Annotated in this window: 119 protein-coding genes, 3 tRNA genes and 1 other RNA gene (1 of these 123 cut by a window edge); 69 read left to right on the top strand and 54 right to left on the bottom strand. The window is 61.7% G+C overall.

What is annotated here, in order from left to right; genetic code table 11:
* Positions 1–15 precede the first annotated feature (15 nt).
* Both rpsT and HY17_RS02575 read right to left on the bottom strand, forming a co-directional pair.
* A complete protein-coding gene (gene rpsT, locus HY17_RS02570; RefSeq protein WP_034761856.1) occupies positions 16–279 on the bottom strand; it encodes a 30S ribosomal protein S20 in 264 nt (87 codons plus the stop codon).
* Positions 280–404: 125 nt separating this feature from the next.
* Positions 405–1,187, bottom strand: coding sequence for an enoyl-CoA hydratase (locus tag HY17_RS02575; RefSeq protein ID WP_034761858.1), 783 nt, complete (start codon positions 1,185–1,187; stop codon positions 405–407).
* Positions 1,188–1,472: 285 nt separating this feature from the next.
* Here HY17_RS02575 and HY17_RS02580 point away from each other — a divergent pair, with 285 nt between their 5' ends.
* Positions 1,473–2,837, top strand: coding sequence for an AarF/ABC1/UbiB kinase family protein (locus HY17_RS02580; RefSeq protein ID WP_034762517.1), 1,365 nt, complete (start codon positions 1,473–1,475; stop codon positions 2,835–2,837).
* 18 nt (positions 2,838–2,855) lie between these two features.
* On the opposite strand, the gene HY17_RS02585 is transcribed toward HY17_RS02580, so the two are convergent.
* A complete protein-coding gene (locus HY17_RS02585) occupies positions 2,856–4,130 on the bottom strand; it encodes a cytochrome P450 (RefSeq protein ID WP_034761861.1) in 1,275 nt (424 codons plus the stop codon).
* Between the two features lie 96 nt (positions 4,131–4,226).
* Between HY17_RS02585 and HY17_RS02590 the strand changes: the two genes are divergently transcribed.
* The 8 genes from HY17_RS02590 to hisG all read left to right on the top strand — a co-directional run bounded on the left by HY17_RS02590 (position 4,227) and on the right by hisG (position 10,644).
* On the top strand, positions 4,227–4,880 hold the full coding sequence (locus HY17_RS02590; RefSeq protein WP_051599551.1) for a TetR/AcrR family transcriptional regulator: 654 nt from the start codon (positions 4,227–4,229) through the stop codon (positions 4,878–4,880).
* 14 nt (positions 4,881–4,894) lie between these two features.
* The gene (locus HY17_RS02595) at positions 4,895–5,074 is read left to right on the top strand and encodes a rubredoxin (RefSeq protein WP_034761866.1); all 180 of its coding nucleotides are present in this window, start codon (positions 4,895–4,897) and stop codon (positions 5,072–5,074) included.
* Positions 5,075–5,211: 137 nt separating this feature from the next.
* Positions 5,212–5,700 carry a hypothetical protein gene (locus HY17_RS02600; protein WP_051599552.1) on the top strand — a complete coding sequence of 163 codons (489 nt, stop codon included), beginning with the start codon at positions 5,212–5,214 and terminating at the stop codon, positions 5,698–5,700.
* Between the two features lie 148 nt (positions 5,701–5,848).
* The gene (locus tag HY17_RS19120; protein WP_139068872.1) at positions 5,849–6,499 is read left to right on the top strand and encodes a CPBP family intramembrane glutamic endopeptidase; all 651 of its coding nucleotides are present in this window, start codon (positions 5,849–5,851) and stop codon (positions 6,497–6,499) included.
* A gap of 71 nt (positions 6,500–6,570) precedes the next feature.
* Positions 6,571–7,047, top strand: a complete 477-nt coding sequence (locus tag HY17_RS02610) for a PaaI family thioesterase (protein ID WP_034761868.1) — start codon at positions 6,571–6,573, stop codon at positions 7,045–7,047.
* Positions 7,048–7,316: 269 nt separating this feature from the next.
* A complete protein-coding gene (gene hisS / locus HY17_RS02615) occupies positions 7,317–8,798 on the top strand; it encodes a histidine--tRNA ligase (protein WP_034761873.1) in 1,482 nt (493 codons plus the stop codon).
* Positions 8,795–9,925 carry an ATP phosphoribosyltransferase regulatory subunit gene (locus tag HY17_RS02620; RefSeq protein ID WP_034761875.1) on the top strand — a complete coding sequence of 377 codons (1,131 nt, stop codon included), beginning with the start codon at positions 8,795–8,797 and terminating at the stop codon, positions 9,923–9,925. The genes hisS and HY17_RS02620 overlap by 4 nt, the downstream gene beginning before the upstream one ends.
* A complete protein-coding gene (hisG, locus tag HY17_RS02625) occupies positions 9,922–10,644 on the top strand; it encodes an ATP phosphoribosyltransferase (RefSeq protein WP_051599554.1) in 723 nt (240 codons plus the stop codon). Before HY17_RS02620 ends, hisG begins: the two co-directional genes overlap by 4 nt.
* 268 nt (positions 10,645–10,912) lie before the next feature.
* Here the strand turns inward: hisG and HY17_RS02630 are convergent, their stop codons facing one another.
* Positions 10,913–11,326, bottom strand: a complete 414-nt coding sequence (locus tag HY17_RS02630; protein ID WP_034761878.1) for a hypothetical protein — start codon at positions 11,324–11,326, stop codon at positions 10,913–10,915.
* A gap of 148 nt (positions 11,327–11,474) precedes the next feature.
* Between HY17_RS02630 and HY17_RS02635 the strand changes: the two genes are divergently transcribed.
* The 3 genes from HY17_RS02635 to HY17_RS02645 all read left to right on the top strand — a co-directional run bounded on the left by HY17_RS02635 (position 11,475) and on the right by HY17_RS02645 (position 14,006).
* Positions 11,475–12,665 carry an aspartate aminotransferase family protein gene (locus HY17_RS02635; protein ID WP_034761880.1) on the top strand — a complete coding sequence of 397 codons (1,191 nt, stop codon included), beginning with the start codon at positions 11,475–11,477 and terminating at the stop codon, positions 12,663–12,665.
* Between the two features lie 4 nt (positions 12,666–12,669).
* Positions 12,670–13,083 (top strand): GFA family protein, encoded by a 414-nt coding sequence (locus tag HY17_RS02640; protein WP_034761882.1) that lies wholly within the window; start codon positions 12,670–12,672, stop codon positions 13,081–13,083.
* A gap of 86 nt (positions 13,084–13,169) precedes the next feature.
* Positions 13,170–14,006 carry a thioesterase family protein gene (locus HY17_RS02645; RefSeq protein ID WP_034761884.1) on the top strand — a complete coding sequence of 279 codons (837 nt, stop codon included), beginning with the start codon at positions 13,170–13,172 and terminating at the stop codon, positions 14,004–14,006.
* A 15-nt stretch (positions 14,007–14,021) separates the two neighbouring features.
* On the opposite strand, the gene HY17_RS02650 is transcribed toward HY17_RS02645, so the two are convergent.
* A complete protein-coding gene (locus tag HY17_RS02650) occupies positions 14,022–14,678 on the bottom strand; it encodes a cytochrome b/b6 domain-containing protein (RefSeq protein WP_034761885.1) in 657 nt (218 codons plus the stop codon).
* Positions 14,679–14,791: 113 nt separating this feature from the next.
* On the opposite strand from HY17_RS02650, the gene HY17_RS02655 reads away from it, so the two are divergent.
* Positions 14,792–15,298, top strand: coding sequence for a hypothetical protein (locus HY17_RS02655; RefSeq protein ID WP_051599555.1), 507 nt, complete (start codon positions 14,792–14,794; stop codon positions 15,296–15,298).
* 44 nt (positions 15,299–15,342) lie between these two features.
* Positions 15,343–16,179 (top strand): carbon-nitrogen hydrolase family protein, encoded by an 837-nt coding sequence (locus tag HY17_RS02660; protein WP_034761887.1) that lies wholly within the window; start codon positions 15,343–15,345, stop codon positions 16,177–16,179.
* Positions 16,180–16,337: 158 nt separating this feature from the next.
* Here the strand turns inward: HY17_RS02660 and nspC are convergent, their stop codons facing one another.
* From nspC to HY17_RS02675, 3 genes are all read right to left on the bottom strand, one after another.
* Positions 16,338–17,477 (bottom strand): carboxynorspermidine decarboxylase, encoded by a 1,140-nt coding sequence (gene nspC / locus HY17_RS02665; protein WP_034761889.1) that lies wholly within the window; start codon positions 17,475–17,477, stop codon positions 16,338–16,340.
* Position 17,478: 1 nt separating this feature from the next.
* Entirely contained in the window at positions 17,479–18,693 is a 1,215-nt protein-coding gene (locus tag HY17_RS02670) for a saccharopine dehydrogenase family protein (RefSeq protein WP_034761891.1), read from the bottom strand.
* Between the two features lie 163 nt (positions 18,694–18,856).
* Complete coding sequence (locus HY17_RS02675) at positions 18,857–19,048, bottom strand: hypothetical protein (protein ID WP_034761892.1); 192 nt, start codon at positions 19,046–19,048, stop codon at positions 18,857–18,859.
* A gap of 201 nt (positions 19,049–19,249) precedes the next feature.
* Here HY17_RS02675 and HY17_RS02680 point away from each other — a divergent pair, with 201 nt between their 5' ends.
* Both HY17_RS02680 and argF read left to right on the top strand, forming a co-directional pair.
* Positions 19,250–19,504 carry a GlsB/YeaQ/YmgE family stress response membrane protein gene (locus HY17_RS02680; protein WP_034761894.1) on the top strand — a complete coding sequence of 85 codons (255 nt, stop codon included), beginning with the start codon at positions 19,250–19,252 and terminating at the stop codon, positions 19,502–19,504.
* Between the two features lie 111 nt (positions 19,505–19,615).
* Positions 19,616–20,542, top strand: a complete 927-nt coding sequence (gene argF / locus HY17_RS02685; RefSeq protein WP_034761895.1) for an ornithine carbamoyltransferase — start codon at positions 19,616–19,618, stop codon at positions 20,540–20,542.
* 3 nt (positions 20,543–20,545) lie between these two features.
* On the opposite strand, the gene HY17_RS02690 is transcribed toward argF, so the two are convergent.
* Complete coding sequence (locus HY17_RS02690; protein ID WP_051599556.1) at positions 20,546–21,853, bottom strand: MFS transporter permease; 1,308 nt, start codon at positions 21,851–21,853, stop codon at positions 20,546–20,548.
* Between the two features lie 165 nt (positions 21,854–22,018).
* On the opposite strand from HY17_RS02690, the gene HY17_RS02695 reads away from it, so the two are divergent.
* The 4 genes from HY17_RS02695 to HY17_RS02710 all read left to right on the top strand — a co-directional run bounded on the left by HY17_RS02695 (position 22,019) and on the right by HY17_RS02710 (position 25,762).
* Positions 22,019–22,969 (top strand): radical SAM protein, encoded by a 951-nt coding sequence (locus tag HY17_RS02695; RefSeq protein ID WP_034761897.1) that lies wholly within the window; start codon positions 22,019–22,021, stop codon positions 22,967–22,969.
* Positions 22,970–23,055: 86 nt separating this feature from the next.
* The gene (locus HY17_RS02700) at positions 23,056–23,979 is read left to right on the top strand and encodes an Hsp33 family molecular chaperone HslO (RefSeq protein ID WP_034761899.1); all 924 of its coding nucleotides are present in this window, start codon (positions 23,056–23,058) and stop codon (positions 23,977–23,979) included.
* A gap of 97 nt (positions 23,980–24,076) precedes the next feature.
* A complete protein-coding gene (locus HY17_RS02705) occupies positions 24,077–24,745 on the top strand; it encodes a CDP-alcohol phosphatidyltransferase family protein (protein ID WP_051599557.1) in 669 nt (222 codons plus the stop codon).
* Between the two features lie 255 nt (positions 24,746–25,000).
* A complete protein-coding gene (locus HY17_RS02710; RefSeq protein ID WP_051599558.1) occupies positions 25,001–25,762 on the top strand; it encodes a murein L,D-transpeptidase family protein in 762 nt (253 codons plus the stop codon).
* Between the two features lie 33 nt (positions 25,763–25,795).
* Here HY17_RS02710 and HY17_RS02715 read toward each other — a convergent pair whose 3' ends face one another.
* Positions 25,796–26,266 (bottom strand): NUDIX domain-containing protein, encoded by a 471-nt coding sequence (locus tag HY17_RS02715; RefSeq protein WP_034761900.1) that lies wholly within the window; start codon positions 26,264–26,266, stop codon positions 25,796–25,798.
* 293 nt (positions 26,267–26,559) lie between these two features.
* On the opposite strand from HY17_RS02715, the gene HY17_RS02720 reads away from it, so the two are divergent.
* Genes HY17_RS02720 through HY17_RS02730 form a run of 3 tightly spaced genes read left to right on the top strand, consistent with a single transcriptional unit; the run spans position 26,560 to position 29,323 of the window.
* Entirely contained in the window at positions 26,560–27,555 is a 996-nt protein-coding gene (locus HY17_RS02720) for a calcium/sodium antiporter (RefSeq protein ID WP_051599559.1), read from the top strand.
* Complete coding sequence (locus HY17_RS02725) at positions 27,552–28,304, top strand: SDR family oxidoreductase (RefSeq protein ID WP_034761902.1); 753 nt, start codon at positions 27,552–27,554, stop codon at positions 28,302–28,304. Before HY17_RS02720 ends, HY17_RS02725 begins: the two co-directional genes overlap by 4 nt.
* On the top strand, positions 28,301–29,323 hold the full coding sequence (locus tag HY17_RS02730) for a low specificity L-threonine aldolase (RefSeq protein ID WP_034761904.1): 1,023 nt from the start codon (positions 28,301–28,303) through the stop codon (positions 29,321–29,323). Before HY17_RS02725 ends, HY17_RS02730 begins: the two co-directional genes overlap by 4 nt.
* On the opposite strand, the gene HY17_RS19125 is transcribed toward HY17_RS02730, so the two are convergent.
* The 6 genes from HY17_RS19125 to HY17_RS02755 all read right to left on the bottom strand — a co-directional run bounded on the left by HY17_RS19125 (position 29,320) and on the right by HY17_RS02755 (position 33,777).
* Positions 29,320–29,943 (bottom strand): TetR/AcrR family transcriptional regulator, encoded by a 624-nt coding sequence (locus HY17_RS19125; RefSeq protein WP_051599560.1) that lies wholly within the window; start codon positions 29,941–29,943, stop codon positions 29,320–29,322. The genes HY17_RS02730 and HY17_RS19125 overlap by 4 nt on opposite strands.
* Positions 29,944–30,365: 422 nt before the next feature.
* Entirely contained in the window at positions 30,366–31,079 is a 714-nt protein-coding gene (locus HY17_RS02740) for an SGNH/GDSL hydrolase family protein (protein ID WP_034761905.1), read from the bottom strand.
* 69 nt (positions 31,080–31,148) lie between these two features.
* The gene (locus HY17_RS02745) at positions 31,149–31,694 is read right to left on the bottom strand and encodes an AAA family ATPase (RefSeq protein ID WP_034761907.1); all 546 of its coding nucleotides are present in this window, start codon (positions 31,692–31,694) and stop codon (positions 31,149–31,151) included.
* A gap of 123 nt (positions 31,695–31,817) precedes the next feature.
* Positions 31,818–32,189, bottom strand: an RNA gene (gene rnpB / locus HY17_RS19150) — RNase P RNA component class A.
* Positions 32,190–32,235: 46 nt separating this feature from the next.
* Complete coding sequence (locus HY17_RS20460) at positions 32,236–32,772, bottom strand: low molecular weight protein tyrosine phosphatase family protein (protein WP_233348592.1); 537 nt, start codon at positions 32,770–32,772, stop codon at positions 32,236–32,238.
* 102 nt (positions 32,773–32,874) lie between these two features.
* The gene (locus HY17_RS02755; protein WP_051599561.1) at positions 32,875–33,777 is read right to left on the bottom strand and encodes a CHAD domain-containing protein; all 903 of its coding nucleotides are present in this window, start codon (positions 33,775–33,777) and stop codon (positions 32,875–32,877) included.
* A 454-nt stretch (positions 33,778–34,231) separates the two neighbouring features.
* Between HY17_RS02755 and HY17_RS02760 the strand changes: the two genes are divergently transcribed.
* Positions 34,232–35,164, top strand: coding sequence for a YihY/virulence factor BrkB family protein (locus HY17_RS02760; RefSeq protein ID WP_081812928.1), 933 nt, complete (start codon positions 34,232–34,234; stop codon positions 35,162–35,164).
* Here the strand turns inward: HY17_RS02760 and HY17_RS02765 are convergent.
* Entirely contained in the window at positions 35,161–35,907 is a 747-nt protein-coding gene (locus tag HY17_RS02765; protein WP_034761909.1) for an N-acetylmuramoyl-L-alanine amidase, read from the bottom strand. The two genes, HY17_RS02760 and HY17_RS02765, sit on opposite strands and share 4 nt — an antisense overlap.
* Positions 35,907–36,809 (bottom strand): DMT family transporter, encoded by a 903-nt coding sequence (locus HY17_RS02770; protein WP_034761911.1) that lies wholly within the window; start codon positions 36,807–36,809, stop codon positions 35,907–35,909. The genes HY17_RS02765 and HY17_RS02770 overlap by 1 nt, the downstream gene beginning before the upstream one ends.
* Before the next feature lie 178 nt (positions 36,810–36,987).
* Here HY17_RS02770 and HY17_RS02775 point away from each other — a divergent pair, with 178 nt between their 5' ends.
* The 4 genes from HY17_RS02775 (at position 36,988) to HY17_RS02790 (ending at position 39,654) form a co-directional block, all read left to right on the top strand.
* Positions 36,988–37,695, top strand: coding sequence for a hypothetical protein (locus HY17_RS02775; RefSeq protein ID WP_034761913.1), 708 nt, complete (start codon positions 36,988–36,990; stop codon positions 37,693–37,695).
* Positions 37,692–38,318, top strand: a complete 627-nt coding sequence (locus HY17_RS02780) for a class I SAM-dependent methyltransferase (RefSeq protein ID WP_034761917.1) — start codon at positions 37,692–37,694, stop codon at positions 38,316–38,318. Before HY17_RS02775 ends, HY17_RS02780 begins: the two co-directional genes overlap by 4 nt.
* Position 38,319: 1 nt before the next feature.
* Complete coding sequence (locus HY17_RS02785) at positions 38,320–39,138, top strand: heme-dependent oxidative N-demethylase subunit alpha family protein (RefSeq protein WP_051599562.1); 819 nt, start codon at positions 38,320–38,322, stop codon at positions 39,136–39,138.
* 78 nt (positions 39,139–39,216) lie between these two features.
* The gene (locus HY17_RS02790) at positions 39,217–39,654 is read left to right on the top strand and encodes an EVE domain-containing protein (RefSeq protein WP_034761920.1); all 438 of its coding nucleotides are present in this window, start codon (positions 39,217–39,219) and stop codon (positions 39,652–39,654) included.
* On the opposite strand, the gene HY17_RS02795 is transcribed toward HY17_RS02790, so the two are convergent.
* Positions 39,651–40,385 carry a bifunctional 2-polyprenyl-6-hydroxyphenol methylase/3-demethylubiquinol 3-O-methyltransferase UbiG gene (locus tag HY17_RS02795; protein ID WP_034761923.1) on the bottom strand — a complete coding sequence of 245 codons (735 nt, stop codon included), beginning with the start codon at positions 40,383–40,385 and terminating at the stop codon, positions 39,651–39,653. The genes HY17_RS02790 and HY17_RS02795 overlap by 4 nt on opposite strands.
* Positions 40,386–40,465: 80 nt before the next feature.
* Positions 40,466–40,996 (bottom strand): D-glycero-beta-D-manno-heptose 1,7-bisphosphate 7-phosphatase, encoded by a 531-nt coding sequence (locus HY17_RS02800; RefSeq protein WP_034761925.1) that lies wholly within the window; start codon positions 40,994–40,996, stop codon positions 40,466–40,468.
* 113 nt (positions 40,997–41,109) lie between these two features.
* On the opposite strand from HY17_RS02800, the gene HY17_RS02805 reads away from it, so the two are divergent.
* Positions 41,110–41,364, top strand: a complete 255-nt coding sequence (locus HY17_RS02805; protein ID WP_034761927.1) for a hypothetical protein — start codon at positions 41,110–41,112, stop codon at positions 41,362–41,364.
* A gap of 3 nt (positions 41,365–41,367) precedes the next feature.
* On the opposite strand, the gene HY17_RS02810 is transcribed toward HY17_RS02805, so the two are convergent.
* Complete coding sequence (locus tag HY17_RS02810; RefSeq protein ID WP_034761930.1) at positions 41,368–42,621, bottom strand: tetracycline resistance MFS efflux pump; 1,254 nt, start codon at positions 42,619–42,621, stop codon at positions 41,368–41,370.
* Positions 42,622–42,717: 96 nt separating this feature from the next.
* Here HY17_RS02810 and HY17_RS02815 point away from each other — a divergent pair, with 96 nt between their 5' ends.
* From HY17_RS02815 to HY17_RS20465, 4 genes are all read left to right on the top strand, one after another.
* Positions 42,718–43,335, top strand: a complete 618-nt coding sequence (locus HY17_RS02815; RefSeq protein ID WP_034761933.1) for a GNAT family N-acetyltransferase — start codon at positions 42,718–42,720, stop codon at positions 43,333–43,335.
* Between the two features lie 63 nt (positions 43,336–43,398).
* Positions 43,399–43,962 carry a LemA family protein gene (locus tag HY17_RS02820; RefSeq protein WP_034761936.1) on the top strand — a complete coding sequence of 188 codons (564 nt, stop codon included), beginning with the start codon at positions 43,399–43,401 and terminating at the stop codon, positions 43,960–43,962.
* Positions 43,962–45,671 carry a DUF2207 domain-containing protein gene (locus HY17_RS02825; protein ID WP_034761938.1) on the top strand — a complete coding sequence of 570 codons (1,710 nt, stop codon included), beginning with the start codon at positions 43,962–43,964 and terminating at the stop codon, positions 45,669–45,671. The genes HY17_RS02820 and HY17_RS02825 overlap by 1 nt, the downstream gene beginning before the upstream one ends.
* Before the next feature lie 120 nt (positions 45,672–45,791).
* Positions 45,792–46,169 (top strand): hypothetical protein, encoded by a 378-nt coding sequence (locus tag HY17_RS20465; RefSeq protein ID WP_034761940.1) that lies wholly within the window; start codon positions 45,792–45,794, stop codon positions 46,167–46,169.
* On the opposite strand, the gene HY17_RS02835 is transcribed toward HY17_RS20465, so the two are convergent.
* The 6 genes from HY17_RS02835 to HY17_RS02860 all read right to left on the bottom strand — a co-directional run bounded on the left by HY17_RS02835 (position 46,065) and on the right by HY17_RS02860 (position 51,290).
* Positions 46,065–46,847 (bottom strand): crotonase/enoyl-CoA hydratase family protein, encoded by a 783-nt coding sequence (locus tag HY17_RS02835; RefSeq protein ID WP_034761942.1) that lies wholly within the window; start codon positions 46,845–46,847, stop codon positions 46,065–46,067. The genes HY17_RS20465 and HY17_RS02835 overlap by 105 nt on opposite strands.
* A gap of 14 nt (positions 46,848–46,861) precedes the next feature.
* The gene (locus tag HY17_RS02840; RefSeq protein ID WP_233348593.1) at positions 46,862–47,566 is read right to left on the bottom strand and encodes a DUF4336 domain-containing protein; all 705 of its coding nucleotides are present in this window, start codon (positions 47,564–47,566) and stop codon (positions 46,862–46,864) included.
* Positions 47,563–48,474, bottom strand: a complete 912-nt coding sequence (locus tag HY17_RS02845) for an alpha/beta fold hydrolase (RefSeq protein ID WP_034761944.1) — start codon at positions 48,472–48,474, stop codon at positions 47,563–47,565. The genes HY17_RS02840 and HY17_RS02845 overlap by 4 nt, the downstream gene beginning before the upstream one ends.
* 47 nt (positions 48,475–48,521) lie before the next feature.
* A complete protein-coding gene (locus tag HY17_RS02850) occupies positions 48,522–49,448 on the bottom strand; it encodes an alpha/beta fold hydrolase (RefSeq protein ID WP_034762554.1) in 927 nt (308 codons plus the stop codon).
* 91 nt (positions 49,449–49,539) lie between these two features.
* Positions 49,540–50,025 (bottom strand): DUF2165 family protein, encoded by a 486-nt coding sequence (locus HY17_RS19130; protein ID WP_112073708.1) that lies wholly within the window; start codon positions 50,023–50,025, stop codon positions 49,540–49,542.
* 83 nt (positions 50,026–50,108) lie between these two features.
* A complete protein-coding gene (locus tag HY17_RS02860; RefSeq protein WP_034761946.1) occupies positions 50,109–51,290 on the bottom strand; it encodes a VWA domain-containing protein in 1,182 nt (393 codons plus the stop codon).
* Between the two features lie 122 nt (positions 51,291–51,412).
* Between HY17_RS02860 and HY17_RS02865 the strand changes: the two genes are divergently transcribed.
* Together HY17_RS02865 and HY17_RS02870 are read left to right on the top strand one after the other, a co-directional pair.
* Complete coding sequence (locus HY17_RS02865) at positions 51,413–52,159, top strand: hypothetical protein (protein WP_034761948.1); 747 nt, start codon at positions 51,413–51,415, stop codon at positions 52,157–52,159.
* Positions 52,160–52,205: 46 nt separating this feature from the next.
* The gene (locus HY17_RS02870) at positions 52,206–52,991 is read left to right on the top strand and encodes a DUF2270 domain-containing protein (protein WP_065382697.1); all 786 of its coding nucleotides are present in this window, start codon (positions 52,206–52,208) and stop codon (positions 52,989–52,991) included.
* 9 nt (positions 52,992–53,000) lie between these two features.
* On the opposite strand, the gene HY17_RS02875 is transcribed toward HY17_RS02870, so the two are convergent.
* A complete protein-coding gene (locus HY17_RS02875) occupies positions 53,001–54,104 on the bottom strand; it encodes a helix-turn-helix transcriptional regulator (protein ID WP_034761950.1) in 1,104 nt (367 codons plus the stop codon).
* Between the two features lie 95 nt (positions 54,105–54,199).
* Positions 54,200–55,075 (bottom strand): MoxR family ATPase, encoded by an 876-nt coding sequence (locus tag HY17_RS02880; RefSeq protein ID WP_034761953.1) that lies wholly within the window; start codon positions 55,073–55,075, stop codon positions 54,200–54,202.
* A gap of 401 nt (positions 55,076–55,476) precedes the next feature.
* Here HY17_RS02880 and flbT point away from each other — a divergent pair, with 401 nt between their 5' ends.
* The 3 genes from flbT to HY17_RS02895 are packed head-to-tail and all read left to right on the top strand — an operon-like array spanning position 55,477 to position 56,835.
* Positions 55,477–55,863 carry a flagellar biosynthesis repressor FlbT gene (gene flbT / locus HY17_RS02885; RefSeq protein WP_034761956.1) on the top strand — a complete coding sequence of 129 codons (387 nt, stop codon included), beginning with the start codon at positions 55,477–55,479 and terminating at the stop codon, positions 55,861–55,863.
* Positions 55,863–56,174, top strand: coding sequence for a hypothetical protein (locus HY17_RS02890; RefSeq protein ID WP_034761959.1), 312 nt, complete (start codon positions 55,863–55,865; stop codon positions 56,172–56,174). The genes flbT and HY17_RS02890 overlap by 1 nt, the downstream gene beginning before the upstream one ends.
* A gap of 10 nt (positions 56,175–56,184) precedes the next feature.
* Entirely contained in the window at positions 56,185–56,835 is a 651-nt protein-coding gene (locus HY17_RS02895) for a MarC family protein (protein WP_034761962.1), read from the top strand.
* 16 nt (positions 56,836–56,851) lie between these two features.
* Here HY17_RS02895 and HY17_RS02900 read toward each other — a convergent pair whose 3' ends face one another.
* Complete coding sequence (locus HY17_RS02900; RefSeq protein WP_034761965.1) at positions 56,852–58,069, bottom strand: hypothetical protein; 1,218 nt, start codon at positions 58,067–58,069, stop codon at positions 56,852–56,854.
* A 326-nt stretch (positions 58,070–58,395) separates the two neighbouring features.
* Between HY17_RS02900 and dksA the strand changes: the two genes are divergently transcribed.
* Together dksA and HY17_RS02910 are read left to right on the top strand one after the other, a co-directional pair.
* The gene (dksA, locus tag HY17_RS02905) at positions 58,396–58,812 is read left to right on the top strand and encodes an RNA polymerase-binding protein DksA (RefSeq protein ID WP_034761969.1); all 417 of its coding nucleotides are present in this window, start codon (positions 58,396–58,398) and stop codon (positions 58,810–58,812) included.
* Positions 58,813–59,175: 363 nt separating this feature from the next.
* The gene (locus HY17_RS02910) at positions 59,176–60,267 is read left to right on the top strand and encodes a FliM/FliN family flagellar motor switch protein (protein WP_034761973.1); all 1,092 of its coding nucleotides are present in this window, start codon (positions 59,176–59,178) and stop codon (positions 60,265–60,267) included.
* Positions 60,268–60,270: 3 nt separating this feature from the next.
* Here the strand turns inward: HY17_RS02910 and HY17_RS02915 are convergent, their stop codons facing one another.
* Both HY17_RS02915 and HY17_RS02920 read right to left on the bottom strand, forming a co-directional pair.
* Positions 60,271–60,921: a YceI family protein gene (locus tag HY17_RS02915; RefSeq protein WP_081812930.1), complete on the bottom strand. Its 651-nt coding sequence runs from the start codon at positions 60,919–60,921 to the stop codon at positions 60,271–60,273.
* Positions 60,891–62,795: a DUF885 family protein gene (locus HY17_RS02920; protein WP_034761977.1), complete on the bottom strand. Its 1,905-nt coding sequence runs from the start codon at positions 62,793–62,795 to the stop codon at positions 60,891–60,893. The genes HY17_RS02915 and HY17_RS02920 overlap by 31 nt, the downstream gene beginning before the upstream one ends.
* 193 nt (positions 62,796–62,988) lie before the next feature.
* On the opposite strand from HY17_RS02920, the gene HY17_RS02925 reads away from it, so the two are divergent.
* From HY17_RS02925 to HY17_RS02935, 3 genes are all read left to right on the top strand, one after another.
* Complete coding sequence (locus HY17_RS02925) at positions 62,989–65,574, top strand: response regulator (RefSeq protein WP_034761979.1); 2,586 nt, start codon at positions 62,989–62,991, stop codon at positions 65,572–65,574.
* Positions 65,575–65,600: 26 nt separating this feature from the next.
* Entirely contained in the window at positions 65,601–66,068 is a 468-nt protein-coding gene (locus HY17_RS02930; protein WP_034761982.1) for an SAM-dependent methyltransferase, read from the top strand.
* A 78-nt stretch (positions 66,069–66,146) separates the two neighbouring features.
* Positions 66,147–66,413: a DUF5676 family membrane protein gene (locus HY17_RS02935; RefSeq protein WP_034761985.1), complete on the top strand. Its 267-nt coding sequence runs from the start codon at positions 66,147–66,149 to the stop codon at positions 66,411–66,413.
* A gap of 74 nt (positions 66,414–66,487) precedes the next feature.
* On the opposite strand, the gene HY17_RS02940 is transcribed toward HY17_RS02935, so the two are convergent.
* Positions 66,488–66,772 (bottom strand): hypothetical protein, encoded by a 285-nt coding sequence (locus tag HY17_RS02940; protein ID WP_034761988.1) that lies wholly within the window; start codon positions 66,770–66,772, stop codon positions 66,488–66,490.
* 32 nt (positions 66,773–66,804) lie between these two features.
* Between HY17_RS02940 and HY17_RS02945 the strand changes: the two genes are divergently transcribed.
* Genes HY17_RS02945 through HY17_RS19815 form a run of 5 tightly spaced genes read left to right on the top strand, consistent with a single transcriptional unit; the run spans position 66,805 to position 70,296 of the window.
* A complete protein-coding gene (locus tag HY17_RS02945; RefSeq protein ID WP_034761990.1) occupies positions 66,805–67,140 on the top strand; it encodes a hypothetical protein in 336 nt (111 codons plus the stop codon).
* Entirely contained in the window at positions 67,140–67,823 is a 684-nt protein-coding gene (gene trbF / locus HY17_RS02950; RefSeq protein WP_081812953.1) for a conjugal transfer protein TrbF, read from the top strand. The genes HY17_RS02945 and trbF overlap by 1 nt, the downstream gene beginning before the upstream one ends.
* A complete protein-coding gene (gene trbG, locus HY17_RS02955; protein ID WP_139068855.1) occupies positions 67,820–68,857 on the top strand; it encodes a P-type conjugative transfer protein TrbG in 1,038 nt (345 codons plus the stop codon). The genes trbF and trbG overlap by 4 nt, the downstream gene beginning before the upstream one ends.
* Positions 68,854–70,032 carry a TrbI/VirB10 family protein gene (locus HY17_RS02960; RefSeq protein WP_034761999.1) on the top strand — a complete coding sequence of 393 codons (1,179 nt, stop codon included), beginning with the start codon at positions 68,854–68,856 and terminating at the stop codon, positions 70,030–70,032. The genes trbG and HY17_RS02960 overlap by 4 nt, the downstream gene beginning before the upstream one ends.
* A 3-nt stretch (positions 70,033–70,035) precedes the next feature.
* Entirely contained in the window at positions 70,036–70,296 is a 261-nt protein-coding gene (locus HY17_RS19815) for a DUF2274 domain-containing protein (protein WP_081812931.1), read from the top strand.
* On the opposite strand, the gene HY17_RS02965 is transcribed toward HY17_RS19815, so the two are convergent.
* The 4 genes from HY17_RS02965 to HY17_RS02980 all read right to left on the bottom strand — a co-directional run bounded on the left by HY17_RS02965 (position 70,205) and on the right by HY17_RS02980 (position 72,719).
* Positions 70,205–71,146 (bottom strand): LysR family transcriptional regulator, encoded by a 942-nt coding sequence (locus HY17_RS02965; protein ID WP_034762001.1) that lies wholly within the window; start codon positions 71,144–71,146, stop codon positions 70,205–70,207. The two genes, HY17_RS19815 and HY17_RS02965, sit on opposite strands and share 92 nt — an antisense overlap.
* A 105-nt stretch (positions 71,147–71,251) precedes the next feature.
* Entirely contained in the window at positions 71,252–71,962 is a 711-nt protein-coding gene (locus HY17_RS02970) for a glutathione S-transferase family protein (RefSeq protein ID WP_051599565.1), read from the bottom strand.
* Positions 71,959–72,279 (bottom strand): Rieske (2Fe-2S) protein, encoded by a 321-nt coding sequence (locus tag HY17_RS20665; protein ID WP_197020211.1) that lies wholly within the window; start codon positions 72,277–72,279, stop codon positions 71,959–71,961. The genes HY17_RS02970 and HY17_RS20665 overlap by 4 nt, the downstream gene beginning before the upstream one ends.
* A complete protein-coding gene (locus HY17_RS02980) occupies positions 72,276–72,719 on the bottom strand; it encodes a DoxX family protein (protein ID WP_051599566.1) in 444 nt (147 codons plus the stop codon). The genes HY17_RS20665 and HY17_RS02980 overlap by 4 nt, the downstream gene beginning before the upstream one ends.
* Positions 72,720–72,819: 100 nt before the next feature.
* On the opposite strand from HY17_RS02980, the gene HY17_RS02985 reads away from it, so the two are divergent.
* Entirely contained in the window at positions 72,820–73,248 is a 429-nt protein-coding gene (locus HY17_RS02985; protein ID WP_034762004.1) for a MarR family winged helix-turn-helix transcriptional regulator, read from the top strand.
* Positions 73,249–73,478: 230 nt separating this feature from the next.
* On the opposite strand, the gene HY17_RS02990 is transcribed toward HY17_RS02985, so the two are convergent.
* A tRNA-Arg gene (locus HY17_RS02990) sits at positions 73,479–73,555 on the bottom strand.
* A 321-nt stretch (positions 73,556–73,876) separates the two neighbouring features.
* Between HY17_RS02990 and HY17_RS02995 the strand changes: the two genes are divergently transcribed.
* The 7 genes from HY17_RS02995 (at position 73,877) to HY17_RS03025 (ending at position 81,470) form a co-directional block, all read left to right on the top strand.
* Complete coding sequence (locus HY17_RS02995; RefSeq protein ID WP_081812932.1) at positions 73,877–74,878, top strand: TraB/GumN family protein; 1,002 nt, start codon at positions 73,877–73,879, stop codon at positions 74,876–74,878.
* Between the two features lie 357 nt (positions 74,879–75,235).
* The gene (locus HY17_RS03000) at positions 75,236–75,715 is read left to right on the top strand and encodes an acyltransferase (protein WP_034762007.1); all 480 of its coding nucleotides are present in this window, start codon (positions 75,236–75,238) and stop codon (positions 75,713–75,715) included.
* An 85-nt stretch (positions 75,716–75,800) separates the two neighbouring features.
* Complete coding sequence (locus HY17_RS03005) at positions 75,801–76,829, top strand: Gfo/Idh/MocA family protein (RefSeq protein ID WP_034762571.1); 1,029 nt, start codon at positions 75,801–75,803, stop codon at positions 76,827–76,829.
* On the top strand, positions 76,826–77,941 hold the full coding sequence (locus HY17_RS03010; protein ID WP_034762010.1) for a DegT/DnrJ/EryC1/StrS aminotransferase family protein: 1,116 nt from the start codon (positions 76,826–76,828) through the stop codon (positions 77,939–77,941). The genes HY17_RS03005 and HY17_RS03010 overlap by 4 nt, the downstream gene beginning before the upstream one ends.
* 64 nt (positions 77,942–78,005) lie before the next feature.
* Complete coding sequence (locus HY17_RS03015) at positions 78,006–78,983, top strand: NAD-dependent epimerase/dehydratase family protein (protein WP_034762012.1); 978 nt, start codon at positions 78,006–78,008, stop codon at positions 78,981–78,983.
* A complete protein-coding gene (locus tag HY17_RS03020; protein ID WP_034762015.1) occupies positions 78,980–80,116 on the top strand; it encodes a DegT/DnrJ/EryC1/StrS aminotransferase family protein in 1,137 nt (378 codons plus the stop codon). The genes HY17_RS03015 and HY17_RS03020 overlap by 4 nt, the downstream gene beginning before the upstream one ends.
* 274 nt (positions 80,117–80,390) lie before the next feature.
* On the top strand, positions 80,391–81,470 hold the full coding sequence (locus HY17_RS03025) for a glycosyltransferase family A protein (RefSeq protein ID WP_051599568.1): 1,080 nt from the start codon (positions 80,391–80,393) through the stop codon (positions 81,468–81,470).
* Between the two features lie 18 nt (positions 81,471–81,488).
* Here HY17_RS03025 and HY17_RS03030 read toward each other — a convergent pair whose 3' ends face one another.
* The 3 genes from HY17_RS03030 to HY17_RS03040 form a co-directional block, all read right to left on the bottom strand.
* The gene (locus HY17_RS03030) at positions 81,489–82,514 is read right to left on the bottom strand and encodes a polysaccharide pyruvyl transferase family protein (protein WP_139068856.1); all 1,026 of its coding nucleotides are present in this window, start codon (positions 82,512–82,514) and stop codon (positions 81,489–81,491) included.
* 40 nt (positions 82,515–82,554) lie between these two features.
* A complete protein-coding gene (locus tag HY17_RS03035) occupies positions 82,555–84,066 on the bottom strand; it encodes a lipopolysaccharide biosynthesis protein (RefSeq protein ID WP_051599569.1) in 1,512 nt (503 codons plus the stop codon).
* Positions 84,067–84,197: 131 nt separating this feature from the next.
* Entirely contained in the window at positions 84,198–85,019 is an 822-nt protein-coding gene (locus tag HY17_RS03040) for a polysaccharide deacetylase family protein (RefSeq protein ID WP_051599570.1), read from the bottom strand.
* Positions 85,020–85,253: 234 nt separating this feature from the next.
* Here HY17_RS03040 and HY17_RS03045 point away from each other — a divergent pair, with 234 nt between their 5' ends.
* On the top strand, positions 85,254–86,348 hold the full coding sequence (locus HY17_RS03045; RefSeq protein ID WP_034762022.1) for an acyltransferase: 1,095 nt from the start codon (positions 85,254–85,256) through the stop codon (positions 86,346–86,348).
* Positions 86,349–86,391: 43 nt separating this feature from the next.
* Here the strand turns inward: HY17_RS03045 and HY17_RS03050 are convergent, their stop codons facing one another.
* The 3 genes from HY17_RS03050 to HY17_RS03060 all read right to left on the bottom strand — a co-directional run bounded on the left by HY17_RS03050 (position 86,392) and on the right by HY17_RS03060 (position 88,917).
* Positions 86,392–86,673 (bottom strand): hypothetical protein, encoded by a 282-nt coding sequence (locus HY17_RS03050; protein ID WP_034762025.1) that lies wholly within the window; start codon positions 86,671–86,673, stop codon positions 86,392–86,394.
* A gap of 585 nt (positions 86,674–87,258) precedes the next feature.
* Positions 87,259–87,993, bottom strand: a complete 735-nt coding sequence (locus HY17_RS03055) for an alpha/beta fold hydrolase (RefSeq protein ID WP_034762028.1) — start codon at positions 87,991–87,993, stop codon at positions 87,259–87,261.
* A 3-nt stretch (positions 87,994–87,996) separates the two neighbouring features.
* Positions 87,997–88,917, bottom strand: coding sequence for an HAD family acid phosphatase (locus tag HY17_RS03060; protein ID WP_034762031.1), 921 nt, complete (start codon positions 88,915–88,917; stop codon positions 87,997–87,999).
* 142 nt (positions 88,918–89,059) lie between these two features.
* Between HY17_RS03060 and HY17_RS03065 the strand changes: the two genes are divergently transcribed.
* A complete protein-coding gene (locus tag HY17_RS03065) occupies positions 89,060–90,049 on the top strand; it encodes a nitronate monooxygenase family protein (protein WP_034762034.1) in 990 nt (329 codons plus the stop codon).
* A 20-nt stretch (positions 90,050–90,069) separates the two neighbouring features.
* Entirely contained in the window at positions 90,070–90,501 is a 432-nt protein-coding gene (locus HY17_RS03070; protein ID WP_065383074.1) for a hypothetical protein, read from the top strand.
* Here HY17_RS03070 and selD read toward each other — a convergent pair.
* The 4 genes from selD to HY17_RS03090 form a co-directional block, all read right to left on the bottom strand.
* Positions 90,498–91,187 carry a selenide, water dikinase SelD gene (selD, locus tag HY17_RS03075; RefSeq protein ID WP_081812933.1) on the bottom strand — a complete coding sequence of 230 codons (690 nt, stop codon included), beginning with the start codon at positions 91,185–91,187 and terminating at the stop codon, positions 90,498–90,500. The genes HY17_RS03070 and selD overlap by 4 nt on opposite strands.
* 106 nt (positions 91,188–91,293) lie before the next feature.
* Positions 91,294–92,103: a histidinol-phosphatase gene (hisN, locus tag HY17_RS03080; RefSeq protein ID WP_034762039.1), complete on the bottom strand. Its 810-nt coding sequence runs from the start codon at positions 92,101–92,103 to the stop codon at positions 91,294–91,296.
* Between the two features lie 57 nt (positions 92,104–92,160).
* Complete coding sequence (locus tag HY17_RS03085; RefSeq protein ID WP_034762041.1) at positions 92,161–92,556, bottom strand: helix-turn-helix domain-containing protein; 396 nt, start codon at positions 92,554–92,556, stop codon at positions 92,161–92,163.
* Positions 92,557–93,039: 483 nt separating this feature from the next.
* Complete coding sequence (locus tag HY17_RS03090) at positions 93,040–93,945, bottom strand: N-formylglutamate amidohydrolase (RefSeq protein WP_065382973.1); 906 nt, start codon at positions 93,943–93,945, stop codon at positions 93,040–93,042.
* A 161-nt stretch (positions 93,946–94,106) separates the two neighbouring features.
* Between HY17_RS03090 and cpdR the strand changes: the two genes are divergently transcribed.
* The 3 genes from cpdR (at position 94,107) to HY17_RS03105 (ending at position 95,399) form a co-directional block, all read left to right on the top strand.
* Complete coding sequence (cpdR, locus tag HY17_RS03095; RefSeq protein ID WP_034762043.1) at positions 94,107–94,466, top strand: cell cycle two-component system response regulator CpdR; 360 nt, start codon at positions 94,107–94,109, stop codon at positions 94,464–94,466.
* Between the two features lie 123 nt (positions 94,467–94,589).
* On the top strand, positions 94,590–95,255 hold the full coding sequence (locus HY17_RS03100) for a TetR/AcrR family transcriptional regulator (protein WP_051599573.1): 666 nt from the start codon (positions 94,590–94,592) through the stop codon (positions 95,253–95,255).
* A gap of 69 nt (positions 95,256–95,324) precedes the next feature.
* A tRNA-Val gene (locus HY17_RS03105) sits at positions 95,325–95,399 on the top strand.
* A 128-nt stretch (positions 95,400–95,527) separates the two neighbouring features.
* Here the strand turns inward: HY17_RS03105 and HY17_RS03110 are convergent.
* Positions 95,528–95,612 (bottom strand) — tRNA-Leu (locus tag HY17_RS03110).
* A gap of 325 nt (positions 95,613–95,937) precedes the next feature.
* Here HY17_RS03110 and HY17_RS03115 point away from each other — a divergent pair.
* From HY17_RS03115 to HY17_RS03145, 7 genes are all read left to right on the top strand, one after another.
* Complete coding sequence (locus tag HY17_RS03115) at positions 95,938–97,359, top strand: trehalose-6-phosphate synthase (RefSeq protein WP_051599575.1); 1,422 nt, start codon at positions 95,938–95,940, stop codon at positions 97,357–97,359.
* Positions 97,356–98,087: a trehalose-phosphatase gene (gene otsB / locus HY17_RS03120; RefSeq protein WP_034762045.1), complete on the top strand. Its 732-nt coding sequence runs from the start codon at positions 97,356–97,358 to the stop codon at positions 98,085–98,087. Before HY17_RS03115 ends, otsB begins: the two co-directional genes overlap by 4 nt.
* The gene (locus HY17_RS03125; RefSeq protein ID WP_034762046.1) at positions 98,084–99,853 is read left to right on the top strand and encodes a glycoside hydrolase family 15 protein; all 1,770 of its coding nucleotides are present in this window, start codon (positions 98,084–98,086) and stop codon (positions 99,851–99,853) included. The genes otsB and HY17_RS03125 overlap by 4 nt, the downstream gene beginning before the upstream one ends.
* A 126-nt stretch (positions 99,854–99,979) precedes the next feature.
* Entirely contained in the window at positions 99,980–101,413 is a 1,434-nt protein-coding gene (locus tag HY17_RS03130; RefSeq protein WP_034762049.1) for a circularly permuted type 2 ATP-grasp protein, read from the top strand.
* 5 nt (positions 101,414–101,418) lie between these two features.
* A complete protein-coding gene (locus HY17_RS03135; protein WP_034762051.1) occupies positions 101,419–102,360 on the top strand; it encodes an alpha-E domain-containing protein in 942 nt (313 codons plus the stop codon).
* Between the two features lie 3 nt (positions 102,361–102,363).
* The gene (locus HY17_RS03140) at positions 102,364–103,167 is read left to right on the top strand and encodes a transglutaminase family protein (protein WP_034762054.1); all 804 of its coding nucleotides are present in this window, start codon (positions 102,364–102,366) and stop codon (positions 103,165–103,167) included.
* 21 nt (positions 103,168–103,188) lie between these two features.
* Positions 103,189–103,926, top strand: a complete 738-nt coding sequence (locus HY17_RS03145; RefSeq protein WP_034762056.1) for a proteasome-type protease — start codon at positions 103,189–103,191, stop codon at positions 103,924–103,926.
* A gap of 4 nt (positions 103,927–103,930) precedes the next feature.
* Here HY17_RS03145 and HY17_RS03150 read toward each other — a convergent pair whose 3' ends face one another.
* The 5 genes from HY17_RS03150 to HY17_RS03170 form a co-directional block, all read right to left on the bottom strand.
* Positions 103,931–104,896, bottom strand: coding sequence for an alpha-L-glutamate ligase-like protein (locus HY17_RS03150; protein ID WP_034762059.1), 966 nt, complete (start codon positions 104,894–104,896; stop codon positions 103,931–103,933).
* Positions 104,893–106,431, bottom strand: coding sequence for a UUP1 family membrane protein (locus tag HY17_RS03155; protein ID WP_051599577.1), 1,539 nt, complete (start codon positions 106,429–106,431; stop codon positions 104,893–104,895). Before HY17_RS03155 ends, HY17_RS03150 begins: the two co-directional genes overlap by 4 nt.
* Positions 106,424–106,948 (bottom strand): RimK/LysX family protein, encoded by a 525-nt coding sequence (locus tag HY17_RS03160; RefSeq protein WP_158531464.1) that lies wholly within the window; start codon positions 106,946–106,948, stop codon positions 106,424–106,426. Before HY17_RS03160 ends, HY17_RS03155 begins: the two co-directional genes overlap by 8 nt.
* Before the next feature lie 207 nt (positions 106,949–107,155).
* Entirely contained in the window at positions 107,156–108,439 is a 1,284-nt protein-coding gene (locus tag HY17_RS03165; RefSeq protein ID WP_034762063.1) for an alanine racemase, read from the bottom strand.
* Positions 108,432–109,573, bottom strand: the 3' portion of a protein-coding gene (locus HY17_RS03170) for a D-arabinono-1,4-lactone oxidase (RefSeq protein ID WP_034762066.1). The gene runs 283 nt beyond the window's last position; 1,142 of the gene's 1,425 nt are visible here — the last part of the coding sequence; its start codon lies off the right edge, out of view — the gene reads right to left on this strand; its stop codon occupies positions 108,432–108,434. The genes HY17_RS03165 and HY17_RS03170 overlap by 8 nt, the downstream gene beginning before the upstream one ends.

The following is a 109,573-nucleotide window of genomic DNA, read 5'->3' on the forward strand; positions in this document are numbered from 1 at the left end:
CGGAAGGTTTTGGCGTTACGCCATTGCCTTCACGCGAGCCGCAAGGCGCGAGACTTTGCGCGAAGACGTGTTCTTGTGCATGACGCCTTTGGTGACGGCACGCATCAGCTCCGGCTGGGCAGCCTTGAGCGCATCTGCGGCAGCGGTCTTGTCGCCCGAAGCAATGGCTTCTTCGACCTGGCGGACGAAAGTGCGCACGCGCGAGCGACGGGCCTTGTTGACCTCGGTGCGGCGCGCGATCTTGCGGACCATTTTCTTGGCGGAACGGGTATTAGCCATATCAAACTCCTGTTGCCCGAGGGGCGACCCTCAGGCTGAAGGCGCGGAGATACATAAAGGCCGGTTGGGCGTCAACCGGAGAGTCCCGTCCAATGCGGGAAAAATGCACCTGCGCGCTGTTGTCCTTACTTGTCGCGGAAATGGGCCGAACGTTTTTCGATATAGGCGGCCATGCCTTCTTTCTGGTCCGAGGTCGAGAAGAGGGACTGGAACAGGCGCCGTTCGAACTGGATGCCCTGCGAGAGTGGGGTCTCGTAGGCATAATTGACGGCCTCCTTGGTCATCATGGCGCCGGCCATGGGCATGGAAGCGATCGTGCGGGCGAGGCTGCGGGCTTCGTCCATCAGGTCCTCGGCCTTCACCACGCGGCTGACGAGGCCAAAGCGCTCGGCTTCACCGGCGTCCATCAGGCGGCCTGTCAGGCAGAGTTCCATCGTTTTCGACTTGCCGATGGCCCGCGTCAGGCGCTGGGTGCCGCCGGCGCCTGGCATCACGCCGAGGCGGACTTCCGGCTGGCCGAACTTGGCATTGTCGGCCGCCAGGATGATGTCGCACATCAGGGCGAGCTCACAGCCCCCGCCGACGGCATAGCCCGACACAGCGGCGATAATCGGCTTGCGCAGGCGGGCTGTCCGCTCCCAGTTCCGGGAGATGAAGTCCTCATAATAGGACTCCGGGAAGGTCTTGTCCTTGATTTCCTTGATGTCGGCACCGCCGGAGAAGGCCTTTTTGGAGCCGGTCAGGATGACACAGCCGACCTTGTCTTCCTGGTCGCAGCGGTCGAGCGCGCTGGTCAGGTCGTTCATCATGGCTTCGGACAGCGCATTCAGCGCATCCGGGCGGTTCATCTGGATCACGGCAACGCCGGTATCCTCGTCGAACTCTGTCAGAAGTGTTTCGTAGGGCATGGAAAGGGTATCCTTTCGGTGGCCGCGAACTGTCCTCAGGACAGCACAAGGGCCCAGTATGAGAGTATCTTGGTTAAGAAGGGATTGGCATGGCCGGACGCGCCGGCGGGTACCTCTTGTGGTTAACCGTGCATTACAGGCCGGTCATGAATTCGAGCGGCGCGCTATAACGCCGCCTGATGGGCTTGTCACCCCGTGGAGTCAGAAAGCTGTTGAGACCTGTATTCTGGCCTGCGGCGCCGCAAACCCTGTGCCAGTCTCGTGCGTACACTCTATATGAGTGACATGAGCGACACGCCTGACCGCCCGCAAGATCCTGAACGCAACCGCCTGACCGGGCGCCTCAGCCGTACGGCAAAGGTTGGCGCGAACCTGTCCGGGGCAGGGCTGACCTTCGCCGCGCAGAGCCTGTTCGGCGGCGACCAGGGCGACGAGAAGATCGCCCGCGCGCTGGCCGCCGCGCTCGGCAAGTCCAAAGGCCCGCTGATGAAAGTGGCGCAGATGCTTTCCACCGTGCCGGACCTGTTGCCGGAGAAATACGCTGCCGAATTCGCGCAGCTTCAGGCCGAGGCGCCGGCCATGGGCTGGCCCTTTGTGCGCAGGCGCATGCGGGCGGAGCTTGGTGGGGACTGGCAGGGCAGGTTCGCGACGTTCGGGCAAGAGGCCTCTCACGCTGCCTCGCTGGGGCAAGTGCACGCGGCAACACTGCATGATGGGCGCAAGGTTGCCTGCAAGCTGCAATATCCGGACATGGCCAGCGCCGTAGAGAGCGATGTCGGCCAGCTGAAGACGGTGCTCGGCCTGTTCAAGCGCATGGACGGCTCGATCGACCCGACCGCCATGGTGGAGGAGATCACCGACCGCTTGCGCGAGGAGCTCGATTATGCCCGCGAGGCCAAGCATATGGAGCTCTACGCCCTGATGCTGGCGGGGAAGGACTTCGTGCAGGTGCCGGAACCAGTAGAGGACCTTTCCACCGACCGCCTGCTCACCATGACCTGGCTGACCGGCCAGCGCCTCACCGCTTTCGAGGACGCGCCTCAGGCGACGCGCAATCATATCGCCGAAATGCTGTTCTGGACCTGGTGGGGGCCGTTCAACTCTCACGCCGTGATCCATGGCGACCCGCATCTCGGCAATTACCAGGTGACAGGGGAGGGCACAGGGCTGAACCTGCTCGACTTCGGCTGCATCCGCATCTTCCCGCCAACCTTTGTCGAAGGCGTGGTCGATCTCTACCGCGCCCTCCAGCGGGATGACTTCGATGCGGCCTATGCCGCTTATGAAAAGTGGGGCTTTGTCGGCCTTTCGAAAGAGCTGGTCGAGGTGCTGAACATCTGGGCGCGCTTTATCTATGGCCCGCTGCTGGACGACCGCGTGCGTTCTGTCGCCGATGGGGTCACCGCCGGGGAGTATGGCCGCAAGGAGGCCTTCACGGTCCGCAAGCTGCTCAAGGAAAAAGGCCCGGTGAAGATCCCGCGCGAGTTCGTCTTCATGGACCGGGCCGCCATCGGCCTCGGCGCCGCCTATCTGCGCCTTGGCGCAGAGCTCAATTATTGCCGCCTGTTCGAAGAGAGCCTCGAAGGCTTCTCGGTGGAGACTGTTGCAAAAAGACAGGCCGACGCGCTGGCAGCGGTCGGCCTGAACTGAAGCTTGTGGGCGAGGGCCCTAGTTCATCTTGAATTTGATCGGGATCGATTTCGGGCCGGAGACGAAGTTCGCCTGGACGCGGCTCGGTTTGCCGTTCAGTTCGACCGACTGGAGGCGCGGCAGTAGCTCTTCCCACAGGATGCGCATTTCCATCCGGCCGAGGTGCTGGCCGAGGCAGACATGCGCGCCATAGCCGAAGGCGACGTGCTTGTTCGGTGTGCGGTCGATCTTGAAGGAATAGGGATCGTCGAACACATCCTCATCGCGGTTGCCGGACGGATAGGACAGGAACAGCCAGTCATTTTTCTTGATCTGCTTGCCGGCGACCTCGGTGTCTGCGGTGGCGGTGCGCATGAAGTGTTTCACGGGCGTTTCCCAGCGGATGGATTCTTCCACCATGGACGGGATCAGCGAGAGATCGTCCTTCAGTTTACGGAACTGGTCCTGGTTCTCGGCAAGGGCCCAGAGCGCGCCGCCGGTCGTGTTGGACGTCGTGTCATGTCCGGCCGTGGCGGCGATGATATAGTAGGACATGGCTTCGAGGTGGCCGAGCGGCTTGCCATAGACTTCGCCGTTCGCGATCACGCTGGCGAGGTCTTCGCGCGGGTTCTTGCGGCGGTCTTCGGTCATCTCCACGAAATAGGTGAAGAAGTCTGCGACAGTGGCCTGGATGTTGGCGAGGCCGGTATCGGAGTCGGTGACTTCTGCGCCGGAACGGTTCACTTCCGGATCCTGCGCGCCGAACAATTCCTGCGTCAGTTTCAGCATGCGCGGCTCGTCGATCTCCGGCACGCCCAGCACTTCCATGATGACGTGCAGAGGATAGAGGAAAGCCACGTCGCGGGCGAAGTCGCACTCAGTGCCCTTGTCGGCCATCTTGTCGATGAAGCCGCGGGCGATCTCGCGGATGCGGTCTTCCAGCTTGCGGAGGTTCTGCGGCATGAACCAGGCCTGCGTCAGGCGGCGGTACTGCATGTGGTCCGGATTATCCATCTGCACCAGCGAGCGGAGCAGGTTGGGCGAGCCGCCCATCATCTCGCGGACCTTCTTGTCGGTCTCGATATTGGTCAGCGTCGCCGAGCGGTCTTCATTGTGGAAGAGGTCGTTCTGCTTCTCGATGTTCTGGATGTCGGCATGTTTGCTGACCACCCAGAATGGATCGAAGCCCTCGATCTCGGCGACATCCAGCGGCGCGTTCTTGCGCAGCCAGGCAAAGGCCTCGTGCGAGCGATCCCAGTCGGCATAGGCCTTCGGATCGACAACGGCTTCGGCGATATGGGCGGGTATGGTCATGCTTTCCTCCGGTGGTGGGAGCAGCTCCCGGCTCCCGGTTGGAACAGCATTTAACATATACTTGCTATACAGCCAACAAATATGTTAGGCGGTATTATGTCCCAAGCGTCCACAGCCTCATCGACCGATCCTGCCGCCGCCCAGGGCGGACGGCTCACGCAGGCTGAGCGGCGTGAACGGTCCGAACAGGAATTGCTGGAAGCGACGATGCGGGTCGTGTCCGCCAACGGTGTGGCAGCCGCGACGTTTGATGCGATCGGCAAGGAGGCGGGCTATTCCCGCGGCCTCGTCACGCAGCGCTTCGGGTCCAAGGACGGGCTGATCCGCAGTCTCATCGCTGCCCTGCACGGCTGGCAGCGCGAAGCGCTGGAGGCGGCAGACGTGGAGCGCATGGATGGCCTCGCGGCCCTGTGCGCCTTTGTCGAGCTGCACTGCCGGTCGCTGGACGGGCGGGAAGAAGACAAGGCCTATTACATGCTGCTGGCCGCAGCAGTTGCCGACCGGCTGGAAACCCGCGCGGCCTTCGCCGAGTCCCACGAGGTGGAACGCGTGCTGATCCGCAGCCTCATTGAGCGCGGGCAAGCCGAAGGCAGCATCCGCAAAGATGCCGACGCCGACGCGACCGCCCTGATGGCGGGCTGCGCGCTGATCGGCATTCGCATGCAGAACATGATCGACCCGGGCACGGACATCGCACCCATCAAGGATGCGCTGGTCCAGTCATTGCGCGCGCGCCTGGCACCGGTCTGAGGAGGAGGGAAGGAATGAGCGAGGCACCTTACAAGGTCTGGCAGTGCCGCACCTGCGGCTACATTTACGAAGAAGAACATGGCGACCCGACAGAAGGGCTGGCGCCCGGCACGCGCTGGGCCGACATTCCGGAGGATTGGGTCTGCCCGCTCTGCGGCACGCCCAAATCCGATTTCGACATGATCGAGCTCTGAAGAATAGCGTCAAAACAGGCGAATTATTTTCTACACTGAGTAGGACTGCGCAGAAAAATCATCCCCAAAATCAAGTGATATGCGAAATAGTTAATTTGTGTTAACTATGTCGAATAAAAAATAAGGGAGGAAATATAATGCGTTTGATCCATTCACTGAAAATCACCGGCGTGGCGCTCACCGTCGCGCTGGCGGGCTGTATCACCAGTGCGACCGCACAGGAGCCGGCCGCAGAGGCTGCCACAGCCGATGATGGTTATCCGCTGGTCAGCGGCGACTTCTGGGAAATCACGGGCGTCGACATCAAACCCGGTGGCGGCCTCTATTATGCCAACCATCTGGCGGACCGCTGGCGTGCTTCGCAGGAGTTCGCCAAATCGCAGGGCTGGATCAAGGGCTACATGGTCTTCGGCAACTATTATAACCGGGCTGGCGAGCCGGACCTTTATCTCGTGACCATCATGGAGAAGATCCCGAGCGGGCCGGAATCCGAAGCGCAGTATGCGGCGTTCCGGGAGTGGGCCGAAGCGTCTACGGAACAGCTTGTTTCGGAAAATGCCGACCGGGCGGAGTTCCGTGAAATCACCGGAACGACCCTTCTGCAGGAAATGAATTTCCGCGACTAGGTTTTGGGCCATCGACAGAAGCCGCCGGTTTGCGCCGGCGGCTTACCGTTGTCTGCCGTATTTGTGTTCCAGTGTAAGCTTGATCCCCGGGGCCGGGAGTTCTACGGGTGCGGTTCAATTTGGCATACAGCAGGGACGGGCGACACAAGTGACCAGGCTTCGCTCGATGGTCTGGACGGCAATCATTGTCGCCGTCGCTTACCAGTTCCTGGTCATCCTGCCGGCGATCGTTGTCCATGGCCTGATGCCGGGCATGTCGATCATCACGCTGTCCGGCATTGCCAATGTCCTGACCGTGATGGCGATCTATGGCTATCTCAAGGTTCAGGGGGTGGCTGACGAAGTGGCCGAGCCCGGCGACATGAACCTGATGATCGTGCTATTCGCCGTCGTGGTGGCCATGATCGCGGTTGCCCTTGCCACCTTCATGGCTGACCTTCTGGCCACGATGTTCGGACCAGGGGGGCTGAGCGTCAGTGACAGTTTTACGCAACAACTGCAGACCGGCCGGCGGGCGGAAATCCTGTTTGCTGTGGTTCTGGTCGCCCCTTTTGCGGAAGAGTTCGTCTATCGAGGGCTGGTCATGGGCGTCCTGCTCGCCCGCGGCTGGTCGCCGTTTTCAGCAGCAGGCCTCTCGGCCGCGATCTTTGCCATCCAGCATATCCAGTATGGCTGGATCGGCATCCTGATGGTGATGATGTACGGCATGGTGCTGGGCCTACTGCGTGTGGCGAGCGGCGGCCTGTTCCTGCCGATCATGGCGCATTTGTTCATCAACCTTATCTCGCTGACGATGTGACGCGCCCAGTGCAGCGCCCCTTCGTTGGGGGAGGGCTGGCAAATCCCGGCGGACAGCGCTAAGCGGTCGCCATGACTGACGATCTTTCACGCAACCAGACATTCGACCTGCCGGAAGGCTACCAGATGCTGCCCTGGCACCGGGGTTTTGGCCGCCAGGTGGGTCCGCTGTTCGAGAAGCGGGACGAGACGGGCGGCCTGACCCGCGCCTTCCGTGTCGAGGAGCATCACACCAACGGCATGATGAATGCCCATGGCGGCATGCTCATGACCTTTGCCGACATGGCCTGGGGCGCGGCGGTGGAGAAGGATGACGACACCTGGTGGGTGACGGTCCGCCTGATGTGCGACTTCCTGTCGGGCGCCAGCATGGGCAGCTTCGTCGAAGGCAAGGGCCATGTAATCGGCCGGCAGGACGATGTCTTCACGGTCGAGGGGAAGATCTGGGCCGGTGACAAGCTGCTGATGCGGGGCACGGGCATCTTCAAGGTGATCGAGCGCCGGGACGGGCAGCAGAAGCCGTTCACACGGCAGGAACAGAACGCCTGAGCTTTCGGTTGACTTTGCCGGGCCGCCCCCGTATCGGCCATTTCGTAATGAACACTGCACTGAACCACCATCACCATCATTCGTGACGCGCCGACGAGGCGCGAACCGATCCGGCTGCGCCTCTGCTAAAGTGTTCCCCCGAAGAACCAGACCAGACGAGGCAGGCCACCGCCGGGGCGTGCCTGATGTTGACGTGTCGCCTTCCAATCCGGACCAGCACCGACTATGCGGTGCGCAAACACGACTAAGAGCGACCCCAAGAGCGAAACATGAGCGACAAAGACAGCCAGCCTCTCTCCGGCAAAGACCTCGCCCGCAAGCCGCGCGGCTTTCCCGACAAGCGCGAGGGCCTGATCCATGCCCAGGCAGAGCTGGTCGGCAAGGTCACCGCGGTTTACCGCCAGTGGGGTTTCGAGGCGCTCGACACCGGCGCGTTCGAATATGCCGATGCGTTGGGCAAGTTCCTTCCCGACGACGATCGACCGAATGCCGGCGTCTTTTCGCTTCAGGACGATGACGAGCAGTGGATCTCGCTGCGCTATGACCTGACGGCGCCGCTCGCGCGTTTTGTGGCAGAGGCTGGCCAGTCGCTCGGCAAGCCGTTCCGCCGTTATGCTGCCGGGCCTGTCTGGCGCAACGAGAAGCCAGGGCCGGGGCGCTTCCGCGAATTCTGGCAGTGCGATGCGGACACAGTTGGCGCACCGGGCTTCCATGCCGATGCCGAGATGATCGCCATGGGCGCCGAAGCCCTCCGCGCCGTGGGCATGGAGACGGGCGAGTTCGTGCTCCGCGTGAACACGCGCCGCCTGCTGAATGGTGTGCTGGACGGGGTGGGTGCCTCCAGCGCTGAGACGCGCCTCGCCATCCTGCGCGCGCTCGACAAGCTGGACCGGCTCGGGTCTTCCGGCGTTGCCGACCTGCTGGGCAAGGGCCGCATGGATGAGAGCGGCGACTTCACCAAGGGTGCCGGGCTGGATGCGGACAAGGTGAAGACGGTGCTCGCCTTCGCGGAAGCCGGTGCGGCAACGCGGGCCGAAACGCTGGCCAATCTTTCGAAAGCCACAGGTGCGACGGAAGAGGGCAAGGCGGGCCTTGCCGAACTGGAAGCCATCGCGCTCGCGCTCGATGCGCTGGGCGCGCCGGAAGGCGATGTCGTGATCGACCCGTCGGTCGTGCGCGGCCTCGAATACTATACCGGCCCGGTCTATGAGGCCGAGCTGCTGCGAGAAGTGACCGGCGAAGATGGCAAGACCTATCGCATTGGCTCCATTGGCGGCGGCGGGCGGTATGACGACCTCGTCGCGCGCTTCACCGGCGAGACGGTTCCGGCGACGGGCTTCTCCATCGGAATCTCCCGCCTCGCGTCCGCCCTGCAGATCATGGGCGAGACAGGCAAGCTGGACGGCCCGGTTGTGGTGTTGAACCTCGACAAGGAAAATCCGTCCACGGCACTCTCCATCGCGACGGACCTCCGCCGCGCAGGCATCCGGGCTGAGGCGTACATGGGCGCCTCCGGCATGCGGCCGCAAATGAAATATGCTGACCGCCGCAACGCACCCGCCGTCGTCATCGTCGGCGAGGACGAGATGGCCAAGGGCACGGTGACGATCAAGGACCTTGAAATGGGTGCGCTTAAAGCGAAGGCCATCAAGTCCAATGAGGAATACCGCGAAGCCCGCCCGGGCCAGATCGAAGTACCGCGCGCAGAGATGGTTGAAGCCATCCGCCGCATCGTCGAGGCTCAGGCATGACCTATGCAGCTGTCGTGAAGGCGGCCCGGTCCCGGTTCGAGGCCTCCGGTGCCAAACCGGTGAACCCGGCCTATATCCTGCCGTCCGACATTCCGCTGGAATTGTCAGGCGAGGCGGTCCGCGCGCGACTTTGCGTGTTTACGGATCATCGCGGAAACGAAATGGTCATGCGCCCGGACCTGACCCTGCCGGTGGCGGGGCTGGAAGCAGACCGGCTCGCCGGCGGGACCAACGGCCCGAAGGCCTATTGCTATGCCGCTGAGGCCTTCCGACTGCCAGCAGCCGCTGGCGACCCGATGGAATTCACGCAGGTCGGCTTTGAACGCTTCGGGCGGGACTCCGATCCGGTCGAGGATGCCGAGGCCTTTGCGCTGGTGCACGAAGCCGTTCGCGATTGCGGTGTGGTGCCTGTGGCAATTGCCACCGGAGACCTCGCAATCTTCCCGGCGTTCATCGATGCGCTGGGCCTGCCGCGCGTCACGGCAGACCTGTTGAAGCGCGCGTTCCGGCAGGAAGGCGGCGTACGGGCGCTGGTCGAGGCATCGCCAGCGCCGATCGAGGCAGACCTTGTGCCGACGCTGGAAGCTGCCACGCTGGAAGAAGCCGAAACGGCCTTCCGGGCAGCACTGGCCGAGCGGGGCATCCCCTTGATCGGGACACGGAGCGTTCCGGAAATCATCGCTGGGCTGCGTGCCCGGGCCGCGGCGCTTGCTGCAGGCGGGGTGCCGGAAAAAGTGCGAGAGGTCATCGGCGCGCTGGCGGCGGTGAACTGCACCGCTGCCGAGGCCGCTGACCAGTTGGACGCAATCGCTGTGAAATACAGCCTGTCACGCACCTCCAGTGCGATCGACCGTGTGGCCCGGCGCATGGAACTGATCCGGGAATTGCTGCCTGAGGTGAAGGCGATCTGCCGCTTCCGGTCCGGCTTCGGGCGGCGGTTCACCTATTATGACGGCTTCCTGTTCGAGACGCTGGGGCCGAATTTGAGCGAGCGCCAGCCCATCGCTTCCGGCGGGCGGTATGACGGTCTCGTTTCCGGTCTCTCGAACGGCAAGGCGAACGCCACCGCCATTGGCGGCGTTGTGCGGCCCGACCGCGTGCTGCGTGCAAAGGGGAGGGGCGCATGACCCGTCTGTCACTCGCCATTCCGTCCAAGGGGCGGCTGAAGGAAAAATCCGAGGCATGGCTGGCCTCCGCAGGCTTCCCCGTCACCCAGATTGGCGGCGAGCGCGGCTACCAAGCCCAGATCGAAGGGCTTGGCGATGTGGAGATGCGTCTCCTGTCGGCGCGGGAGATCGCGCAAGGCCTTGTCGATGGCAGCCTGCATGCGGGCGTAACCGGCGAAGACCTGCTGCATGACCTCGCCCCGACCGGGGAGAGCGATTTCGACGTCGTGAAACGGCTGGGCTTCGGTGGGGCAGACGTGATCGTCGCCGTGCCGCAGGCCTGGGTGGATGTCGACACGATGTCCGACCTTGAAGCGGCCGGGGCTGCGTTCCGCAAGGCGCACCACCGCCGCCTGCGGGTTGCGACCAAATATATGCGCCTGACCCGGCGCTTCTTCGCGGCGCGGTCGGTCGGCGAATACCGCCTCGTCGAGAGCGCGGGAGCGACTGAAGCCGCCCCAACGACAGGTTCGGCCGACGTGATCGTGGATATCACCTCCACCGGGGCGACGCTGAAGGCCAACGGACTGAAGATCCTGTCAGACGGGCTGATTCTGAAAAGCGAGGCGGTCTTTGCGGTGTCACCGGGTGCCGTATGGTCATCTGAAGCCAAGGCCAGCCTGGAGGTCTTGTTCGCAGGTGCAGCAATTAAAGGTAAGGAATTACTAGAAAAAATCTAGGACACAATCTTGACACATCCGGAAATGCGCGGCCTTATGTCCCAGCAAGTTTCTGGGAGGAAACGCTGCAAACGGTGGGAGGCGCGGACCAAGGGTCCGCGCCTCTTCCGTTTGGGGGGTATAATTCAGGGTAAGTGAAGACCGGGCAGACCGGAGCAACGGCTCAGGTGAGGTAGGGGGCGTTTGGACATCACATCCGTCCCGCCCGGCTTCACGATTAACAATAAGTACTTATCGTTTATCGTCAAGTTCTATTATCGTTTTTCGATTAATCTTTTGTAATAGTGATCAGCCAGCTAGGGCTTCCGTCTTCCGGAACGACCCTCAGGATTCGCGTGTCGCCGTCGGGCGTGAGGGTTTCGCTGATCTCTGCGCCCGACACTTCGATCTTCAGGGAATCGGGTGCGTCATCCGGCTGATCGAGCTCGACATTGAATTCGCTGGCCCGGTCGGACGGCACAAACAGCTCTGCAGCTTCAGCCGGTGTGAGGAACCGGACCGTTCCGTCTTCCTCGATCACCATGGATTGACGCTGCGACACTTCCGGGCTGTCAGACCTCTCCGGAACGGCCGGGGCCTGCACGACATTCAGGGGCGGAGACAGCCGTCCACCAACCGACTGGGCGGCTGCCGGCAGCACAAGCAGGCCGAGCCCCGTGGCCAGGCTGGCGAGCGTCTTCATCCTCTGACTCCCGTTCATTTCAGCCGTACATAAGCGTGAATCGAACCCACTGTCACATGCACAGGTGCGCTGTGTGTTGACTTCCGGTCAGCCCCCCGTCATGCGTGGCGCCCTGAGAGAAATCCTCGCGACATCGGAAGGGCAAAAGATGAGCGATCCCCGCCAGCATATCATGCCGGTCTACCGGCCGCCAGAACAGGTCTTCGACAAAGGGGAGGGTGTCTACCTCTACACCGAAGACGGCACGCGATATCTGGACTTCATTGCAGGCATTGCGGTCAACGCGCTTGGCCATTCGCACCCGGCCATGGTGGACGCCCTGCGCGAGCAGGCGGGCAAGCTGTGGCATACGTCCAACATGTTCCGTGTACGCGGCGCCGAAGAGCTGGCCGACAAGATCTGCCGCGACACCTTCGCCGACCGCGTCTTTTTCACGAACTCCGGCACCGAAGCGATCGAGTGCGCGATCAAGTCCGCGCGCAAGTATCAGTGGGCCAATGGCCATGAAGACCGGATCGACATCATCACCTTCACGGGCGCCTTCCACGGCCGTTCGCTGGGCGCGATCAATGCCGGCGGCAATCCGAAATACCTGGAAGGCTTCGGCCCGGCGCTGCCTGGTTTCGTCCATCTCGAATGGGGCGACCATGATGCGCTGAAGGAAGCCGTGGCCCGGCCGACCGCTGCGGCGGTCCTGGTCGAGCCTGTGCAGGGCGAAGGCGGCGTGCGCGCCATGCCGGAACAGTGCCTGAAGGGCCTGCGTGACCTGTGCGACGAACACGGCGTGCTGCTGATCTTTGACGAAGTCCAGTGCGGCATGGGCCGGACCGGCAAGCTTTTCGCCCATGAATGGGCCGAAGGCGCGGCGCCGGACATCCTGTGCTCGGCCAAGGGCATCGGCGGCGGCTTCCCATTCGGCGCGTGCCTGACGACAGAGGCTTGCGGCGAGCACATGCAGCCGGGCAGCCACGGCTCGACCTATGGCGGCAACCCGCTGGCCATGGCCGTCGGCAACGTCGTCTGGGACATCATTTCGGACGAGGACTTCCTGGCAGAAGTGCGCCGCGTCTCCGGCACGATGGCGCAAAGCCTGAAGAGCATCGCCGACAGCCATCCCGACAAGGTGGAAGGCGTGACCGGCAGGGGCCTGTTGACTGGCCTGAAAATGAAGGCTGATCCGAAAGGCCTGCAGGGCGTCTGCCGCGACAAGAACCTTCTGACCGGTGTTGCCGGAAACAATGTGCTGCGTCTCGCACCGCCGCTGGTGATTACGGATGAAAACGTCCGCGAAGCTACCCGCATCATGGACGAGGCCATCGGCGAATGGGACCCGGCATAGGATCATGACGCACTGGGAAGGGTCTTGTCATTGCGGGGCCGTCCGGTTCCGCTTCGAGGCTGACATCACGGATGTCTACCAGTGCGACTGTTCCCTTTGCGCCATGAAAGGCGCGACCATGACCAGCGTTCCGAAGGATCGCTTCACGCTGGTCTCCGGTGAAGAGTCACTCAGCGAATATCGCTGGAACACCGGCGTCGCCCGGCACTATTTCTGCTCGACCTGCGGCATCTATCCGTTTCACAGCAAGCGGGCGATGCCGGACCATTACGGCGTCAACGTGAACTGCCTGAAGGGCTTCGACGTGAGCGCCATCAAGATCCGCCAGACCGAAGGCCAGGGCATGACCGTCAATCCCGACGGCGACCGCGCTGTCTGGCCGGGACCGAGAACAGAAGCGGCCGCCCGCAAAGATTGATGTGAAATTCTCCCTTTGGGGGTTCTGTCTTTGTGCCGCGCGGCTAATCTGGCGGTCAGAAGACAGAATGTCCGGGAGGAACTTTCATGCAGGCGTCAGACGATTTCGAACAGGCGACGCGGCTTCAGCCGATCGGAAAAGGGCATTGGGCTGTCGACCTTCCGGAAAGCTGGGGCCTGTGGAGCCCGGCGGGCGGATTCATCACCACGCTTGCCTTGCGGGCGACCGGTGAGGCGAGCAGCCTGTCCCGCCCGGCCAGCATGTCCTGTCATTTCCTCCGCATGGGCAAATATGCCACGGCGGAAATCCGCGTCGAGCCCGTGAAGGCGGGCAAGCGGAGCGAGCTGCTGAGAGCTGAGCTGATTCAGGAGGGTAAGACGCTTCTGCTGTGTCATGTTTGGACCGTATCCGACATGCTGCCCGGGCTGGTACATGACGATACGCAGGAAGAGCTGCCGGACCCGGAAAGCGTACCCACTTTTGAAGAACAGTATCCCGACGAACCTTCGCATCCATTCTTCCGGCATTTCGAACAGCGCCCGATCCGGGGGACGCCGCGCAAGGGTGAAGCGGCCCGCGATCCGGAACTGACCGGCTTTTACCGCTTCACGCCGCGGGCCGTGGCGGAGGATGCCTTCGCCGATGCCGGGCGCGCGATCATCCTGATGGATACGTTCGGCTGGCTGGCCCAGTATCCGGCCCATCCGACCGACGGCCCATCGCCCTGGATCGCGCCGAACATCGACTATCACTACCGCTTTCACCGTCCCACCAGTCATGCAGACTGGCTGCACATGCGGGTGCGGGCGCCGGTCGCGGAAAACGGGCTGATGGCAACCGATGGGGAAATCCGGGATGCGCAGGGCAGGCTGCTGGTGACCGGATCATCACAGCTGATGTGCCTGCCCCGGCCAGGAGGGTGAAAAGAGGCCTGAAGTTCAGGCCTCATCGTGCACCTGCTTGCGGCCGGTCACCATGGCGCGGGCGAGGTTTTCCTTGTGGGCGAGGCTTGAGGCGACGACACCGGCAAGGTGCAGGCCGACCAGGGCCAGCGTGATGTAGACGAAGGCCTTGTGCACGCCTTCGAGCAATTCCTCGGCCCCGGATTCCTCATGGCCTCCATGCTCGCCTTCCTCTCCGAAGGCAGAAGCGAGCGGCGCGAAGGTTTCTTCCGTCACGATCCCGGCCAGCGGCCCGGCATTGTCTTCAACTGCGTAGAGCGCCATGCCGGCCGATGTTGTGACCAGCAGGCTGAAGAGCAGGGCGATGACCATGGCGCCGCCCGCCGGATTGTGGCCGGCATAGTCCTTCGCTTTGCCTGAGAAAAGGCTGCGCAGGTATCCGAGGACGGCGCCGGGGCCGCGCACGAAATCTGTAAACCGCGCATGCCTTGTGCCGATCACGCCCCAGACGATGCGGACCAGCACATAGCCCGCCACGACATAGCCGGCCCATTTGTGGATGTTGAACAGGTCGTCGCCAGACAGGTAGGCGGTGAAAAACGCGATCACCAGCGTCCAGTGCCCGATACGGACAAGGGGGTCCCATACCGGGCGGGTGGGGGCCGGACGAGTGGAGGTATTGGTCTGGCTCATGCGAATGTCTCCGTCGCTACCTGCTGACCGGGAAAACCTGGCGGAAACATGGTGCCAAAACCATCCGTCAATTGACGCATTCCCTTTGCCCGCGCTTTGGGGGAGAAGGGCGTATGTCAGATGACGTATCCGGACGCAGAGGCCTTCTGGGCATCGCCGCGCTGTTTGGCGCGATTGCCCTGTTCATCGGGGCAGACTTGATCACCGACAGTGGAGAAGGCGCAGGCGCAGGGCATCTTGCGGCCGAACTGGTCGTACTGGTCGCCGCATCCTTCGGGCTGGGGGCCATGCTGTGGCGTCTCGGACGCCTGCGCCGTGCACTGGCCGATGCGCGGCAGGACGCCGGGCGCTGGCAGGCGGAAAACCGTGAACTTGTGCAAGGACTGGGCATCGCCATCGCGCGCCAGTTTTCGGCCTGGGGGCTGACGGATGCCGAGTCCGACGTTGGCCTGTTGCTGTTGAAGGGGCTTTCGCTGCAGGAGATCGCCGACCTGCGCGAGACAAGTGAACGCACGGTTCGCGAACAGGCGCGGGCCGTTTACCGCAAGAGCAGTCTTGCCGGGCGAAACGCGCTGTCTGCCTATTTTCTGGAAGACTTGCTTCCCGGAAGCGGTGGATAAGGATGTCGGCTGGCGCTCTTCGCGCGCGGCGCTAGGATCGGAACATGACCAAGATTACTGCTGCCTGTGTCCAGATGCGTTCTGGTGTGGAAGTTGCCCCGAACATTGCGGCGGCGTCCGCGCTCATCCGTGAAGCGGCCGGGAACGGCGCGAAATTCATCGCGACCCCGGAGATGACGAACCTGCTCGACATCCGCCCCGGCATGGCGCGACCGAAGATTGTGGAACAGGACGATATTCCCCTGCATGCCTTCCAGGCGCTGGCTGTTGAGCTCGGCGTGACCCTTCTGATCGGCTCGCTTGCGGTGACGCTGGAGAGCGAAGAGCGCTTCGCCAACCGCTCCTTCCTGATCGGGCCGGATGGCGGCGTGATTGCCCGCTACGACAAGATCCACATGTTCGATGTGGAGGTCGGCGACGGGCAGAACTATCGCGAGAGTCGGGCTTACCGACCGGGCGAGACGGCTGTGCTGGCCAAGGCGCCGTTCGGCGAGGTCGGCATGACGATCTGCTACGACCTTCGCTTCCCGCATCTTTACCGGAAGCTCGCGCAGGCGGGGGCGGACATCCTGACCATCCCGGCGGCCTTCACCCGCGTGACGGGCGAGGCGCATTGGCACGTGCTGGTCCGGGCGCGGGCGATCGAGACGGGCTGTTTCGTCGTTTCCCCGGCGCAGGGTGGCAAGCATGAGGACGGGCGCGAAACCTTCGGCCATTCCCTGATCGTCTCACCCTGGGGCGAGGTGATCGCAGAGGCCAAAGGCGCCGAGCCCGGTATCGTGCTGGCGGAGCTGGACCTTGATGAGGTGGCGAAGGCCCGCGCGCGCATTCCGTCGCTCGGGAACGACCGGGAAATAGACGTTACACGGATGGGCGGTTAAATGGTCGCGGCACCCGGCGCGAGCAGGCACACTGCCAGAAGGCAGAGTACAAGACATCCGAGTGCGATACGCCCAGCCATGCGCATTCCTCCGAGCCCTTAGACTGGCACGAAGTGAGGAAGATCCGGTGAAAGAGTTCTGGGAAATTTAAAGGAATTCTACCTGCCGAGGCGGCGGCGGAATTCTTCGTAGCCGAAATGCGAGACCTGTTCGACGCGGCCGTCTTCCCAGCGGATGGCGAGATTGGCGAGCGGCGTGCCGTTGAATGTGTTTGTCTTCACGAAGCTGTAGTGCATCTGGTCTGTGAAGACGATCTGGTCGCCCGGCTGCAATGGTTTGTGGAAGGAGTAATCCCCGATCACGTCACCCGTCATGCAGGTCTTGCCGCCGAGGCGGTAAGTGTGCGGTTTCTCGCCCGGCTGGCCTGCGCCGACAATGTCCGGCCGGTAGGGGACTTCCAGAACGTCCGGCATGTGCGTGGAGGCGGAGGCATCCAGAATGGCGAGATCCATCTCGTTCCAGTGCAGGGCGAGCACCGTCGAATAAAGTTCGCCCGTGTTGACGACGAGGCCAGCGCCCGGCTCGAGGATGACGTCGACGCCGAAGCGCGCCTTGAAGGCCTTGATCGCCTCGATGAGGACGTCGACATCATAACCCGGCTTGTTCATGAAGTGCCCGCCGCCGAAATTCACGGCAGAGACTTGCTCGATATATTGTCCGAACTTGTCGGCCACATGCTGGATCAGTCCGGCGGAGCCGCCGTGCAGACTCTCGCACAGGGCGTGGACATGGAAGATGTCGACGCCGGACCAGTCGACATCGGCCAGCTTTACCGGGACTTCGCCAAACCGGCTGCCCGGTGCGCAGGGATCGTAGAGATCGCCGCCGAGGGTCGCGTTGGAATAGCCGGGGTTTACGCGCAGGCCGACATGGGCGCCTGCATCGCGGGCGATGTCGCCAAAGCGCGCAAGCTGTTCGGCCGAGTTGAAATAGATGTGCTCCGCAATTTTCGTCAGGCGGCGGACTTCATCTTCCGTATAGGCCGGGGAGTAGACATGCACTTCCTTGCCGAAGCTCTCATGCCCCATGATGGCTTCATGCTCGCCGCTGGCCGTGGTGCCGTCGAGATAGTCGGTCATCACCGGGAAAGCCGCCGGCATGGCGAAGGCCTTGGTGGCCAGCAGCACCTTGCAGCCAGCCTCCTCCCGCACGCGCTTTGCCGTCTCCAGATTCTTCCGGAGGCGGGCAATGTCGAGGACGAAAATGGGAGTTGGAATGTCCGACGGCAAGGTGGTCAAATCAGGTCTCCACCGCAAACAGCTCTTCCTGGTCGCCCGGCTTCACATCGATGACGTGCCAGGGCAGGCCGCGCTTGGCGACGTCTTCGAGGAAGGGTTTCGCCGGGAATTGCTCCACATTGAACACGCCCTTGCCGGCCCATTCCCCGCGGAAGAACATGGCCGCGCCGGACACAGGCGGCACGCCCGTCGTGTAGGAGACGGCCTGGGCGGAGACTTCCTTGTTCGTCTCGGCATGGTCCGAGACGTTGTAGATCATCTTGGTCAGCGGCTTGCCATCCTTCTTGCCACGGAAGATCACGCCAATGCTGGTCTTGCCGGTATAGTTCTCGGCGAGGGAGGACGGCGGCGGCAGCAAGTCCTTCAGGAACTCCATCGGAATGATGTCCATACCCTTGTGCTTGATCGGTTCGAGGCCGATCAGGCCAATGCTTTTGAATACCTGAAGGTGCTTGATATATTCCGCGCCGAACGTCATCCAGAAGCGGATCTGCTTCAGGCCCTTGATGTTCTTCACAAGGCTTTCCTCTTCCTCGTGATAGATGAGGTAGGAATCCTTCGGACCGACTTCCGGATAGTCGATGTCGCAATTGATGGAGAGGGCGGGAATCTCGATCCACTCGCCATTCTTCCAGTATTTTCCGTCCTGCGTGACTTCGCGCAGGTTGATCTCCGGATTGAAGTTCGTGGCGAAGGTCTTGCCATGGTCGCCGGCATTGCAATCCACAATGTCGATATATTCGATCACGTCGAACAGGTGCTCCTGCGCATAGGCGCAGTAGACGTTGGTCACGCCGGGGTCGAAGCCGCAGCCGAGAATGGCGGTGATGCCCTTCTCCTTGAAGCGGTCGTGATAGGCCCACTGCCAATGATATTCGAACTTGGCCACATCGCGCGGCTCATAGTTCGCCGTGTCCATATAGTTGCAGCCGGTCTCGAGGCAGGCGTCCATGATCGGCAGGTCCTGATAGGGCAGGGCCATGTTGATCAGCAGGTCCGGTTTCACCTTTTCGATCAGGGCGACGACTTCCGGCACATTGTCAGCATCGACTTGCGCGATCTCGATCGGCGTCTTGCAGAGCGTCGCCACCTTCTCGCAACTTTCGAGGCGGCGCGAGGCGAGCGTGATGTGCTTGAACGTGTCGCGGTCCATCGCGCATTTCTGGGCGACGACCGAACCGGCAGCGCCGGCACCGATGATGAGAACGCGGTCCATGATGGGAGGGCCTCCAAAACTCTGCGGGGTTCCTGAATTGACCCGTCACATAGGGCAAACCGGGGGGCTTCGCCAGTGGAGACATGAAGGGGTGGCGCAGCGCAGGCAGATCGCTTTAGGGGGAAGAAACAAGGCTCCGCCCGCGCTGCGGCCGTGAGAAGGCTCAGGCAGCCTGCCGGTAGGTCGACAGGCGGGAGAGCTCCTCGTTTAACCAGTCATAATGGCGGGCCAGCCGCTCAACCTGCTGTAGATCGGCGTCGGGCCGGCTGGACAGCTCGGCCTGCCAGGCTTCGATCACACGCAGCTGCGTCTGCAGCCAGCACAGCATGGCGGAGTCATCGACTGGAACACACATGACACAATTCCTTGCAACTGCGAAGCATTCGCAGAAATGAATATGCATAAGCCACCCTTCTTTGCAAGTCATTCTCAAAAATGTCATAGATGGCGGATGCGATGACCTGCCTTGGGAGGGGGAACGAATGCCGGTCCTGAGGGTTGTACGCTTAACAGTCCGGCCTGTTCCCGGTGCCGGAAAACCATGAGGAGACACCAGATGACCCTTGAAGGGCTTATCATTTTTCTGCTGGTCGGCGGCGTGGCTGGCTGGCTGGCCGGGCTGATCGTGCGCGGTGGCGGCTTTGGCATCGTGGGCAATATTGCCGTAGGCATCGTCGGCGCGTTCATTGCCGGGTTCCTTTTCCCGGTTATCGGCATCAGCCTCGCCGGCGGCATTGTCGGGTCCATCGTGCATGCCACGATCGGCGCAGTGGTCCTGCTCCTGATTGTGCGTGTGCTGAAGCGCGCCTGATCTGCTCCGACAGGTGTAAACCAGCAATTCCTGCAACAGACTGGTACCGCGGGCCATAATGCGCTATGGCCCGCGCTTCCTTTTCCAGGCCCTTTAACGGGGAGACTCTCCATGGCAGGCCGTCACTTCATCGATCTCTGGCATCTCGACCATGTCGAACTGCGCGAAATTCTCGACATGGCCCACGCCATGAAGAAAGCGCGCGCCGGCTGGCCGAAGGGCCGCGTCGATGACGGCGCCCCGCTGGAAGGCCATACGCTGGCGATGATCTTCGAGAAATCCTCGACCCGGACGCGCTATTCCTTCGACATGGCGATGCGCCAGCTGGGCGGCTCGTCGATCACCACATCGTCCGGTGACATGCAACTCGGCCGGGGCGAGACGATCGAGGATACGGCCCGCGTGATCTCCCGCTATGTCGACGCGGTGATGATCCGGGCCAATGACCATTCAGATGTCGAGGCATTTGCAGAGTTTTCCTCCGTCCCCGTCATCAACGGCCTGACCGACCGCTCGCACCCCTGCCAGATCATGGCGGACCTGCAGACGCTGGAAGAGAAGGGGCTGGAGCTGCGCGGCGCGCGCCTCGCCTGGGTCGGCGACGGCAACAATGTCTGCGCGAGCTTCATTCATGCGGCGGCGAAGTTCGGCTTCTCGCTGGCCGTCGGCACGCCCGCCCGGTTTGCGCCGGACGATGAGGATCTCGACATTGCCCGCGAATTGCAGGGCAAGATCGATCTTTATGAAACAGCCGAAGAAGCCGTTGCAGGGGCAGACGTCGTCATCGCCGACACGTTCGTCTCGATGGGTGACAAGGATGCCGAGCGCCGCCTCGAAATCCTGGAGCCTTATGCCGTCACCGAAGACCTGATGGATCTGGCGAACAAGGGCGCATACTTTCTGCACTGCCTGCCGGCGCACCGGGGCGAGGAAGTTGATGCCGAAGTGATCGACGGCCCGCAAAGCCTTGTCTTCGACGAAGCGGAAAACCGCCTGCACGCCCAGAAGGCCGTGCTTCGCTGGTGCCTCGAAAAATAAGCCTCAGCCGGACTGGACCTCTTCCAGCCCCAGCGCAGATACGGCCGCGAGCGCGCTCATGACGCCGAGAATGGCGATGACGGTCGCCAATCCGGCATAACTCGCCACAAGGCTGAAGCCCCCGCCGAGGATCAGCACCATGCCGATGATTGTGTTGGAGAGTGCAGTATAGGCCGCGCGCGTTTCCGCCGTTGCCATGTCGACAAGATGGGTGGAGCGTCCAAGCCGCACGCCCTGATAAGCAATCATCAGGATAAAGATCATCACCGGCAGTCCAGCATTCGCGGCAAGCAGGCCAGCAACATTCAGGCCCAGCGTGCCGAACAGGGCAAGCGCCCCGGCAAGACCCGTCAGAATCAGGACTTTGCGGCTCGACCGGTCGGCCAGGCGGCCCCAGACATAGGAGCTGAGCAGGCCTGCGCCTGCCGAGGCGACGACCAGAAGGCCAAGGCCGCCGAACATGTTGGGCGCCGACTGCGCCTGCGTCCCCAGCGCCACCATGAAGGGTGGGGCCAGCGCGGTGGACGTGAGTAGGGCCCGCACAAGGATGAACCGGCGCAGCTGGGCATCGCGGGCCAGCAGGCCGAGATCTTCCGCAAGGCGCCGGGCCGGGCCGGAGCCCGTTTCCTGCTCGCTTGCCTCTTCGGCGATGCTGGCAAACACCACGGCGCCTGCGATCCAGAGGACGCCAGCCAGAACGAGACCGCCGGTCACCAGCGCCAGCCGGTCTTCCCCCGCAAAGGCCAGCAGGACGCCATAGGCCAGCACCGCGCCCGCGCCGATCGTCCCCGCCGTGCCGGTCGCAGTGCCGCGCCGGGATTTCGCAATCGTCTTGCCGAGCACGTCCTTGTAGGTGACCGAACAGACCGACCGGGCGAGCGCCAGCATGGCCAGTGCGCCGAGGATGACCCAGCCCGCCACCGCACCGGTCAGCAGCAGGGCCGCCAGTCCCATGGCGATGGCGGCCATGCCTTCCACCAGCGCGCCGCCTGCCCAGGCCCATTTCCGGCGCTTCAATTGGCGCAGCGCCCCGGCGGTGAACATTTGCGGGAAGAGCGCGCCAGCTTCGCGGATCGGCACCAGAAGACCCAGCAGGCCGGCCGGCGCGCCCAGCGCGGTCAGCATCCAGCTCAGTACGAGTTTCGGATCGATCAGGCCATCGGCGATCTTGCTGGCCGACAGGCTGGTGACGTGCCGGAAGAAATTGTCCGGCTCGTGTTCGCGGGCGGTATCGGAAATATCCAGATTGCCAGGCGTTTCGCTCGTTGAGGTCAACAGGCGGAAAACCGCTCTCTTCTTGTCTTGCGCCATCGCCCGGATTGCCCTCAGCCGTTCGGACCCCGAAAGGATCATGTTTCGTGCATAAAAGGCAATTGCAAAGGCCCGCCGACAGTTCCGCCACACGCGCCGATCAAACCTTTGTCAGATCGGTATTTTCCCGCTGGAATGCATCGCGCACACGGGTAGGGTGCGGACATGCCAGACACACTTTTTCCCGCGCAGAAATTCTCTCATCCGGACATCACGGCGAAGGGCGAGACCCGTGCCACCGTGGCGTGGGCGGGACTGAAAACACTGTGGTTCAACACCGGAACGCTCTGCAATATCGAGTGCCGGAACTGCTACATTCTCTCGTCCCCGAAGAATGACCGGCTGGTCTACCTGACGCTCGCCGATGTCATGCCCTACCTGGATGAGGTCGACCGGATGACCTCAGGCGAGGTGGAGATCGGCATCACGGGCGGCGAGCCCTTCATGTGCCCGGACATCCTGCCGATCATGGAGGCCATCCTGTTCCGCGGGCACAGCCTGCTGTTCCTGACCAATGCGATGCGCCCGATGATGCGGCCCCGCATCCAGGAAGGCCTCCGGCGCCTGCGCAAGAACGGCCTGGCGGACAAGCTGATCCTCCGGGTTTCCCTCGACAGTCATGACCAGGCCCTGCACGAAGCCGAACGCGGGGAAGGGGCCTTTGACGAGGCCTGCACCGGCCTGCGCTGGCTGGCGGAGGAGGGCTTTCAGGTCGCCATTGCCGGACGCCAGTCCCTGCACGAAGACGAGACCGAGGCCCGCGCCGGCTATGGCGCGCTGGCTGCCTCGCTCGGCCTGTCGCTGGACCCGGCCGATCCGAAACAGCTGGTCCTGTTCCCGGAGATGATCCCGCAGGATGATCCGCCGGAAATCACCACGGCTTGCTGGGGGATTCTCAACAAGTCACCCGACAGCATCATGTGCGCAGACCAGCGCATGGTGATCCGCCGCAAGGGCGCGGGACGGGCGAGCGTGACGGCCTGCACGCTTCTTGTGGACGATCCGGCGTTTGAGCTGGGGCACACGCTGAAGCAGGCGACCGCCGAGCCGGTGAAGCTGAACCACCCCTGGTGCGCCAGTTTCTGCGTCCTTGGCGGCGGCAGCTGCTCGGCCTGATTCACGAGGCCGCGCGCGATCGCAGAGCCTGCTCTTGATGCAAGGGGGGTGGACTGCCACATGGGGGCGCTACAAGGACTCCCGCCATGTCTATTACCTCCAGCGATTTCGTCGCAAATTTCCAGATCGAGAACCGACCCGTACGCGGCCGGGCCGTGCGCATGGGCCCGGCGAGCATTTCGCCGATCCTTCACCGGCATGACTATCCCGACAATCTCGCCCGCATCCTGGGCGAGGCGGTTACGCTTGCGGCGCTGGTCGGGTCGTCCCTCAAGTTCGAGGGGCGCCTTCTGGTGCAAGCCGAGGGCGACGGACCGGTGAAGATGCTGGTCGGCGAATACCGCTCCGATGGGGGTGTGCGCGGCTATGCACGCTTCGATGCCGACGCCTGGGCGCATCTCGACAAGCTGAACAAGGGCGCAGCCCCGCACATGCCCCAGCTATTCGGCCCTGCCGGTCGGCTTGGCCTGATCATCATTCAGGACAATCCGGCGATCCAGCCTTATCAGGGCATCGTCCCGCTCGTGAAAGGGACGCTGGCGGAATGCGCGGAGGATTACTTCGACCAGTCCGAACAGGTCCCGACACGCATCCGCCTGTCGCTGGCAGAGTTTGAGCGGCCGGGCGATCCGGCGCTCTGGGTGTCCGGCGGCATGATGATCCAGCGGATCGCCGGGGATGAAGCCCGAGGCGACACGGAAGAGGCGTGGGACGAGGCGCAGGCCCTGTTCGCCACGATCACCGATGCCGAACTTGCCGATCCGGACCTGCCGATGGAACAGCTGCTTTTCCGCCTGTTCCATGAGCAGGGAGTGCGGATGGAGCCGCCACAGGTGCTGGACGACCGCTGTACCTGCAATGAGGAGCGCCTCATTGCGACGCTGCAGAACATGCCCGACGATGGCCTGCGGGATCTCGTCGAAGACGACGGCAATCTGTCCATCGACTGCCAGTTCTGCGGCCGGCACTACACTGTGCCGATCGAAAAGGTGACCGGCGCGTCGAACTAGAATAGCCGCCCCATCTCCCGCCGCAATTGCGGCGGGAGATGGGGCCCTGCCTACATTCCGCATTGCCTCGGCGCCCGCTCGCTGGCACACCGCGCGGATGAACTTCAAATGGCTCCCCAATGCGCTGACGGTTGCGCGCTGCGTGTTCGCGCTGCTCTGCCTTGGCGGCATTGTTCAGGCCCTGCGCGTGCAGGACCTGATCGACCTCGGCACGACGCAGGAGATCGCCGCAACGGATCAGGAAAACCGGATCGCGGTGCAGCAGCTCTGGTACCAGTTTGCCCTCCTGTCCTTTTTGTCCGGAGCACTGACGGATTTTCTTGACGGCTGGCTGGCCCGCAAACTTCAGGCCCAGTCCCGTTTCGGCGTCTGGCTCGATCCGATTGCGGACAAATTCCTGGTCGGCTTCGCCTTGCTCGGTCTCGCGCTGATCTTCCACACCTGGCTGATCTACATTCCGGCCGCAGCGATCATTGCCCGCGATGCCTTCATGACCTGGCTGCGCACGACACCGGCCGGCAAGGCGGTGGTGGATCCATCCAACCTCGCCAAATGGAAAACCGCGTTCGAGATGGCCGCGATTATCGGCCTGATGCTGCCGCTGGCGGCCATTCCGCAGAACGCCGTGACGCAAGGCGCCACGACAGCGAATCTGGCGGAACTTGCTGCGGTTGCGCTGGTCGGCCTGCTCTGGATCGCGGCGTTCCTTTCCCTGTGGACCGGCTGGCGGTACATGGTGGCGGCGGTGGGCAGCCGGAAGGGCTGAACGCAAGAACGCCGGCCCTAGGGGAAAAAGAGCCGGCGTTCCGTTTGCGTCACCGGCGCGCAGGGCAAAGGGAAACCCGCTGCACCGATTGTCTGTTGATGACGAGAACTGGTTCACTCCCCCGTCACGACAAAAGCGTCTCACCGGTAAATTAAAAGCAACTTAATGCTCGGGGCGGAAATGGGGCGCCATTTCCACGAAACTGCCACGAGACTGGCCTCTGTGCTGCCGCATTCGAGGCAGACCACTGAGTTTATGAAACGTAAACGCCCCGTCGATGCCTGGAAGCTTGTGGCCGTCTTCAGCGCGGCGATGGCGTTCCTCTGCCTGCCGGCCGTTCTGGCCGTGGCGGGGGTGGACGACGTGCGTGAAACCCCGCGCTCGCGTGCCGTTGTCGAAGCGCATACCGAGGCACTCAGCGAAGCGCTGGCGGAGCAGGACTCTCACCTTGGCGCGCCCGTTTACCTCCGGCTTACCAAGGATCCTGCTGTCCTGACGGCCTATGTGGCGAATGAAGAAGGGGTGTACGAACCGTTCCGTTCCTGGCCGGTGTGTGCCTATTCCGGAAAACTTGGGCCAAAACTGACCGAAGGCGACATGCAGGCGCCGGAAGGCTTCTATTCGGTCGCCCCGGGCCAGATGAATGCGGCATCGGACTATCACCTCGCCTTCAATCTCGGTTATCCGAACGCCTATGACCGCGCCCACGACCGCACGGGCTCCTACCTCATGGTGCATGGAGACTGCGTTTCGATCGGCTGCTACGCCATGACCGATGAAGCGATCGAGGAGATCTGGACCCTGATGCAGGCGGCGATGGGCGAGGGGCAGAAATCCGTTCCGGTGCACATCTATCCGTTCCCGATGACGGCGGCGAACCTGCAGCGTCATGCCGGGGACCCGAACGCCGCCTTCTGGCGATCGCTCGCCCCGGCCTGGGAAGCATTCGAAAAGACAGGTCACGTGCCTGTGGTGCAGGTCTCCGGCGGGAAGTACGAAATATCCTCGGCCAGCTGATCTGGCTCAGCGCCTTATACCGGCATTCTGGTCTTAGCGTCCCGGCGCCCAGTAGGGTGAGGGCGGGGTCCCGGCATAGATTTCCTGAAGTTTGCTGAATGTGCCCGGCGTTGTGCCTTCCGGCGGGGCGAGCGGGTCCGCCCAGACGGCTTCCGCGATTTCGCCGCGAGAGGTCGCTTCGCCCTGTGTCCAAGTGCCGGGGCAGGCCCGGTAAAGCACGACATGATCATTCGGAAACACGAAATGGTTGGAATAGATGCCGATCAGGTCCGGCGAGGCCGTCAGCTGGAAACCGCCTTCCTCCAGCAATTCCCGCTCAAGCGATTCCAGGCTGGTTTCAGCCTTCTCCACGCCTCCGCCCGGCAGGTACCAGCCAGGCGTGTAAGTGTGGCGGATCATGAAGACTTTTCCGGCCTGATTCTCCACCACGGCGCGCACGCCCAGGGTCATTGGCCGGGACAGGCGGAACCAGGACTGGAAGACGCGGGTGCGGATGCGGGCCATGGCGTTCCTCCTAGCGAAATCGTCCCAAGAAGAGGTGAATGCAAAAATTTTCCTGCAATTGGACCAAAATACGGTATTTCGGCGAAAAATCGGGTGGAAACCCTGCCGAATTGGGCTCGCCATGCGCGGCGCACCGCGCTATGCACACGCCAGCGAACACAATCACGTGACAAAGATAACACAAGCGAGAAAGCGACATGATCCATCCGTCCCTGCTTGCCATTGCTGCCATCGTCGTCGTCTTCGGCGTTCTGAATCTGATTGAATTCAAGCGACTGGACTAAACGCTAGGCTTGCCCATCCCGGAGCTCTCTCTGATCGCAGCCCTCGTCGGGGGGCTTGTGATCATGGCACTGGCGGGAAATGCGCTGGTCAGCGGAGCTGTGTCCCTTGCTGCCCGCATGGGGGTTTCGCCCCTCGTTGCGGGCATTTTTATTGTCGGTTTCGGAACCTCCGCTCCTGAGATGATCGTGTCGCTCGATGCGGCCCTGTCGGACCGTTCCGGTCTCGCCCTCGGCAATATTGTCGGATCCAATATTGCCAATGTGTTCCTCGTTCTGGGCCTGCCGGCCCTGATCGCACCCATTGCGGCGGGCGGTGTAGGAGAAAAGCGCGGCCTGATCGCCGTCGTCGTCGCGGCGGTGGCCTGGATCGGCATCACGGCCCTGATGCCGCTGACGCCACTGGTCGGCCTCTGCTTCATCGCGCTTCTGATTGCCTATTCGGGCCTCACCTTCATTGCGGCGCGCCGCGCGGTGGCCGCAGGCAAGGATCCCGGCGTGACGGAGGAGGAAGACCCGCACCTGGCGCTCTGGCTGGCGCTTGTCTATGTCCCGCTCGGCATCCTTGGGTTGATCCTCGGCGCGGACCTCGTGATCGAGGGCGGTGTCGGCATCGCCATGTTCCTGAATGTGCCGGAGGAATATATCGGCCTCACCCTGCTCGCGATCGGGACGTCGCTGCCGGAAATCGGCGCGGGCCTTGTCGCCGTGGTGAAGAAGCAGGGCGAAGTGCTGATCGGCAACGTGCTCGGTTCGAATGTGTTCAACATACTCGGGGCAGGCGGCATTCTCTCCCTTTTCGGACCGATCCGGATGGCGCCGACATTCCAGCAATATGACCATTGGGCGCTGGCGCTCGCCACGCTGGTGATCGGGATCGTGATCCTGACCAAGGCGCGTATCAGCCGCCTGACGGCCGTGCTGCTCCTGCTGGTCTACTCAGCCTACATTTACGGCCTGATCACCGGGCTCAACATCACCGGCTTGTTCCAGCCGGCCGGGACATGACGCCCGGTATCGCGCTCGTCACCGGCGCCGGGGCCCGCCTCGGCCGCGCCATGGCCCTCGCTCTGGGCGAAGATGGCTGGAAGGTCGCTGTCCACTATCACAGCTCTTCTGACGGTGCGGATGAGACCTGCGAGATGATCCGCAAGGCGGGTGGCATCGCAGAAGCCATACAGGCTGATCTTTCTGATGAAGAGACCCGCGGCGACCTTGTCGCCCGTGCAGCAAAGGCGCTGGGCGGACCGGTCTGCCTACTGATCAATTCAGCCTCTACCTTCCATGACGATACCGCGCTGACCCATTCCCGGGAAGACTGGGACGCGCATATGGAGCCCAATCTGCGGGCGCCTATCCATCTCGCCCAGCAGCTCGCATCAGACCTGCCGGATGGGCGGAAGGGGCTCGTGATCAATATGATCGACCAGCGGGTCTGGAAGCTGAATCCCGTCTTTTTCACCTACACACTGTCCAAGGCCGCGCTGTGGCAGGCGACGCAGACGCTGGCGCAGGCGCTCGCGCCCGATGTGCGGGTCAACGGGATCGGCCCCGGACCAACCCTCGCCAGTGTTCATCAGACGCCGGAGGAGTTTGCGGCGGAGAAAGCGGCAACGCTGACGGGGGAGGGCTCCTCGCCGGAAGAGATCGTGCGTGCCATGCGTTATCTCGTCTCGGCCGCCAGCGTGACCGGCCAGATGATCGCCAGCGATGGCGGCCAGCATTTGATGTGGCAGACCCCGGACGTCCAGATATGAATTTTTCGTCCGATACGTCGGCGCCGGCGCATCCGCGCGTGATCGAGGCGCTGGCCTCCGTGAACGGCGGCATGGAAGCGAGCTATGGCGGCGACACCGTCACGGCGGCCCTGCGCAAAAAACTCGCTGCCGTGTTTGAGACAGAGGATTTCGATTACTGGCTGACCGCGTCGGGCACCGCGTCCAATGCCTTGGCGCTGTCCTGCTTCTGCTCGTCTGTCGGCGCTGTGCTCTGCCATGAGGAAGCTCACATCGCGCGGGATGAGCGCGGCGCACCGGAATTCTTCACAGGCGGCGGCAAGCTGCAGCTGCTGACCGGGTTCGGCGCGCGGATCGACCGTGAGGCGCTGGAAACGGCGCTCGGTCAGATCAATCCATCCTTTGTGCACGAGACGCCAGCTGAGGCGCTGTCGCTGACCAATCTCACCGAATGCGGCACGGCCTACCGTGCGGCCGAGATTGCCCTCTATGCCAGCCTCGCGAAAGAGAAGGGGCTCTACGTGCACCTCGATGGCGCGCGGCTTGGCAATGTGCTCGCCCACGGCAAGGTGACGGTCGCGGAAATGACCTGGCAGGCCGGCATCGATGTGCTGACCTTCGGCCTCACCAAGACCGGCGCCATCGGCTGCGAGATCATTCTTCTGTTCGGCGGTGCCCGGAAGAAATTTGGCGAGTTGAAAGCCCGCGCCAAGCGGTCCGGTCATATGCCGCCCAAGATGCGGTTCCTGGCCGCGCAGGCCCATGCCATGCTGGAGGATGGGCTCTGGCTGCAACTGGCAGGGCAGGCGAATGCCCGCGCGCAGGTGCTGGCAGATGTGTTCACCCAGGCCGGGTTCGATATAGCCTATCCGGTCGATGGCAATGAAGTCTTCCCGATGCTGACCGAAGAGGCCGCCCGCCGGCTGCAAGCAGCCGGTGGTGTCTTCTATCCCTGGCCGGGCGGGGCTTACCGGTTCGTCTGTTCCTGGAACACACCGGAGGCGGAGATCGCCGCCGTGGCAGAGGCGTTGGCGGCCTAGGCCGTCTCGGCTATGGCGCCGCCCAGCCAGTTGCTGAGCTGTTCCACGGCTGACTGATTGTCCAGCGGCGCGACTGCACGGCCGCCAAGCAGATGCTGATGCAGGCTCATCATGATGACGGGCGAGAACATGGCGATGGCGGCGATACGGATTTCATTCCCGTCGGTTGGAGACCCGGGCGTACCAGCGAGCTTGCGGCACACGCAGTCCATCGACGGTTCCAGAATGTGTTCCAGATAGGCTTGTCCGACATCCGGCTCTGCCATGCCTTCGACCATGCCGAAGGCGTGCATCCGGACGAAAATGTCGTCTTCCATCCGCGCCACGGCGTGCCGGAAACATGCGGCGACAGCCTCTTCAACGCTCGGTGCCGGTTCTTCCAGTTGCTGCCAGATGGGCTGGGCGCGTTCGCCCAGTTCGACGATCATGGCAATCACCAGGCCTTTGCGGTCCGTAAAGTAATGGCGCAGAGTCGGCTCGGATGTTTCCGCGGCGAGCGCCAGCTGGCGAAGGGAGGGACGCTGGATCTCTCCGGACAAGGCGAAGTTGATCACACTGTCCAGCAGTGCCAAACGCTTCGCGTCAAAGTTGTAATTCCGGGCGCCGGGTGTTCGGGCCATGGATGGACCTGCCTCTCTTAGCGACATTGAGTGGAAACTTCTGGTCGAAGCCCTCATTCAATAGTTGCAACTAGTGTAATGCGCCAATCAGTGTCAACGACGCAAGGCCTGCCGGTCGCCGGATACTGTCAGGCGTCACGAAAATTTGGCTGGATTTGCCTTGATTTGCACCACTGTCGGCGTTTGCGGCACCAAGTCAGCGTGCCATTTTTGCGTGTATGCCTGCTGCCTCCTGTCCGGCACGGATTGCCGTAAGTCTCTGCACCGCGTTGCGGCGTTCGACTGACAGGTTAGCATATTTGCGCATCCGGCGGCACTCGGTCCAGCGACCGAAAAAGGATATACCGGTATGTAAGTTGCGCCGTATGGGTGTGCCCCGGCTGAACATGGCTTCAGGGGGGTATTCCTGGCTGCAGGTATCCCTATTTGTTGTGCGCGCGCAGATCGTCGAGGATCAGTTCCGCCATGTGATCGTGAGCCGGCACGGACGGGTGCCACTGGCAGCCAAAGGCAACCGACGGATCGCCGCCATCCAGTGCGAGATAGCGGATGGCTGTGTCTTTTTCCGTGTTTACCGCCTCGACGGCCGTTTCCACGGCATGATCGAAGAAAATCCGGTCATTTCCGCTCAGCATCGGGCCGGTCAGGGCATAGATCGTTGCATCGGAATAGCGTGTGCTCATCTGGGACAACAGGTCTTCCATCGCCGGGACAAACTGCTCAGACGGGTCATTCTGATAGAAATCGTGGGTGCCGAGGTTCACCAGGACGAGTTGCACCGGGTCGGCGGCGTCCAGACGCGCGGTCTCATCTTCGCGGGCCAGGCGCATCGACATCGTATTGGTCTGATCTTCCCCATAATTGTGAACCAGCCCAATGCCCGGCCATGCGAACATGACATAATCAACGCCCAGGGCCTCGGCGACCTGAACGCCATAGGAGTGGCTGACCGAATTGAATTCCGGGGTCAACGGGCAGTTCTGATCCGGCCCCATCGCGCCAAAGCCGAGGGAAATCGAATCCCCGACGATCAACACCTTGCCTGGCAGGTCCGGCAGGGCACCTTGAGGTGAATCCTGATTGGCGCAGGCGGGTACTGCCAGCAGCAGCGCGCTCATAACAATGTGTTTCAGCATGGTGGATTCCGTTTCCTTTAGCCGGTCCAGCGCGAAATTACCTTCGTGCTGTGCAGGGTACGTGCCACTCTACTCCATTTTTTGCTGCATTATCAGGGCTGACAGAACAAATGCTATTCGATCTTCCACGGAGATCTTCGGCAGGATGTGCGTGGAATAGCCAAGCGCCGGGAAGGCGGCTTCCAGGCGGGCATACTCCGCGACGGCCTCGCCCATGCCGTGCCGACGGGCTTCGTCGCCTGTGAAAATGTCCGGCCAGGGCGGGGCCAGGAACACTGACGGATTGTACCGGTATTCGCCTGCCGGATCAGCGGCGGCAGGATTGCCGGTCACATGGGCCAGCGCCATGGCGGCATCCAAGACACCCCGGTCGAAGAAGACCGGCCCGGTGAGGTCCTGTGCGGCCTTGTGGTCGGCGATCGCAAGGTCCAGCGTGCGGTGCAGGAAGGCCTCGATATCCGTCCAGGGCAGGGCATTGCCGCCGCTTGCCTGTTCTGCCTCCACGACGCGCCGGCCCGGTTCCTCCACGACCTGATGGCCCTGCGCCTTCAGCGCCGTCAGCAGCGTCGACTTGCCCCCACCGGAGCAACCGGAAATCAGGATGAAATTGTCCATGGGGGGCTCTCCCAATGTGAAATCTGTGCGGGTGCGGAGTGTAAGCCTTCGCTTGCGCTTAAGGCTTTTTTTTCCTTCATTCGATCCTCGATCGAATTGTCGCGCATTGCGCGACCGGAAGAAAAGACCAGACGGCCTGTAAGCCGGGTTCTGTTCGCCTGATTGCTCAGGTCTGGCAGCCATTCCTCTGGGATGCCTGTTGCCAGGCACCTCACGCGACACACCCGGGGCGCAGGCGGGATACAGCCCATGCGCGCCCCCTATTCGGTCTTGCTCCGGGCGGGGTTTACCGTGCCGGTCCTGTCGCCAGTCCCGCGGTGGGCTCTTACCCCACCCTTTCACCCTTACCTCCCGCGAGGGGAGGCGGTTTGCTTTCTGTGGCACTTTCCCTCGGCTTGCGCCGGGCGGCCGTTAGCCGTCGCCCTGTATCCCTGGAGCCCGGACTTTCCTCCAGCATGCCGTTACCAGCATGCCAGCGGCTGCCCGGCCGTCTGGTCTGGCGCGGTATATAGGGCCAAGGGCCGCCCGTGGCCAGCCGCGTTTACGCCTGGCCAAAGATCAGCGGTTCGCACTTTTCGCGCAGCAGGTCGATCAGTTCGTCTTCCATGAACTGGTAGTCGTCCGGAATATCCAGCACGTGCAGCGCCTTGTACGCGACTTCCTGGCGGAAATCGGCGCGCAGGCGCTGTTCATGCTTGTCCTCCATGACGAGGATCATGTCGGCCCAGCGGATGTCCGCCACGGTGATCTTGTGACGGGCATTGTGCGCGGTCCCGGCAGACCGGGTGGCAACGCCGGGGGCGCGGGAGAACATGGCTTCGCCGGTCGGGCTGCGCCATTTGTTGTGGCTGCAGACGAACAGTACCTTTACCGGCTCTGCATCGGCCATCAGATTCTCCCATTCCCGGTGTGGCCATATCTTGCCGATCTGGCGCGCGCGGCCAAGCTTGTTCGCCCGCCGGTAGATCAGTTTCCAGTTTTTCTGCTCGAAGCCGCGATAGGTCGGCTCAACCTTGCGGTCGCCATTGTGGTTGCGGGCGGCCACACGGCGTGCGGCCCGCGTTGCGGGGTGTGACATCGTCTTTTCCTCATGTTGTCGGGGTCAGCAGCCGCGGCAACACGAGAGAAGGGGGAGATAGAACCGGACGCCGCCGGATTCAAGCGAAAATCAAGCCGCCAATCAGGTCTGGGCGGTGTCCTGCCAGGTGGTCCAGTACGCCCCGATGCTCTCACCGAAGGGGCGGGGCTTTTCGGCGAACAGGCGGTGGCCGTGGTGCAGGCAATCTGGTGCCAGGCGCTGCTCTTCCGCCTCGATCAGGCCGCCCAGCACTTCGCCCACTTTGGGATCTGTGCGCTCGATCAGCGGCAATACGGTCAGCCGGAAAACCGCAAAATCGTGCAGGTCCCCCAGCGACGTGGCGAGGTGGCGCGCCTCGACGATCCGTGCATGGATCATTTTCGGCCAGACATGTTTCAGCAGGCGCATGTGATACCAGTGGTACTTCACCCGCTTGCGGAATTCATGGAACGCGACCGGCGTGCCGCCCTCTTCGGCCTGCTTCAGTGTCTTCACGGCGCGCTTGTAGGTCTCGGCCACGCCGCGGCCCAGAATGTCCGGTGCCTCGCCTTTGACTTTCCAGTCATGGGTGCGGGCGAGGGCCGCCTCGAAGGCGTCCCGCGCGGCGGCCAGCCGTTCTGTCACGTCCGCATCATCCGACGGCGGACTGGCGGCGGCGAGCGTCTCGCGCACATCGGCAAAGAAAGTCCCGCCGATCACCTCGCCGAACCGGGCCTCCAGCGCGGTGACGGTTTCCAGCAACGCGCCGGCATCGCGCAAATCCGCCAGGCTGCGCGACAGGTCCCGGAAAGCGGCATTCTCGTCGCCGTACGCCTTGAAGCCCGGCCGCACGAGGCGCACGAGCCCGCGGACTTTCTTGCAGCGCTTGCGCAACTGGTGGACGGTTGTCACCGGGCCAAGCGTCTGATCGTCAATCTCGGCTATCGCCGTTTCGATCTGGCTGCGCGCAATGCGGCGCACCCCATGGGTCAGGGAGTGATCGGACAGGCGAAAGGAATAGGACAAGGCGGTGTCTCGTTTGCGGCGAAGGCTTTATGTATCGCAACCGGGCGCCGCCGCCAAAGCGATACGCGTGAGAGTGGAATCAGGGTGGGGGATGGGAGACCCTGATGGCGGATGCCATGCCCATAAAACTTCTGTTCGTCTGCAGCCACAACAAATGGCGCAGCCCGACAGGCGAAGCAAGGCCACACGTGCCGCCGATCCCGAACACGCACTGAATGCCCGCCGCCATCGCCCTCGTCTCCGTCGGGCTGACCGTGCAGCTGCTCGAAGCGCTGAAACGGTGGCCGGATCCGGACACGGGCTGAGCCAACCCACAATCAGGAAACTCGCCGGAACGCCGAGGCGTTACCGCGCAAGGGTGCTGAGAAAAGAGGTTGCATGGCCAAGCCCTCCGAACCGGCTTAAACAAATGCCAACCCTCCCGGCTCAAACTTCCCGGAGCGACAGGATTCCCATGCGGCCATGGATTGAGAAACTGCCCCTGCCGGACTGGCTGAAAGTCTGGGCCGTCGAGCCGGTCTGGGGCGCGATCATGCGCCTGTCGAAGCCGGAAGTCCGCATCGTCACCGGCGGCATCAGCTTCTATGCGCTGTTCTCGATCTTCCCGATCGTCTACCTGACGCTGAGCTTGTTGTTCGCTCTTCTGCCGCTGGACCTGTCGCAGCGCCTCGCCGGAACGGTGGACGAAGTGCTCGTCTCGGCGGTCGCGCCCTTGTCGCGGGCGGATCTTGAAACGATCCGGCAGGTGACCCCTCAAGGCATTACCCTGCGGGCATTGCTGGCAGTTATTATCGTTCTGTATACGGCAAGTTCCGGCGCCAAGGCGGCGATCACCGGCATCCGCATGGTGACAGGGTCTGAGCGGCGCACCCGCATCATCCGGTTCCAGGGCGTGTCGATCCTGATGACGGCGCTCCTGATCCTCACGGTCTGGCTGCTCGGCGCGCTGCAGCTGATCCTGTCCTTCATCACGGAGAAGCAGGGCTTTATCGCCTATGATGTGGCGCTGCAGGTCAGCCACCTAGCCTCGCAGCTCTGGCTCGGCAAATGGATCGCCTGTTTCGCGATCTTCTACATGATCCTCGCCGTCGCCCTGCACGGGCGCCTCAGGGGGAACCGGGCGAAAGCAGCTGGCGCAGCCGCCGGGGCACTCACCTGGGTGATCGCCACTTGGGGCTTTCACCTCTATCTGAAATTCACCGCGCTCGACAATTTTTATGGCGCGCTGGCCTCTGTGATCCTCGGCTTTATCTGGCTGGCGACCTCTGTGTCTTCACTCCTCTTCGGCGCGGCGCTGACAGCCGAATGGGCGTCCCGTCAGGCGGAGCCGGAACTGATCGAGGAAGAGGACGAGGATGACGACATTAACCTCGGTGGGGAAGGCTAGTCTGCGGTGTAAAGCGTGTGGATCGCATCGATCCGGCGCAGGGTGCGCGTATCGGCGCTGCCGTTCACCCGCTCCGGCAGCCAGCGGCGCTGGAAGGCGCGGACAACCGCTTCGGTTCGCTCATCATAGGTGCCGGTGAGGTCGATTCCGTAGCCGATGCGCAGGAGATGTTCCTGCATCCGCCGCACGTTGGCCGAGCTGTCACCGGGGGAGAGGCCGTTGCCCGAAACGTCCGCCCCCTCAGTGTCCGGCCAGATGCCGATCCCGGCGCGGGCGAGCCGCTCCCACGGGAAATGCTCACCGGGATCCTGCTTGCGGAGCGGGGCAATGTCCGAATGGCCGACAATCCGCGTCTGCGGAATGTCGTGGACCGTCAGGATCTGGTGGCAGAGTTCGATCAGCGCATCGATCTGGGCCGCGGGGTAAGGCGGCAGCGTACCATCGGCCTGCGGGAAATCATGCCCGCCATTGACGATCTCGATGCCGATGGACCGCGAGTTCAGATCCTCGTCATCCTGCCAGCTGGAGACCCCTGCATGCCAGGCCCGGCGGTCTTCGGCCACCATCTGGTCCACCCGGCCATCCTCCCAGAGGAGGTAGTGCGAGGAGACCTTTGCCTCCGGGTTGCGAAGCTGGTCAAACGCGGCCTGGCCCGTCACCATGCCGGTATAGTGTAGCACAAGCATGTCCACGGCATGCTTGCGGTCATCGAAGTTCGGGCTGGGTGAGAAAATGATCTCCATCAGCTATCTCCGGCGCCGGCTTTCCGGCCAAGCGCGGCCTCAGGGAGGCGGGTGTTCTGGCGCACCGCGATCATGAACACACCGGCCAGCGCGATGACAGCGCCCATCAGCAGCCTTGGCGAGACCGGCTCGTTCAGTAGGGCCACACCGAACACAACACCCCAGATCGGCGTCATCAGGGTCAGCGGCGAAAGCATGGAGACGTCATACTTCTTGATCAGCGTGTAGAATGCGCCATGCCCGAAGATGGAGACGCCCGCGATGGCAAACAGGCTGGCCAGCCAGACCGGCCAGCCGCCATGGATATAGGCATCCACCTGTCCGCGCTCCCACAGGAAGGAAACGGCAAACAGCGGTGCAAAGCTGAACAGGCCGACCCAGGCCTGAACCTGCAGGCCTGTCAGCGGTGGCATCTTCTTCATCAGGATGCCGCCGAAGGACCCGATAAAGGCGGAGCCGACAACGAACATCAGGCCGACCGAAATCTGGAAGCTCGACGGGTCGAACGCAATCAACACAACGCCAGCAAAGGACAGCATGATGCCGAGCCCCCGGCGCCAGCCAATCGTTTCACCAAGGAACGCCATGCTCATCAGCGTGGAGATCGGCACGCCCAGCTGTCCGGTCACAGCAACGGCGGAAGCTTCCGCCGATTGCAGGCCGAGGAACAACAAGGCGAAGTTCAGCGATCCGATCAATACCGAGATCAGGAGCAGGGTAAACAGCTTGTCCGGGATCGGACGCAGGAACGGGATGAGGAACAGGGCCACCCCGGCAAAGCGGACGGCGGCGAAGAACAGCGGCGGAATGTGCATATCCGCCACTACCCACCGCGTCAGCACGATATTGAGGCCCCAGACAAGGCAGACGCCGAACAGGAGAAGAAAGTCGCGAAAGTTCATGTTTGCCCCGTATCAGGCTTTTCCCCGTTTGGGCAGAGTGTGTGAAGGTGGTCGCCGGGGAACCTGAGGCGACTTTCATGCGTACACTTGTGGCCGCATTCAGGCTGGGTTTAAGTTAATGTTTCTAAGGGTGAGCGGTTAAGCTGCCGGCGTCCGGCGGCCTTTTGGGAGTAGGTGGATGTCTCTGATCTGGTGGATTCTGCCAGCAATTTCAGGCGTGATCGGGCTCATGCTGCTGTTTGCCGGCTTCGGCAAGCTGGCCAGTCTGAAGCCGGTCAGTGGCGGCGGCCGGCTGATTTTCGGCGTCGGCTTCCTCGGCCTGGCCGGGATTGTTGCGCTGTCCGGCCTAAATTTGCAGACCTACAAACGTCTGACGCTGGAGCGGGATGCGGCCCATATCCGCTTCGATGCGGTGGCTGGCCAGCCGAATACCTATCAGGCGACCCTCACCGTGCCGCAGGAAGTGGAACCGCGTATCTACACGCTGACAGGCGACGAGTTCTCGATGGGCGCGCAGGTGATCAAGTTCAAGCCGCTCGCGAATATGCTGGGCTATGACTCGGTCTACCGGCTGGAATATCTCGAAGGACGGTATTCGAACCGCTACTCGACCGAAGGTGTCACCAAGGCGGAAACCCATGGCATCCGCCTCTATGCCAATCCCGGCCTGGATGTCCGCAAGTTCGCAGCGGAGCAAGGGGCGCGTTTCGGCCTGGAAGACGCGCAGTATGGTTCGGCGACCTATATGCCGATGGGCGATGGGTATGAATTCGATGTGAACATCACGCAGGACGCGCTGGTCGCCCGGCCGACCGAGCCGACGCGCCTGCTGATGCAACGGGCAGCCTATCCCGGCTTTCAGCCCGGCGTGGAGACGAAACAGTGAATCCCTGGGAAAAATATGTCGTTCCGAACCTGATTTCATGCGCCTGCGCATCGAAGCCGATGATGAAGCAGCGCGAGAAAGTCATTCCGCATGCAGAGGGGAAGGTGCTGGAAATCGGTTGCGGCAGCGGCACGAACTTTTCCTATTATGACCCGGACAAGGTGGAGCACCTCTACGCGCTGGAACCATCTGAAGGCATGCTGAAAAAGGCGCGGCGTACGGCAGGCGCGCTTGGTTATGGCAACAATATCGAATTCCTGGAGACCGGCGCGGAATCTGTCCCGCTGGAAGACCATTCCATCGATACGGTCGTCTACACTTTCGTGCTGTGCACCATTCCGGACTGGAAAGGCGCGCTGGAGGAAACACGCCGCCTGCTGAAGCCTGGCGGCAAGATCATCTTCTCCGAGCATGGCCTGGCGCCGGATGAAGGCGTCGCGAAATGGCAGCGCCGGGTTGAGCCGATCTGGAAACCTCTGGCCGGTGGCTGCCACCTGACGCGCGACACGCGGAAGATGCTTGAGGAAGCAGGGTTCGAGCTGAAAGACTCCGAGACCATGTACCTGCCGGGGACTCCGAAGATTGCCGGCTTCTGCTCCTGGGGTTCTGCCGTTCCGGCCTGACATGCGGGATCCACCCTATTTGCCATTCCTTTCCGGTCCGGCGAGCCTTGCGCCGGGGCTGAAACCTATTCCAGCAGAAAACCTGATCGCACCCGATACGGAGGCAGAGGTCTGGCTGCCGGAAAAGCGGCGGATCATGAAAGAGCGGCGCGCGGACGTTTTTGTTTCGCGTTTGCCGGAAAAAATGCTGGCAGAAGCGGCGGACTACGTCACCCGGCACCTTCCGCCAGCGGCGGAAGGCTGGCCTACGCCACTGGAAGCCGCGGCGGCGCGCGTCTCCGATGATCTGTGCCTGCTTCAGCGAGGTAAAGATGGTCTCTGGCGTCTGGAAGCGGCGAGTCTTGTCGCACCGACCTTCTGGCTTTTGTCGGAGAAGGCGGGCCAGCCGCTCGGAGGGCTTCATGATCCGGTTCCGGATGCCAATCCCGGCCTCGTCTCGCGGATCGCGCGCATGTTCGATGCGCTGCGTCCGGGGCAGGTGCTGGAACGGTTCAACTGGACCGTCCAGGCTGGCGACGCCCGGTTCACGCCAAGCGCCGTGCCGTTGAAGGCGCTGGCGGCTGCGACGCCGAAGGAGGCGGCACTGGATGTGCTGCATCTTCGTGTCGAGCGGCAGACGATTTCGAAATTGCCGGACAGCGGCCTTTTATTGTTTACGATCCGCATTGCGGTCGATCCGCTCGCGGCCGCGCTGTCTTCGCCGGATCGTGTCTATGCGTTCCGGCAAGCATGGGAAGGCACAGACAAGGCACTGGCAGCCTACAAGGGCTGGCCAGCCTATGAGCGGCTGGTGCGTGCTGCGCTTGGCCGCCTTTCCTGACATACCTTTTCTGAGTGGGGCAACCACGTTATGCCTCAGTCCGAATCAGACATCGCAGAATGAGAGACGGAAGACGCAATGAAATACTGGCTGATCAAATCCGAACCTGATGCGTGGAGCTGGGACGAACAGGTCGCCAAGGGGGATGAAGGTGAGGAGTGGAGCGGTATCCGCAATTACCAGGCTCGCAATTTCATGCGCGAGATGAAACTCGGTGACCGGCTGTTCTTCTATCATTCCAACAAGGGACTCGAAGTCGTCGGTATTGCAGAGGTCTGCAAGGAAAGCACACCGGATTCGACGACGGATGATCCGCGTTGGGACTGTGTCTGGGTCAAGGCGCTGGCGCCAATGCCGAAGCCGGTCAGCCTGAAGGACGTGAAGGCCAATCCGAAACTGAGCGAGATGAGCCTCGTCACTTCATTCCGCCTGTCCGTTCAGCCGGTCACCGCGGCGGAGTGGAAAGAAGTCTGCAAAATGGGCGGCATCGACCCGAAGACACTGAAGCCCGTCTAAGCGGGCTTCCGGTAGACGGAGATGTGCATCCGGCTGTTGGCCGTGAAAGGGGATTTGTCCCAGCCGCCCCAGCGGGTTTCGAGTTCGAGCCCGGCAAGCTGCGCCATCAGATCGGTCTCCTGTGGCCAGGCATAGCGCATCGGCAGCGGCGTCAGCTTGGTCCCTTCAGGTGTGACCCGCAGGACCTGGTAGTCGATCTTCTGCGTCACCGGATCATGAATGGCGGCCTCCAGTGCGAGTGCGCCGAAACTGATGTGGCGCGGCTTCACGCTGCGATGGTCGTGGAACTGGGAGAGATCCGGCACGAAGGCCTCGACCAGGAAAGCTCCGCCGGGCGCGAGCATGTCAGCGGCATTCCGGAAGCACTTCACCTGCGCCGCCTGACTGGTGAGATTGTAGAGCGTGTTGAAGATCAGGAAGATGAAATCGAAGCTGCCATTGGCTTTGACGTCCGACATGTCGCCGAGGGTGACGGGAATGTTCTGTCCGCCTGGCTTCTCGCGCAGTTTTTCCACCATCAAGGGAGATGCTTCTATGCCTTCGATGCTGCAACCGCGTTCAGCCAGGGGCAGTGCGACACGTCCGGTGCCTATGGCAAATTCCAGAGTGCGTCCAGGCAGGGCAAATTCAGAGAGCAGATCAATAGCGGCTTGTGTCGTGCCGGGATTGTGTAGCAAATCGTATTCGTCGGCGTTCAGCTCGCCGAAGGTTTCCGGACCGTAGTTTTTCATCGCCGGATACAATCAGAGGACAGATAAATCATCGCCTGCCCATAGCATGGGATGGACCTCAACGTGAAGTCGTTTTTTGGTTACCCCCGGTTGCCTTCTTCAAAGCTGGCGAGGGTCCATTCTGCGAACTGCGCGAGGTTCCCGCCGCTGAAGAGAAAGCCGGCGATGCCTGCGGCGCGTGCGGCCTGCATGTCGGCTTCCTTGTCGCCGATCATGAAGCTCATTTCCCGCTTCACCGGAAAGTCCGACATGGCGTGGAGCAGCATACCGGGCTTTGGTTTGCGGTCGAAGCTGTCCTTCCGGTAGGCAGGGTTTTCGCCTGCTTCGTGGTAGGGGCAATAGTAGATCCGGTCGATATGAGCGCCGGCCTTGGCGAGTTCTGCCTGCATCCATTCATGCAGCGCATGCATGTCCGCTTCGGTGTAGTAGTTTCGCGCAATGCCGGACTGGTTGGTCACAACGAAAACATACCAGCCGCGCCTGTTGAAGGCCGCAATGGTTTCAGCCGCGCCTTCGACCCATTCGAAATCTTCGATACGGTTTACATAGCCCTTGTCGACGTTGATCACGCCGTCGCGGTCGAGGAACAGGGCAGGACGCATTTCAGCCATCGGGCCGGTCTTTGCCTGTATCTCCCGTCGCTGGCAACTGCGGCGAATGCAGGCGGGGGTGGACGCCGGCAGGAAGTCAGCGTTTGTTGCAGGCCTGCCGGGAGATTGTGCCGATGGGTTTTCTAGTGTCCGTTCTGCTGAGCGCCCTGGGCGGTATTGTTGCCGGTCTCGTGGCCGCGCGCCTCACCCGCGGGAACATGACCGGCGGATTGCTTGGGGGCATGATCGGCGCGATGGCAGTGTTCTTTTACTTGCACCCGGTATCGGAGGGGGGCTCGCCGGGGCTGCTGATGGCGCTGCTGGAAGGGGCTTCTGGCGGAGCAGTACTCGGCCTCGCAGGCGGCTTCATGATGCGCAAGAAGACCTGACGCTTATTCGGCTGAGGATGGAATGGCGTCCCGGTTGACGGCCACGCCGCGCATGAAGGGTGCGAGCGAAACGAGGGTAAGCATTCCGGCGAGCAGGAAGGCCGCGCCGGCAAAGTGAACCGCTGCGCCGTCGTGCGTGAAAGCAAACAGCACGCCGTTCATGGTGAGCGGTCCGATGATCATGGCCATCGCATTCAGGCTGGAAGAGGCACCCTGAAGCTCGCCCTGCGCATTGGCCGGGGTCACGGTCGACATCAGCGAGTTCAGCGAGGGGGAGGCGACACCGCCCAGCGCGCCGAACGGAATGATCGCGTAGACCATCCAGCCATGGCTCGCGAATGCGTAGGCGAACAACGACACGACGTTCACGCCGAACCCCAGCAGGGCCGTTTTCACCGTGCCAATCCGGTCGAGGATCAGTCCCATCAGGCCGGCCTGCACCACGGCAGCGCCTACGCCGACCAGTCCAAGCGAGAAGCCGATTTCCTTCGGTGTCCAGTTGTAGCGGATCTCGGAATAGACGTTCCAGGTCGACGGGAAGACGGTGTGCGCCAGCATGAAGATGCCGGCTGCAATCAGGAACCAGCCGACATGCGGCAGTTTGGAGAAATGCTTTGCAGCGCCGAGCGGATTGGCGCGCCGGATGTCGAAGGCACGGCGATTTTCCGGCGCCAGCGATTCCGGCAAGACGACCAGGCCATAGAGGAAGTTCAGCAAGGCCAGGCCGGCCCCTGCGAAGAAAGGCGCGCGCGGGTCGATCTCTCCGAGGAAGCCGCCGATCACCGGGCCGAACACGAAGCCAAACCCGAAAGCCGCGCCGATCATGCCGAAGGCGCGGCCCCGATCCCCCGGCGTTGTCACATCCGCGATGTAGGCATTGGCGGTCGAATACGTTGCCCCGGAGATGCCGGAAAGGGCCCGGCCAAGGAACAACAGCCAGATATTGTGGGCAAAGCCCATGATGAGAAAATCGAGTGCCAGCGTCGAAATCGAGGCCAGCAGGACGGGGCGTCTGCCGAACTTGTCTGACAGCGCGCCCATGACCGGACCAAACAGGAAGTTCATCACCGCATAGGTCGCTGCCAGAGGGCCGAGCCAGAGCGTCGCTTCCTCCGACGTCACATGCGCCAGTTCGCGGATCAGCGCGGGAATGACGGGAATGATGAGGCCAAAGGCCAGCATGTCCAGCGCGACCGTCACGATCACGAAGAAGAAGGCGTTCTTGCCGTGCTTTCTGGGAGAGGCGCTGTCCGACATGGCTGGCAGGTTTGGCCTTGCCCGCCGGAAGGGTCAATCGGTTTTGACGTATCGTCATGGATTGCCGGATCATCAGCCAAGGCGCAGTATGTTGTCATGACGGAGGGCATTCCGATCACGCGCCATCCGGCCCCGCCGGAACAGGTTGAGGGCATCCGTGCCGCGGTTCGCGGGGCGGAAATGCTTCGCGATTCCCGTCTTGCACGGCCAGAAGATGCGGACGGGCTCTATGCCCTGTTCGCCGAGCCGAAGGTGAATGCGCCGATTTACTCCCTGCCACGTCCGCTGAATGTGGAGAATGTCCGCAATTTCATCGAGGATCATATCGCCCAGCGGGCGCGCGGGGAGGGGCTGCTTTTCGTGCGGGATGCCGGAGACGGCCGGATCATGGGCTATTCCGATATCCAGATCTGGCCGGAATGGGCCGCGGGCGAAATCGCTGGCGGCCTGCATCCATCGCTGCATTCAAAGGGCAGCGGAACGCAAGGCGCCGCGCAGACCTTCACCTGGATGTTCGAAGTGCTTTACCTGGACCTGATCTGTGAGACGGCGAGCCTCGAGAACGTGATCACACAGCGCATGCTGGACGGCATGGGCTTTCACCGAATGGGTCAGGTCACCTCAACCCGGCCCGATGGCACGACACGGGAATCTCTGGTGTGGGAAATGACGCGACAGGAATGGGCCGCCTCGCATGGGTCCCCGCAGGGGTGACACCTTAACAGCGCGGCCAATGCTGGATATGCATGAATCTTCCAGATTTGGAGGACGCGACTCGTGGGACTTTACATAACCGGCGCCATTCTGATCCTGCTGATCATCGGCGTGATCCTGATCTATAATGGGCTCGTTCAGAAATCTCAGATGGCGGACAATGGCTGGTCCGATATCGACGTCCAGCTGAAGCGCCGGGCCAATCTGATTCCGCAACTCGTGAACACCGTGCAGGGCTACGCCACGCATGAGCGGGAACTGTTCGCCGATATCGCGGAGAAACGGGCAAAGGCGCTCGCCGCCGGGGATGACCTTGCGAGCCGCGGCGAAGCGGAAAGCGAGCTGTCGCGGCCTGTCGCGAAACTGATGGCGGTGGCCGAAGATTATCCCGACATGAAGGCCAGCCAGAACTTCCTGGACCTGCAGCAGGAGCTGGCGGACACCGAAGACAAGATCGAGATGGCTCGCCGGTTTTACAATGGTGCCGTGCGCGAGCTGAACACGCGTGTGCAGAGTTTTCCGGCAAACCTGATGGCCGGCATGTTCGGTTTCCGCACGCGGGAGTTCTTTGAAGTGTCCATGCCCGAGCGGGCGTTGCCGAAGGTCGACCTCGGAGGCGCAAGCTGATGCTGCGTTACCTGCTAGGCGCGCTGGCTGCCTGCCTGTTTGTTCTGGCGGCGGGCGCTGAGGAGAAGATCAACCGGTTCGATGTCGGAATCGATGTCCAGAAGGACGGCGATATCATCGTCACCGAGACGATCAATGTGACCGTCGAAGGCCGGGACATCCGCCGCGGCATCTTTCGAGACCTGCCGCGCTATTATGCAGACGATCTGAAGCCGGACGACAAGCTACCCTACCAGTATGACATTCGCCGGGTGCGCCGGGACGGCAGCAAGGAACCCTACACGGTCGAACACGATGGAAATTCCTATCGTATCCGGATCGGCGATGCCGATGTGCTTCTCGACTATGGCGACCACACCTATGTGATCGAATACGAGGTGAAGAACCAGATCCGGTATTTCGACAGCCATGACGAGCTCTACTGGAACGTCACGGGCAATTACTGGCTGTTCCCTATTGAAGCGGCTTCGGCCCGGATAGCGCTCCCGGACGGGGCGAGAGTGACGGAGGCGATCGCCTATACCGGCAAGTCCGGAGACGTGGGCCAGGACTATTCATACCGGCAGGATGGCAATGTGCTCGTCTTTGAGACGACCCGCCCGATGGCCCGGTTTGAAGGCATGACGGTATCTGTGTCGATGCCCAAGGGGACGATTGCGCCCCCGTCCCTTGGCGACAAGGGGACGCTCTGGTGGTTGCGCAACGGAGCGCTGGCCATACTGGTCGCGTCTTTCTGCGGGGTCTTCTGGTTTCTGATGTCGGGGTTTCAGAAGGTGGGTCAGGACCCGCCCAAAGGGCCGGTCTTTCCGCGCTACGAGCCGCCGGATGGCTATTCTCCCGCCGCGGCGCATTACATTTTCTATCGCGGCCTGCGCGGGCATGGCGCGCTGATTTCGACCCTTATCGGCATGGGCGTGAAGGGGCTGGTCGACATTGATGCTTCGAGCAAGAAGGAAACCACGCTGACGCGCAAGCAGGGTGGCAATGCTGCGATCACCCCCGATGAGGCAGTCCTCGATGCCGGCCTGTTTGGCGGGCTGACCGAGCGTACCCTTGGCGGAAAGTATGATGCGACTTTCACCTCGGCGTATCAGAAATTCCGCAGCGCGCTTTCCCGCAAATATGGCAGCGCCTATTTCCGCTGGAACATCGGGTACACGCTGGCCGCGGCTGTGATGACCATCGCAGCGGTGGCATTCGCCATATTCCAGGCAACCAACTGGTCCGGCTGGCATACGCTGGTGGTCCTGGCCTTTGCCGGCCTTAACGGGCTTTTCATGTACCTTATGCCGGCGCCAACCGTGAAAGGGCAAAAAATCCGTACGGAAATCGAGGGTTTCCGCCTTTACCTCGAAACCGCCGAAAAGCTTCAGATGAATGCCGTCAAGGTCGGCAGCGACGCGCCGCCGCCCATGAGCCTGGAGCGGTATGAACGATTTCTGCCATACGCTGTGGCGCTGAACGTGGAAAAGCCGTGGACAAAATACTTTGAACACCAACTACCCACGGAGGCAGAAAACTATGCCCCGGCCTGGGGCCAGTTCGGCAATCGCTCCTTCAGCAATGTCGGAGGCATGAACGATGCGATCATGTCCAGCATGAACACGGGCGTCTCCAGTTCCCTGCCGCAGAGTTCCAGTTCGTCTGGTGGGGGAGGCGGTGGCTCGTCTGGTGGTGGCGGCGGTGGTGGTGGCGGCGGCGGCTGGTAAACATTTCCGGCCGGCGCGGCGGCAGAAAAATGAAATTTCAAAGGCAGTGCAATTTTATGATTGCGTGAGAAGAAAAGTGAGACTACGGGGCGAAAATACACCGGACTCGCGAGGCGCTCCATGTCTGTTACGCACTTGCTCATTGAGATGTCCGGCTGGGCCGGTGCCGTTCTCATCCTGATTGCCTACCTGATGCTTTCCGCCGGAAAGATGGATGGGCGCTCGAAAGCCTATCAGGTGATGAACGTGGTCGGCGCGACCGGGTTCATCATCAACAGCGGCTACAACGGCGCCATCCCATCGACCACGATCAATGTCATCTGGGTCGGGATCGGATTCTTCACGCTGTGGCAGGGCCGCCGCCTGACGGAGCGGCCCGGTGCGCCTTACCTCTCAGAAGACGCCGCCGCGGCCGATGCCGGCGGCGAAACGTTTGGCGCCATTCCGGGTTTCTCCCATCTCGATGACGCGCAGGCCACCTGCGATCTCCCGGCGTAACGCTTCGTCCATGGGAAGGGACCATTGCGCTATGGCCGAGGCGCGGTCCGTCCGCATACAGAATTGCGGGAATGCGGCGATCCTTCGGGCGACCTCCAGCGCCTTCTGAAGAGCGGAGTCTTCCTCCGATACATAATTGGCCAACCCGAAGGTAAGCGCCTCTTCCGCACCGACTTCCCGGCCCGTGAGGATCATGTCCATTGCCCGGGACGCGCCGATCAGCCGGGGCAGGCGGATCGTGCCGCCATCAATCAGAGGGACACCGAAGCGGCGGCAGAATACGCCGAACTTCGCCCCCGGCGAGGCAACCCGGAGGTCACACCAGCAGGCAAGCTCCAACCCGCCAGCGACGGCATACCCGTCGACGGCGGCGATCACGGGCTTGGACAGCTCCAGCCGGGATGGTCCCATCGGGCCGTAATCACCATCGGGTACGGATTTGTTCCCCCGTCCCTCGGCAACGGCTTTCAGGTCGGCACCTGCGCAGAAATTTCCGTTCGCACCGGTCAGGATTGCCACCGAAAGGGCGCCATCCGCGTCAAAGGATTTGAACGTTTCGTAGAGCGCGTCGGCGGTTGGCCGATCGACCGCGTTGCGGGCCTCGGGGCGATCGATGGTGACGATCAGGACCTCGCCATCAGTTTCTGTTCGGATACCGGGAGGCGCGGGCGTCGTCATGTGTCTTTTCCTAATCAGCGGATCAGCCAGGCAAAGGCCTGGCGCAAAAAGGCTTCTCCGCCGGTCTTCACCCACTCGCCATGGGCCATGATGATCCGGTCAGGATGCGTGGCGGCGACTTTGCCGAATGCCGCGCGTGCGGGCGTGCGGTTTGTAAAGCTGAGCCGCCATTCCAGCGGGGCATAACCCTTGCCGACCACAATGCCCCAGGGTTTCGCGATCAGCCGCTTCCAGCCTTTCCAGTAGCGTGCCAGGAAGCTGTCGCTGAAGTGTTCAGACAGGTCAGCGAAGATGGCCGTACCGGTCGGCCGGTGGACGAAGGCGATCTCGTCCATGAAGAAGGAGCCGCGGAACCACGCCTGTTCGAACACACCTTGCCAGTCACGGGGGGGGACATCCTCCAGCGCGGGCTGGAAGGGCAGGTCTTTCCGTTTGCGGATCGTGGAGGCTGGCCCCCAGAGTTTCGCCTCGGGATAGGCGGCATGCCATTCGGTCAGGTAAAGGTGGTGGATCTTGTTCGGGCTGACGAGGTGACCCACCGGGCCAAGCGCATCCACTTCCTTTTTCAGTTCAGGCGTCAGCGCCACAGGCGACCAAACCCACAGCGTTCTATCTGGCAATCGCACGATCACGCTTCGCGTAGGATAGGGGAAGCCGTGAAAATCGACGACCGGTCCTTCGGTCAGCCATAGGTCTGTGTCGACCGGTTCAAGCATCATGCTGGCCCTGATGGCGCGGTTTGGCCAAGGAATGGCACGATGCGATTCAGCAGGACCGGCATGACAGCCTCCGGCAAGTCGTGGCCCCATTTCTCGATGATCTCGATGTTGGCATCGGGAACACGCCGCGCGATGTCCTGTCCGGCCGCAGGCAGGATCAGATTATCCATTTCGCCGTGCAGAACGAGCGTTGGCAGATCCAGGCTGCCAAGGCGGTCGTGCCAGCGGGGCTGGGCCAGAATGGCAGCATATTGCCGGGCGACGCCCATGGGCCGGTCTGATCGTTGCATGGCCGTAATTGCACTCGCGCGAATTTCGTCATCCGGCGTACGCACGTCCGGATGGGAACCATAAGCGGCCCTCCCTTTGACGGCGAGATCGGCGATGGCTTCGGGCGTGCGTTCCTCCGGAACGGCTGTCAGCGCGGCGGTCGCCTCTGGCGTGGCCGGAGGCAGCGATGGGTCGCCGGACGTTGTCATCACAGGGATCAGCGTGCGGACCCGCTCGGGATGATTGAGCGCCATCAGCTGGACAATCATGCCCCCCATGGAGACCCCCATGACATCGGCTTTGTCTGCGCCGAGTGCTTCGATCAGTGCGGCGGCATCAGCCGCCATGTCGTCCAGCAGGTAGGGCACTTTTTCATGCATCGCTTCTCCGGCCGCGATCCCTTTGACGATGTCGCGCGGAGACGGGGGAACATGGCCTTCGAATTCGGTGCTGAGGCCGATGTCGCGATTGTCAAAAATCACGACCCGCCGGCCGGCATCGGTCAGGCCTCTGATCAGGCTTTCCGGCCAATTGATCATCTGGCTCGAAAATCCCATGACGAGGAGCATGAGCGGATCGTCCTTCGATCCGAATTCCTCGTATTCGAACTCTATGCCATTGGCCTTGATTTTCGCCATGTCGTTCCTCCCGGGATGTCTGATTTCTTATGGCAGGTTTTTCGCAATCATGCAGGTTTTGCGTGCCTCGAGCGTTCCAGAAATGGCAGGATTTCCGCCAGCAGTTTGGGCGCAACTTTTTCCGGCAGGTCATGTCCCCATTTGTCGATGATGCTGATTTCTGCACCCGGGATACGCCGGGCAATATCGCTGCCGCATTCCGGCGGAATCAGGCGGTCCACCGCACCATGCAAAACGAGGGTCGGTTGCTGGATGGAGCCAAGCCGGTCATGCCAGCGCGGCTGGGCCAACAAGGCTGCAAACTGGCGGGCGAGGCCGAGGGGACGGTTTGCCCGCTGCACATCCGCAATGGCGGAGGCTCTCAGGTCTGCATCCGGCGCGCGCAGGTCCGGGTGAGATCCGATGGCGTGATAGGTGCTGACTGCCAGGTCGCCTATAGCGTCCAGTGTTTCGTTTTCAGGTTCGGCCGTCAGGGCTTCGAGGGCTTCTGGCTCAGAAGGTGGCAGGGCGGGGTCGCCTGATGTCGTCATGACCGGCATCAATGTGCGTACACGCTCAGGATGGTTCAGCGCCAAGAGCTGTACGATCATGCCGCCCATCGACAGGCCAAGCACGTCGGCCTGATCCGCGCCCAGTGCTTCGATCAGCGCAGCGGCGTCTTCGGCCATGTTGTCCAGCACATAAGGCACCCGCTCATGCACCGGCTGGCCTTCGGCGGCGCCTTGCATCAGCTCTTCCATGGGAGGCGGTACCTGGTCCTCGAGCGCCGGATCGTCGACCGAACGTGTGAGACCGATGTCGCGATTGTCGAACACGATGACTCGCCTGCCCGTATTGGCCAGGGCCTGTTTGAAACTGTCCGGCCATTCTGTCATCTGGCCCATATAACCGGAGACCAGAAGCATCATGGGATCATCGGGTGAACCGGTCTCTTCATATTCGAATTCGAGTCCGTTCGCCCTGATACGCGGCATGGCCATCTCCTTCCGGAAGTTAATTCCGGCCCACACTAGGAGGCATGGCTCAAACCTCAAGCAGCCCGTTGGGAATTCGGATGAATGTTTCTCAATCATCCTTCTGATTGACGAAAATCAGGATGATGGCGCTGGCCGCGTGGTACATGAACGCGCCTTCGAAGGATCCGACACCCACCTGGCTCTGCCACATCTGGAAGAGGGCGGCGCCGAACACCTGGAAGATGCCGAACCAGACGATCAGCGCGACGCAGCAGCCCGCAATGGCCCAGGTCTTGGACGCATTGAACGCGCCAGCGTCTGAACCCACCTGCTTCCACATGTCGAATGCGCCCTTGAAGCAAAGCAATCCGACCAGCAACTCGCCGGTCATGATCCCGATCAGCGCCAGCTTGATCAGGAAGGGGGACGTGATCGCCGGAATGACGAGGTTCGGATAGGCCGGGCTGTCAGCCTGGCCCAGCACTGCTCCAACTGCCATCTGGGCGTATTCCCAGTTCACGGCGTTTGAAATGAAATAGAACAGGCCCTGAAGCCCGACGAAAACGATCAGGACAGTCTTGAAATAGCGGATCATGATTTCCCCTTTTGGTCCGTGTTTCATCGGTGCACGAGACGTGCTCCGGACGATTCACAAGATCCGTGGGAGGAAAGGGTGTGCTAGCGGCTCAATTCCTTCATTGCCTCGTCCAATCCGCCAAGCGTCAGCTCAAACATGCGCTGCGGGCCGATCAGTTCACGGATCAACTTGATGGAGCCTGTGTATTCCCAGGCGCCTTCCTTGACCGGATTCAGCCAGACGAGGTTCGGGTAGCGTTCGACGAAACGCTGGATCCACAGGCCGCCCGCCTCTTCGTTCCAGTGTTCGACCGAGCCGCCGGCATAGGTGATCTCGTACGGGCTCATCGTGGCGTCGCCGACGATGATGACCTTGTAGTCCGACGGATATTTGTTCAGCACGTCCCAGGTCGGGATGCGATTGTTCATGCGGCGGCGATTGTCCTTCCACAGACCCTCATACGGGCAGTTGTGGAAGTAATAGTATTCGAGGTTCTTGATCTCGGACCGGGCGGCAGAGAACAGCTCCTCCATCACGCGCACATAGGGGTCCATTGAGCCGCCGACATCCAGTAACAGGAGGACCGAGACCGTGTTGCGCTTTTCCGGGCGCATCTCGATGTCGAGATAGCCTTTACGGGCGGTGTTGTTGATCGTGCCGTCCAGGTCAAGTTCGTCCGGCGCGCCCTTGCGGGCCCATTTGCGCAGGCGCTTCATGGCAACTTTGATGTTGCGCGTGCCAAGCTCGACACTGTCGTCGTAATTCTTGAACTCCCGCTTGTCCCAGACTTTCACGGCGCGGCGGTGGCGGGATTTTTCCTGCCCGACGCGCACGCCTTCCGGATTGTAGCCGTTGGCGCCGAAGGGGGAGGTGCCGCCCGTGCCGATCCACTTGTTCCCGCCTTCATGGCGCTTCTTCTGCTCTTCGAGACGCTGTTTCAGTGTCTCCATCAGCTTCTCGAAGCCGCCCATGGCCTCGATTTCGTCCATTTCCTCCTGAGTGAGGAATTTCTCGGTCATCTTGCGCAGCCATTCTTCCGGCAGATCCTGCACGTCCACAGCGTCTGCCAGGGAGTCGAGACCTTTGAAGACGTGGGAGAAGACCTTGTCGAACTTGTCGATATTCCGCTCGTCTTTCACCAATGCGGCGCGGGAGAGATAGTAGAAGTCCTCGACATCCATATCGGTGACTTTCTTGTCCATCGCTTCCATCAGCATCAGGTATTCCTTCAGCGTGACGGGCACCTTGGCTTCGCGCAATTGGTTGAAGAAATTGAGGAACATGGGGATGTCTCACTTTAGCCTGTCATAAACATAGACTGCCTGCCGCCCGGTGTCCAAGCTGACGTCACGCTAACTGTCCGCTCATGCTGTGTTCAGCTTCCGGCCGTTAGCTGTGTATCGACATGATGCGTGTCTTTTTCCTGTCCCTTTACTTGCTCTTCGCCGGGCCGATGGCCGCGGCGGATACAGCTTGTCCGCCGGGGGAGGGCGAAAAAAACTGCATGGTTCAGGCGATCTGGGAGGCGGCCGCCGGGTATCCGGCTGACAAGCGGGAACGTCTGAGACCGATATTTCTGAATACCTTAGCGCTGAGTGGGGACACAGCGCTGCTCGCGGAGTGGGAGGGACGGCTAGGCGGCGTGGCAGCGCCGCAGCCGGAATATCCCGACTATATCCGCGAGCGGGCGGAGGCCGAGCTGCGGGAAGCTGATTGGAATCGCTTCCTGCAGCGGGCCCAGGCCGGGCTTCCGCCCTTCAATATCGGCCGGCCGGAACTGATGGCGGCTGGCGCGCGCCTTGCGCCGGACACAGCCACGCGCCGGCGTGTCGTGGAGGCCATGTTCGCTCTGGCAGGCCCGCCGCAGCCGAGCGCCCGGCCGCTGGAGAATTTCGAGCGGGGCGATTTTGGTCACGTGCTGAGCGAGCTCGCGATGGAAACCTGCGATCTCGCAGCGTTCGACCGGGCCGTGCAGCTGACAGTCGAGCCGGACGGGCTGCGCTATGCGTTCTGGCGGGCCCGGATTACCGGTGGTGCCAGTGCGCTCGCCAGCCGGGTGAGGGCCGAAGGTGCGCGCGAAGATACCCGCCATGTGCGCGAAGCGCTGGAAGGCTATGGGGCAATTCTGGAGCGCGGATACTGCCCGGCTTGATCCGGCAGCCTTTTTGGGAGTAGGCGGGGGCAAGGAAACGCCGCGCATGACCGAATTTGACGATAGAGACGACCCGGTTCTGGCTGAACCAACCGACGGAGACCCGGATGGGGATCCGCCGACAGGCATTTCCGGAAACAAGGAAGTCGGCGCGATCGCGCACCTCTACCGGGCGGAAGTCTACCGTTCGACCGTCTGGCGCCAGCGCCTGGACCAGACCACCAACTGGGCCGTGATCTCGACCGGTATCGGCCTGTCAGCTGCTTTTGCGTCTGAGCGTGCCTCACCGTTCCCCATCGTGCTGGTCGGCGCGCTCTGCATCATGTTCCTGATGCTGGAAGCGCGGCGTTATCGTTTCTTCTATGTCTGGCGGTTCCGGGCGCGGGTTCTGGAGATTGCCTTCTATGTGCCGATGCTGCGCGGAGAGGGGGCACAGATCCCGCTCGACCGCGGCACAGCCCTGTCTGACGATTATGTCAAACCGCAATACCGGATCTCGATGATCCGCTCGGTCGGCCGGCGCCTGCGCCGGAATTATGGCTGGATTTTTGCCATTCTCGGCGCGGCTTATTTCGCCAAGATCGCCATTCATCCGACCGATGTGGACAATTTTGCCCACTTCATGCGCCGCGCGCATATCGGGCCGATTCCAGGCTGGCTGGCACTGATCTGCGGTGTCGCTTTCCATATCGGCTGGATCACCCTTGCCTGGAAAACCTGGTGGGATGAGCGCACCGACAAGACCAAGATGGCCGACTTCCTGAAAAGCCGCGAAGACGTGAACTTCCGTCCGCCGACCAAAGGCGTGACACCCATGAAGGCGGACGACTGAAATCTCGGATCAGCGGCGCGCAAACAATGATTGGATCCTGGCCGCCAGTTCAGATTGGCGTTTGGCATCCATCTTGGCGAGTACCGACTTCAGAAAACTGCGTACGGTTGAGAGCTTTACACCCATGCGTTCAGCGATTTCGTCGGGACTGAGGCCAAGTGCGATAAAAATGGCTGTCTCGGCTTCCCTTTGGGTCAGCTGGTAAGCGCTCACAAGTACCGAAGCAGCTTCTGGCGGCAGCGGCTCCGGCGAAGTGAACGTGACGATGACAAAATGCTTCTGTGCCGGCCCTCCAGCCATCGTTCGCACGCTTTCTGCCAGGCCCGTATTCAGTCTGACAACGCGGACCAATAAGGGCGCCATGCCGTCTGCCGTGGTCATGAGGAACGTAGCAGGCATGCCGCTCCTGATGGCCACTTCCAGGGAGTGTTCAAGCTTTTTGTGGGCTGACTGGTCCCGAAGGACAATTCGCCCGTGCCGGATATCGATTCCTGGGTTCTTTCTCCGAGTATCCCGGGCGAGCGCATTCTCCGCCACGATGCGGTAGTGCGGATCAATAATGAAAGTTTGTCCTGGAATGTGATTGATCGCCTGTTCCAGAAGAACGCGGTCGTGTGAGAGCTCGCCAAAGACTTGCTGCAGGCTCAGAGCTCGTTTCAGGTGCGGCGCCAGGAACAGCATTTTTTCGAAGTCGGATGTTTGAAAAACGTCCTGGGACCGGGACCGGTATAATGAGATGCTGGCCGTCAAACCCGGCGTGTCGATGACGCGCGTGCTCAATCCGTCATATGTGTCCGCCGCTTCCAGCACATGGTGACGATAGTCTGCGGGAATGTCCCTGTAGGCGCACATCTGATGGCCGGACAGGACGGTCTCGGATGATCGGACCAAAAACTCCTTCATCCAGATGTCACCGTGCCAGAGGTGTTGGTTGTAGGCATCAGCCGATTCCGGGCTGACGCTGTTCTGCATCAGAAAATAGCGATCTGGTTCTGCAATGACGAGTGCAGAAGAGTGAGAATTCAGTTCGTCCTGAAGGCGGGTCGCCAAAATGGCGAGGCGCCCCCTGTCCGTCACCGTCTCGTATATTTCTCCCACCAGATCATCGAGCATGACCCATTTCTTATATCAGTAGAAACGCTGAATAATCCAGATGGAATCAATTTCATCGCCCGATGAGGCTGGTGCAGTGAAAAATAAAGCCGTGATCAGCCAGCCGGGCCGCGGCGGCCGCCGCCCGGGCCGTCCTGACGGCGGGCGAGGAAGGCGAGGCGCTCGAAGAGGGCGATGTCCTGTTCGTTCTTCAGAAGCGCACCATGCAGCGGCGGGGTGAGCCGCTCGGGGTCCTTCTCGCGCAGGGTTTCGAGGTCGATGTCCTCGTTCATCAGCAGCTTCAGCCAGTCGAGCAGTTCGCTGGTCGACGGCTTTTTCTTCACGCCCGGCAGTTCGCGCATGGCGTAGAAGGTCGTCAGCGCGTCCTTCACGAGCTTCTGCTTGATGCCCGGATAGTGAACATCGATGATTTCCTGCATCGTGTCCTCGTCCGGGAACTTGATGAAGTGGAAGAAGCAGCGGCGCAGGAAGGCGTCTGGCAGCTCTTTCTCATTGTTCGAAGTGATGATCACGATCGGACGCTGCTTCGCCTTCACGGTTTCATCGGTTTCGTAGACATAGAACTCCATCCGGTCGAGTTCCTGCAAGAGGTCGTTCGGAAACTCGATGTCGGCCTTGTCGATCTCGTCGATCAGCAGCACAGGGCGCTTGTCGGCGGTGAACGCCTCCCACAGCTTGCCCTTCTTGATGTAGTTCTTGACGTCCTTGGCGCGCTCTTCGCCCATCTGGCCGTCGCGCAGGCGGGACACGGCATCATACTCATAGAGGCCCTGGTTCGCCTTGGTGGTAGACTTGATGTGCCACTCGATCAGCTCGCAGCCGAGGGCCTTGGCCACTTCGATGGCCAGCACGGTCTTGCCGGTGCCGGGCTCGCCTTTGACGAGCAGCGGGCGCTCCAGTGCAATGGCGGCGTTGACGGCCACGCGCAGGTCGTCAGTTGCCACATAGTTTTCAGTGCCTTCGAAACGCATGGGTGTGCCGTCCTTATCTGTCTTTCCTCCACAATAGGGAGTGCCCCGAAGGGAGCAAGCTCTGACGTGGCGGGAGGTACGTTCCGCACTGCAGCACGGGTTTCATTTTTCGCCCCCTCAAGCCTGTGGTAAACAGGATCTGCCATGCGCACGGCCGCAGTGTCTCATGCTTCAGCGGAGTGCCGCACCGGTCCGGGCAGGTCTGATCCCTTTGGGTCGGGACAGGCCCGGGCCGATGCAGGACTTATGATCCAGAACCCTGTCGGGAATCGCGCGCATGGCACTTTTCCGTGCGGGATTGAGGCCGCCTCGCGCTAACGTGGAAAGTTCGTGAACCGGCAATCAAGCGTTAACGCCTTCCTGCGATTCTTTGCGAAATTCGCCGCATTGGATCTGGAACCATGCCTCTCAAACTGTCGCTCAAGCCGGGTGAAACGTTCGTTGTGAACGGGGCCGTTGTGCGCAATGGCGACCGCCGGGGCGTTCTGCTGCTGGAAAACCAGGCCCGGGTCCTGCGCGAGAAGGACATCCTGCATCCGCGCGATGCCACGACGCCGGCGGCGCGCGCCTATTTCAGCGTGATGCAGATGTACCTGCTCGGCGAAGCGGACGGGCCGACCTATTCGCAGGCCGCCGAGTCGCTCGCCACGCTGCTGGCCGCCAGCGAGACCGAAGAGTCCCGCGCGGCCGTGCTGGATATTTCCGCCGATGTGGCCTGCTCCAACCTTTACCGCGCCCTCAGCCGGTGCCGGCGTCTGCTGGCTGACGGCGAAGCGGCGGCGGCCTGATGGCGGACGGCTCCGCGATGCGCGTCCACCCCGCTCCCGACACCAAGCCGCTGGGCCTGGACGAGGCTATCCGACTTCTGGAAGCCGGACAGGGGCAGGACATCTGCGTCGATCTTGGCGACGGGCGCCTTGCCCGTGCCGACGGCCCGCGTGGCTCCGAAGGTCTGCTGCAGCGGCTTCGCGGTCACAAGATGATGCTGGCGCTTGCCTCCGGCGCGGCGGATCTGTCGCATTTCACCGCCAGCCCCCATGCGTTGACGATTGCACCGGGCGTGCAGGAAATCCTCGACGCAACGACGCAGAGAGACTAGAGCGCCGCGCATGAGCGCAGAACTCCTCTCCCTGTTCACGGCAACGTTTGTCACATTTTTCGTCCTGATTGACTCGCTCGGTGTGGCGCCGATGTTTGCAACGCTGACGGCGCGCGGCGATACCGCCTATCGCCGGCAGATGGCGTTCAAGTCGATCTTCGTCGCAGCCGTGATCATCTTCGCCTTCGCCTTCGGTGGCGCCTGGCTGATGGATGCCATGCATATCTCGATCGATGCGTTTCGGGCGGCGGGCGGGGTTCTGCTGTTCCTGATTGCGCTCGACATGGTGTTCGAGAAGCGCACCGAGCGCCGCGAGCACCGCACGGAAGAACATCTCGGCCAGCATGAGACGGATCCGGAACCGGACGATGTCTCAGTCTTCCCGCTGGGTATTCCTATGATCGCGGGGCCGGGCTCCATCGCCACGGCGATGTTTTACATGTCCGACACGGAAAACTGGATGGAGAAGGGGGTCATTCTGGCCGCCATCGGCCTGAACCTGCTCCTGACACTGGTCATTTTCCTGGCGGCAGGTCCGCTGGTGCGTTTGCTGGGCGCAAGTGTGGCCGGGGCGCTGACGCGGATCCTCGGCGTTGTGCTGGCGGCCTTGTCGATCCAGTTGCTGATCGACGGAATTAAAGGCGCGTTCAATCTCGGCTGAGTTTGTCGGCTGGAGGTCAGGCCCCCATCGGTTCCAGTTTCTTCTTTTTCCGGATATTCCGGCGGAACGTTGACCAGGTCACGAAGATCAGGGCGAGGCCCGCAGCCGTCATGCCCATCACCTGCAGCACCATCTGAAGAGTCCAGCGGATGCCTGTGTCGGCGGTGCGCAGTGCGCCCGCACCGGATTGCTTGACGAGGGCGACAGCCCGGTCGCCGCCCGCTTCGGCGATCAGTCGGACCCGGCGGAGGTCGGACGCATCTTCCACCTGTTCCAGAAGGGTCACCGCCGCAGCCGGGCTGGTCAGTCTGCCGATCCGGTCAATCTGTTCGAGATCGGCTTCAAGCCGTTGCAGGCCGCGCGCATCGATGGAGGCGATGAAGGCGGCTTTGGCTCGTTCTGTCCGGACATCAATCGTGGCGAGTTCCCCCAACGCCTCTTCAAGGGCGGGGCGCAAGGTGCTGTCGGGCAGGGCGGCATTCACCCGTGCGGACAGATAATCCTCGAAATCTTCCGTGAGGCGACGCGCGCGGAGCGCGGACTTCAGGATCGAGGCGGCACGGATATTGGCATCCGACAGGCCATCTGCGGTTTCTGCCTCCAGCAAGCCAATCGCGGTGATCTTCAGGGCGACTTCGTCCATCCGGTCGCCATGTACCCAGCGTTCGGAATTTTCTGCGAGGTCCCGAAACGTGCCGAGCAGGCGGAAACGCGTATCCGATGCCGTACGTTCGGACGATACCTCGACTTCAGGCCCGCCCTGGTTTTCTGTTTCGCCATCTGCGACTTCAATGACTGTTTCCGGAACGTCGACCAGACCGGACTGCACGTCCATGACCCGGGCCGATACCTGGGCTTCTTCGTATTTCAGGCTGATCGCCGTCGGCAGTTTGCGAAGGGCTGCAGCCGTCAGCCGCTCGTCCGCACGATCCAGCCGTTCAGCGTCGGCCGCCACCATCAGCTCTTTGACATCCTTGCGGTCCAGCATCTGGGGGGCGGCGAGGAGGAAGCCATGCGCAGCAGCAACATCGCGCTCGCTCAGCTCACGATCGACGACATCATACCAGAATTCATACCGGTCGGACGGGTTGCGCGGTGCAAATGAGGCGAACGCGTCGTCCATGTTTTTGCGGGTCTGGTCGATCGCCTCAATTCCCGGGGAATCGGAGAAGGCCGACCCGGAAAAGGCTGCGCCCAGCACCTGCGCGCCGATCACCGGAAGCAGGATGAGCATAGAGTTAAAAACGACAGCCTGCATCCAGCCCGAGGTTTTTCCAGTGCTTTTCCGGCGTCGGGCCATGAACGCTGAAACCGTTGCAAAAGCTGTACATTGGGCGAGTTTTCATAGAGCGCGTGGGGGCACGAAAGATCAAGCCCCGGCCTGCATATTGCACTGGATTCTGTCTGTTCGTCTGGCCCAGGCCGGTCACAATTTTACGACAATTCGGGGTTATTGGCTCAGGCGCCTGAAAAGGTGGGAAAAATTAACTCAGCTTTGCCGATTGCGATGAATCGCCTGCGGCTTTATATCCCGGCCAAGTTTCAATGAGGTGTCCTGCGATGAGTGTGGAAATTGCAGACGACTATCGTCCCTCGGATGACGAGGAATTCATGAACGAAAAGCAGCTGGCTTACTTCCGCCGGCTGCTTGAGAACTGGAAAGCCGACATTCTCGACGGCGCCAAGCAGACCATCACAAATCTGCAGGATGAGTCCGGTTCACTGCCCGATATTGTCGACCGGGCGTCCGCGGAAAGCGACAAGGCGCTGGAACTGCGCACCCGCGACCGCCAGCGCAAGCTGATCTCCAAGATCGATGCGGCCCTGCGACGGATCGAGGACGGGTCTTACGGTTTCTGCGAAGTGACCGGTGAGCCGATTGGCCTGCGCCGGCTGGAAGCCCGCCCGACAGCGACGCTTAGCCTGGAGGCCCAGGAGCGCCACGAGCGCAAGGAACGCACCCTGCGCGACGATTGAGGCGTAAGAAAACCCTACCTTGGAATTATTTGCGGCGGCGTCTCCAATAGAGGCGCCGCCGCATTTTTTTTATCATCCCAACGCCACGGCTGATTCATCCCAACGCCACGGCGCTTTATCGTCTCCGCGGCCGCCTGTTCCGCGGTGAATGGACAATGCCAGCAAGGTCCAAACGATCTGTTACATCTTGGTAATCAAGGTCTTAAGGCTGAAGCCTTATGTTTAACAGCAAGTGCCGATTTGTTAGGAACGATGCGACTCGCCTGGCTGTCTGACAGGCATTGACTGGGCCCGGGAATTCCAATTCCTAACTGCCCGTTAACCCTCTCCGCTGCAGAAGTAACCATTACGGAAGCGCCGCGCATGAAGTCAGACCTCCCTCTTGCCGCCGACGACGGCTGGGACATGTCACCCCGCCGGGAATCGGCGGTGATGGTGGACATGCCGACTTCGTTCGAGCCTCTGTCTCCCCAACGGCCGCTGCCATCGTCGCGCGGTGTGCTGAGCGCTGCGGAGATCGAGGCCCTGCTTCGGCCCGACCTTTCGGATCTGCCGGATAGCCCGCCAGAGCCTGCGCCCGAGACGATTGCCGACAAGCCCTTGCCGGATGTCGAAGCAAACGGGCCGGAGCCTGCCGAAAGTGACGCCCCGACCACGGATATTCCGGTCACGGCACGGCGACTTGCGTCGCGCCTCTCGCTTGGGTTGCGCAAGGGATGCGGCCTGCGGGCAGCTGCCGCGGCCCGCGCGGTCCGGGAAGGGGATTTCGATACCGGCCTCACCGGCAACGTTGCCGGGCAGGGGGCAGCCATCGCCTGTTTCGCGGTCGGCGAGGGCGAGGTGGACGCCATGCTCGTCCTGTCGCCGGAGCTCGCAAACGCCCTGATTGAAACAGCTTGCGGCGGAGGCGGCATGCCGGGGGACTGGTCTCCGCGTGAGCTGACCCCGCTCGACAGCGCTCTGCTGGAAGGCCTTGTCCGGCCGCTGGGCCATGCGATCGCGCCGGGCCTCAGCTTTGCCGGCATGGAGACCGAGGCGGACTTTGCGGCCGCGCTGGCCCGTCCGGGCACGGCGGAAATCATCGACTTCGAAATCCGCGTCGATGGTGGGCGTCATGCGGCACGCCTTATCCTGTCGGGTGAGCTGGCGGCTGAGGATATGCCGGACGCCCTCTCGGCGCCTGCGACCGCTCCGGCAACTGCGCTCCCGGCCGAAGTTGCACCATCGTCCGTCACCGTGCTTTTGACCGCGCGCGTTGCCTCGCTCAGCGTACCGCTGTCGCGCCTGTCAGACCTCACCGCCGGGTCCACACTTCTGTTGGGCGTGCCAGCAGATCAGCCGGTGGAATTGCTCTCCGGCGGGCGTGACGGACCGGTCGTGGCGGAAGCCCAGATCGGGCGCAAAGGCAACAAAATGGCGCTGCGAATCTCGCGCCGCGTGCCGGGCTTCCGTTAACACTTATTGCTTCAGAAATTCCGCCTCGATCTGGATTCGGACCTCATCGGTTACCAGGCCGGAAAAAGCGGATATTTCAAAATCAGTCCGGTCGATCACGGCATTTACGCTGAAACCTGCCACCTGAGTTCCGCGGATGGGCTCGAACGCGGTGCCGTTGAATTGTACGTCCAGCGTCACGGGCCGGGTCTGACCGTGCAGTGTCAGCTCGCCATTCACTTCTGCGCCGCCGTTCTCGCCCGGCGTCACGGACAAGGTCCGGAAAACAGCCTGCGGATACCGGGCGGCGTCGAAGAATTTCGGCCCCATCAGTTCCTCGGCGAAACTGTCATTCGCAATGTCGAGCGACGTCATGTCGATGACGGCGTCAGCGCGTGCCGAGGCCGGATCGGATGCATCGCCCGTCAAGGAGACGTCAAACGACTCAAACCGGCCGATCAGGTCGGAATAGCCGAGATGATTGATCCGGAAGATGAGCGCGGCATGGGTCGGATCGAGCTTCCAGTCGCCAGCTGGCAGTGCCGCGATCTCGGCCGACAGCTTCGGCTTAAGCAGCGGCGCCGCCAAAGAGGCGCAGCCCCCCAGCGCCAGGGCGGCGAGGGGCAGGGCCATCCATCCGGCGGCTAGTTTCCGGCTTTGGTTTCGGCGATCCATGCGTCGACATTCTCCTCCAGAATGTTCAGCGGTACAGCCCCGTCCTTCAACACAACATCGTGAAAGGCGCGGATGTCGAACTTGTCGCCGAGTTCGGCTTTCGCATGCGCTCGTAGCTCGAGGATGCGGTTCATGCCGATCTTGTAGGCCGTCGCCTGGCCCGGCATCACGATATAGCGCTCAATGGCTTTGCGGCAGTCGCCTTCGGGGTTGGGCGTATTGTCCATGAGATACTGGATCGCCTGTTCGCGGGTCCAGTGCTGGTCATGGATGCCTGTGTCGACCACCAGGCGCGCAGCGCGCCAGATCTCCATGGCGAGCCGGCCGAAATCATCATACGGATCGCTGTAATAGCCCATCTCCTTGGGCAGGTATTCCGAATAGAGGCCCCAGCCTTCGACGAAGGCGGTGAAGCCGCCATACTTGCGGAACTTCGGCACGCCGGTCAGTTCCTGCGCAATCGCGATCTGCATGTGGTGTCCCGGAATGCCTTCATGGAAGGCCAGCGCCTGCATCTGGTAGGTCGGCATATCCTGCATGCGGTAGAGGTTGGCGTAATAAGTGCCCGGGCGGCTGCCATCGGGAGCGGGCTGCGAATAAAATGCCTTGCCGGCAGACTTTTCGCGGAACGGCTCCACCGCTTTGACGATCATGTCCGCCTTGGGAAATGTGTTGAACACGGTCGGCAGGTCTTCGCGCATCTGGTCGATCCATGTTGTGGCTTCGTCCAGGTATTCGGCTTTGCCTTCCGGCGTGTTCGGCTTGAAGAATTGCGGATCGGTCCGTGTGAAGTCGAAGAACTCCTTCAGGCTGCCCTCGAAGCCGACCTGTTTCATGATCCCGCGCATTTCGTCCTGGATCCGCGCGACTTCTGCCAGGCCGAGATTGTGGATCTCCTCGGCCGTCATGTCGGTGGTCGTGTAGTCGGCGAGCCTTGCGGCGTAATACGCCTCGCCATCCGGCAGCTTCCAGGCGCCGTCATCGGTCGTGGCCGTTTTGGCCTGCTCTTCGAGTTCCGCAATGGCAGCTTCATAAGCAGGGCCAACGGAATTGGTCAGGGCATCCGTGGCCTCATCCAGCAATTGGTCGGCGTCTTCCTGCGAGATTGTCCCGGCATCGACCAGACCGGCAACCTTCTTGCGGAAGTCGCCCATGAGCGGGCTGTCCTTGCCGCTGTCATCGAAGGGCGCTCCGGTGATCACGCCCTTGGCGTCCGACAGGACATAGTCATAAACGAAGGCAGGCGGCTGGATGCCGTCAGCCAGCGCAATCCGCGCATTCTCAAGGTTCTGTTCCATGTATGCGGGCACGCCATTGAGACGGGAGATGTAGGCCTCGGCATCGGATTTGGTGGCGATCTGGTGCTGATTGATCAGGAAAGCCGGAATCTCGGCCTGCGCGCCGTTCATCTGGTCAAAGACGTAGCGGTGGTGGCGGTATTTGTAGTCGGACTCGGCGGACTTCAGGTTCAGCTCGGCGATGCGCCACGAGAGTTTGGCCTGATGGTCCAGCAGGGCCGGATCGAAAGACGTCTTCATTTCGGCAATATTGGCGCGCTGGATCTCCAGCTCTTTCAACACATTGGCGTCGGAGACATCGTCCCACTCGCCGTAATTGTCCTTGATGCCGAGATAGGTCTGCGTGACCGGGTTGCGGGAAACGGTCTCGTCGAACTTCTGGTCGAACCACGCATTGAGCCGGGCGGATTCTGCCGCGATGTCCTCCGCGCGGGGCGCGGCCGGTGAGGCGATCGCCTCGGCCGCGGCGGCTTCGGTCCCTGCAGCAGGCGTTGCAGTTTCCTCATTCATGGCACAGCCCGCCGTTGCAATGAGCAGGGCCAGCACCGACGAACGGGCAATCAGGACAGGTTTCATGGGGGTCTCCAAGTAAGCGGGAATCTGTAATCTTGACGGGCAGTCTTAACGCTTTTTTCGCTTTCGTTAACCTTTGCCGCCTATCTCTCTGTAGACTAGGATTCATAGCGGCTGAGTCGGCTTGCCGGCCCGGCCGGACAGTATTGCCCGGCATGCATTTCTTGTCAGCCGGTGGCGGGAGTTGAAGAGCAGCATGGACACCAATACCCGGATGCATGAGAGCCCGCCTGAAGAGGTCGAAACGGCCGAGGGCTCCGGACTGGAATTCACGCGTCCGAAGATCGACGTGATGCAGCTCCTGTTCTGGGGCTGCCTGCTGATCTCCATCGCCGCGGCCAGCGTGGCGCTCGCCTGGCCGAAGGCCTCCGGCGCGCCGGGACCGATCCTGCTGATCGCCATGGGCTCGGGTGGCCTCGTCTTCCTGCTGTGGACCGTCCGCGGGGCAGGGCGCATGCTGGGCCTCTTCCCGGAGAAAGGTTCCGCGATCCGCGCCGCGCAGGCCAGCCAGCCGCGCTTCGGCTGGATCGAGGCGCTGGACGAAAGCGTGCTGATCGCAGACCAGGGCGGCGCCCCGGTGGCGGCGAACACCGCGTACAAGGATCTCACCAGCATGGCGCTGATGGTCAGCCAGGGCGACAATGCGCCGGTGACCGTGGACCGCCTGTTCGGCGCGAGCCCGGGCCTCGCCGCGCCGGTCTACCGCCTGTCCAAGGATGCCAAGGCCGGCATGGCACGCCGCGAAGTGTTGCCGCCGATCACGATCGGCCCGGAGCAGGTGCCGGCCCAGTACGAAATCTCTGTCTCTCCGCTGCCGCGCGGCAAGGTGCTCTGGCGCATCCGCCCGATCGCAGGCGAGCGCGAGGCGACCGGGGCAGCCGACCTGAAGTCGCTTTATGTCGAAGACGCGCCGATGGGCTTCTTCGCCGCCCGTCCCGACGGCACGATCACTTATGCGAACTCCTGGTTGCGCGACACGCTCGGCCTGCCGGAGTCGGCGCGCAATGTCCGGATTGACGACATCATGCGCCCGGAATTCGTGAAGATGCTGTCGCGCGACCGCAAGACCGGCCTGCCGGGCCGGGTCGATGTCCAGATCCGCGGCCGCGACGGAATCGAGATCCCGGTTCATGCCATCACCACCTGGTCGGGCCGCGGCGCCGAAGCTGCCGGCCGCACGATCCTGCTGCCGAGCGCGCAGATGCTGAATGGCGGCGAGGAGCGTTTCGCCCTGACCGGCTCGCGCCCGCCGCGCCCGGATGGCGACCCGATGTTCGACGATGCGCCCTTCGGCGCGGTCCGCCTGCAGGGCGATAGCGTTCAGGGGGCGATCATTCTCGACGCCAACCGCGCGCTGATGGAAATGACCGGTGGCCAGGCAGCGCCCGGCGGCCAGTTCGCGGCCATGTTCCAGGCCGAAGACGGCGAGGATGCGCTTTCCAGCGTGCTTGTGGATGCGATCGACAAGCCGGTCGGCCTGAAGCTTGCCGGCAAGGATCCGCGCCACGTCAACGTGTTCGTCGCCCTTGATGGCAATGGCCGCCCGTCGGTCGCCTACGTCATGGACATCACAGACCAGCGCCAGTTGGAGATCCGCCTCGCGCATGGCGAAAAGATGCAGGCCATCGGCCAACTCGCCGGCGGCGTGGCACACGACTTCAACAACGTCCTGCAGGGCATCATCCTCAACAATGAGGAACTGATGGTGCGCCACCCGCTGGGCGATCCGTCCTATTCGAACCTCCAGTCCATCAACGAGTTCGCGATGCGGGCGAAGGAACTGGTGAAGATGCTGCTCGCCTATGCGCGCCAGCAGACTTTCAAGCGCGAGATCTTCGCGGTGCCGGACTTCCTCAGCGAATTCTCGATCCTCCTGCGCCAGTTGCTGGACGAGCGGATCGAGCTGGAAGTCGTGCATGGTCGCGATGTGCCGCACATCAAGGCCGACAAGAACCAGCTGGAAAACGCGATCCTCAACCTCGCCACCAATGCGCGCGATGCGATGCTGAGCCACAAGAATGGCGGCAAGCTGACGATCCGCACCGCGCGAGCGACCGGCGCCGATGCCCACGCCAAGGGCTTCAAGTTCGTCGAGGACGGCGAGTATATGCTGATCGAGGTGGAAGACACAGGCCACGGCATGTCGAAGGATGTGATGGAAAAGATCTTCCAGCCCTTCTTCACCACCAAGGAAGCCGGCGTCGGCACGGGCCTCGGCCTTGCCACCGTCTACGGCATCATCAAACAGTCCGGCGGTTATGTCTGCACGACGTCGACTGTCGGCAAAGGCACGACCTTCCACATCTACCTGCCGGCCCTGAAGGCAGAAGAAGTGCCGGCCCCGGTCGAGGCAACGGCTGCCGACAAGGCGGCGGCCCGCCCGATGGATATTTCCGGACGCGGACGGATCCTCCTCATCGAGGACGAGGACGGCGTGCGGGGCATCGCGGCCTCTCTGCTGCGCTCGCGCGGCTATGAAGTCGAAGAGGCCTGCGATGGCGAGGAAGCCATGGAGATTCTCGAAGACAATCCGCAAAGCTTCGACCTGGTCATCTCCGACGTGGTCATGCCGGGCAAGGATGGGCCGACCCTCATCCGTGAGGCGAAAGACCTGCTGGGCCATGCCCGCGTGATCTTCATCTCCGGCTATGCCGAGCGCGATATCGCCCAGCAGCTGGACGACGACCGCGCCGTCTCCTTTCTGCCAAAGCCCTTCACAGTTCGTCAGCTGGCTGAACGCGTGAAGCAGGAACTCGGCAGCCCCAGCAAGGAAGCCGCCTGAAAGGAAGCCGAGGAGGAGAGGGTGACATGAGCCAGGCTTTCACCCTCCGCCCGATCGGTACGGTTTCTTCCACGCGCGACACGCCAATCGATGATGACTGGGATGCCATTCCGGCCCATATCGATCTCGATCCCGAGCAGTTTGACGAAGAGGCCCTGATGGGCCTCGACGCCTTTTCGCACTGCGAGATCCTCTTCCTGTTCGACCGGGTGCCGGACGAGAAGATCGAAACCGGTGCGCGCCACCCGCGGGGCAGGGAAGACTGGCCCCGCATCGGCATCTTCGCCCAGCGCGGCAAGAACCGGCCGAACCGGATCGGCCTCACCACCTGCCGCATCGTCTCCGCCGACGGATTGCGCCTGACGCTGACTGGCCTCGACGCCATCGACGGTACGCCGGTGCTGGACATCAAGCCCGTCATGTCCGGCTTTGCGCCGCGCGGCGATTTCCACGAACCCGTCTGGGCGAAGGAAATCATGGCAGGGTACTGGTAGATCACGCTATCGGGAGTGCCATTGACGATCGTCCGGACGAGGCGCATCGTTTGATGCCTGTTGAAAACAGGTGCCGATATGAAACTGAATCCAAACAGATTATTCGTCGCCGTTGCCATAGCCATTGCGGTTGCGTGGCTGATCTGCACGGCGCTGGTCGGGATCGCCCCGAGCGGCATGATGTCCCTCAGCGGGCATATGATGCACACAAATCTCCATGGCATGGCCTGGTCGATGAACCCCACCGGAATCATTGCCGGGCTCTTTGTGTGGAGTCTTTCGGGCGGCGCACTCGCCTGGCTGATCGCGACGCTCTACAATTATTTCGGCCGGAGTGACGGCTGAAGTCTTTGCCAGCACGTGCGGCGCCCGTGACGGCACTTTGTGTGCAGGCTGAATTATCCGGAAGAGGTCCCGCGTCAGGTTTTGGGCAGGGGCAGGTTTGCGGCAAGAGCTGGCCGGCCTGGATTTTGCGGCAGGCCGTCGCAATGAATGCGCAGCGGCGCGCGAAGCGATGCGTAAGCCGGCGTGAACGCCGACCCGTCGCACGCCGCCGCGAGACGGCTGCTGGCATTCACGCGCGGCTTCAGCCAGTCGTTCGCCGCCTTGTCTTTCAGGCCGAAGTGAATGCAGGTCAGGAATACCCGTCCATTCGGGGTGATGCTCCACCAATACCGCGCATCCTGCCCATAGGCCGCCCGCACCGCGACGCGGAAGCGCCTCGACCGCCTACAGCATGGGAAACGCCGCTGCTGGCGGCGGCGCATCAGGTGTCGCCGCGGGTCTCGCCAGCGTCGGAAAAGCCGGCGTCGGCGCAGCGACGAACCCGCTTCGCCGTTCAATGAGCGAAAGCTACCGCTCCGGCGCGCGCGCCGCCTTCGAAGCGACCGGCGGCAAGTTCAGCAATAGCCCCGAGCCCGCCACGTCGACGAACGACGGACCGCCGGCCTGGGCGCGCCGCATGAAACAACAGCAAACCCTTCACCACGGCGCCGCCGTCGCAGCTCATGCCGTTCGCTCCGGCGACCATGGCGGCGGCGGGACCGCTGTCAGCCTTTCGGAGAAATCATGATCTTCCGTCGCCCGAGCGTTCGTTATTCCAAGACCCCCGAGCCCGTCACGCCGTATCAGAAGGCCGCACAGGTCTGGGACGAGCGCATCGGGTCCGCCCGCGTGCAAGCCAGAAACTGGCGGGTAATGGCGTTCGGCTCGTTGCTGCTCTCAGGCGGGCTCAGCGCCGCTCTGGTCTGGCAATCCACGCAAGGGACGATCACGCCCTATGTTGTCGAGGTGGACAGGCTTGGCGCGGCGCAAGCGGTGGCGCCCGCCACCGCGGACTTCCGTCCAACCGATCCGCAAATCGCATACCACCTCTCGCGCTTTATCGAGAATGTGCGCCAAATCCCCGCCGATCCCATCGTGCTGCGCCAGAACTGGCTGCACGCGTATGATTTCACGACCGACAAGGGCGCGCTGGCGCTCAATGACTACGCCAGGGTGAACGATCCTTTCGCCAAGGTCGGCGACACGCAGATCTCGATCGAAGTCTCCAGCGTTATCCGCGCCTCCGAGAGCAGCTTCCGCATCGCCTGGATCGAGCGCCGTTACGCCAACGGACAGCTCGCCGCGACCGAACGCTGGACCGCCATTCTCACCATCGTTCTGCAACAGCCGCGCGACGCCGAGCGCCTGCGCAAAAACCCGCTCGGCATCTTCGTCAACGCCATCAACTGGTCCCGGGAGTCCGCCCAATGATAAAAACACTTCGCCTGAACAAAGCCTCCATGACGGTGCTTCTCGCCGCGACCGCGCTCTCGGGATGCTCGACATTCAAGCCGCCTGAGATCGCTTACGACACCCCTCCGATCGAAGCTACGCTTCTTCCTGAACCGGAGCGTCCGGTACGGATCGTCGAGCGCACCAGTCCCTTGCCGCTGCCCGGTCAACTCAAGCCGATCAATGGGGGAGACCGGGCGCCGGAATCTGCCGATCCCGCCGAACGGGTGAACGAAGCGAACGCCGCCGCCCGGATGGAGCCGGTACGCGACGGCTTCATCAACGCCGTACAACTCTATCCCTATAACGAGGGTGCGCTCTATCAGGTTTACGCATCGCCGGGGCAGATCACCGATATCGCCCTGCAGCCCGGAGAGAGCCTAGTTGGCTCCGGGCCGATCGCGGCCGGCGACACGGCGCGCTGGATCATCGGCGACACCCAGAGCGGTGCAGGCGACAGCCAGCGGATCCACATCCTGGTCAAACCGACGCGACCGGATCTTCAGACCAACCTCGTCATCAATACGGATCGGCGGACCTATCATCTCGAACTGAGAGCGAACCCGTCCGCCTACATGGCGTCCGTCTCCTGGACCTATGCCGAAGACGCCTTGATCGCGCTCAGGCGGCGCAACGCCGAGGCGGAAGCAGCCTTCCCGATCGGACGCGACGTGGCGCTCGACTCCTTGCGCTTCCGCTACCGGATCGAGGGCGACCGCGCGCCCTGGCGGCCGCTTCGCGCCTTCGACGATGGGCGGCAGGTCTTCATCGAGTTCCCGCGCGGGATCGGTCAGGGGGAAATGCCGCCGCTCTTCGTCATCGGACCGGAAGGCGAAGGCCAGCTCGTCAACTACCGTATCGCCCGCAACTACATGATCGTCGATCGGCTTTTCGCCGCCGCCGAACTGCGTCTCGGTGACAGGCAGAAACGTGTGCGGATCGTCCGTACCGACGGGGTGAGCCGCAACGCCCCTACCGCGTCACGTCCTCGCGCCGTGGGGCCGCGCAAATGAGCGAGGATAGAGAACCCCGTGAGGACAAAAGGATCGCCGCCTCCTTGCGGCTGCGCGCCGATCCGCCAAGGGTCATGCGGCTATCGCGTCGCACGCTGACGGTTCTTGGCGCGGCCAGCGGACTCGGTCTCGGCGCCATCCTGATTGTGGCTCTGCAAGATCGCAAACCGGCCGATGGACCGACGGAGCTCTATTCGACCGAGCGCATCCAGGCAGCCGAAGGTCTGTCGCGCCTTCCGACCGACTATACACGCATACCTCGACTTGGACCGCCACTGCCCGGTGAGCTCGGGCGGCCGATCCTGTCAGCTCAACAACGCGGTCAGCCTGTGCCGGCGGTCGTCACTGCGCCTGCCGTCGATCCTGACGAACAGCGCCGGTTGCAAGAATTGGAGGCCGCCCGGCTCAGTCGCCTTTTCGCCGAAGCCAAGACCTCCACCAGCGGACCCCAGCAAAATTCGACCGCAGTTTCTCCGACACCATCCGGCGCCGGATCATTCTTTCCCGCGAGTGCAACCGGCGTCACGCCAGACGCCACGGACAGACAGGAAGCCTTCCTCGACGAACCCGTTGAGCGCCGAACGACCGCCGCGGATCGACTCGTCGACCCTCCAAGCCCTTATGTCGTGCAAGCCGGAGCGGTCGTTCCGGCGGCCCTCGTGACCGGCCTGCGATCCGATCTTCCCGGCCAGATCACCGCGCAGGTGACGTCCAATGTCTATGACAGCCCGACCGGACGGTTCCTGCTGATCCCCCAAGGGGCGCGCCTCATCGGTGAATACGACAGCCGCGTCGCTTTCGGGCAAAGCCGCGTGCTGCTGGCCTGGACACGGTTGATCCTGCCCAATGGGCGCTCCATCGTTCTCGAACGCCAGCCCGGCGCCGACGAAGCGGGCTATGCCGGGCTGGAAGACGGCGTCAACAACCACTGGGGTCGGCTATTCATGGCGGCTGGGCTCGCCACCGTCCTGAACATCGGTGTGGAACTGGGCGCCGATGACGACGACGACATCGCCCGTGCCATTCGTGAGGGAACCCAGGACACAATCGGGCGCGCCGGGGACGAGATCGTCCGCCGTCAGATTTCCATCCCGCCGACCTTGACGATTCGCCCCGGTTTTCCGGTCCGCGTCATGGTCACGCGCGACCTCATCCTCGAACCCTATCGGAATTGATCCATGAGCAAACTAAAACTGGGCGCTATCCCAGACAACAAACCTGTCAAGCTGAGCATTGAATTGCCAGCAGACGTGCATCGCGATCTTGTCGCCTATGCTGATGTGCTGGCCTGCGAGACTGGGCAGAAGAACGAAGCCGGAAAGCTTATCGCGCCTATGTTGGCGCGGTTCATGGCCACGGATCGCGGTTTTGCGAAACTTCGGAAAGAGAGGAGGCAGCCCCCTTCGCATGAACCCGCGCCAAACTCAAAAAACGCCTGAGCGCCGGATTGTCATTCTCGGGTCGCCAAACCAAGGAGAACGGTATGCGCTCGTCTGCCTCACCAATCCGAACAAATGTCACATTCGGATATGAGACTCCGCGCCAATGATCGGCGATGAGGCTGATACCGAGCCCAAGTCCAACTAAGGTCATGATTCCTTCGTGTCCGAGCCGGTGCCATTGCAAACTGACGGGTTTGCCAAGATCGGATATTCGGCGGTGGATGTAGTCGTGGATGTCCTGACCGGCCTCGCGTTTGCTGACGAGATAAGTTTCGTCTTCGACATCGGTCCAGGTAAGCTGCGTCTTCACGGCCAAATGCGAATTGGACGGCACAGCAAGATAAGTTCTTTCCTCGTCGAGGACCATCGTGTCACCGATTGCTAGAGAATTGGTCCCTGTGGCGATGAAGACGTCGATCTCACGATGATTCAGCAAGCTGAGAAGTTCGCCGCGCTCTGCCTCAGTAAAGCTCAGGTGGACGTCCGGGTGACCAAGCAAAAACTCTTCGATGACGCATCGAAGAGTTCCTCTTGATAACGAGGCGATTAGTCCGATCCGCAACTCTCCGGTTTTGGCTTCCCCCACACTGCGCGCCATGTCCCATGCTGCACTCAGGTCATTCAAGATGCCACGCGCTCGTCCCACAAATACACGTCCCGCAAGGGTCAGCCTCGCTCCACTCCGACGCCGTTCGAACAGCGAAACCCCAATCCTGTCCTCCACTCGAGCCACCCGACGGGAAATAGCAGGTTGACCAATGCCAAGTCGAAGGGCCGACTTGCGGAAGCTGCCTGTTTCCGCGACGGTCTCAATCGCTTTGAGGTCCAAAACAGAGAGGCGTTGCATTCGAGTTCTCAGGTCCTAGAAATTTCGGCGGCGCTTGCTCCTAATCTCGATCACCACGGAAGGCCGCAGGAACAATTCGGGTATCTCGCAACCTCGAAAAAGAGACTATGGCTTAACTTGGGACTCCAACCCGGCAGTTGCGCGATGTCTACCTTCATTCGTCCGCATGAGCGAAGATAGGTATGAGTTCCGCCGAAGTAGAAATGCGCGCAGCAGAGATGGATAGTCTTCGCCAACGGCCTTCTCAACGCTATCTCTGCTACAGAGCGCTTGCCTCCAACGGTCGATCTTGGGAAGGTCGGTTAGGATGCCGAAGGCGCCAATCTCTTCGAACACGTTGAAATACCGGAAGACCGGGCCGAATACGACATCGACGAGACCGAACCTGTCGCCGGCAAAGTAAGGTCCTGCTTCAAGTTCTGCTTCCACCCGTCTGAACTTCTCATGCAGAACCGCAATTTTCGCGTCGAATACTCCCTCGTCGGATGCCGAATAGAAGCCCGCGATGTCGTTGAGGACGGCTGAGCCGAACTCCATCCAAGCCCTGTGGCGTGCCCGTTCGAGGGCGTCATGGGGATGGAGCGGATTGGGTTGTGTCTCTTCTAGATATTCGAGGATCACCGCAGATTCGAAGATCGGGACCTCGCCCTTCAGTAGCACCGGCGTCTTGCCCAAAGGCGACACTGCGAGGAACCAGTCAGGCTTGTTCGCGAGGTCAATGTAAGTCCGCTCAAACCTGACCTTTTTCTCCGCAAGCGAGATCGCCGCGCGCTGAACGTATGGGCAAAGCGTGTGACTTATCAAATGCAGGCTCATGGTGTCTCTCCCCAGACGTACAGCAGTTCCTCACCCTCGATCCTTGTTGGCGGTAACATTAGGTGGGTACCCGCTCCCGCCGGCGCCGGGCCGTCGAGCCTTTGTCCATTGGTCGTGTCGAACCGCGCGCCTTGCCACGGGCAGACGAACGCTCCATCCTTGCACTCCAGCGGTCCCCCGAGGTGAAGGCACGCGTTTGCTGATGCGCAGATCCGGACATCCACGCGCCAGACCTGGACCTCCCGGCCAAAGTCCGGGAAGACCCGCGCCCTCTCCTTCCGGCGGCACGTCGCCGGTCTTGCAGAAGGGAATTTCATGATTCAACCGTTCCTTTCCCGGTGTGTCCAATCCAGTTAGGCGTGACAGAGGGACTGAGCGCGAACCGGCCGTCACCCAGAAGCCCTTGCGCAACGGCGAGCAAAGTCAGGTAGGCCGGATACTCCCAGCCACCGTTCTCGTACCCAAACATCCAGCCATTGCCGAAATGAGCCCATGTCGCCCCTGCGAGAATGGGCACGGTCGCTAGCGCGACCCACCGCGTCTGTACACCGAGGACCAGAAGGACGCCGGCAACCGCCTCTGTGGCGAAAATTACGTAAGCGAGCCAGCCGGGCAGCCCAATTGAAACGAAGAATTGGGCTGTGCCGGCCAGTGTGAAGATGAAGAGCTTCAGGAGCAGGCTGTGGGCTAGGAACATGATCCCGAGCGCCACGCGGAGCAGGAAAGCGCCGGTCTGGTTGAGTTGGTGCTGTGACATGGACACACTCCGTTGATAGATGCAATTGCATTCACTTTAAGCATGATCACCGCGCGCCGTCAAGGTTGATGCAATTGCATCGATATGGCATGATTAGTTTATGAGTGAACCTAATAGAGCGACCCAAGCTGCCTGGGCGGCTTTGATATCAACCAGCCGCAAGCTGCTGGAAGCGGTTGAGGCTGCCCTCAAATCGGCCGGACATCCGCCGCTTTCATGGTATGATGCATTACTTGAACTTGAGAAGGCAGGCCCAGAAGGCCTGCGCCCGTTTGAACTCAAGAACCGACTTCTGCTGCCTCAATACGGCACGTCGAGACTGTTGGACCGCATGGTGAAGGCAGGATTGGTGAAGCGGCAGGATTGTGAGGGCGACGGCCGCGGGCAGATCGTCGTTATATCAGAACAGGGGCGATCCATCCGGCGGGCTATGTGGCCCATCTATGCCCGGGTCCTATCCGACGCAATCGGATCGAAGTTGACAACTAAAGAAGCAATGAAGCTTACGAGGTTACTGTCGGCGCTATAGCTGCGGCATTCGGCTTCGTTGGATCGTCCGGAAGTCAACGTCATTTCGAAAGCCGCATTCACGGCTTCCCTTGATCCTACACACGTTCGAACTGGGAAATGTCCCCTAGAATGATTGGCAATCCAACCATTGGCGTTAGAATCCTCCTCGCCAACGTTCGGTCACATTGCGGCGAGCCGTTTCGTAGTTAGCCCCGATAGAAAACTAAGTCTTTGCAATTCGACGGAAAATGGCGCACCCGACAGGATTCGAACCTGTGGCCTTCGCCTTCGGAGGGCGACGCTCTATCCAGCTGAGCTACGGGTGCATACCGTTCGCGAGATGCTTACGCCATGCTTACGCGAGATTTTCGTCGGCCTGAAGAGCGAACCCGACATCCGCTCAAACCGTTGTTTAGTCACTTCTTTCTTCCAACACCAACAACCATCGCCAGACTTGACATCCGCCTTCGGAGGGCAGCGCTCTATCCAGCTGAGCTATGGGTGCCAAGCCGAGGCCGGTGAATAAGCCAAGCTGCGCGACAGCGCAATGCCGCAGTGCGGCTGGCAGCGGCTGCAGTTGCGGTGCTTTCCCGGAACGCAGGCCCGGTCTAGGGTATCGGCTGGCGGGGTAGAAGAGGTGTTTCTCCATGAAGCGAACAGGTTGGGCGGCAGCGGTTATGATGCTGGCTATGGCTGGCTGCGGCGAAAGCGGTACCGTCGAAAGCAAGCCGGGAACACCTGTAGACCGGTCGTCGGAAGCCGAACGGGCCGAGCTGAAGGCAAGGCAAGAGGCGCTTTATGAAGAGGCCCTGGCGGCTGCCAAGGCGAGCCGCGGCGCCGGCGAGCCGGCCGTCTGGACGCTCGCTGATGAGGATACCACCATCCACATCATGGGCACGGTCCATTTCCTGCGGCCGGAGCTCGATTGGCGCTCCGACAAGATTGATATCGCGCTGGCAGAAGCCGATACGCTGGTCTTCGAGGCCGATGTGTCGAGCCCGGATGCCGCCAGCGAGATGATGGCTTTCGTTTCCAGCCACGCCCTGTTCACCGATGGCCGCCAGCTGACCAGCCTGCTGGACGAGGCAGAAACCGAGGAACTCAAAGCCGCGCTCGACTATCTTGGCTTTCCCCTTGGCGCCATGGAGACATTCAGGCCCTGGTATGCGGCCGTGAACCTGTCCGTTCTGCAGATGCAGAAGGATGGCTTCGATCCGAACGCCGGCGTGGAGCAGGTGCTGGAGCGCGAAGGCAAGGCTGCCGGCAAGGACTTCGCCTATCTCGAAACCATCGAGGAACAGCTTGGCCGGTTCGCCAACCTGCCGGACGATGAGCAGGTCGACTTCCTGATTTCTTCTGCTGAATCGGTGGAGGAGGGGAGCGAGATGCTGGATGTCCTGGTTGATGAATGGGAGGACGGTGATGTCGCGGGTCTCGCCGCGTTGATGTCCAATCCCGAAATGATGGGGTCGGAAGCCATTTATGATGCGCTTCTGAAAGAACGGAACCAGGACTGGGTCCCGAAAGTCGAGGCGATGCTGGACGAACCCGGCACAGTGCTGATCGCTGTCGGTGCAGGGCACCTTGCCGGTAAGGACAGCGTGATCGAGCTTCTGCGTGCCCAAGGGTATGAAGTGGCGGGCCCCTGACGCTGGACAAGTGTGAAACACTTGTCGGAAGACTCTCTAATACGCCGCCTGGCAGCTGTGATCCCAGCCCGTGAGTGCAATCCAGGGTGGCGCAGGTGGTGCTTCATTCGGTCAGGTGCCGAATGCTCCTCCGGCGCTTTAATCTGTCCTGTTTCGGGACCCGTCCGGTTTCCGGTTTCCATGCCAAATGTTCATGGATCGACCATGCCTTCCAGACTTTCGCATTTACCTGGACGTCCAACCCCTGAACCGCTCAAATGTGACAGCCAAGCGGATCAATCTAGGGAATTTTCATAAACAAACCCTAGCTCGAAACTTGCATATGAAATACACACCCTCCCGGAGTAAGGATCAGCGATGCCAATTTCGCAAAATGTAACGCTGCAGGGCGAGGTCACGATACATCATCCCGATTTGGTCAACCTTTACGGATGTACGGTTGGTGACGGGTCGAAGATCGGGGCGTTCGTCGAAATTCAAAAAGGGGCAGCTGTCGGGGAGCGGTGCAAGATATCTTCGCATTCATTTGTCTGCGAAGGGGTGACGATTGAGGACGAAGTCTTCGTTGGGCATGGTGTCATGTTCACAAATGACCGTTTTCCTCGCGCGACCAACCCGGATGGGTCTGCGCAGACGGATGCTGACTGGACGCTCGAACTGACGCGGGTAAAGCGCAGGGCCTCCGTCGGGTCGAATGCGACGATCGTGTGCGGCGTTACAATCGGGGAGGGGGCATTGGTGGCGGCAGGTGCGGTCGTTATCAGGGATGTTCCGGATTATGCAATTGTGGCTGGGGTGCCAGCAAAGGTGGTGGGTGATGTCCGTGAAAATGGATGAAAAAATCAAAGAAGCGTCCGGAGAACCGGGTGCCGCGAAGGCGAAAACCGCGACAGACGGTGAAGCGAACAAGGGGAAGAAGTCCGTGTTGAATATTGGTGTTATCGGTTACGGCTATTGGGGGCCGAACCTTGTCCGCAACTTTTCCGAATTGGATGAAGCGCGCGTTCACACAGTCGCAGACCTTAATCCGAAAGTGCTGGACATTGTTGCCAAGCGATACCCGGCGACCAAAACGACGACCGACACGATGGCAATGATCCATGACCCGGAGATTGATGCCATCGCAATTGCAACGCCTGTTTCGACACATTTTTCGCTGGCTCTGGCGGCTCTCCGGGCGGGCAAACATGTCTGGCTGGAAAAGCCGATGACGGAAACCTCTCTGCAGGCCCGCGCGCTGGTTGACGAAGCCGAAAAGCGCGGCCTGACTTTGCACATCGACCACACCTTCATCTATACGGGTCCGGTGGTTAAGATGCGCGAGCTTGTTCAGTCAAACACACTCGGCAAGTCGCTCTATTATGACTCGACGCGAGTCAATCTTGGCCTGTTCCAGCGTGATGTGAATGTCATCTCCGACCTGGCTGTCCATGACTTCTCAATCCTGGATTATGTGTTCGGGGAGCATCCCGTTGCCGTCTCTGCTTCGGGCATCAATCATTATCCGGGTACACCGGAAAACCTCGCTTTCATTACGCTGTTTTACGATTCCGGTTTCATTGCACACGTCAACGTGTCGTGGCTCGCGCCTGTGAAGGTTCGCAACATTCTGATCGGTGGCACCGAGAAGATGATCACGTTCGACGAACTCCAGCCTTCCGAAAAGCTGAAGATCTACGACAAGGGCGTGTCCTTTACGGATGATCCCAAGCAGATTCACGAGATGCGCGTCGGCTACCGGACAGGAGACATGTGGGCGCCAAAAGTCGATAATGTCGAAGCATTGCGTGTCGAAGCCCAACATTTCTGCGACTGCGTCGCCACAGGAAAATCCTCTATTTCCGACGGCCAGTTCGGTCTGCGGATGGTCGAAGTCATTGAAGCCGCTACGAGTTCCATGCGGGGGCGCGGCGAAACTGTTCATCTTTCCCGCAATGGAGCGAGCAAGTGATCCCGTTTGTTGACCTGAAAGCCCAGTACCAGTCGATCAAGGAAGAAGTTGATCAGGCGGTTCTGAAGACGCTTGAGAATTGCTCTTTTGTCCTCGGCCCGGATGTCGCGGCGCTTGAGACGGACTTTGCCGATTATTGCGAAAACGAGTTCGCGATCGGCGTGAACAGTGGCACCAGCGCCTTGCACCTGGGCCTGTTGGCAGCTGGAATTGGACCCGGTGACGAAGTGATCACGGTACCGCATACCTTCATCGCGTCGGCATCGGCAATTCACTATACCGGGGCGAAAGTCGTCTTCTGTGACATCGACCCGGTCACCTTCACGATGGACCCGGCCGCACTTGAAGCGGCCATTACACCACGCACGAAAGCGATTGTGCCGGTTCATCTGTATGGCCAGATGGCTGACATGGACCCGATCATGGAGGTCGCCAGAAAGCATGGCCTGATCGTGATGGAAGATGCGGCACAATCTCACGGTGCCGAATACAAAGGCCGCCGGGCTGGCTCTATTGGAGACCTTGCCGGGTTCTCTTTCTATCCCGGAAAAAACATGGGTGCTGCAGGGGAGGCCGGCATGACAGTCACCGGCAATGCAGCGATTGACGAGAAGGTCCGTATGCTGCGTGACTGGGGTGCCAAGCAGAAATACCATCACGAGATCATCGGTTACAATATGCGGATGGAAGGTATCCAGGGGGCCGTCCTGCGCGTGAAGATGAAGTATATCGAGACGTGGACCGAGCAGCGCCGCGAAGCCGCGAAACGTTATCGTGACCTGTTTGCAGGTACTGGTGTTCAGATCCCGGCTGAAGCGGAAGACCGCCGTCACGTCTACCATGTCTACGCGATCCGCACACCGGATCGTCAGCGCTGGATTGAGGAATTGACCAAGGCCGGGGTATCGACGGGCATTCATTACCCGTTCCCGCTTCATGAATTGAAGGCATTTGAGTTTCTTGGTTACAAACACGGCCAGTTCCCGCATGCGGAAATGGCAGCTGCGGAAGTCCTGTCTTTGCCGATGTTCCCGGAACTTACGGCCGATCAGCAGGAAGTCGTTGCAAACGCAGTGATTCGCCTGCAGCAGGAAACAGCAGCAAACGTCTGAACCAGATACGGCTCGAACGGCGCCGCCCGCGCTGGCCACCAATCAATGACAAGGCACAAGACCAATGAACCTAAAGGGTGCGAAAATCCTTGTAACTGGTGGATGCGGCCTCATCGGCTCAACCACTATTGATCAGCTTCTCGCGAACGAAAACCCGGAAAAGATTGTCATCTTCGACAACCTTGTCCGCGGTTCCATGCGCAATGTTCAGGAGATCCTGAAGGATGACCGTGTCGAGCTCGTCAAAGGCGATATCCGGGACCAGGCGGCCATAGAATCGGCAACAGCGGGCATGGACGCCGTCATCCATATGGCAGCTATACGCATCACGGCTTGCGCCGCTGAGCCGCGTGAAGCCATGGAAGTCATGTGCGACGGCACCTACAATGTTGTTGAGGCGGCACAGAAGGCCGGCGTGAAGAAAGTGCTCGCCGCGTCATCGGCCTCCATTCTCGGCATGGCTGACACCTTTCCGACGACGGAAGAGCACCACCCTTACAATAACCGCACCTGGTACGGCGCATCCAAGATGATGCTCGAAGGCCTGCTGCGTTCCTTTAATGACATGTACGGCCTCGACTATGTCGCGATGCGCTACTTCAACGTCTACGGCCCCCGTATGGATATCCATGGCAAGTATACGGAAGTCCTTGTGCGCTGGATGCAGCGGATCGAGCAGGGTACGCCGCCGCTCATTCTCGGCGATGGCTCCACATCCATGGATTTCATCTACATCGAAGACCTGGCGCGAGCGAATGTTCTGGCCCTGAAGTCAGATGCATCGGACGAAGTCTTCAATGTCGCGTCAGGCGTCGAAACCAATCTCAACGGCCTCGCAGCCTCACTGATGCAGGTCATGGGGGCTGATCCGTCCATGGTTCCGGAATATGGCCCAGAGCGCAGCGTGAACCCTGTTGCCCGGCGTCTGGCCGATACGTCGAAGGCGGAGCGTATGCTGGGCTTCAAGGCCGAAGTGGATCTGGAAGAGGGTCTGCGCCGCCTGGTCACCTGGTGGCGGGCGAACAAGGACATGTTTGAATGATCCCGATCATCAAACCCCTGATGGGCCAGGAAGAGGCTGATGCGGCATCCCGTGTCATCCTTTCCGGCTGGGTCACTCAGGGGCCTGAAGTTGCCGCCTTCGAAAGCGAATTCGCAGGCTATATGGGCGCCGAGCATGCCGTTGCTGTGTCAAACTGCACGACCGGTCTGCATCTGGCCCTGCTTGCCGCGGGTGTCGGCCCGGGCGACGAAGTCATCACGGTCAGCCACTCCTATATCGCCACGGCCAACTCGGTAAAATACTGCGGCGCCGAGCCCGTCTTCATCGATGTTGAACCGGCGACCTGCAACATGGATCCCGCCCTCATCGAACCGGCCATTACAGCCAAAACCAAGGCGATTCTTCTGGTTCACCAGATGGGCATGCCAGCGGACCTGTCGGCGATCGTCGCAATTGCCCGAAAGCACAATCTATTCGTCATTGAGGACGCCGCCTGCGCAGCAGGTGCGGAAATCCTGTGGAATGGGGAGTGGGAGAAGGTCGGGCGTTGCCGCGGAGACGCTGCTGTCTTCTCGTTCCATCCGCGCAAGGTCCTGTCTACCGGCGACGGCGGCATGATCACAACGCCCCATACGGACTGGGCGGCCAAGTGCCGGCTCTTGCGCCAGCATGGCATGAGTGTGCCGGACACGGTGCGGCACAAGGCGAATTCAGTGATTTTCGAAAATCACTCCATTCTCGGTTATAATTACCGCATGACAGACATTCAGGCCGCCGTCGGGCGGGAACAGCTCAAGCGCCTGCCGGTTGTCGTTCAGCGCCGCCGCGAAATTGCGGACAAATACAAACGCCATCTGGCCGATGCCCAATGGATCGGCTTGCCAGAAGAGCCCATCTGGGCGCGTTCCAATTGGCAGAGCTTTTCGGTGCGTATTCCAGGCACTTGCGACCAGCGTGCGGTGATGCAGGCCATGCTCGACAAGCAGATCTCCACCCGGCGCGGCATCATGTGCGCCCACCGGGAAGAGGTGTATTCGTCGGCGCCCTTGCGGGCCCCGCTGCCAAATTCCGAAGCCTGCCAGGACAAGCGCATCATCCTTCCCCTCTACCATCAGATGACGGATGACGAAATCCAGACCGTGGCGACCGCACTTATCGATGCGACAAGTTAGGGTGATGTGCCCGTTTCGCCGATAGAATTGGCCTCATTTCTTTTGTCGTGTGACTGAAACGGCCGTATTGGCTCTGGTGCGCGATTCTGGCAATTGGGGAATTTTCGGGCTTCCAACCACTTATGGAGATGTGTGAGTATTGCTCGTCTGCCCCTGACCTGCGCTGTTCTGTTCGAGATATGGTGACGACAAGCCGAGCGCTTCGGGGCGATTTGAAACTGTGCTGGTGCTCGTCCGGCCTGGAACAAGCTAAACGATAAAGGCCAACCTCTTTATGCCCGCCGAGAATCTGCCAACAGTCGATGTGGTTATCCCTTGCTACAACTATGCCCACTATCTGGAGCGTTGCATCCAGTCGGTCATTCAGCAGGAAAACGTGATCATCCGGGCCTTGATCGTGGACGACTGCTCGCCGGACAATACAGAAGAGGTCGGGCGGCGGCTGGCGGCAGAGCATCCGCAGGTCGAATACATCCGGAATGAGACCAACAAAGGGCTCGTGGGCACGTCCAATGTCGGGCTGATGGGATGGGCGACCGCGAAGTACTCCATCTGGCTCTCAGCAGATGATCTGCTGTGTGAGGGTGCCGTATCCCGGGCCGCGCGGATTATGGACGCGCATCCCAATGTCGGCATGGTCTACGGGCTTGCCCGGGTCTTTTCGAACGACAGCGACATCAAAGAGGAAAGGCTTCCTGATCCGGTCGAATACCAGGTGATTCCCGGTTACGCTTATATCGACCGGTGCTGTGATTCCTGGTGCCCGACGGCCTCGCCGAGCGCAATGGTTCGCACCTCGGTTCAACAACAGCTTGGCGGGCTTGATCCCAATTTGCCTGCTACCTGCGATGTGGAGATCTGGATGAGAATTTCCACGGTCGCTGATGTTGGCGTGCTCAACACGGTGCAGGCATTCTATCGCCGCCATGAAAGCAACATGTCTTCGGGCTTTACGTATCGCCCTTTGAGTGACCTGAGAGAGCAGTATGAGGCGCTCAGCATAATTCTGAACGTCCATGGCGCCAATCTGCCGAAGGCGGCTGAATGGAAAAAGGTCTCGACTGATCGTCTCCTTGAAGAATCCGCCTGGCTTGCCGGGATGGCGCTTGAGCGTGGAGATGACAAGGGCGTGGAAATCTGCACTGATTTTGCCAAGGAGATCAGCCCGGATTGGCAAAAGGCGCAGGCCTGGAAGCGATTTGAGATCAAGCGCAAGCTCGGTAAGCGAGTCCTGACAGGTTTGCGAAAGCTGACTGGAAAGCAGCGCAAGCTTGAGCCTCACAATCCGTTCAATCCCGGTGAGACATTCGGCTGGCTGCCAGATCCGAAAATCGCTGAACGGCAGGTACTCTGAGCCCAGTATTCTGGGGCCTCACTCTGCCGCGGCAAGTTCGCGTGCGCGCGCCAGGGCCTCTTCGGGAGTGTCTGCCCAATGTATCGTGCTGTAGCTGCGACTTGAATATTCCCACACGGCGCGGTTTTTCCCGAACCGATCCGGAAGCAGGACGCAGGGCTGGCCCCGCAACGCCGCCAGCACATGGGGGTGCAGCCGGTCGGTGACCAGCACCTTGCCCTCATCCATCAGTCTGCGCCCGGTCTCCATCACATGCCGGGTGATGCCCCGATAGGATGCGCCGACCATGGCATTGGCGGGTTTGTACAGGGCCGGGAATTGCCTGCGAAACTTCATGCTGGCGCGTGCGGCCAAAACGCTTGCCGACCCCGTGCCGAGTTCGGGCCAGTCGAACACATGGACATTTCCAGGAACCGAGGTGCCCATCCCTTCCTGATCGTCCCGCGCGAGCCAGATGATATCGTGTTCCGGCCTGCCGCTTCCACGTGATTGCGGCGGCAACATGAAGGTCGAATCGTGGCTCGTCACGACAGATATGTGAGCGGGGAAGACCTCTTGCGCCGACGCGCCGCTGACCGGATCGCGGGCCATCATGATAACATCGTCATGGTCTCCGAAGATGGTGGCGGCCGCCTGCCGGTCTTCCTCATCCACGAACAGCATGGTCGATGGCAGGGAGATCAGCCTGTTGTGCGGACACGCCTGCGCCACCGTCCGCTTGACCTCCGCATGGCCGGGCCAGAGCCGCGAAACCGTTACCCCTCCGATAAACAGGATGACACCTTCCTCGCCGATGGCCCGCTTCATCGCGGCAAGGTCGAAGTCCCACTCATGCGCGACATAGGCCGGATGGGACCGGTTTTCGGCCAGGTAGTTCGAGATGGCGAGCCACATCATGTGATTGCCGACATTGCCGTCCAGCGGAAACTGGAGGATCGCGACCGGGCGGCCTTCCGGAATGTATGTGTCCAGGATGGCAGTGACTTCGCCGGTCTGCGTCTGCAGCAGCGCAAAATCTTCTGCGGGCATGTGCTGTCGGGTCACGCGGGGCTGGCTCCGGGTTTGAGGATCTGGTGCAGGACGTTCATACGGAATTGGAATGTTCAGGTTTGTCGGCGGTGACGTGCCGGGATTGCAACCGTCTCTGCAGGAACTGGAACATCTCCATAGCCTCCTGTTCGGGGCCTGCCGGACGGCCGGACCAGAGCCAGAGCATGGCGGTGATGCCGAAATAGGTGATGGCGCCGGCAAATACCAGGCACGCAATTTCCAGCAGGTTCGACCCGTCCACACCGAGACTTTCCAGTCCCCATACTGTCAGTACCATGGCCAGTGTCGCAGTGAGCGCACGCGCGCTGTTCCGTACTTGCCGAATAAGCGATGCCTGCACCAGCATCCGGGCCAGATACATGTCGAGCATGACGCCGAACAAGCCGCTGACACACCGGGCCAGCAACAGGCCAAGAAGACCGCCTGAGAACAGGCCGGCAAAGATCAACGGGTACCGCACCAGCAGGTTCACGACGTCTCGCTTGAACAGCATGCGCGTGCGGGCCACACCCATCGCAAGCGGGGTCAGCGGCATGGAGAAAGCGTGCAGCGCAAATATCGTGCTCAGGATCTGGATCACCAGCGCGGCGGATGACCATTCCGGCCCCATGACCAGATGGACCAGCGGCTCGGCAACAAGCGCAAATCCGACGCCCACAGGCAACGCGACTGCGACCAGGAGACGCTGCGCCCGGTAATACATGTCCCTCAGGCGGGGCTTGTCATCCTGCGCCTTGGAGAACGCGGGAAAGAGTACATAGGAAAGGGGAGTGGTGGATTCCCTCACCGGCAGCGACGCGAGATTGTCCCCGACCGTGTACTGGCCGAGAGACGACGTGCCGAGCACGCCGCCGACGATCAGCTGGTCGGCCCGGTAGTTGATGGCATTGAAGCCGGAGCTCAGGGCCAGCCAGCTGGAGAAGGAGAAGAGGTTCCGCCAGTGGATCAGGGAGAAGCGGGGCAGGTAGGGGATCAGGAGATAGGACAGGAGGGTGCCGGTGAGCTGGGCGGCCAGCAATCCGAATACGATTGCCCAATAAGTGCGGAAAAGCACGGCGATGGTGATGGCAACGATCAGGCCGGCAAGCTTGTTGGCCAGTTCGACGAACATTTCCTGATGGAAGGACAGTCGTCGGCGGAACTCCACCATCTTCGGGTTCACCATGCCGGTGACCAGCGAGGTAAACGCAAGCGCGTAGGTAATCAGGACCAGCCGTTTGTCACCAAATACGATGGCGATGACATGCGCTGAGCAGAACAGGATAGCGGCAACGATCAGGGCCCGCATGACGTTCAGCGTCCATGCCGTATCGAAGTGTTTGCGCTTCGGGTCCGGATGCTGGATCAGGGCCGAGGCGAGAGACAGTTCCGTAAAGGCGTTGACGATCGTGAAGACGATGGTGGCGATGGCAACAAGGCCGAAATCGGAAGGCGTCAACAGCCGGGCGAGGACCAGCGTGTTGGCAGCGCCCAGCAGATTGATGAAGACGCGGATACCTGCGGTCCAGAGCGATCCGATCGCCAGACGTCCACGCACACCTTCCACTGAATATCCTCCAAAAGACTTTACTCTGTATGTCGCGTGCCACCGGAGTTTGATCGACGGGGCGCGGCGGGGTTTGTTGATGTGACTCCGGCGGTCTCAGGCAGGTGCCTGCAGGCCGGGATCCGGGAGGCTCAGAACCATTCCTCCCACCGGTCAAACTTGCCTTTCAGGATCGCCCGGAAAATGAATTCGTGATCAAATTTGGTAACGAAGGTTCTCGCGACCGTATCGGTGGGGCGCGTTTCTTCTGCCTGTGCAAAGATGGTCGAATACCCCGCTTCAAGCGCGATGTCATGCGCCGTCTTCGTCCAGTTGCCCGACTGTCCGAAGGGGATGGCGAAGGAGTCCGGGGGAATGCCGAGGCGCTTCTGGAAAAGCTCCCGCGAGCCGGCGAGCTCATCGATGATCTGGTCCCGGCCAATCGTCTGGAACTGCGGGTGGGTGGCGGAATGGCTGCCCATCTCCGCACCCTCCTTCATCAGGGTTTCGATTTCGCGCCAGGAGAGGAACGTATCGTCGTCGTGGCCCTGGCATTCTTCCGACCATCCGGAGACCGGGAAGAAGGTCCACGGAATATTGTAGTCTTTCAGGATCGGTGCGGCCTGGGTCAGGACGGTTTTCAGCCCGTCGTCGAACGTGATGGCGAGATCCTTTTCCCCGCCGCCCGTCCGCACGATTTCGGATGCGGGCACAAACCGGAAGCCTGCGTTCAGCGCCTGTTCGATCTGATTGCGAAACATCGCCGGGGTCACATCATTGACGCCCCAGTCTTCCTGCCCGATCGAGTGGTAGCAGAGAATGCGCCCGATATAGCGCCGCCGGGCCTGGCCGACAGCCGCCAGGACATGGCGTTCACAGCAGGTGCGCGCGGTTGCCAGATTGTGGCGGCTAAGACCGACCCTGTTCAGTCCGCCGACCAGGCCTCGGCGGAGTAATTGTGTGGCATTCGCCATTTTAGAGCCTTCCGCGGTTTGGCCAGCCGGCACCCCGGCGCCAAGCCGGATATGACGGGCCGGATATGACCAGTCCGGTTGCAATTTCCATGCTATTGGTAGCAAGTTTGGCGGGACTGGTACATTTCTTGAGGATGAGGAACTTGGTCGCGGGGCACGGGTCACTCATCGTGTTCCAATCGTAGAATTTCCGGCGAAGGCAGAAGCCTTGCCGGTCAAGGCGGGGAACCGGTGATGGGGGCAGGGCAATCGAAGGAGCGACTGGTCCTGCTGGATGGCATGCGGGGCATTGCAGCATTCGCTGTCATTGTGGACCATGTGCCTTCCGAACCGCTTCGACAGCTCCTGTCCGGCCGGTACTTGGCCGTCGACTTTTTCTTCGTGCTGAGCGGGCTCGTCCTGGCCATGGCCTATAGCGACATGGTGAAGGACCGGGCCGGAGTGGCGCGCTTTTTCAAGCTGCGGATTATCCGGCTTTATCCGCTTTACCTGCTCGGTCTGATGATCGGCATGGCGGTGACCCTCGCTTTTGCCTTGAGAGGCTGGGGCGAAGTGGAGCCCGGAAGTTTCGTGCCGTCGGCCATTTCAGGCGTTCTGTTCCTGCCATCGCCCAGCACGTTGGGTGCGGTGCCGCCGAATGATGCCCTGTTTCCCTTTGACGGACCGGCATGGTCGCTGTTCTTCGAACTCGTCGCGAATGCGGCCTGGGCGATCGGCGCATTGCTGGTGGGCGCCCGGCTGAGGCTTGGCTTCCTGGCGATCTGCGCCGTCTGGGTCGGCGTGTCCGTGTTCCATGCAGACCTGCTCGGCGCAGGCTGGCTCTGGTCGGACTTTGATGTCGGGCTCTCCCGCGTGCTGTTTTCCTTCTTTTGCGGGGTGGCGATTCACGACCTTCTGGCCTGGCGCCGGATCGGGAAAGTCCCGGTCCTCCTGCCGCTCGCCCTGTTCCTTTTCATCCTCGCTTTCCCGGCGCCGGACGCCTATCGGCGCGGGTTCGATGTTTTCGCCACGCTGGTCCTGATCCCGGTGACGGTTTACCTGGCGGCGCAGGCCAGCATCTGGCGGGTCGCGGACGGCGCCTGCCGCTGGCTGGGGCAGGTCTCTTACGGGGTCTATATCTTGCACGTACCGCTCTTCATGGGGGCGGGCGTTGTGCTCGCCAAGCTTGGCACGGGGCAGACCTTCAATGTGGTCTTCATGGCCGTGTTTGCGGCCTTGGTTACACACGCCGCCACGGTTTTCTATGAGGTTCCGCTTCAGCGTTGGCTGAAGAAAACCTTTGTGGGGTCAAGGGACAGCGCCCTTCGCCAGCACGTGCAACGCCCGTAAAGGCGCTTGGAAGGAAAACTGGTTTTCAGGATCAGACCCCGCGTCAGGTTTCCGGCAAGGGGAGGGCACCCGCCCAGGCCGGCAGGCGCGTGGCAGCCGCGAAGCCGGCGTGCGCGTCCGGGTGGCCGCAAAATTGCGCATAGGCAGGCATGGCCGCGCGTCCATCGCAGGCGGCAGCGAGGCGGTCATTGAAATGCTCGCGCGGCTTCAGCCAGTCGTTCGCCGCCTTGTCTTTCAAGCCGAAGTGAATGCAGGTCAGGAATACCCGTCCATTCGGGGTGATGCTGCACCAATACCGCGCATCCTGCCCATAGGCCGCCCGCACCGCGACGCGGAAGCAGCTGGCACCAGACCAGCGGCCAGATGCAGACGAGATGCGGCGGGAAGGCTTCGGGAGGCTGCAGGAACGACATGCTGCCCAATATACATCCGGATACGGAGGTGTCGGATGGAATTGCTTTCACGGCATTGATTGCGGCAGGATCAGATGGCTGAAGTGGTGGATGGCTTTCCATATGCGTCATCCCCGGCCGCCCAGCGGTCTGGGGACCCGTCTCCCCTTCGGGAGACTGCAGGAACGACATGCTGCCCAATATACATCCGGACACGGAGGTGTCGGATGGAATTGCTTTCGCGGCAATGATTGCGGCAGGATCAGATGGCTGAAGTGGTGGATCGCTTTCCATATGCGTCATCCCCGGCCGCCCAGCGGTCTGGGGACCCGTCTCCGGACGATGCCCCGGGCACGTCATGGAATGACGCACATGCCGCGTCTTTCAGAGATGGGTGCCCAGATGGCTTGGCGGCCGGGGATGACGCCTGAGGGGGATACCGCATGACCAAACCGGACCGCGCCATGATCATGGACAACGACCCATGATCATACCGGACTATAACGGACTAAACCGGATCAGCCCTTCGCCCAGAGCGCTTTCAGGACGCCTGCAAACTGCTCGGCCCGTTCAGCACAGGCCCAGTGGCCCGCGCCATTTTCGACATGGAGCGGGACATTGTGGTTCTTCGAGAACCGTTCGGCGACGGAGAGGTCGACATAGGGGTCGGTCTCTCCCCAGAAGAGCTGGCCGGGACTGGGCAGGTTCGCAAGGTCGCTGACCCATGGGCCCGAGAAGCGCAGGCCAATGGCGGAGCGGTAGAGCTTCAGGATCGACTGGCGCATCGTCTTGTCTATCAGCGGCACTTCCTCCTTCGCGAGGTCTGCCGGCATGCCGCCCTGGACGAGGGAGGCTTCGAGGCGCGGCTTGTTGCGCATGTTCAGCATGACAAATTCGCCCATCAGGGGCGTTGCCCACATGCGCGCTGTCTGGTGGCCGCGATACTCCGGGTCGATCACGGCATTGGTGACACACCATGTGCGGATCAGGTCCGGCCGGAGGCTGGCGATGCGCAGCGAGAGGAGCGCGCCCCAGTCGTGGCCGACAAGGTCAATCTTCTGCCCTAGCTTCTCGATCTCTCCGATCAGGTGCGCGGTATAGGCATCCTTGGTACAGGAAAAGCCCTTCGGCAGGGGTGTGCCGAAGCCGGGCAGTGCAGGCGCGAAATACTCAGACGGCTGAAGGCCGAGCGCCGCGACGAGCGGCTTCCAGAGGTGGGGCGTATCCGGTACGCCGTGGATGAAGACTTTCATGGCCTATTCCTCTGCAGGTGGAGGAGCAGGCGGGGGCGCCCAGTCCGTTTCGGGCGGGAACACCTCTTCCATCGATCCGGCCAGCGACGGGCCGTAAACCGGGTTCGGCAGGATGAACCAGCCATTGCCCCACATCGGGTCGAAGGCCGGGGCGGCGGTCAGCGCCTTGCGCTCCGGCGGGGTGAGCGCCTTGTCATTGAAGAGGTCGGCGATGTCGCCCAGCTGGTCACCCGCCAGGGCGATGACGCAGTAATCGTCAGAGATCATGTAGCGGCGCCCGTCCTTGCCACTGCCTCCGGGGGCGTCGCCGCGCAGGTAAAGTGTCCGGCCGTGGGCGAACTCGCCGAGGCCGGCGGATTTCAGCGTGTCGGCGGAACCCTGGATGTTCGCATTGGAGCGGTTCGTGTTGACGATGATCTCCACCCCAGCATCACGGATGCGCTTGAAAGCATCCTTCACGCCGGGAATGGCGACCGCCTTGCCCGAGCCGGTTTTTTCCCATTCGTCCCAGATGGCGGGATCGAAGCCGACACCGATCCGGGTGAAATAGCCCATGGAGCCGAGGTTCCAGATCAGCGTCTCGTCGGCATCGAAGACGGCGGCGAGCGGCTGGTCGGCATCGCAGGCCAGGAAGTCGGCCGCCTCGGCCGTCGCGCCAGGCGCCAGCACGACGCTGGTATTCGGGCGGTTCGCGGCCTTCGCCGCGACATAGGACGCGATGGCGTTCCAGTCCTGCTTCAGCGCGATGCGGGATTCCGCCGAGCCATAGAGCCATTGCTGGCCCTGGGTGGGGGCGGCAGGGGCCGGTTCCGGGGCCGTCTCGATCACCTTTACGATGACCTTTTCCGTTGGGGCAGGCTCCGGTGGAGCGGTCTGGCAGGCGGCGAGAAAGGCGATGGTACTGAGGAGAATGCGATGTTTCATGGCGCATTTGTCCTTCAATCCGGCGGAGAAGTCTATCGCGCTCTCGCGACAATGGGCCGGGAAGGTTCCCTTTCGTCACTCTTGCCGGGGCGGGCCCGTTCGGCCATGGATATTGGCAAACCGTGACCGGAGGAGACGATCCATGAAAACCAAGATCACTGAAATGTTCGGCATCGAACGCCCCATCGTCCAGGGCGGCATGCACTATGTCGGCTTTGCCGAAATGGCAGCCGCTGTGTCCAATGCCGGCGGCCTCGGGATCATCACTGCGCTGACGCAGAAGACCCCGGCGGACCTCGCCAACGAGATCGCCCGCTGCAAGGACATGACCGACAAGCCGTTCGGCGTGAACATCACCTTCCTGCCTTCAACCACGCCGCCGGACTATCCGGGCATCGTCGAGGCCGTGATCAAGGGCGGCGTCAAAGTGGTGGAAACCGCCGGCAATAACCCGTCCGCGGTTCTGCCCGCGCTTCAGGGCGCCGGCATCAAGGTGATCCACAAATGTACCGCCGTGCGCCACGCTCTGAAGGCCCAGTCGATCGGCTGCGATGCCGTTTCAGTCGACGGCTTCGAATGCGGCGGCCACCCGGGCGAAGACGATGTGCCGAACTTCATCCTGCTGCCGCGCGCAGCCGATGAGCTGGAAATCCCGTTCATCTCTTCCGGCGGCATGGCCGATGGCCGCTCGCTGGTCGCCTCGCTCGCCATGGGCGCGCAGGGCATGAACATGGGCACGCGCTTCATCGCCACGAAGGAAGCGCCGGTGCACGAGAACGTGAAACAGGCCATCGTTGCCGCGTCCGAGCTCGACACGCGCCTCGTCATGCGCCCGCTGCGCAACACCGAACGTGTGCTGAACAATGCCGGCGTCGAGCGACTGCTGGCAAAAGAGAAGGAACTCGGTTCCAACATCAAGTTCGAGGATATCATCGCCGAAGTCGCCGGTGTCTATCCGAAAATCATGGTGGAAGGCGAAATGGATGCGGGCGCCTGGAGCTGCGGCATGGTCGCAGGCCTGATCCACGACATCCCGACTGTCCAGGAACTGATGGACCGGATCATGAAGGAAGCCGAAGACATCATCTCCGGCACGCTCGCCGGCATGCTGGCAGGCAAGGTTCCGGCCTGATCCGCATGGGGTGGGGAAAATTGAAAACATCCGCCAGCCTGCTGGCCGGGCTCGCACTTGCGACCTGTGCCAGCACGCCGGTGGAGGAACCGGCCAGACAGACAGACAACGTGCTTGCCATGTGTCAGAAGATGACCGCTGATGATGCGGGCCTGACCGAGCGATTGGCCCGGGACGGCGCTGACCTCGATGATTTCTGCGCCTGCTTCGTCACCGTAGAGGCCGGTCTCGACGGGGAAACGCGTCTCCAAACAATTGCGCTGATGACGAAGATCATCGAGATGCGGGACGGGACAGATCTCACCACCGAGGATGTCGCCGAACTGATTGAGGATGATCGGGACGGCAGCCTCTATGGCTTTCCGGAAGAATTCCTGAAACAGGGCGCTCAACCGCTTGAGGATTCGCTGACCAAGGCGAGGCGAAACCCGGAGAGTTGCCGCGCGTCCTAGACGACGCTCACGCCCGGTGCGCCAGCTTCTACCCGCCCGACAATGGCGGCGCCGTCATGGCCGTGGCGTGCGAAAAGGGCGAGCACATCGCCTGCCGCATCCGGCGCGCAGGAGACGAGCAGGCCGCCGCTTGTCTGCGGGTCGCAGAGCAGGTCGCGCTCGGTCTCTGACATCTCGCCGCTGACCATGTGTTTCACTGAGTCCCAGTTGCGGCCCGAGGCGCCGGTCCTCACGCCGTCTTCGGCAAGTTGCCGCGCGCCGTCGAACATGGGTACCTTCGCCTTCTCGATCACCAGCGACACGCCTGCGCCGCGCGCCATTTCGCTGCCATGGCCGAGGAGGCCGAAGCCCGTCACGTCCGTGGCGGCGTGCACGCCGTCCATGGAGGAAAGGTCCGTACCCGGCGTGTTGAGGCGTGTCGTTGAGGCGATCATTTCCTCATAGTGCGCGGGTTCCAGGATCTCCCGCTTCAGGGCCGCGGAATAGATGCCGATGCCGAGCGGCTTGCCGAGGATCAGCACGTCACCTGCTTTTGCATTCGAGTTCATCAGGATGCGGGCCGGGTCGACAAGTCCCATGGCGACGAGGCCATAAATCGGTTCGGCCGCGTCGATGGAATGCCCGCCCGCGATAGGCGCGCCGGCCGTCTCCGCAACCGATTGCCCGCCTGCGAGGATGGCGCGGATTCAGCCATCGGGCGTGACGCGGGTGGGGAATGATCAACAGAGGGCAAAATCCGGCTACGCCATGACCACGCATGACCATACCGGACTATAGGCGACTAGGCCGGACTTAGACCGCGGCGGGCTCGAGCAGGGCGAGGGCCTGGTCCATGAGAGCGTCGCTGGCCGTGCACAGGACCTGTCCGCCGAGGCTGGCGGGGGCGCCGGTCCAGTCTGTCGCGTGGCCGCCTGCGCCGGTGATCACCGGGATCAGGGCCGCGACGTCCCAGGCCTGAAGGCCGGTCTCCGCCACCAGATGCACGGTGCCCCCGGCAAGGCGGGCATAGGCATAGGCATCGAGGCCGTAGCGCGCGAGGCGTGAGGCGCCGCGAAGCTCTGACCATGCCTGCTGTTCCGGGCCTGTCAGGATGAACGGGTCGGTCGTGGAGATCACGGCTTCCGACAGCGACGGGATGTCCGACACTCTCAGCGGGCTGCGTCCGCCGGGCGTCTGCAGCACCGCGCCGCCCGGCCAGCCGATATAGCGCTCGCCCAGAACCGGCTGGTCGATCACGCCGATCACGGGGAAGCCCAGCGGGTCCACCAGAGAGATCAGCGTGGTCCAGACCGGCAGGCCGGCGACGAAGGCGCGTGTGCCATCGACCGGGTCGAGCACCCAGCGCCAACCGGAAGAGGAGGGAGACTCTCCGAATTCTTCGCCGGTGATGCCGTGCTGCGGGCGTTCCTGGGCAATGATGTCGCGCATGGCCTTTTCGGCGGCGCGGTCTGCCTCGGTCACCGGGTCGTAGGACTGACCGGCGGCGGCTTTGTTGTCGATGCTGTTGAGTGCACGAAAATGCGGCCGGATCGCTGACCAGGCCGCATCGGCAAGACGATTCGCGAGCGCGAGATCTTCGTCGAGATTGAAATCAGGGCTCATGCGACCAGCTAGGCCCCAAGCAGCCCGGCCGGTCAAGCATGTAAAAGTAAAGCCGGATCAGGCGGCGCCGTGACCGGATGTGTCGCCTTCAAGCGCCTTTGCCAGTTCCAGCAGCCGACGGCGCGGACGCTCGTCGAGGCGGTAATAGGCGCGGACCAGCTCCAGCGTTTCTTTCTGGCTGAGGATATCGCTTTCGAGGCGCTCGGCATCGTTTGCAGCATCCGGTGCGCCGCTGGCGGGCATGCCGTCGAAGAAATACTGGACCGACACGTTCATCGCCTTGGCCAGTTCGAAGAGGCGCGACGCCGTGATACGGTTGGCACCGCACTCGTATTTCTGGATCTGCTGGAAGCGCACGCCCACCTGGGTCGCTAGGTCTTGCTGGGTCATGCCCAGCAGACGGCGGCGGCGGCGAAGGCGTTTGCCAACGTGCAGGTCTGTTTCATCAGCCATGTGTTTACTCCGGGCGGTCTCTGCATGGGACAGGAGGTGTCCCGTTTCGGTGTTTGCAGCGAACGTCTCGCAAACGGTGTGCCGGGAGGCATGACTGCCCAAATCCCGGGCAGTTTTATGAAAGTTCATACCTGCGGCAGCCTGTCCCTTGCTCGTTTGTGCATCGCAGCATAAATCTGGTCTTGCACTTCGGTGCAGACGCCTCTGGCGTTTCCTCCCTTTGACTTCAAGGCCGCGCTTCACAGCGCGGCCCTTTTTTTGTTCAAAGCCTATTTTCACTGTTTTTATTTGAATTTTACCGGAATTTTCAGGCGGTTTGCCTGAGTTCCACAGCCCAGACAGGCGTGGTGGACATTCCGGCCCGCCGAATGCGGCTGTTAACCACGAAACCGGATGCCGTCCCGGAATTCTATTTGAGCCGTGCAAAGCTGCCATGCCAGGTTGCATGGGCGGTTTTTCGCAAAAACGGGCGTAGGTGAAAAATTACACCTTTGGCAGAATCAGCGCCGTATCCAGCAAATTGGAGATGACAACCTCAATGGCCCCGGCGACGTCGTCAAACCGGTCGAGGCGCTCGACGGAATGCTCATCCATGTACAGCCCGCGATTGATCTCGATCTGGAGGGCGTGGACGCCGCGCCGAGGCTTGCCATAGCGCCTTGTCGTGTAGCCGCCGGCATAGGGCGCGTTGCGCGCCACGCTGAAACCAAGTTCACGGAAGGCCCGTTCGGCGCGGCTGGTCAGGCGCGGATCGCAGGAGGCGCCGAACCGGTCCCCCAAGACAATGTCGGCCAGCGCGCGGCGGCCCGGCTGGACGGACGGCATGGAATGGCAGTCGATCAGCACCGCATGGCCATGGATATCCCTGAGGGCGGCGAGTTCGTCGCCAAGGCAGGCATGATAGGCATCGTGAATGTGGCGGAGGCGGGCCTCGCCTTCGTCGGGGGTCAACCTGCGGCTGTAAATCTCGACCCCGCCGGCGGCGACACGGGGCAGGCAGCCAAGGCCGGCCTCGACCCGGGCCGTCGGCATCCCGCAGGCGCGCGGCGGCGGGCCGTCGAACATGGAGGCGTCGAGCTCCCGCGGGTCGCGATTGAGGTCGGCGACCGAGCGGCCGTACCGCGCAGCCAGCAGGCTCGCCCCTGCATCCGGCGCAGACCCGAACAATTCTTCGATGAAGGCATCTTCGGTGCGGCGCAGATCCATCACCGGAACCCTCAGCACTTCCAGCATGCTTTCAGGATATAGAGAGCCGGAATGCGGGGAGGCGAACAGGAAAGGCGCCTGCGGTCCGGCCGGCCGGGTCAGCGTGTAGGGCGGCTCGAAACTCTCCGCCCCAAACGGGCCGGTCCTGACCGGTAAAGGGGAAAGGGGCGGGGTCGGGCGCATCGCACCTATCGTTTGCCTGTTCGTGGCAAGGTCAAGCCCCTCACGGCGTCTTGGGCAGCGGCAAGGTAAAAAAGACAGGCCAAATTTCGCAAAATTCACCCATGATTTACCCGGATCACTGTTTATGCTTAGGCTTGTAGGACGGACGAAGGGGGCCCCGGGTGACCAAGATCCTGTTGGCTGAAGATGATGATTCCATGCGCGCCTTCCTGGCCGCGGCGCTGCGCCGTGCCAGCCATGAGGTGCAGGACTATGCGGACGGCGAAACGGCGCTGGCCGCGCTGGAGCGTGAAGTCTTCGACCTTTTGCTGACCGACATTGTGATGCCGGGCCTCGATGGCATTGAACTCGCCCGCCGCGGCGCGGAGCTCGACCCGGCCATGAAGATCGTCTTCATCACAGGTTTTGCCGCTGTGGCACTGTCGTCCGGCTCGCCAACGCCGGCGGGGGCAAAAGTGCTGTCGAAGCCGTTCCACCTCCGCGAAATCGTCGAGGAAGTCGACAAGGTGATGGCCGCCTGAGGGCCGGCGTTTCCGGAAATCGGCCCTGAAAACGACTTGGCCCGGTCTTGAAACCGGGCATTTTCATACCCATCGTTACAATATTGGTGAGGCCAATATCGTAACGCATGGAGAAAATGCCCCATGGCCGAGACTATCCCCACACCCCGCCGCGGGCGCCCTCGCAGTTTCGATGCGCACGAAGTGCTGCAGCAGGTTCAGGACGCCTTCTGGAAAGGCGGCTTCGAGGGCACGTCCATCGACGACCTGACCGGCGCGACGGGCCTCAACCGACCGAGCCTCTATGGCGCCTTCGGCGACAAGCATGCGCTCTACCTTCAGGCCCTGCGGCAATACCGTGAGTCCACGCTGGACGCAGGCCGGCAGATCCTGGAAGACGCGCCGACCCTGCGCACCGCGCTGGAGGATATCTACCGCGCCGCCATCCGTATTTACATGGGAGATGATGACGGCCGTGGCTGTTTCGTTTCCAGCACGGCGCCGCCTGAAGCGGTGCACGATACGTCCGTCCGGCGGGAACTCTCTGCCATGAATGACGGCTTGGATGGCCATTTCGAAGCCCGCATTGCCCGCGCCCAGGCGGAAGGGGAGGTGTGCACCGCCCTGCCGCCGGACGAGGCGGCACGCATCGCGTCTGCCGTGCTGCATTCCCTGTCTGTCCGTGCGCGGGCAGGGGCCTCGAAACGGGCACTGCACGCGCTTGCGCAAAGCGCCGTGGACCTGCTGGCGAAGGCGCCGGAAACAGGGAGTGAATCCGGGAGCGAACCCGGCAACAGCACAGGTGGCTGAAGACGCTTGACGCAGGCGCGCCGATTGTCCATTACCCACGCTTCCTGACGGGGCAAACAGCTCCCGGACGGGCGGTTAGCTCAGTGGTAGAGCACTACGTTGACATCGTAGGGGTCACAAGTTCGAACCTTGTACCGCCCACCATTCTCTCTGAAAATCTGGTTTGATAGCCCGGCAGGGGCTGCATCCGTATTTCGCGTTGACGCCCTGGCGATCAGCGCTTCTGCAATTCCCAGATCCCGGACAATAAAAAACCCTGCCGAAGCAGGGTTTGGTGCCCAGAAGAGGACTCGAACCTCCACGCCTTGCGGCACACGGACCTGAACCGTGCGCGTCTACCAATTCCGCCATCTGGGCACAGGATTGGAAGGCGCGGATGTATAAGCCCGCGGCGCTGTCGTCAACGGGGAATCCCAGCCTTCATCAGCTTTGTTTCCGTCATGGGGCTTGTCGCGGGGCCGTTGCCCGCGGGGGCGGGGTAACCGCACGTCTTCGGCCTGACTCTATTATATGGTGCAGGACCTTCCGGGGTGCGGCGCCGGGCGAAGGCGTGACCCGCATGGAAAGCGGCGCAATGGCTGTCATATTTATGGGCGAAGCAGCTTTTCGGTCAAGAATCCGCCATGTGGAGGTTGGGTCCGGGGCCGGAGCGGCCTAAATGAGACTCAACAGGAAAGAACCGATGACAAGCGCCAACGCAGACACATCGGCCAAGCCTTCCGGGCGTCTGGTCGCCATATCCAACCGCACGGCTGCGGGCAGCGAGAGCAAGGCAGGCGGGCTCGCCGTAGCCCTCTGGGAAACTCTGGTTGAGACCAAGGGGCTGTGGATCGGCTGGTCGGGCCGGGTGCTGGATTTTGAAACCGCGCGGGTCAACTATGTCGAGGAGGAGGGGGTCCAGTTCGCGCTGAGCGACCTCTCACGCCGGCAGTATGACGGGTTCTATCTGGCCTATGCGAACTCGGTGTTGTGGCCGGTCATGCACAACCGGATCGACCTGGCGGTGTTCGAAGCAGACACGTATCGCAGCTACCGGTCCGTCAATGAGAAGTTTGCCCGGATCACGGTTCAGGAAGCCCGGCCGGAAGATTTCGTCTGGGTACATGATTATCATTTCTTCCTGCTCGGCCGGATGATGCGCCAGCGCGGCTGGCAGGGGCGCCTTGGCTGGTTCCTTCACATTCCATTCCCCGCGCCGGAGGCCTTCCGGGCCATCCCGCAGCACAGGGAACTGGGCGAGGCCATGTGCGCCTATGATGTGGTGGGTGTGCAGACCGGCAAGGACTTCTACAATCTGGCACGTTATCTCGAAGAGGAGTTCGGTGCAGAGGAATTGCCCGATGGCCGTTTCCAGGTCGGCGAACGAACCGTCCGCCTGCTGCATTGTCCGATCGGGATTGATGTCGATGCCTTTGTCGAAGCGTCGACATGCGAAGACGCGCAGCTCGCTGCGTCAAAGCTCGACAGGTTCCTGGGCAACCGGCAGCTGGTGCTCGGCGTTGACCGGATGGATTATTCCAAGGGCCTGATCCAGCGCTTCGAAGGCATGGCGGAACTGTTTGACCGGCATCCGGATGTACACGGGCATATTTCCTTCACCCAGATTGCGCCACCTTCGCGCTCGGTTGTCGAAGGTTACCAGCAATTGCGCCAGCAGCTGGATGAATTGTCCGGCCGGATCAATGGCGATTATGGCGACCTCGACTGGATTCCCATTCGCTATCTCGCGCGGGGCTATGACCGCGATGAGATCGCAGGGCTTTATCGGGCGGCGAAAGTGTGCCTCGTCACGCCGCTGCAGGACGGCATGAACCTGGTAGCCAAGGAATTCATCGCGGCGCAGGACCCAGAGGATCCCGGTGTGCTGGTCCTGTCCCAGTTTGCCGGCGCGGCCGAGCAGATGGGGGAAGCCCTGATCGTCAATCCCTACGATTCCGGCGCGATTGCTGAAGCCGTCTACAAGGCCATCCATATGCCGCTGGAGGAGCGTCAGGCCCGCTGGCGGACCCTGATGGATGGCATCCAGGCGCAGGATCTGATCTGGTGGCGGGAGCGGTTCCTGAACGCTGTTCCGGCCGATGCTGAGGTGCCGGTACTTTCATGACAGAACAGATCATCGCGCCGCCGCCGCTGACCGCGGGCGATGCGCTATTTCTAGATTTTGACGGAACGCTGGCCGGGCTACAGGACGATCCCGATACGGTGTTTCTGGCGGCCGGCATGGATAACGTCCTGGAGGCGATTGGCCGCCGGCTGGAAGGGGCGTTGGCGATCTTGTCCGGCCGTGATGCAGGTGATCTCGCGCGCCGGGTGCCGGGCGGGCTGTGGCGGATCGGCAATCATGGCCTGATCCCGCTGGCGCCGAATGCAGACCCGCCGGAAGACCGCGCTGCAGCGCCGGATGCGGTGCGCGGCGTGATCGAAAAGATCAGCGCGATGTTTCATGGCACACGTGTCGAGACCAAAGGCCCGGTGCTGGCCCTGCATTACCGGCAGGCGCCGGGAGCGGTGGACGACCTTGGCAATGCGCTGGCCGAGGCCGGCCTGTCAGGCGCGGGATACCGGATCCAGCATGGCAAGTTCGTCTTCGAGGCAAAGCCTGAAGATGCCAACAAGGGCCGCGCTCTGGCCCGAATGATGCAGGAAGTGCCCTTTTCCGGGCGGCGCCCGGTCATGATTGGTGACGACACGACCGACGAAGATGCTTTCCGGGCTGCGAACAGCCTGGGCGGGTTGACGGTCAAGGTCGGCGCGGGCGACACCCTCGCCCGGTACCGGCTGAAAGATGTCGATGCCGTGCATGCGTATCTGAAGGAGCTGGCTGGGACATGAGCGGACTGGACCTTGGCATTGTGGGCAATGGCACGATTGCCGCCCTGATCAATTCACGTGGCGATTATCAATGGTCCTGCCTGCCGCGGTTCGATGGCCAGCCGGTGTTCAACCAGCTTCTGGGCGGCGGCGGTGCCTTTTCCGTCTGGATGGAAGACCTCGTCTCGCGCACCCAGGCCTACGACCACAACAGCGCCATCCTGCGGACGCGCCTCGAATCCCGTGATGGCGCCATCGTGGAAATCGTCGATTTTGCCCCGCGATTCGAGAATCAGGGGCGGATGTTCCGTCCGGCGGCGCTGGTGCGCCGGTTCCGGGTTCTGGCGGGCACGCCGCGGATGCGGATCACGCTGACCCCGGAAACCGACTGGGGCGGGCGCAAGCTGAAGCCGGTCAGGGGCGTCAACCATGTCCGCTTCGTGGATGAGGAACTTGCCTTCCGCGTCACCACGGATGCGCCGGTCTCCTATATCCTGTCGGGGACCAGCTTCATTCTGGACCGGGAGGCCGCTTTCATTCTGGGAGCGGACGAATCCCTGTCCGATCATCCGGAGGTCATTGCGCGCGACTGGGAAGAGAGGACCCGCCTCTACTGGAAGCGTTGGGCCCGTAGCCTGGCAGTGCCGTTCGAATGGCAGCAGGCCGTGATCCGTGCCGCAATTACGCTGAAGCTCTGCGTCTACGAGGAAACCGGCGGCATCGTCGCGGCCCTCACGACCTCCGTCCCGGAACATGAAGGCTCGGAGCGGAACTGGGACTACCGCTATTGCTGGATCCGGGACGCGTATTTCACGGTCACCGCGCTGAACCGGCTGTCCGGCATGGGGACGCTGGAGCACTATATGCGCTGGGTACGGAACATCGTGGCTCAGTCGAAAGGCGGCCATATCCAGCCGGTTTACGGGATCGGGCTGGAAGCGGACCTGACAGAGGATTTTGCCAGGGAGCTTCCCGGCTATCGCGGCATGGGGCCAGTCCGTGTCGGCAACCAGGCGGCTGAGCACGTCCAGCATGATGTCTATGGTCAGGTTGTCCTGGGCGTTGCGCAGAGTTTCTTCGATACGCGCCTCATGAAACGGCCCGGCCTGACGGAATTCGAGCAGCTGGAGCCGGTGGGCGAGCGCGCCTTCGCCGTGCATGACACGCCGGATGCCGGCATCTGGGAATTCCGTACGATTGCCCATGTGCACACGTCTTCCGCGATCATGTGCTGGGCGGCCTGTGACCGGCTGGCGAAGATAGCCGCGCATCTGGGGCTGCCCGCGCGGGCGGATTACTGGCGCGAGCGGGCCGACATCATTCACGGGACCATCCTGGAGAAGGCCTGGAATGAGGACATTGGTGCGTTCACCGCGGCCTTTGGCGGGGAAGACCTTGATGCGTCTGTCCTGCTGATGGCGGAGATCGGTTTCATCGCGGCAGACGACCCGCGCTATGTGTCTACCGTGCAGGTGATCAACCGGGACCTGCGCGAAGGCGACCATGTCTATCGCTACAAGGTGACCGACGATTTCGGGAAGCCGAAAACCGCCTTTACCGCCTGTACTTTCTGGTTGGTGGATGCCCTGCACCGGATCGGCGAGACCGAGGAAGCGCGGCGCGTCTTCGAAGCGCTGCTGGCGGCCCGCAACCATCTGGGCCTCTTGTCAGAGGATGTCGATACCGACACCGGAGAGCTGTGGGGGAACTTCCCGCAGACCTATTGCATGGTCGGCATCATCAATTCGGCAGCCTTGCTTTCACGGCCCTGGAGCCAGGCGATGTAGGCCGTCTGCCCAATTTTTGGGCAGCGCTGGTGCGGCTTTCTTCAATGCGGGGCGACCTCAGCAGGGCACAGCTATGCCTGATAGCACGCCTTGACCGGGCACAGCCTTGCGTGCGTTGTTGTGATTATGGGAGAGGCACCTCAATTCTTTGATGAAATGGACGGGTTCGACGGAATCGTGCGCGAACCTTATTCGGCATATTCGGACTGGCTGCAGGAGATGAGCCGTCCGGCCCTTCTGAAGAAGTCCGCTGAAGCGCAGGCCTTCTTCCGGCGTACCGGCATCACGTTCAATGTCTATGGCGAAGCCGAAGCGGACGAGCGCCTGATCCCGTTTGACCTGATCCCGCGCATCATCGGAGCGGGGGAGTGGGCGAACCTGGTTCGCGGGATCGAGCAGCGGGTGAAGGCCATCAATGCCTTCCTGCACGACATCTATCACCGGCAGGAGATTATCCGCGCGGGCCGGGTGCCCGAACGCCTGATCCGTGAGAACGACGCCTTCCTGCCGCGCATGATCGGCATGGACCCGCCTGGCGGCATCTACACACACATTGTGGGTGTGGATCTGGTGCGGACCGGGCCGAACGAATTCTTCGTGCTGGAGGACAATGCCCGCACGCCGAGCGGTGTTTCCTACATGCTGGAAAACCGCGAGACGATGCTGAAGATGTTCCCGGAACTCTTCTCGCACATCCGGGTGCAGCCGGTTCAGCAATACCCGACCATGTTGCGCCGGTCCCTGGAGCGGTGCGGGCCGCCTGCGGCAGATGGCAACCGGCCGACTGTGGCTGTGCTGACGCCGGGCATCCATAACTCGGCCTATTTCGAACACGCCTTCCTCGCAGACCAGATGGGGGTCGAGCTGGTGGAAGGGCACGACCTGCGGGTCACCGATGGGCGTATCGCGATGCGGACGACCCGGGGGTATGAACCTGTGGACGTCATCTATCGCCGGATCGATGATGACTTCCTCGACCCATTGAATTTCCGCTCGGACTCCTTGCTGGGTGTCGCGGGCATCTTCGACATTTACCGTTCAGGCGGGATCACGATCGCCAATGCTCCGGGCACGGGCATCGCCGACGACAAGGCGATTTACTCCTACATGCCGGAGATCGTCGAATTCTACACGGGCCAGAAGCCGATCCTGCAGAACGTGCCGACCTGGCGATGTGCAGAAAAGGATGCGCTGGCTTACGTTCTGGACAATCTGGAAGAACTGGTCGTGAAGGAAGTCCACGGGTCAGGCGGATATGGCATGCTGGTCGGTCCCGCAGCCAGCAAGGCGGAGCTCAGGGCCTTCCGCGCCAAGCTGACCGCGAAGCCGGAAAACTATATCGCCCAGCCGACGCTGGCCCTGTCAACCGTCCCTGTGCTGACAAAATCAGGTCTTGCCCCGCGTCACGTTGATCTGCGCCCATTCGTGCTCGTCTCCCCGGAAGGAGTGGAGGTGACGCCCGGCGGGCTGACGCGCGTGGCCATGAAGAAAGGCTCCCTGGTGGTGAACTCCAGCCAGGGGGGCGGAACCAAGGACACCTGGGTCCTGAAGGGGGATTAGAGGTGATGCTGGGTCGCACAGCCGCTGGCCTCTTCTGGCTGGCCCGTTATCTGGAGAGGGCGGAGAATACCTCGCGCCTGGCCGAGGCAGGGTTTCGCCTCGCGCTCACCCGGGCCGAGTCCGATACGGAAGAATGGCGGTCCGTCATTACGACGGCTGGTTGCCAGCAGAGCTATCTGGAAAAGCACGAGACGATCCGGTCGGACAAGATTTTGGACTTCATCCTGCGCGACAAGGAAAATCCCAACAGCGTGTTGTGTGCCTTCCATACCGCGCGCGAGAATGCGCGGATGACACGGACAGCGCTGACGCGGGAAGTGTGGGAAGCGATCAATGATGCCTGGATGAGCGTACGCGATGCCCTGCGCCGTCCGATCCCGGAACGCGACTTGCCGGAAATCCTGTCACTGGTGCGCCGGCAGGGGGCACAGGTCCGCGGCGCGATCACCGGCACGATGCTGCGCAATGATATCTACAATTTCATCCAGATCGGCACATTGGTGGAGCGGGCTGACAACACGTCCCGTATTCTGGATACGAAGTATTATGTGCTGTTGCCGTCCAGCGCATCGATCGGGTCCTCGCTCGACAATGTGCAGTGGGAAATGATCCTCCGCTCAGCCTCCGCAGAGCGCAGCTTCTACTGGCTGCATGGTGGAACCGTCAGCCCGCCAGCCATCGCAGATTTTCTGATCTTTGATGCGCGTCTGCCGCGGTCTCTGGCATTCTGCTATGATATGATCACGGAATATCTCGGCAGGCTTGCCGAGGAGTATGGCGAAAGCACGCCGGCACATGAGTTGGCGATTCGGCAGGAAAACCGGCTGACAGCCTTGAACATTGCGCGGGTCTTTGAGGAGGGGCTCCACGAATTCCTTACCAGCTTCATGGCGCAGAATGCGGCGTTCTCCGCCCAGATCGAAACCGATTACAGGTTCAATGAATAGGCCATGAGACTCCGCATCGATCATACTACCGTCTACAATTACGAGACAGCGTCGAGCTACGCGCTGCAGCAGGTGCGCAAACGTCCTCATGATACGGATGCGCAGACGGTCATTTCCTGGGATCTCGTCCTGGAAGGGGCCAAGAGCGAGGCGAGATATATGGACCATCATGGCAACCATGTCGAACTCGTCTCCATGGAACCGGGAGCAAAGCGCGTCTCGATCTCCTGCCAGGGTGAAGTGGAAACACGGGACACGGCGGGCATACTGACTAGCAACCGGATGGTGCCGCCCCTCTGGCTCTATCGCCGGTTCACCCCGTTGACAAAGGTGGGGAAGGGCGTGCGTGGACTCGTTGCCGAACTTGGCAAGGATCCGGAACTCAATCTCGAAACCCTACATGCCCTGATGAACCTGATCGCAGACTCGGTCGTCTATGACATTGAACCGACAGGGCCGAACACTTCAGCCGAGGAAGCCCTCGAACTTGGTCATGGCGTTTGCCAGGACCATGCGCACATTTTTGCGGCAGCTGCGCGGCTGATGGGTTTCCCGGCCCGGTATGTCGGCGGATACATGATGATGCTGGACCGAGTGGATCAGGAAGCAGGCCATGCCTGGGCGGAAGCCTGGGTCGAGGGGCTCGGCTGGGTCGGATTTGATGCAGCCAACAGGGTTTGTCCCGACGAACGGTACATTCAGGTTGCAACCGGCCTCGACTACCGCGAAGCTGGCCCACTGACAGGGGTGATGTATGGCGGCGAGCAGGAGGTGCTGTCCGTCAATGTCCAGGTCCAACAACAATAAACGGGTCCGAAGAGGTTCGAAGTGACATATTGCGTGGCGATGCGGCTCAACGCGGGGCTCATCTTCATGTCAGACACGCGCACGAATGCGGGTGTCGACAACATTTCCAGGTTCCGGAAGATGTTCACCTGGGAGGAGCCGGGCGAGCGGGTGATTACCGTTCTGACAGCCGGGAACCTTGCGACATCCCAGGCTGTGATCAGTCTTCTCGACGAGCGGACCAAGGCGCCGCATGAACGCCGGCCCAGCCTGCTGGAAGCGCCGACCATGTTCCAGGTCGCCAACATCATCGGTGACACGCTCAAGGAAGTGATCAAGACCCAGAAGATGACCGGCCCGGAATCGGAGGCCGACTATGGCGCAACGATGATCGTGGGCGGGCAGATCACCGGCATCGAGCCGCGCCTGTTCATGATCTATCCGGAAGGCAATTTTATCGAGGCGAGCGAGGAGACACCCTTCTTCCAGATTGGTGAAACCAAATATGGCCGGCCAATCCTGCTGCGCGCCTATGACGCCGGCATGAGTTTCGAGGAAGCGATCAAGCTTCTGTACGTCTCCTTCGACTCGACCCTGAAGGCGAACCTGTCGGTCGGTATGCCGCTTGACCTTCAGGTCGTGGAGCAGGGCGCCCTGAAGGTGACGCATCGCCGCCGTATCGAAGAGGATGATCCTTACTTCCAGACCGTTTCGAACAGCTGGGGAGACGCGCTGAAGCTGGCCTTCAAGTCTTTGCCGGATTTCTCGTTTACAGACTGACGGATCAGACCAGCACGTGGTCCGGTACGTGCTCCCGGTAGAGCTTCTTGCCGAGCTCGACGCGCTGTTCTGCATTGAGCCCTTCGGTGTCGGCCTTCATGCAGGCCTCGATGAGCGGACGCACACCCATTCTGTTTGCCACCTGAATGGCGAGGCCGGGACGGGCGTTCAGCTCCAGGAGCATCGGGCCCTTTCCCTTGTCGAGCACAATGTCGGCACCGAGATAACCAAGGCCGGTCACGTCATAGGCTTTGGCGGCCATCAGCAGCATCTCATCCCAATGCGGCACTGAGATATTGCTGAGCGGGTTGGCCGTATCCGGATGGATGTCGGTCGTCTTGCCTTTTTGCATGCCATAGAGGGTCCGGCCGGTGACGAGGTCCAGGCCGACGCCGACTCCACCCTTGTGAAGGTTTGCCTTGCCGTCCGACTCCGCTGTCGGCAGCCGTACCATTGCGACAAAGGGAATGCCACGCAGCACGATGATGCGAATGTCCGGCACCCCACCGAAACTGATCGGGTCGAACACATCGTCGAACTTCACCCGGTATTCGATCATGGCGATGTCGGGCTGGCCCGACAGGGAATACATGCCTGACAGGATATTGTTGACGTGGAATTTCAGGTCTTCGAGCAATGCACGCTGGCCATTGGAGCGCCGCCAGCCACCGCGCATCGGCCCGAGGATCACCTGGATGCCATTGCCCTGCGACCCATTGGCCGGCTTGATGACGCAGCCGTCTGGATGATTGAGCAGGGTTTCGAGTTTGCGCATTTCCGCCGGGCTGCGGATGAGGCCGTAGAGTTCGGGCGTCTGGATGCCGGCGGCATTGGCCAGGCGCTTGGTTTCCGTCTTGTCGTCGACCAGGCGCATCAGGCGCCGCGGATTATAGTCGTTGATGAGACGGAGGTTCCGCTCATTGATGCCGAGCACGCCGGCCCGGCGAAGGCCAAGCCACGTCTTGATCATTTCGGTTCGGCTTCCTTGGCGAGCTCCCGGAAGCGCCGGATCTCACTCAGCCTCAGGCCGGTATACTTGCCCATCAGCAGGCAGGCCGCCATCAGGACGAGAAGAAGTTCAGGGAAATTGAACAGCAGGAACTCAATATGCTTGTTCGTCATCACCAGGTAGGAGAGCGAGGCCACAAGCATCGAGCCTGCGCCGGCCTTGATGGCATCTTCCGGTGAATACTCTTCCCACATGATCGACATGCGTTCGATCGTCATGGTCAGGATGACCATCGGGAACAGCGAGATCGAAAGTCCCATCCGCATGTTGGCGCTGTTGAACATCTGCGCGATCACCGCCATGCAGATCACAATGAAGATCAGCACCACAGCCAGCCTCGGAACAAGCAATAATCGGAGCTTCTCAAGATAGAAGCGCATGGCCAGGCCAAGCGCGACGAGCAGGGTGAACAGGATCAGGCCGTTCAGCAGGGCTGTCTCACGGAACGCGATGCCGATCAGGATCGGCATGAAGGTTCCGAGCGTTTCGATGCCGATGAACTGGCGCATGAAGACGAGCAGCACGATGCCGGCCGGAATGGTGATCAGCACCTGATAGACGAGCTGTGTGGTGACGGGCAGCCGGTCGAAGCTGAACAGTTCGACCGGTGTGCGGTCAGCCCGCGCCGCCTTGCGCATAACGTCAGAGGCCGAGGAGTCGATCGGCTGGATCGAGACCTGCGGTTCGAAGTCGAACACACCGTCGGCGCGGATCATTTCCTCGGTGCCATACCAGATGGTGAAGAACTCTTTCGGATCGGAACCGATGAAGTAGCGCTTGTCGCGCCCGTCGACATGGTACTCCAGCCAGTGCTGCACTTCCGTGCGGCGACGGGCTTCGTCGAGGTAAACGCCATTGGCGACCCGCGCGCGGATCCCCTGGCTCTGAAGCGCCTCTGCGGCAAGTGTCAGACGGTCGAGCGGCGGCGGCAGGACGGGCAGAAGCGCCTCGATCTCGTCGGCGTCCTTCTGGACGAAGATTTCCTGCAGGATCAGCTCAGCGAGCGAGTCATCATCGGCAGAGCGGCGGCGCATGTCGGAAGACCAGACGAGAAAGGCCTGCCGCTCGAGGTCATTGAGGGATTCCGGTGGGGCGCGGTCAGCCGGTCGGTGCATTTCAGCGGGCAGGGGAGAGCGCTGGGTTTCCCCTTCGAGACGCGCGCGGTAGCGCAGCACCTTGCGGTCGTTGGGATAGCGATAGGTCCAGATCGCCTTGCGGCCATTGTCGTCGTCGGTTTCCAGGCGCAGCCCGAAGGCGCCGTTGTAATACTGTTCCTGCGAAACCCTGCGCGTATCGCTGTTGGACGGGACAAAGGTCTCGATCCGCACCGGCTGGTTGGCGGTATCAAAGTCGAGATAGATTTCGAAATCCCAGGTTGTCGTCTGGGTGCCCGGCGTGAGCGGGTAGTTGTACTGGAACACCTTGATGCCGAAGATCGTCAGCGCGATCGCGGTCAGCACAAAGGCCAGAAGACGGGTGTGAAAAGTGCTAGTCACGCTCAGGTACGTTACATTCGTCGTCGGCAATGAAAGTCGATGCGGAATCGACAAGAACGCGGGACGCGAGGAATTCGCGGCCGATCAGGATGTCGTATTCAAAGTCCTCCCGGTCGGCAAGATTGACTTCAGCCAGACCGCGAACGCCGCCCACACAGATGGGAAGGTGAATCACGGGCCGCCGGATGGTGCCGCCTGTCTTCAGTTTGATCAGGGCGAAACGGCGGACGTCCTGATCGTAGCGAACGGTGCGGCCGTTCTTGCCGCGCAGCCGGAAAGTCACCCAGTCATCCTTACCGGATTTCTTGTACACCTTCACATCGCGACCATAGACCGAGGAGGAGTCAGCGCCGGTATCAAGTTTCCCTTTCATTTCAAGGCCTAACTTGCCGACGTGAACGTCTTCGACATAGCCCAGAACTGTCATGTCATCGCGCCCTTCGCGTTCGGCCATGGCAGGTGCAGGCACCAGCGCCATAACGAGTGCGGCACAGATTGGCAGTCTCAACAGTTTCACGGGGGACCCCCTCCTTCCTGAGCTGTCGCGCGGCAGTCGGCTTAGCATGTGGATGCGTGGTGCGATAGACACTCCACTCGGCGCGCAGGGGCGGCACAAACACCAGATTCGTGGCGAAAAATGGACGAGGGAAGATGATCAGCAGTCCGCTGCGCCTGCCGTTCCGCTTCTCGCGCGACAAAGAGGCTCTGCAGGCCTTATCCGCGCTCAGGCGGAAACGGGGAAAACCGGCCAGGTGTCGAGGATCGCGCCGTCTTCATAGACGGCAATGTCTCCGAATTGCAGGAAGACCGCTTCGCTCTGTTGCGGGCGGAGGAAAACGAACTCGTCCGTCTGGATGGACAGTTCAGGCCCGCCATTCAGCATTTCCTGGTTCGAGGAACGTCCGAACGTCTTGTTGTACTCCAAACCGGGCGGATCGACCGGGTCGGCAAGCCAATGACCGCCATGGATGAAGACGGTCTTCTTCGAATTGGGATTCCACGCAGAGGCAGTTCCGCTCGCAAACTCAAGGCCCGGCAGGCGGGTCTTGTCGAACGATTTGATGACCGGTGTCGCGATAAAGCTGGCTGGTTGGTGCGGTTCCAGAAGTTCCGTGTCGAAATGCGTCGGTTTCACCAGGCAGGACCCTGCGGACACCTCATTCGCGATATCGGTGGACTGGTAGTAGCGATAGGTCGGGCTACCGGCTGCGTTCCGGGTCAGGCCCGCCATTTGGTCACCGCCGATCAGCGTGGCCGCCTGTTCCAGGGCGGAGGTGTAGGTGTTCCACGCGCCTTTCAGCGCCTTGTCCCGCCAGCCAAGCGCGGTCGGCAGGGAAGGGATGTGCGGCTCATAGCCCATGAAACCCTTGAATTCGAGATTTGGGTCCGCCTTGATCGCTTCGATGGTGGCACCAAGGGCAGGCCCCGGCTCAAAGCCGCCGCGGTGCAGGCCGACGTCGAGCTCGAGGACAATCTTCAGGGGCCGGCCGATGTCCGACGCGAGCGCGGCATATTGCTGAAGCCGCTCCGGCGTATCGATCAGCCATTCGATATTGTCCGCTGCTGCGCTGGCATGTGCGGGAAGCGTCTCGAAATAGTGACGGGCGGCGCGCACCGGAAGAGGCTTGCCCACCAGTTGGCTTGCATCCGGCATGTCGACGGAGAGCTGGGACAACATGGGCTGGTTGAACGTCATCAACCGGTTGGTGCCGGAAAGATCGCGGATATGAGACAGCAGTCCGATGGAGGGAAGGGATTTCGCAACGATGCGGTAGCCCATGCCCGCGGGCAGGTGCGTCTTCAGGGTTCTGACATTATCCGAGAGACGCTTCCTGTCGATCACGAGCGTTGGCCAGGCGATGCCGGCGCCGATCAGGGCAGCCTGAACGCTGAGAAAGTACGGATCGCGCGGCCCACTATGGTCGTGAGGCTTGTTCATCAGGACGGCTCCTCCGGCAGCGACGGCGGCGCCGCCAAGAAACAGGGTACGGCGCGAAAGTTCAGGCATCGAAGTCCACTCCGAACAGGTGTGCAAGGTGCGGGTTCAGAAATTTCCCTTCCGGATCGAGGGCGGCGCGCAGGTCAAGGAAGTTCTGGAATTCCGGATAGAGCGCGATCAGGTCTTCCTTTCCGAGGGAATGCAGCTTGCCCCAGTGCGGACGTCCGCCATGGGCACGGTGAATGGGTTCCAGCGTGGAGAAGAAATAGTCGTAGGGCTCGTCCACAGCGGCATGCGTGGCAATCGACATGCGTGGACCGTCATTGAACGGGCTGAGCCACGCATTGTCAGGTGCCGTGATCCGGATTTCCATCGGGAAGAAAGTGTCGTTGCGGGATTCCAGCGCCGCGATGATCTCCCGCAGGCAGGCGAGGCCGTTCTCAAGCGGAATGTGGTATTCCATCTCGTTGAACTTGGTTGGCCGCGCGGTGGCAAGCAGCTTCCAGTAAGCGTCTGAACTTTCCTCGATCTGGCCCTTCGGCAGGCTTCCGGCGGCGATGCGCCGGCGCAGCCAGGATGACCAGCCGAACACGTCGCGCAGTTCCTTGAGACCTGCCAGCGTGTCTTCGTCTTCGTCGGAAACCCGGCCGGTTACCTCGCCATCGAAAATATCGTGCGAGATCCCGGCAGCATACCCTGTGAACGGGAAGTAGTAGAATTCGAAATTCCGGTGTTGTTCCGAAAGATCCATCACGCGGTCGAGCAGCGTGTCCAGCTGTTCCACCCAGACCCGGCGTTTCAGATTGTAGGACGGCACGCATTTCAGCGTGTACTGAGTGATGACCCCCAATGCGCCGAGCGAAACCTGGCCGGCGGAGAACAAATCCGGGTCCGAAGCGGCGGTTACATCGCGGGCGGTGCCGTCTGCCGTGACGATCCGGAAGCCTTCGATGTGTGCGTGCAGGGGCTTGAGCATCCGGCCTGTGCCATGGGTGGAGGTCGAAAATGATCCCGCGAGGGTTTGCACATCGACATCTGGCAGGTTCAGAAGCGCGAGACCGGCGGCGTCCAGTTCACGCGCTGCCTGGCGAATTCGTGTGCCAGCCCCGAACGTGGCCATTCCAGTTGCTGTGTCAGACGAAACCAGTCCTGAAAAGCGGCTGGCATCCACGATCAAATGTTCTGAGGGGACGAGACCGGTGA

It is taken from the genome of Hyphomonas sp. CY54-11-8, from assembly GCF_000682735.1.
Lineage (GTDB): Bacteria > Pseudomonadota > Alphaproteobacteria > Caulobacterales > Hyphomonadaceae > Hyphomonas.

Coding starts and splice junctions, on each gene's coding strand:
- HY17_RS03135 (WP_034762051.1), top strand. CDS start 101,419: ATGCTGGGTCGCACAGCCGCTGGCCTCTTCTGGCTGGCCCGTTATCTG.
- HY17_RS02675 (WP_034761892.1), bottom strand. CDS start 19,048: ATGTGTGTTCCAGTCGATGACTCCGCCATGCTGTGCTGGCTGCAGACG.
- HY17_RS03165 (WP_034762063.1), bottom strand. CDS start 108,439: ATGCCTGAACTTTCGCGCCGTACCCTGTTTCTTGGCGGCGCCGCCGTC.
- HY17_RS19125 (WP_051599560.1), bottom strand. CDS start 29,943: ATGGCCCGAACACCCGGCGCCCGGAATTACAACTTTGACGCGAAGCGT.
- HY17_RS02790 (WP_034761920.1), top strand. CDS start 39,217: ATGAAATACTGGCTGATCAAATCCGAACCTGATGCGTGGAGCTGGGAC.
- HY17_RS02745 (WP_034761907.1), bottom strand. CDS start 31,694: ATGGACAATTTCATCCTGATTTCCGGTTGCTCCGGTGGGGGCAAGTCG.
- HY17_RS02610 (WP_034761868.1), top strand. CDS start 6,571: ATGACTGACGATCTTTCACGCAACCAGACATTCGACCTGCCGGAAGGC.
- HY17_RS03130 (WP_034762049.1), top strand. CDS start 99,980: ATGGGAGAGGCACCTCAATTCTTTGATGAAATGGACGGGTTCGACGGA.
- hisS (WP_034761873.1), top strand. CDS start 7,317: ATGAGCGACAAAGACAGCCAGCCTCTCTCCGGCAAAGACCTCGCCCGC.
- HY17_RS02865 (WP_034761948.1), top strand. CDS start 51,413: ATGATGCGTGTCTTTTTCCTGTCCCTTTACTTGCTCTTCGCCGGGCCG.
- HY17_RS02645 (WP_034761884.1), top strand. CDS start 13,170: ATGCAGGCGTCAGACGATTTCGAACAGGCGACGCGGCTTCAGCCGATC.
- HY17_RS19815 (WP_081812931.1), top strand. CDS start 70,036: ATGAGCAAACTAAAACTGGGCGCTATCCCAGACAACAAACCTGTCAAG.
- HY17_RS03045 (WP_034762022.1), top strand. CDS start 85,254: ATGGGGGCAGGGCAATCGAAGGAGCGACTGGTCCTGCTGGATGGCATG.
- HY17_RS02765 (WP_034761909.1), bottom strand. CDS start 35,907: ATGGAGATCATTTTCTCACCCAGCCCGAACTTCGATGACCGCAAGCAT.
- HY17_RS03015 (WP_034762012.1), top strand. CDS start 78,006: ATGAACCTAAAGGGTGCGAAAATCCTTGTAACTGGTGGATGCGGCCTC.
- HY17_RS03090 (WP_065382973.1), bottom strand. CDS start 93,945: ATGCGCCCGACCCCGCCCCTTTCCCCTTTACCGGTCAGGACCGGCCCG.
- HY17_RS03085 (WP_034762041.1), bottom strand. CDS start 92,556: ATGGCTGATGAAACAGACCTGCACGTTGGCAAACGCCTTCGCCGCCGC.
- HY17_RS02880 (WP_034761953.1), bottom strand. CDS start 55,075: ATGCGTTTCGAAGGCACTGAAAACTATGTGGCAACTGACGACCTGCGC.
- HY17_RS03100 (WP_051599573.1), top strand. CDS start 94,590: ATGGCCGAGACTATCCCCACACCCCGCCGCGGGCGCCCTCGCAGTTTC.
- HY17_RS03065 (WP_034762034.1), top strand. CDS start 89,060: ATGAAAACCAAGATCACTGAAATGTTCGGCATCGAACGCCCCATCGTC.
- HY17_RS02850 (WP_034762554.1), bottom strand. CDS start 49,448: ATGCCGCGTATCAGGGCGAACGGACTCGAATTCGAATATGAAGAGACC.
- HY17_RS02575 (WP_034761858.1), bottom strand. CDS start 1,187: ATGCCCTACGAAACACTTCTGACAGAGTTCGACGAGGATACCGGCGTT.
- HY17_RS03140 (WP_034762054.1), top strand. CDS start 102,364: ATGAGACTCCGCATCGATCATACTACCGTCTACAATTACGAGACAGCG.
- HY17_RS02840 (WP_233348593.1), bottom strand. CDS start 47,566: ATGATGCTTGAACCGGTCGACACAGACCTATGGCTGACCGAAGGACCG.
- HY17_RS02650 (WP_034761885.1), bottom strand. CDS start 14,678: ATGAGCCAGACCAATACCTCCACTCGTCCGGCCCCCACCCGCCCGGTA.
- HY17_RS02825 (WP_034761938.1), top strand. CDS start 43,962: ATGCTGCGTTACCTGCTAGGCGCGCTGGCTGCCTGCCTGTTTGTTCTG.
- HY17_RS02995 (WP_081812932.1), top strand. CDS start 73,877: ATGAAGCGAACAGGTTGGGCGGCAGCGGTTATGATGCTGGCTATGGCT.
- HY17_RS02985 (WP_034762004.1), top strand. CDS start 72,820: ATGAGTGAACCTAATAGAGCGACCCAAGCTGCCTGGGCGGCTTTGATA.
- HY17_RS03020 (WP_034762015.1), top strand. CDS start 78,980: ATGATCCCGATCATCAAACCCCTGATGGGCCAGGAAGAGGCTGATGCG.
- HY17_RS02860 (WP_034761946.1), bottom strand. CDS start 51,290: ATGTTCCTCAATTTCTTCAACCAATTGCGCGAAGCCAAGGTGCCCGTC.
- HY17_RS02595 (WP_034761866.1), top strand. CDS start 4,895: ATGAGCGAGGCACCTTACAAGGTCTGGCAGTGCCGCACCTGCGGCTAC.
- HY17_RS03115 (WP_051599575.1), top strand. CDS start 95,938: ATGACAAGCGCCAACGCAGACACATCGGCCAAGCCTTCCGGGCGTCTG.
- HY17_RS02965 (WP_034762001.1), bottom strand. CDS start 71,146: ATGCAACGCCTCTCTGTTTTGGACCTCAAAGCGATTGAGACCGTCGCG.
- HY17_RS02815 (WP_034761933.1), top strand. CDS start 42,718: ATGACGGAGGGCATTCCGATCACGCGCCATCCGGCCCCGCCGGAACAG.
- dksA (WP_034761969.1), top strand. CDS start 58,396: ATGAGTGTGGAAATTGCAGACGACTATCGTCCCTCGGATGACGAGGAA.
- HY17_RS02775 (WP_034761913.1), top strand. CDS start 36,988: ATGTCTCTGATCTGGTGGATTCTGCCAGCAATTTCAGGCGTGATCGGG.
- HY17_RS03060 (WP_034762031.1), bottom strand. CDS start 88,917: ATGAAACATCGCATTCTCCTCAGTACCATCGCCTTTCTCGCCGCCTGC.
- HY17_RS02680 (WP_034761894.1), top strand. CDS start 19,250: ATGACCCTTGAAGGGCTTATCATTTTTCTGCTGGTCGGCGGCGTGGCT.
- HY17_RS02805 (WP_034761927.1), top strand. CDS start 41,110: ATGGGTTTTCTAGTGTCCGTTCTGCTGAGCGCCCTGGGCGGTATTGTT.
- HY17_RS02920 (WP_034761977.1), bottom strand. CDS start 62,795: ATGAAACCTGTCCTGATTGCCCGTTCGTCGGTGCTGGCCCTGCTCATT.
- HY17_RS02640 (WP_034761882.1), top strand. CDS start 12,670: ATGACGCACTGGGAAGGGTCTTGTCATTGCGGGGCCGTCCGGTTCCGC.
- HY17_RS03000 (WP_034762007.1), top strand. CDS start 75,236: ATGCCAATTTCGCAAAATGTAACGCTGCAGGGCGAGGTCACGATACAT.
- HY17_RS02960 (WP_034761999.1), top strand. CDS start 68,854: ATGAGCGAGGATAGAGAACCCCGTGAGGACAAAAGGATCGCCGCCTCC.
- HY17_RS02915 (WP_081812930.1), bottom strand. CDS start 60,921: ATGGATCGCCGAAACCAAAGCCGGAAACTAGCCGCCGGATGGATGGCC.
- HY17_RS02740 (WP_034761905.1), bottom strand. CDS start 31,079: ATGCTGAAACACATTGTTATGAGCGCGCTGCTGCTGGCAGTACCCGCC.
- HY17_RS02895 (WP_034761962.1), top strand. CDS start 56,185: ATGAGCGCAGAACTCCTCTCCCTGTTCACGGCAACGTTTGTCACATTT.
- HY17_RS03125 (WP_034762046.1), top strand. CDS start 98,084: ATGAGCGGACTGGACCTTGGCATTGTGGGCAATGGCACGATTGCCGCC.
- HY17_RS02870 (WP_065382697.1), top strand. CDS start 52,206: ATGACCGAATTTGACGATAGAGACGACCCGGTTCTGGCTGAACCAACC.
- HY17_RS02785 (WP_051599562.1), top strand. CDS start 38,320: ATGCGGGATCCACCCTATTTGCCATTCCTTTCCGGTCCGGCGAGCCTT.
- HY17_RS02800 (WP_034761925.1), bottom strand. CDS start 40,996: ATGGCTGAAATGCGTCCTGCCCTGTTCCTCGACCGCGACGGCGTGATC.
- rpsT (WP_034761856.1), bottom strand. CDS start 279: ATGGCTAATACCCGTTCCGCCAAGAAAATGGTCCGCAAGATCGCGCGC.
- otsB (WP_034762045.1), top strand. CDS start 97,356: ATGACAGAACAGATCATCGCGCCGCCGCCGCTGACCGCGGGCGATGCG.
- argF (WP_034761895.1), top strand. CDS start 19,616: ATGGCAGGCCGTCACTTCATCGATCTCTGGCATCTCGACCATGTCGAA.
- HY17_RS03150 (WP_034762059.1), bottom strand. CDS start 104,896: ATGATCAAGACGTGGCTTGGCCTTCGCCGGGCCGGCGTGCTCGGCATC.
- HY17_RS02710 (WP_051599558.1), top strand. CDS start 25,001: ATGAAACGTAAACGCCCCGTCGATGCCTGGAAGCTTGTGGCCGTCTTC.
- HY17_RS02620 (WP_034761875.1), top strand. CDS start 8,795: ATGACCTATGCAGCTGTCGTGAAGGCGGCCCGGTCCCGGTTCGAGGCC.
- HY17_RS02835 (WP_034761942.1), bottom strand. CDS start 46,847: ATGACGACGCCCGCGCCTCCCGGTATCCGAACAGAAACTGATGGCGAG.
- hisN (WP_034762039.1), bottom strand. CDS start 92,103: ATGAGCCCTGATTTCAATCTCGACGAAGATCTCGCGCTCGCGAATCGT.
- flbT (WP_034761956.1), top strand. CDS start 55,477: ATGCCTCTCAAACTGTCGCTCAAGCCGGGTGAAACGTTCGTTGTGAAC.
- HY17_RS02730 (WP_034761904.1), top strand. CDS start 28,301: ATGAATTTTTCGTCCGATACGTCGGCGCCGGCGCATCCGCGCGTGATC.
- HY17_RS02715 (WP_034761900.1), bottom strand. CDS start 26,266: ATGGCCCGCATCCGCACCCGCGTCTTCCAGTCCTGGTTCCGCCTGTCC.
- trbG (WP_139068855.1), top strand. CDS start 67,820: ATGATAAAAACACTTCGCCTGAACAAAGCCTCCATGACGGTGCTTCTC.
- HY17_RS19130 (WP_112073708.1), bottom strand. CDS start 50,025: ATGATCCGCTATTTCAAGACTGTCCTGATCGTTTTCGTCGGGCTTCAG.
- HY17_RS02935 (WP_034761985.1), top strand. CDS start 66,147: ATGAAACTGAATCCAAACAGATTATTCGTCGCCGTTGCCATAGCCATT.
- hisG (WP_051599554.1), top strand. CDS start 9,922: ATGACCCGTCTGTCACTCGCCATTCCGTCCAAGGGGCGGCTGAAGGAA.
- HY17_RS02760 (WP_081812928.1), top strand. CDS start 34,232: ATGCGGCCATGGATTGAGAAACTGCCCCTGCCGGACTGGCTGAAAGTC.
- HY17_RS02925 (WP_034761979.1), top strand. CDS start 62,989: ATGGACACCAATACCCGGATGCATGAGAGCCCGCCTGAAGAGGTCGAA.
- HY17_RS02970 (WP_051599565.1), bottom strand. CDS start 71,962: ATGAGCCTGCATTTGATAAGTCACACGCTTTGCCCATACGTTCAGCGC.
- HY17_RS02795 (WP_034761923.1), bottom strand. CDS start 40,385: ATGAAAAACTACGGTCCGGAAACCTTCGGCGAGCTGAACGCCGACGAA.
- HY17_RS02980 (WP_051599566.1), bottom strand. CDS start 72,719: ATGTCACAGCACCAACTCAACCAGACCGGCGCTTTCCTGCTCCGCGTG.
- HY17_RS02580 (WP_034762517.1), top strand. CDS start 1,473: ATGAGCGACACGCCTGACCGCCCGCAAGATCCTGAACGCAACCGCCTG.
- HY17_RS02945 (WP_034761990.1), top strand. CDS start 66,805: ATGGGAAACGCCGCTGCTGGCGGCGGCGCATCAGGTGTCGCCGCGGGT.
- HY17_RS02725 (WP_034761902.1), top strand. CDS start 27,552: ATGACGCCCGGTATCGCGCTCGTCACCGGCGCCGGGGCCCGCCTCGGC.
- HY17_RS02930 (WP_034761982.1), top strand. CDS start 65,601: ATGAGCCAGGCTTTCACCCTCCGCCCGATCGGTACGGTTTCTTCCACG.
- HY17_RS02700 (WP_034761899.1), top strand. CDS start 23,056: ATGTCTATTACCTCCAGCGATTTCGTCGCAAATTTCCAGATCGAGAAC.
- HY17_RS02600 (WP_051599552.1), top strand. CDS start 5,212: ATGCGTTTGATCCATTCACTGAAAATCACCGGCGTGGCGCTCACCGTC.
- HY17_RS02590 (WP_051599551.1), top strand. CDS start 4,227: ATGTCCCAAGCGTCCACAGCCTCATCGACCGATCCTGCCGCCGCCCAG.
- HY17_RS02630 (WP_034761878.1), bottom strand. CDS start 11,326: ATGAAGACGCTCGCCAGCCTGGCCACGGGGCTCGGCCTGCTTGTGCTG.
- HY17_RS20465 (WP_034761940.1), top strand. CDS start 45,792: ATGTCTGTTACGCACTTGCTCATTGAGATGTCCGGCTGGGCCGGTGCC.
- HY17_RS02900 (WP_034761965.1), bottom strand. CDS start 58,069: ATGCTCATCCTGCTTCCGGTGATCGGCGCGCAGGTGCTGGGCGCAGCC.
- HY17_RS20665 (WP_197020211.1), bottom strand. CDS start 72,279: ATGAAATTCCCTTCTGCAAGACCGGCGACGTGCCGCCGGAAGGAGAGG.
- HY17_RS02845 (WP_034761944.1), bottom strand. CDS start 48,474: ATGGCGAAAATCAAGGCCAATGGCATAGAGTTCGAATACGAGGAATTC.
- HY17_RS03040 (WP_051599570.1), bottom strand. CDS start 85,019: ATGGCGAATGCCACACAATTACTCCGCCGAGGCCTGGTCGGCGGACTG.
- HY17_RS20460 (WP_233348592.1), bottom strand. CDS start 32,772: ATGTCACACCCCGCAACGCGGGCCGCACGCCGTGTGGCCGCCCGCAAC.
- HY17_RS02695 (WP_034761897.1), top strand. CDS start 22,019: ATGCCAGACACACTTTTTCCCGCGCAGAAATTCTCTCATCCGGACATC.
- HY17_RS03025 (WP_051599568.1), top strand. CDS start 80,391: ATGCCCGCCGAGAATCTGCCAACAGTCGATGTGGTTATCCCTTGCTAC.
- HY17_RS02655 (WP_051599555.1), top strand. CDS start 14,792: ATGTCAGATGACGTATCCGGACGCAGAGGCCTTCTGGGCATCGCCGCG.
- HY17_RS02810 (WP_034761930.1), bottom strand. CDS start 42,621: ATGTCGGACAGCGCCTCTCCCAGAAAGCACGGCAAGAACGCCTTCTTC.
- HY17_RS02690 (WP_051599556.1), bottom strand. CDS start 21,853: ATGGCGCAAGACAAGAAGAGAGCGGTTTTCCGCCTGTTGACCTCAACG.
- HY17_RS02635 (WP_034761880.1), top strand. CDS start 11,475: ATGAGCGATCCCCGCCAGCATATCATGCCGGTCTACCGGCCGCCAGAA.
- HY17_RS02770 (WP_034761911.1), bottom strand. CDS start 36,809: ATGAACTTTCGCGACTTTCTTCTCCTGTTCGGCGTCTGCCTTGTCTGG.
- HY17_RS02910 (WP_034761973.1), top strand. CDS start 59,176: ATGAAGTCAGACCTCCCTCTTGCCGCCGACGACGGCTGGGACATGTCA.
- HY17_RS02875 (WP_034761950.1), bottom strand. CDS start 54,104: ATGCTCGATGATCTGGTGGGAGAAATATACGAGACGGTGACGGACAGG.
- HY17_RS02585 (WP_034761861.1), bottom strand. CDS start 4,130: ATGACCATACCCGCCCATATCGCCGAAGCCGTTGTCGATCCGAAGGCC.
- HY17_RS03055 (WP_034762028.1), bottom strand. CDS start 87,993: ATGAAAGTCTTCATCCACGGCGTACCGGATACGCCCCACCTCTGGAAG.
- HY17_RS02705 (WP_051599557.1), top strand. CDS start 24,077: ATGAACTTCAAATGGCTCCCCAATGCGCTGACGGTTGCGCGCTGCGTG.
- HY17_RS02890 (WP_034761959.1), top strand. CDS start 55,863: ATGGCGGACGGCTCCGCGATGCGCGTCCACCCCGCTCCCGACACCAAG.
- HY17_RS02670 (WP_034761891.1), bottom strand. CDS start 18,693: ATGGACCGCGTTCTCATCATCGGTGCCGGCGCTGCCGGTTCGGTCGTC.
- HY17_RS02660 (WP_034761887.1), top strand. CDS start 15,343: ATGACCAAGATTACTGCTGCCTGTGTCCAGATGCGTTCTGGTGTGGAA.